Origin of the sequence: Corynebacterium massiliense DSM 45435 (assembly GCF_028609805.1) — a bacterium.
Lineage (GTDB): Bacteria > Actinomycetota > Actinomycetes > Mycobacteriales > Mycobacteriaceae > Corynebacterium > Corynebacterium massiliense.
In genome coordinates this window covers 1-115,343 of sequence record NZ_CP063189.1, presented here as the reverse complement: position 1 = coordinate 115,343, position 115,343 = coordinate 1, and the positions used below count along the sequence as shown (strand labels likewise).

103 protein-coding genes, 4 tRNA genes and 4 pseudogenes (1 of these 111 running past the window's edge) are annotated in these 115,343 nt (G+C 64.5%); 45 read left to right on the top strand and 66 right to left on the bottom strand.

What is annotated here, in order from left to right; translation table 11 throughout:
• Positions 1–283, bottom strand: the 5' portion of a protein-coding gene (locus CMASS_RS00550; RefSeq protein ID WP_027018704.1) for a GtrA family protein. Its footprint begins 107 nt before the window's first position; 283 of the gene's 390 nt are visible here — the first part of the coding sequence; it begins with the start codon at positions 281–283; its stop codon lies off the left edge, out of view.
• 52 nt (positions 284–335) lie between these two features.
• Entirely contained in the window at positions 336–1,256 is a 921-nt protein-coding gene (locus CMASS_RS00545) for an IS1096 element passenger TnpR family protein (RefSeq protein ID WP_022863191.1), read from the bottom strand.
• 54 nt (positions 1,257–1,310) lie between these two features.
• Here CMASS_RS00545 and CMASS_RS00540 point away from each other — a divergent pair, with 54 nt between their 5' ends.
• From CMASS_RS00540 to CMASS_RS00525, 4 genes are all read left to right on the top strand, one after another.
• A complete protein-coding gene (locus tag CMASS_RS00540) occupies positions 1,311–1,598 on the top strand; it encodes a hypothetical protein (protein ID WP_022863190.1) in 288 nt (95 codons plus the stop codon).
• A gap of 117 nt (positions 1,599–1,715) precedes the next feature.
• Positions 1,716–3,131, top strand: a complete 1,416-nt coding sequence (locus CMASS_RS00535) for a decaprenylphosphoryl-beta-D-ribose oxidase (RefSeq protein ID WP_022863189.1) — start codon at positions 1,716–1,718, stop codon at positions 3,129–3,131.
• A 22-nt stretch (positions 3,132–3,153) separates the two neighbouring features.
• The gene (locus CMASS_RS00530) at positions 3,154–3,912 is read left to right on the top strand and encodes a decaprenylphospho-beta-D-erythro-pentofuranosid-2-ulose 2-reductase (protein ID WP_022863188.1); all 759 of its coding nucleotides are present in this window, start codon (positions 3,154–3,156) and stop codon (positions 3,910–3,912) included.
• 20 nt (positions 3,913–3,932) lie between these two features.
• Positions 3,933–5,837, top strand: coding sequence for a galactan 5-O-arabinofuranosyltransferase (locus tag CMASS_RS00525; protein ID WP_022863187.1), 1,905 nt, complete (start codon positions 3,933–3,935; stop codon positions 5,835–5,837).
• On the opposite strand, the gene CMASS_RS00520 is transcribed toward CMASS_RS00525, so the two are convergent.
• Positions 5,834–6,913 carry an HNH endonuclease signature motif containing protein gene (locus CMASS_RS00520; protein ID WP_051126853.1) on the bottom strand — a complete coding sequence of 360 codons (1,080 nt, stop codon included), beginning with the start codon at positions 6,911–6,913 and terminating at the stop codon, positions 5,834–5,836. The two genes, CMASS_RS00525 and CMASS_RS00520, sit on opposite strands and share 4 nt — an antisense overlap.
• Before the next feature lie 15 nt (positions 6,914–6,928).
• A complete protein-coding gene (locus CMASS_RS00515; protein ID WP_156831802.1) occupies positions 6,929–7,141 on the bottom strand; it encodes a hypothetical protein in 213 nt (70 codons plus the stop codon).
• A gap of 210 nt (positions 7,142–7,351) precedes the next feature.
• On the opposite strand from CMASS_RS00515, the gene CMASS_RS00510 reads away from it, so the two are divergent.
• Entirely contained in the window at positions 7,352–10,798 is a 3,447-nt protein-coding gene (locus tag CMASS_RS00510) for an arabinosyltransferase domain-containing protein (RefSeq protein ID WP_022863186.1), read from the top strand.
• Here the strand turns inward: CMASS_RS00510 and CMASS_RS00505 are convergent.
• Genes CMASS_RS00505 through CMASS_RS00495 form a run of 3 tightly spaced genes read right to left on the bottom strand, consistent with a single transcriptional unit; the run spans position 10,776 to position 14,764 of the window.
• Positions 10,776–12,029: a PepSY-associated TM helix domain-containing protein gene (locus CMASS_RS00505; RefSeq protein WP_022863185.1), complete on the bottom strand. Its 1,254-nt coding sequence runs from the start codon at positions 12,027–12,029 to the stop codon at positions 10,776–10,778. The two genes, CMASS_RS00510 and CMASS_RS00505, sit on opposite strands and share 23 nt — an antisense overlap.
• 6 nt (positions 12,030–12,035) lie before the next feature.
• Positions 12,036–12,815, bottom strand: a complete 780-nt coding sequence (locus CMASS_RS00500) for an alpha/beta hydrolase family protein (RefSeq protein ID WP_022863184.1) — start codon at positions 12,813–12,815, stop codon at positions 12,036–12,038.
• A gap of 11 nt (positions 12,816–12,826) precedes the next feature.
• Positions 12,827–14,764: a M13 family metallopeptidase gene (locus tag CMASS_RS00495; protein WP_027018701.1), complete on the bottom strand. Its 1,938-nt coding sequence runs from the start codon at positions 14,762–14,764 to the stop codon at positions 12,827–12,829.
• A 59-nt stretch (positions 14,765–14,823) separates the two neighbouring features.
• Between CMASS_RS00495 and CMASS_RS00490 the strand changes: the two genes are divergently transcribed.
• A complete protein-coding gene (locus CMASS_RS00490) occupies positions 14,824–15,591 on the top strand; it encodes an amidohydrolase family protein (RefSeq protein WP_033399598.1) in 768 nt (255 codons plus the stop codon).
• Here the strand turns inward: CMASS_RS00490 and CMASS_RS00485 are convergent.
• The 5 genes from CMASS_RS00485 to betA all read right to left on the bottom strand — a co-directional run bounded on the left by CMASS_RS00485 (position 15,588) and on the right by betA (position 19,689).
• Positions 15,588–16,358: a VOC family protein gene (locus tag CMASS_RS00485; RefSeq protein ID WP_027018699.1), complete on the bottom strand. Its 771-nt coding sequence runs from the start codon at positions 16,356–16,358 to the stop codon at positions 15,588–15,590. The two genes, CMASS_RS00490 and CMASS_RS00485, sit on opposite strands and share 4 nt — an antisense overlap.
• A complete protein-coding gene (locus CMASS_RS00480; protein WP_022863182.1) occupies positions 16,358–16,651 on the bottom strand; it encodes an RNA-binding S4 domain-containing protein in 294 nt (97 codons plus the stop codon). The genes CMASS_RS00485 and CMASS_RS00480 overlap by 1 nt, the downstream gene beginning before the upstream one ends.
• Positions 16,652–16,683: 32 nt before the next feature.
• On the bottom strand, positions 16,684–17,013 hold the full coding sequence (locus tag CMASS_RS00475) for a YbjQ family protein (protein WP_022863181.1): 330 nt from the start codon (positions 17,011–17,013) through the stop codon (positions 16,684–16,686).
• 55 nt (positions 17,014–17,068) lie between these two features.
• A complete protein-coding gene (locus CMASS_RS00470; RefSeq protein WP_022863180.1) occupies positions 17,069–17,737 on the bottom strand; it encodes a LysE family translocator in 669 nt (222 codons plus the stop codon).
• A 179-nt stretch (positions 17,738–17,916) separates the two neighbouring features.
• Positions 17,917–19,689, bottom strand: coding sequence for a choline dehydrogenase (gene betA / locus CMASS_RS00465; protein WP_033399612.1), 1,773 nt, complete (start codon positions 19,687–19,689; stop codon positions 17,917–17,919).
• Between the two features lie 217 nt (positions 19,690–19,906).
• Here betA and betT point away from each other — a divergent pair, with 217 nt between their 5' ends.
• Together betT and CMASS_RS00455 are read left to right on the top strand one after the other, a co-directional pair.
• Positions 19,907–22,024, top strand: coding sequence for a choline BCCT transporter BetT (gene betT / locus CMASS_RS00460; RefSeq protein WP_022863178.1), 2,118 nt, complete (start codon positions 19,907–19,909; stop codon positions 22,022–22,024).
• Between the two features lie 37 nt (positions 22,025–22,061).
• The gene (locus tag CMASS_RS00455) at positions 22,062–23,645 is read left to right on the top strand and encodes an aldehyde dehydrogenase family protein (RefSeq protein ID WP_027018697.1); all 1,584 of its coding nucleotides are present in this window, start codon (positions 22,062–22,064) and stop codon (positions 23,643–23,645) included.
• 9 nt (positions 23,646–23,654) lie between these two features.
• On the opposite strand, the gene CMASS_RS00450 is transcribed toward CMASS_RS00455, so the two are convergent.
• Together CMASS_RS00450 and CMASS_RS00445 are read right to left on the bottom strand one after the other, a co-directional pair.
• Positions 23,655–24,401, bottom strand: coding sequence for an SDR family NAD(P)-dependent oxidoreductase (locus CMASS_RS00450; RefSeq protein ID WP_022863176.1), 747 nt, complete (start codon positions 24,399–24,401; stop codon positions 23,655–23,657).
• Positions 24,402–24,416: 15 nt separating this feature from the next.
• Positions 24,417–25,091, bottom strand: coding sequence for an alpha-ketoglutarate-dependent dioxygenase AlkB family protein (locus tag CMASS_RS00445; protein ID WP_022863175.1), 675 nt, complete (start codon positions 25,089–25,091; stop codon positions 24,417–24,419).
• Positions 25,092–25,139: 48 nt separating this feature from the next.
• Between CMASS_RS00445 and CMASS_RS00440 the strand changes: the two genes are divergently transcribed.
• Entirely contained in the window at positions 25,140–27,473 is a 2,334-nt protein-coding gene (locus CMASS_RS00440; protein WP_022863174.1) for an ATP-dependent RNA helicase, read from the top strand.
• A gap of 1 nt (position 27,474) precedes the next feature.
• Here the strand turns inward: CMASS_RS00440 and CMASS_RS00435 are convergent, their stop codons facing one another.
• Positions 27,475–28,245, bottom strand: a complete 771-nt coding sequence (locus tag CMASS_RS00435) for a TSUP family transporter (protein WP_022863173.1) — start codon at positions 28,243–28,245, stop codon at positions 27,475–27,477.
• 74 nt (positions 28,246–28,319) lie between these two features.
• On the opposite strand from CMASS_RS00435, the gene CMASS_RS00430 reads away from it, so the two are divergent.
• A complete protein-coding gene (locus CMASS_RS00430; protein WP_022863172.1) occupies positions 28,320–29,375 on the top strand; it encodes an AbrB family transcriptional regulator in 1,056 nt (351 codons plus the stop codon).
• A gap of 3 nt (positions 29,376–29,378) precedes the next feature.
• On the opposite strand, the gene CMASS_RS00425 is transcribed toward CMASS_RS00430, so the two are convergent.
• Both CMASS_RS00425 and CMASS_RS00420 read right to left on the bottom strand, forming a co-directional pair.
• On the bottom strand, positions 29,379–31,040 hold the full coding sequence (locus CMASS_RS00425; RefSeq protein ID WP_022863171.1) for a DUF885 domain-containing protein: 1,662 nt from the start codon (positions 31,038–31,040) through the stop codon (positions 29,379–29,381).
• A 24-nt stretch (positions 31,041–31,064) separates the two neighbouring features.
• Positions 31,065–31,646 (bottom strand): LOG family protein, encoded by a 582-nt coding sequence (locus CMASS_RS00420; RefSeq protein ID WP_022863170.1) that lies wholly within the window; start codon positions 31,644–31,646, stop codon positions 31,065–31,067.
• A gap of 110 nt (positions 31,647–31,756) precedes the next feature.
• Here CMASS_RS00420 and CMASS_RS00415 point away from each other — a divergent pair, with 110 nt between their 5' ends.
• Complete coding sequence (locus CMASS_RS00415; RefSeq protein ID WP_027018694.1) at positions 31,757–32,887, top strand: ROK family transcriptional regulator; 1,131 nt, start codon at positions 31,757–31,759, stop codon at positions 32,885–32,887.
• Here CMASS_RS00415 and CMASS_RS00410 read toward each other — a convergent pair.
• The 5 genes from CMASS_RS00410 to bioB form a co-directional block, all read right to left on the bottom strand.
• Entirely contained in the window at positions 32,817–33,218 is a 402-nt protein-coding gene (locus tag CMASS_RS00410) for a hypothetical protein (RefSeq protein ID WP_156831801.1), read from the bottom strand. The genes CMASS_RS00415 and CMASS_RS00410 overlap by 71 nt on opposite strands.
• A gap of 95 nt (positions 33,219–33,313) precedes the next feature.
• On the bottom strand, positions 33,314–33,799 hold the full coding sequence (locus tag CMASS_RS00405; RefSeq protein ID WP_022863167.1) for a ferritin: 486 nt from the start codon (positions 33,797–33,799) through the stop codon (positions 33,314–33,316).
• Between the two features lie 106 nt (positions 33,800–33,905).
• A complete protein-coding gene (gene amn / locus CMASS_RS00400) occupies positions 33,906–35,330 on the bottom strand; it encodes an AMP nucleosidase (protein ID WP_022863166.1) in 1,425 nt (474 codons plus the stop codon).
• 210 nt (positions 35,331–35,540) lie between these two features.
• The gene (bsaP, locus tag CMASS_RS00395) at positions 35,541–35,726 is read right to left on the bottom strand and encodes a biotin synthase auxiliary protein BsaP (protein ID WP_022863165.1); all 186 of its coding nucleotides are present in this window, start codon (positions 35,724–35,726) and stop codon (positions 35,541–35,543) included.
• A gap of 16 nt (positions 35,727–35,742) precedes the next feature.
• Positions 35,743–36,771: a biotin synthase BioB gene (bioB, locus tag CMASS_RS00390; protein WP_022863164.1), complete on the bottom strand. Its 1,029-nt coding sequence runs from the start codon at positions 36,769–36,771 to the stop codon at positions 35,743–35,745.
• A 92-nt stretch (positions 36,772–36,863) separates the two neighbouring features.
• On the opposite strand from bioB, the gene CMASS_RS00385 reads away from it, so the two are divergent.
• Positions 36,864–38,213, top strand: coding sequence for a M20/M25/M40 family metallo-hydrolase (locus CMASS_RS00385; RefSeq protein WP_022863163.1), 1,350 nt, complete (start codon positions 36,864–36,866; stop codon positions 38,211–38,213).
• Here the strand turns inward: CMASS_RS00385 and CMASS_RS00380 are convergent.
• Together CMASS_RS00380 and CMASS_RS00375 are read right to left on the bottom strand one after the other, a co-directional pair.
• Positions 38,210–39,082: a polysaccharide lyase family protein gene (locus CMASS_RS00380; RefSeq protein WP_022863162.1), complete on the bottom strand. Its 873-nt coding sequence runs from the start codon at positions 39,080–39,082 to the stop codon at positions 38,210–38,212. The genes CMASS_RS00385 and CMASS_RS00380 overlap by 4 nt on opposite strands.
• Before the next feature lie 21 nt (positions 39,083–39,103).
• A complete protein-coding gene (locus CMASS_RS00375; RefSeq protein ID WP_022863161.1) occupies positions 39,104–40,636 on the bottom strand; it encodes an alkaline phosphatase D family protein in 1,533 nt (510 codons plus the stop codon).
• Positions 40,637–40,817: 181 nt separating this feature from the next.
• Between CMASS_RS00375 and CMASS_RS00370 the strand changes: the two genes are divergently transcribed.
• On the top strand, positions 40,818–42,656 hold the full coding sequence (locus CMASS_RS00370; RefSeq protein ID WP_022863160.1) for an alkaline phosphatase family protein: 1,839 nt from the start codon (positions 40,818–40,820) through the stop codon (positions 42,654–42,656).
• On the opposite strand, the gene CMASS_RS00365 is transcribed toward CMASS_RS00370, so the two are convergent.
• The 5 genes from CMASS_RS00365 to CMASS_RS00345 form a co-directional block, all read right to left on the bottom strand.
• Positions 42,653–43,723, bottom strand: a complete 1,071-nt coding sequence (locus CMASS_RS00365; protein WP_022863159.1) for an alpha/beta hydrolase — start codon at positions 43,721–43,723, stop codon at positions 42,653–42,655. The genes CMASS_RS00370 and CMASS_RS00365 overlap by 4 nt on opposite strands.
• The gene (locus CMASS_RS00360; protein ID WP_022863158.1) at positions 43,720–44,835 is read right to left on the bottom strand and encodes a DUF418 domain-containing protein; all 1,116 of its coding nucleotides are present in this window, start codon (positions 44,833–44,835) and stop codon (positions 43,720–43,722) included. The genes CMASS_RS00365 and CMASS_RS00360 overlap by 4 nt, the downstream gene beginning before the upstream one ends.
• A gap of 79 nt (positions 44,836–44,914) precedes the next feature.
• Positions 44,915–46,891, bottom strand: a complete 1,977-nt coding sequence (locus CMASS_RS00355; protein ID WP_022863157.1) for a hypothetical protein — start codon at positions 46,889–46,891, stop codon at positions 44,915–44,917.
• 5 nt (positions 46,892–46,896) lie between these two features.
• The gene (locus CMASS_RS00350) at positions 46,897–47,754 is read right to left on the bottom strand and encodes a hypothetical protein (RefSeq protein WP_022863156.1); all 858 of its coding nucleotides are present in this window, start codon (positions 47,752–47,754) and stop codon (positions 46,897–46,899) included.
• A 3-nt stretch (positions 47,755–47,757) separates the two neighbouring features.
• Positions 47,758–48,141, bottom strand: coding sequence for a hypothetical protein (locus tag CMASS_RS00345; protein WP_022863155.1), 384 nt, complete (start codon positions 48,139–48,141; stop codon positions 47,758–47,760).
• Between the two features lie 96 nt (positions 48,142–48,237).
• Between CMASS_RS00345 and CMASS_RS00340 the strand changes: the two genes are divergently transcribed.
• The 4 genes from CMASS_RS00340 (at position 48,238) to CMASS_RS00325 (ending at position 51,822) form a co-directional block, all read left to right on the top strand.
• Positions 48,238–49,353 (top strand): sensor histidine kinase, encoded by a 1,116-nt coding sequence (locus tag CMASS_RS00340; protein ID WP_156831800.1) that lies wholly within the window; start codon positions 48,238–48,240, stop codon positions 49,351–49,353.
• 2 nt (positions 49,354–49,355) lie between these two features.
• Entirely contained in the window at positions 49,356–50,021 is a 666-nt protein-coding gene (locus CMASS_RS00335; RefSeq protein ID WP_022863153.1) for a response regulator, read from the top strand.
• Positions 50,022–50,092: 71 nt separating this feature from the next.
• Positions 50,093–50,788 carry an ATP-binding cassette domain-containing protein gene (locus CMASS_RS00330; protein ID WP_027018689.1) on the top strand — a complete coding sequence of 232 codons (696 nt, stop codon included), beginning with the start codon at positions 50,093–50,095 and terminating at the stop codon, positions 50,786–50,788.
• A complete protein-coding gene (locus tag CMASS_RS00325) occupies positions 50,785–51,822 on the top strand; it encodes an ABC-2 family transporter permease (protein WP_022863151.1) in 1,038 nt (345 codons plus the stop codon). Before CMASS_RS00330 ends, CMASS_RS00325 begins: the two co-directional genes overlap by 4 nt.
• A 113-nt stretch (positions 51,823–51,935) precedes the next feature.
• Here CMASS_RS00325 and CMASS_RS00320 read toward each other — a convergent pair whose 3' ends face one another.
• Positions 51,936–53,165, bottom strand: coding sequence for an HNH endonuclease signature motif containing protein (locus CMASS_RS00320; protein ID WP_022863150.1), 1,230 nt, complete (start codon positions 53,163–53,165; stop codon positions 51,936–51,938).
• 235 nt (positions 53,166–53,400) lie between these two features.
• Between CMASS_RS00320 and CMASS_RS00315 the strand changes: the two genes are divergently transcribed.
• Positions 53,401–53,892: a hypothetical protein gene (locus CMASS_RS00315; protein WP_156831799.1), complete on the top strand. Its 492-nt coding sequence runs from the start codon at positions 53,401–53,403 to the stop codon at positions 53,890–53,892.
• Entirely contained in the window at positions 53,879–54,802 is a 924-nt protein-coding gene (locus CMASS_RS00310) for a PrsW family intramembrane metalloprotease (RefSeq protein ID WP_022863148.1), read from the top strand. Before CMASS_RS00315 ends, CMASS_RS00310 begins: the two co-directional genes overlap by 14 nt.
• On the opposite strand, the gene CMASS_RS00305 is transcribed toward CMASS_RS00310, so the two are convergent.
• From CMASS_RS00305 to CMASS_RS00285, 5 genes are all read right to left on the bottom strand, one after another.
• The gene (locus CMASS_RS00305; protein WP_022863147.1) at positions 54,734–57,493 is read right to left on the bottom strand and encodes an FAD/NAD(P)-binding protein; all 2,760 of its coding nucleotides are present in this window, start codon (positions 57,491–57,493) and stop codon (positions 54,734–54,736) included. The two genes, CMASS_RS00310 and CMASS_RS00305, sit on opposite strands and share 69 nt — an antisense overlap.
• Complete coding sequence (locus tag CMASS_RS00300; protein WP_022863146.1) at positions 57,480–58,472, bottom strand: pyridoxal-phosphate dependent enzyme; 993 nt, start codon at positions 58,470–58,472, stop codon at positions 57,480–57,482. Before CMASS_RS00300 ends, CMASS_RS00305 begins: the two co-directional genes overlap by 14 nt.
• Before the next feature lie 255 nt (positions 58,473–58,727).
• On the bottom strand, positions 58,728–58,916 hold the full coding sequence (locus CMASS_RS00295; protein WP_022863145.1) for a helix-turn-helix transcriptional regulator: 189 nt from the start codon (positions 58,914–58,916) through the stop codon (positions 58,728–58,730).
• 3 nt (positions 58,917–58,919) lie between these two features.
• Entirely contained in the window at positions 58,920–59,378 is a 459-nt protein-coding gene (locus CMASS_RS00290) for a hypothetical protein (protein ID WP_022863144.1), read from the bottom strand.
• A 194-nt stretch (positions 59,379–59,572) separates the two neighbouring features.
• Positions 59,573–59,660: transfer RNA gene (locus CMASS_RS00285), tRNA-Leu, on the bottom strand.
• A gap of 244 nt (positions 59,661–59,904) precedes the next feature.
• Between CMASS_RS00285 and CMASS_RS00280 the strand changes: the two genes are divergently transcribed.
• From CMASS_RS00280 to CMASS_RS00240, 9 genes are all read left to right on the top strand, one after another.
• Positions 59,905–60,789 (top strand): DUF3662 and FHA domain-containing protein, encoded by an 885-nt coding sequence (locus tag CMASS_RS00280; protein ID WP_022863143.1) that lies wholly within the window; start codon positions 59,905–59,907, stop codon positions 60,787–60,789.
• 10 nt (positions 60,790–60,799) lie between these two features.
• Positions 60,800–61,276 (top strand): FHA domain-containing protein FhaB/FipA, encoded by a 477-nt coding sequence (locus CMASS_RS00275; RefSeq protein WP_022863142.1) that lies wholly within the window; start codon positions 60,800–60,802, stop codon positions 61,274–61,276.
• Complete coding sequence (locus CMASS_RS00270; RefSeq protein ID WP_022863141.1) at positions 61,273–62,901, top strand: PP2C family protein-serine/threonine phosphatase; 1,629 nt, start codon at positions 61,273–61,275, stop codon at positions 62,899–62,901. Before CMASS_RS00275 ends, CMASS_RS00270 begins: the two co-directional genes overlap by 4 nt.
• 3 nt (positions 62,902–62,904) lie before the next feature.
• Positions 62,905–64,212, top strand: coding sequence for an FtsW/RodA/SpoVE family cell cycle protein (locus tag CMASS_RS00265; protein WP_022863140.1), 1,308 nt, complete (start codon positions 62,905–62,907; stop codon positions 64,210–64,212).
• Positions 64,213–64,215: 3 nt separating this feature from the next.
• Complete coding sequence (locus CMASS_RS00260; RefSeq protein WP_022863139.1) at positions 64,216–65,649, top strand: penicillin-binding transpeptidase domain-containing protein; 1,434 nt, start codon at positions 64,216–64,218, stop codon at positions 65,647–65,649.
• Complete coding sequence (locus CMASS_RS00255; protein ID WP_022863138.1) at positions 65,650–67,326, top strand: serine/threonine-protein kinase; 1,677 nt, start codon at positions 65,650–65,652, stop codon at positions 67,324–67,326.
• On the top strand, positions 67,326–69,416 hold the full coding sequence (gene pknB, locus CMASS_RS00250) for a Stk1 family PASTA domain-containing Ser/Thr kinase (RefSeq protein WP_022863137.1): 2,091 nt from the start codon (positions 67,326–67,328) through the stop codon (positions 69,414–69,416). The genes CMASS_RS00255 and pknB overlap by 1 nt, the downstream gene beginning before the upstream one ends.
• A 23-nt stretch (positions 69,417–69,439) precedes the next feature.
• Positions 69,440–69,712 carry a cell division protein CrgA gene (crgA, locus tag CMASS_RS00245; RefSeq protein ID WP_022863136.1) on the top strand — a complete coding sequence of 91 codons (273 nt, stop codon included), beginning with the start codon at positions 69,440–69,442 and terminating at the stop codon, positions 69,710–69,712.
• Positions 69,713–69,823: 111 nt separating this feature from the next.
• A complete protein-coding gene (locus tag CMASS_RS00240) occupies positions 69,824–70,534 on the top strand; it encodes a DUF1868 domain-containing protein (RefSeq protein ID WP_169460805.1) in 711 nt (236 codons plus the stop codon).
• Positions 70,535–70,817: 283 nt separating this feature from the next.
• Here CMASS_RS00240 and CMASS_RS00235 read toward each other — a convergent pair whose 3' ends face one another.
• The 7 genes from CMASS_RS00235 to CMASS_RS00205 all read right to left on the bottom strand — a co-directional run bounded on the left by CMASS_RS00235 (position 70,818) and on the right by CMASS_RS00205 (position 77,703).
• Positions 70,818–71,498 carry a rhomboid family intramembrane serine protease gene (locus CMASS_RS00235; RefSeq protein WP_240482795.1) on the bottom strand — a complete coding sequence of 227 codons (681 nt, stop codon included), beginning with the start codon at positions 71,496–71,498 and terminating at the stop codon, positions 70,818–70,820.
• A 92-nt stretch (positions 71,499–71,590) separates the two neighbouring features.
• A complete protein-coding gene (locus CMASS_RS00230; RefSeq protein ID WP_022863133.1) occupies positions 71,591–72,124 on the bottom strand; it encodes a peptidylprolyl isomerase in 534 nt (177 codons plus the stop codon).
• A 43-nt stretch (positions 72,125–72,167) separates the two neighbouring features.
• Positions 72,168–72,851, bottom strand: coding sequence for a DUF1868 domain-containing protein (locus CMASS_RS00225; protein ID WP_022863132.1), 684 nt, complete (start codon positions 72,849–72,851; stop codon positions 72,168–72,170).
• Positions 72,851–74,155, bottom strand: a complete 1,305-nt coding sequence (locus CMASS_RS00220; protein ID WP_169460804.1) for an extracellular solute-binding protein — start codon at positions 74,153–74,155, stop codon at positions 72,851–72,853. The genes CMASS_RS00225 and CMASS_RS00220 overlap by 1 nt, the downstream gene beginning before the upstream one ends.
• A 32-nt stretch (positions 74,156–74,187) precedes the next feature.
• Positions 74,188–75,018 (bottom strand): carbohydrate ABC transporter permease, encoded by an 831-nt coding sequence (locus CMASS_RS00215; protein ID WP_022863130.1) that lies wholly within the window; start codon positions 75,016–75,018, stop codon positions 74,188–74,190.
• 12 nt (positions 75,019–75,030) lie between these two features.
• Positions 75,031–75,951 (bottom strand): carbohydrate ABC transporter permease, encoded by a 921-nt coding sequence (locus CMASS_RS00210; protein ID WP_022863129.1) that lies wholly within the window; start codon positions 75,949–75,951, stop codon positions 75,031–75,033.
• 45 nt (positions 75,952–75,996) lie between these two features.
• Complete coding sequence (locus tag CMASS_RS00205) at positions 75,997–77,703, bottom strand: glycerophosphodiester phosphodiesterase family protein (RefSeq protein ID WP_169460803.1); 1,707 nt, start codon at positions 77,701–77,703, stop codon at positions 75,997–75,999.
• A 250-nt stretch (positions 77,704–77,953) separates the two neighbouring features.
• Between CMASS_RS00205 and CMASS_RS00200 the strand changes: the two genes are divergently transcribed.
• Entirely contained in the window at positions 77,954–78,247 is a 294-nt protein-coding gene (locus CMASS_RS00200; RefSeq protein ID WP_084684420.1) for an ArsR/SmtB family transcription factor, read from the top strand.
• A gap of 6 nt (positions 78,248–78,253) precedes the next feature.
• On the opposite strand, the gene metE is transcribed toward CMASS_RS00200, so the two are convergent.
• Genes metE through CMASS_RS00185 form a run of 3 tightly spaced genes read right to left on the bottom strand, consistent with a single transcriptional unit; the run spans position 78,254 to position 81,764 of the window.
• The gene (gene metE, locus CMASS_RS00195; RefSeq protein ID WP_022863127.1) at positions 78,254–80,539 is read right to left on the bottom strand and encodes a 5-methyltetrahydropteroyltriglutamate--homocysteine S-methyltransferase; all 2,286 of its coding nucleotides are present in this window, start codon (positions 80,537–80,539) and stop codon (positions 78,254–78,256) included.
• Between the two features lie 54 nt (positions 80,540–80,593).
• A complete protein-coding gene (locus CMASS_RS00190) occupies positions 80,594–81,592 on the bottom strand; it encodes a methylenetetrahydrofolate reductase (RefSeq protein WP_022863126.1) in 999 nt (332 codons plus the stop codon).
• On the bottom strand, positions 81,555–81,764 hold the full coding sequence (locus tag CMASS_RS00185; protein ID WP_156831797.1) for a hypothetical protein: 210 nt from the start codon (positions 81,762–81,764) through the stop codon (positions 81,555–81,557). Before CMASS_RS00185 ends, CMASS_RS00190 begins: the two co-directional genes overlap by 38 nt.
• 127 nt (positions 81,765–81,891) lie before the next feature.
• Between CMASS_RS00185 and CMASS_RS00180 the strand changes: the two genes are divergently transcribed.
• The 5 genes from CMASS_RS00180 (at position 81,892) to CMASS_RS00160 (ending at position 85,185) form a co-directional block, all read left to right on the top strand.
• The gene (locus tag CMASS_RS00180; protein ID WP_022863125.1) at positions 81,892–82,941 is read left to right on the top strand and encodes a hypothetical protein; all 1,050 of its coding nucleotides are present in this window, start codon (positions 81,892–81,894) and stop codon (positions 82,939–82,941) included.
• 178 nt (positions 82,942–83,119) lie between these two features.
• Positions 83,120–83,323 (top strand): hypothetical protein, encoded by a 204-nt coding sequence (locus tag CMASS_RS00175; protein ID WP_022863124.1) that lies wholly within the window; start codon positions 83,120–83,122, stop codon positions 83,321–83,323.
• A gap of 112 nt (positions 83,324–83,435) precedes the next feature.
• Positions 83,436–84,326, top strand: coding sequence for a polysaccharide deacetylase family protein (locus CMASS_RS00170; protein WP_022863123.1), 891 nt, complete (start codon positions 83,436–83,438; stop codon positions 84,324–84,326).
• Between the two features lie 8 nt (positions 84,327–84,334).
• A complete protein-coding gene (locus tag CMASS_RS00165) occupies positions 84,335–84,892 on the top strand; it encodes a DNA-3-methyladenine glycosylase (protein WP_027018686.1) in 558 nt (185 codons plus the stop codon).
• On the top strand, positions 84,892–85,185 hold the full coding sequence (locus CMASS_RS00160) for a DUF2316 family protein (RefSeq protein ID WP_022863121.1): 294 nt from the start codon (positions 84,892–84,894) through the stop codon (positions 85,183–85,185). Before CMASS_RS00165 ends, CMASS_RS00160 begins: the two co-directional genes overlap by 1 nt.
• Here the strand turns inward: CMASS_RS00160 and CMASS_RS00155 are convergent.
• Positions 85,182–86,633, bottom strand: coding sequence for a lamin tail domain-containing protein (locus CMASS_RS00155; RefSeq protein WP_022863120.1), 1,452 nt, complete (start codon positions 86,631–86,633; stop codon positions 85,182–85,184). The two genes, CMASS_RS00160 and CMASS_RS00155, sit on opposite strands and share 4 nt — an antisense overlap.
• Positions 86,634–87,098: 465 nt before the next feature.
• Complete coding sequence (locus CMASS_RS00150; protein WP_273665896.1) at positions 87,099–88,448, bottom strand: IS256 family transposase; 1,350 nt, start codon at positions 88,446–88,448, stop codon at positions 87,099–87,101.
• 45 nt (positions 88,449–88,493) lie between these two features.
• Here CMASS_RS00150 and CMASS_RS00145 point away from each other — a divergent pair, with 45 nt between their 5' ends.
• A complete protein-coding gene (locus CMASS_RS00145) occupies positions 88,494–89,663 on the top strand; it encodes an IS481 family transposase (RefSeq protein WP_273665921.1) in 1,170 nt (389 codons plus the stop codon).
• A 107-nt stretch (positions 89,664–89,770) separates the two neighbouring features.
• On the opposite strand, the gene CMASS_RS00140 is transcribed toward CMASS_RS00145, so the two are convergent.
• From CMASS_RS00140 to CMASS_RS00130, 3 genes are all read right to left on the bottom strand, one after another.
• A tRNA-Ala gene (locus tag CMASS_RS00140) sits at positions 89,771–89,843 on the bottom strand.
• Positions 89,844–89,898: 55 nt separating this feature from the next.
• On the bottom strand, positions 89,899–90,162 hold the full coding sequence (locus CMASS_RS00135; protein ID WP_022863869.1) for a hypothetical protein: 264 nt from the start codon (positions 90,160–90,162) through the stop codon (positions 89,899–89,901).
• 97 nt (positions 90,163–90,259) lie between these two features.
• Positions 90,260–90,511: a DUF3253 domain-containing protein gene (locus CMASS_RS00130; protein ID WP_027018854.1), complete on the bottom strand. Its 252-nt coding sequence runs from the start codon at positions 90,509–90,511 to the stop codon at positions 90,260–90,262.
• On the opposite strand from CMASS_RS00130, the pseudogene CMASS_RS00125 reads away from it, so the two are divergent.
• A pseudogene (locus CMASS_RS00125) lies at positions 90,396–91,316 on the top strand (cutinase family protein); the annotation flags it as partial. The gene CMASS_RS00130 and the pseudogene CMASS_RS00125 overlap by 116 nt on opposite strands.
• On the opposite strand, the gene CMASS_RS10310 reads toward CMASS_RS00125, so the two are convergent.
• A complete protein-coding gene (locus tag CMASS_RS10310; protein ID WP_420536144.1) occupies positions 91,272–92,009 on the bottom strand; it encodes an SDR family NAD(P)-dependent oxidoreductase in 738 nt (245 codons plus the stop codon). The pseudogene CMASS_RS00125 and the gene CMASS_RS10310 overlap by 45 nt on opposite strands.
• Positions 92,010–92,221: 212 nt before the next feature.
• Here CMASS_RS10310 and CMASS_RS00115 point away from each other — a divergent pair, with 212 nt between their 5' ends.
• The 5 genes and pseudogenes from CMASS_RS00115 to CMASS_RS00100 form a co-directional block, all read left to right on the top strand.
• Positions 92,222–93,400, top strand: a complete 1,179-nt coding sequence (locus CMASS_RS00115; protein WP_005323424.1) for an IS256-like element IS1249 family transposase — start codon at positions 92,222–92,224, stop codon at positions 93,398–93,400.
• A gap of 50 nt (positions 93,401–93,450) precedes the next feature.
• Positions 93,451–93,516, top strand: a complete 66-nt coding sequence (locus CMASS_RS10305) for an erythromycin resistance leader peptide (RefSeq protein WP_071569110.1) — start codon at positions 93,451–93,453, stop codon at positions 93,514–93,516.
• Between the two features lie 99 nt (positions 93,517–93,615).
• Positions 93,616–94,470, top strand: a complete 855-nt coding sequence (locus tag CMASS_RS00110) for a 23S rRNA (adenine(2058)-N(6))-methyltransferase Erm(X) (RefSeq protein ID WP_011117480.1) — start codon at positions 93,616–93,618, stop codon at positions 94,468–94,470.
• 164 nt (positions 94,471–94,634) lie between these two features.
• A pseudogene (locus CMASS_RS00105) lies at positions 94,635–95,052 on the top strand (transposase family protein); the annotation flags it as partial.
• A 309-nt stretch (positions 95,053–95,361) separates the two neighbouring features.
• Positions 95,362–96,126, top strand: a pseudogene (locus tag CMASS_RS00100) (IS256-like element IS1249 family transposase); the annotation flags it as partial.
• A gap of 21 nt (positions 96,127–96,147) precedes the next feature.
• Here the strand turns inward: CMASS_RS00100 and CMASS_RS00095 are convergent.
• A protein-coding gene (locus tag CMASS_RS00095) for an IS3 family transposase (RefSeq protein ID WP_273665894.1) occupies positions 96,148–97,382 on the bottom strand; the annotation gives its coding sequence in 2 pieces (ribosomal slippage) (positions 96,148–97,094 and positions 97,094–97,382; 1,236 coding nt in all).
• A 42-nt stretch (positions 97,383–97,424) separates the two neighbouring features.
• On the opposite strand from CMASS_RS00095, the pseudogene CMASS_RS00090 reads away from it, so the two are divergent.
• Positions 97,425–97,850: pseudogene (locus CMASS_RS00090) on the top strand (IS1249 family transposase); the annotation flags it as partial.
• 124 nt (positions 97,851–97,974) lie between these two features.
• Here the strand turns inward: CMASS_RS00090 and CMASS_RS00085 are convergent.
• The 4 genes from CMASS_RS00085 to gyrA form a co-directional block, all read right to left on the bottom strand.
• Positions 97,975–98,047: transfer RNA gene (locus tag CMASS_RS00085), tRNA-Ala, on the bottom strand.
• A gap of 12 nt (positions 98,048–98,059) precedes the next feature.
• Positions 98,060–98,136: transfer RNA gene (locus CMASS_RS00080), tRNA-Ile, on the bottom strand.
• A 71-nt stretch (positions 98,137–98,207) separates the two neighbouring features.
• Positions 98,208–98,546 (bottom strand): DUF3566 domain-containing protein, encoded by a 339-nt coding sequence (locus tag CMASS_RS00075; RefSeq protein WP_022863380.1) that lies wholly within the window; start codon positions 98,544–98,546, stop codon positions 98,208–98,210.
• A gap of 3 nt (positions 98,547–98,549) precedes the next feature.
• Positions 98,550–101,096 (bottom strand): DNA gyrase subunit A, encoded by a 2,547-nt coding sequence (gyrA, locus tag CMASS_RS00070; protein WP_022863379.1) that lies wholly within the window; start codon positions 101,094–101,096, stop codon positions 98,550–98,552.
• 97 nt (positions 101,097–101,193) lie between these two features.
• On the opposite strand from gyrA, the gene CMASS_RS00065 reads away from it, so the two are divergent.
• The 3 genes from CMASS_RS00065 to CMASS_RS00055 all read left to right on the top strand — a co-directional run bounded on the left by CMASS_RS00065 (position 101,194) and on the right by CMASS_RS00055 (position 102,930).
• Positions 101,194–101,406, top strand: a complete 213-nt coding sequence (locus CMASS_RS00065; protein WP_022863378.1) for a hypothetical protein — start codon at positions 101,194–101,196, stop codon at positions 101,404–101,406.
• The gene (locus CMASS_RS00060; RefSeq protein ID WP_022863377.1) at positions 101,403–101,663 is read left to right on the top strand and encodes a hypothetical protein; all 261 of its coding nucleotides are present in this window, start codon (positions 101,403–101,405) and stop codon (positions 101,661–101,663) included. Before CMASS_RS00065 ends, CMASS_RS00060 begins: the two co-directional genes overlap by 4 nt.
• 160 nt (positions 101,664–101,823) lie before the next feature.
• Entirely contained in the window at positions 101,824–102,930 is a 1,107-nt protein-coding gene (locus CMASS_RS00055) for an HNH endonuclease signature motif containing protein (protein ID WP_022863376.1), read from the top strand.
• On the opposite strand, the gene CMASS_RS00050 is transcribed toward CMASS_RS00055, so the two are convergent.
• From CMASS_RS00050 to dnaA, 10 genes are all read right to left on the bottom strand, one after another.
• Positions 102,904–103,410, bottom strand: a complete 507-nt coding sequence (locus tag CMASS_RS00050; RefSeq protein ID WP_022863375.1) for a GNAT family N-acetyltransferase — start codon at positions 103,408–103,410, stop codon at positions 102,904–102,906. The genes CMASS_RS00055 and CMASS_RS00050 overlap by 27 nt on opposite strands.
• A gap of 21 nt (positions 103,411–103,431) precedes the next feature.
• Positions 103,432–104,061 carry a metallophosphoesterase family protein gene (locus CMASS_RS00045; protein ID WP_022863374.1) on the bottom strand — a complete coding sequence of 210 codons (630 nt, stop codon included), beginning with the start codon at positions 104,059–104,061 and terminating at the stop codon, positions 103,432–103,434.
• 12 nt (positions 104,062–104,073) lie between these two features.
• A complete protein-coding gene (locus tag CMASS_RS00040) occupies positions 104,074–105,804 on the bottom strand; it encodes an ABC transporter permease (protein WP_022863373.1) in 1,731 nt (576 codons plus the stop codon).
• Between the two features lie 7 nt (positions 105,805–105,811).
• The gene (locus CMASS_RS00035; RefSeq protein ID WP_022863372.1) at positions 105,812–106,858 is read right to left on the bottom strand and encodes an ABC transporter substrate-binding protein; all 1,047 of its coding nucleotides are present in this window, start codon (positions 106,856–106,858) and stop codon (positions 105,812–105,814) included.
• Positions 106,855–107,862 carry an ABC transporter ATP-binding protein gene (locus CMASS_RS00030; protein WP_273665903.1) on the bottom strand — a complete coding sequence of 336 codons (1,008 nt, stop codon included), beginning with the start codon at positions 107,860–107,862 and terminating at the stop codon, positions 106,855–106,857. Before CMASS_RS00030 ends, CMASS_RS00035 begins: the two co-directional genes overlap by 4 nt.
• A 117-nt stretch (positions 107,863–107,979) precedes the next feature.
• Positions 107,980–109,992 (bottom strand): DNA topoisomerase (ATP-hydrolyzing) subunit B, encoded by a 2,013-nt coding sequence (gene gyrB, locus CMASS_RS00025; protein WP_027018744.1) that lies wholly within the window; start codon positions 109,990–109,992, stop codon positions 107,980–107,982.
• An 87-nt stretch (positions 109,993–110,079) separates the two neighbouring features.
• Complete coding sequence (locus CMASS_RS00020; protein ID WP_022863369.1) at positions 110,080–110,700, bottom strand: DciA family protein; 621 nt, start codon at positions 110,698–110,700, stop codon at positions 110,080–110,082.
• Positions 110,701–110,702: 2 nt separating this feature from the next.
• Positions 110,703–111,869, bottom strand: a complete 1,167-nt coding sequence (gene recF, locus CMASS_RS00015; protein WP_022863368.1) for a DNA replication/repair protein RecF — start codon at positions 111,867–111,869, stop codon at positions 110,703–110,705.
• A gap of 16 nt (positions 111,870–111,885) precedes the next feature.
• Positions 111,886–113,076 carry a DNA polymerase III subunit beta gene (dnaN, locus tag CMASS_RS00010; RefSeq protein WP_022863367.1) on the bottom strand — a complete coding sequence of 397 codons (1,191 nt, stop codon included), beginning with the start codon at positions 113,074–113,076 and terminating at the stop codon, positions 111,886–111,888.
• 581 nt (positions 113,077–113,657) lie between these two features.
• Positions 113,658–115,343: a chromosomal replication initiator protein DnaA gene (gene dnaA / locus CMASS_RS00005; RefSeq protein ID WP_022863366.1), complete on the bottom strand. Its 1,686-nt coding sequence runs from the start codon at positions 115,341–115,343 to the stop codon at positions 113,658–113,660.

Below are 115,343 nucleotides of genomic sequence, written 5' to 3'. Positions count from 1 at the left end.
CGAGGTTGATGAGCGGCTGGTTGGTGGCCCAGTACAGGAAGTTCTGCACCGCGAACGTGGAGGCGTACAGCGCACCGACGGCGGCGGCGGTTTTGCCGCTGACCTTGGAGTCGAACGTCCACCGCGCGTTGAGCAGGTAGGCAGCGAGCGTGCCGAAGACCCACCCGATCGCCTTCGCCGCCGAGCGGTGCAGGCCGAGGTAGGTGAGGAAGAAGGTTAGGCCGGCATCGATAAGCGCAGTGAACACCCCGACGGCGACGAACCGGCCGAGCTGCTTTTTCAGAGTTGCTTCGCTTTTTGCCACGTCGCGTTAGCCTACCTCACGGATTTAGCAGTCACGGTTCGTGGCGTCCCAGTATTTCGCGGAAGATCTCCAGCCGGTACAGCGGCGGACGCGCGTTTTTGCCCACCCCGCCGATCTTGCTGAGCTCCTCCAGCGAGGCGGCGCACAGCGCGCGAATCTGCTCGGCGGAATACGGCTCACCACTTTCCTGCCGCCACCCCAGCGCGTTCATGGTCGTTTCCATGATCTCCTCGGTGAGCTCTTTGCCGCTCAGACAGGTCAGCGCGAGGACGGTGCTCCAGAAGGCGTCGCGTTCCTTGTCATTTCCCTCGAGCGGGAGCGTGGCGATGACCCGTTTCTCCTTCGCGTCCAACTCCACCTCGCGGGCCAGATCGAGCGCCTGGACGAGCGGGACGAAATCGAAAAGCATGGAGCGCTCGATGACGGAGTAGACCGGATCCTTGGCCAGTTTGAGCGCCTCGTCGATGGCGTCCTGGCCGGTTAGCTCGGAGTTGATGGTGGTCAGATCGAACTCGGAGCCGGGGAACGCGCTCGACCCGCCAATGCACAGTGCCTGTGGCGATCCGCCATCGCGCGGATAGATTTCGGTGACGGTGACCGAGAACTCCCACAGGCCCCAGAGGAACTCGACGGCGGAGCCTTCGTCCCACAGAATTTCAGAGACCTGGCGCTGCGGATCAATGCGCTCGCTGCGAGCCCCGTCTTCGACCTCGAAGAAGTGCCACGGCACATCCTTTTCGCGTAGGTCGAAGCACACCTGGATGACCCGGTGCAACTCCTCAAAGGTCATCGCGTCGTTGACGCCGACGTGGCGGTGCACTTCGCCATCGGCACGCACGTTGGACACCTGCACCAGGACGGTCAGCGGCATGCGGGACAGCGTCATCGTCTCGTCAACGCGATCGCCCGACCGCGCGGCATCGAGGTCCGTCACATTGGCGAGGTCAGACATGGCGCCCAGGGTAGCGATTAACGCGATTTTTCTCCGCCACATAGGCTTTCCACCATGTATTCCGGCGAGCACGAGCACATGACCCCGGCCCAGCAGGCGGCCCAGGACGAACGCACCGACAACGACAAGCGGCACGGGACGTTCATCGCCGCGCAACAAACCGAACTCCCGCTCAACGATTTCATGACGCGGCTGATGGCAGAGGAGATTCCCATGCTGGACTCCGCCTCCCGCGGCGAGGTTTACCGCATACTGCGCGAATACGCCGCGGCGGGCAAGCCCACCATCACGACGCAGGAGGAGCTGCCGGAAGAAATTCGGGACATCATGGACCTCTATTAAACGGGTAAGCAAACACACAGCGATTCCGCTGCCGCCACGCCTGCTTCCAACTTATGGTTGATGTGTTTCCTGAGTAGGCTTAAGTGCCGAAGAATCTCGTCGACCGGAGAGTTAGTGATGGAACTACACACCTCTGCACAGTCCCTGCACGGCTGGGGCCGCACGGCCCCCTCGACCGCCCATGTGCTGGCGACCCAAGACGTTGAAGAAATCAAGGCCGCCGTCGCACAGGTGGCTGATGACAACTCCGACAAGCCGGAGCACCTGCGCCGCGGCGTCATCGCCCGCGGCATGGGCCGCTCCTACGGTGACCCGGCTCAGAACGGCGGCGGCCTGGTCATCGACATGCAGCCGTTCAACAAGATCCACTCCATCGACCCGGACTCCGCCCTCGTCGTGGTGGATGGCGGCGTGACCCTGGATCAGCTCATGAAGGCGGCCCTGCCGTTCGGCCTGTGGGTTCCGGTCCTCCCGGGCACCCGCCAGGTCACCATCGGCGGCGCCATCGGCCCGGACATCCACGGCAAGAACCACCACTCCGCCGGCTCCTTCGGCGACCACGTCACCGAAATGCAGCTGCTGGTTGCCGATGGCCGCGTGCTCACCCTCCGCCCCGAAGGCTCCGCCGACGATCCGCACGGCGACCTCTTCTGGGCCACCGTCGGTGGCATGGGTCTGACCGGCATCATCCTGCAGGCGACCATCCGCATGACCAAGACGGAGACCGCCTACTTCATCGCGGACACCGACCGCACCAACAACCTGGACGAGACCATCGCCGCCCACTCGGACGGCTCGGAGAAGAACTACACGTACTCTTCCGCGTGGTTCGACGTCATCTCCCCGGAGCCGAAGCTCGGCCGCTCCACCATCTCGCGCGGCTCGCTGGCCACGCTGGATCAGCTCAAGGAGCACGCGCCGAAGCTGGCTAAGGACCCGCTGAAGTTCAACGCCCCGCAGCTGATGACGGTGCCGGACATCTTCCCGTCCTGGACCATGAACAAACTGACCCTGTCCGCGGTGGGCCAGGCCTACTACATGAAGGGCGCGCCGGCGCGGAACCAGATCCTGAACCTCACGCAGTTCTACCAGCCGCTCGATCTCATCGGCGAGTGGAACCGCGGCTACGGCTCCAAGGGCTTTTTGCAGTACCAGTTCGTCGTGCCCACCGAGGCGGTCGAGCCGTTCAAGGACATCATCAAGGACATGCAGCGCTCCGGCCACTACTCCGCGCTCAACGTGTTCAAGCTCTTCGGCGAGGGCAACCGTGCTCCGCTGTCCTACCCGATGAAGGGCTGGAACGTCTGCGTCGACTTCCCGATCCGCCCGGGCCTGGGCGAGTTCCTCGACGAGATCGACGACCGCGTCATGGAGTTCGGCGGCCGCCTGTACCTGGCCAAGGAATCGCGCACCTCCGCCGAGAAGTTCCACCAGATGTACCCGGGTCTCGGCGACTGGCTGAAGCTGCGCAACGAGATCGACCCGACCGGCGTCTTCGCCTCCGACATGTCCCGCCGTCTCGAACTGCACTAGATAAGAAAGGTCACCCCACCACATGCTGAACGCAGTAGGCCAAGCACAGCACATCCTGCTCCTCGGCGGCACCAGCGAAATCGGACTGGGCATCGTTGAGAAGTTCTTAGACCGCGGCCCCGCCAAGGTCACCCTCGCCGCCCGCGCGGACTCCCCGCGTATCGATGGCGCCCGCGCCCAGCTCGCATCCCGCGGCGCCGAGGTCGAGGTCGTCGACTTCGACGCGACGGACTTCGACTCGCACCCGGCGGTCATCGACAAGGCTTTTGCGCGTGGCGATGTCGACGTCGCCATCGTCGCCTTCGGCACCCTGGGCGACCAGGAGGAGCTGTGGCAAAACCACGACAAGGCCGTCGCGTCCGCGCAGGTGAACTACACCGCCCCGGTCTCCCTCGGTGTCCTGCTGGGCCAGCGCTTTAAGAACCAGGGCCACGGCACCATCGTCGCGCTGAGCTCGGTGGCGGGCATGCGCGTGCGCCGCTCCAACTTCGTGTACGGCGCGTCCAAGGCCGGCGTCGACGGCTTCTACACCAACCTGAATGAGGCCCTGCGCGGCTCCGGTGCGAAGGTGCTCGTCGTGCGCCCGGGCCAGGTGCGCACCAAGATGAGCGCGGAGGCCGGCGAGGCCCCACTCACCGTCGGCGTGGACGACGTCGCCACCGCGACTGTCGATGCCATCCTCGACGGCAAGGAGTCAATCTTCGTCCACCCGCTGTTCAAGTACGTCTCGCTGGGATTCAAGTTCATCCCGCAGACTATCTTCCGCCGACTGCCGTTCTAACGTATGCGAAACTAGTGGGCATGACTTCGTCCACTGCATCCGCCTCACCAGCACATCGCAACGCAACGCTCTGGGCAATCCCCGGCGTTGCGCTGGCAGCCGCGGTGATCACCCTCGCCGGGTGGAAGGCCTTCAAGATGGTCTCCCTCCCGGCGTTTAACACGTCTATGGTCACCCGTGCGTTGGCCACCGTGGGCATCATCCTCACCCTCGCGGTAACGGGGGCGCTCCTTGTGCGGCGAAACTCGTGGCTGACTCACATGGTGAGCTACCTCTCCCCCGCGCTACTCACCTTGGCCTCCCTCGGTCTCCCGCTCTCCGCGACCCGCCTGTGGCTCGACGGGGTCCAGGTCGACCAGGTCTTTCGCACCCAGTTCCTCACCCGCATGACGGAGACCGCCTCCCACGCGGACATGAACTACGCGGATCTCCCCACCTTCTATCCCATGGGGTGGTTCTGGCTCGGCGGCCGCCTGGCCAACGTGCTGGGCATCCCCGGCTGGGAGGTCTATCAGCCGTGGGCGCTGATGTCACTGGCGATGGCCGGCTGCGTCCTCGTCCCCGTCTGGCAGCGCTTGACCGGGTCGCTGCCGCTCGCCACGGGAATCGCGCTCACGACCACCGCCGTTACCCTGGCCACCGGCGCCGCCGAAGAGCCGTACTCCGCCGTCATCGCCATGGGCGCGCCGGCCGCATGCGTGATGGCCGCGCACGCCTTCGACTCGCGCACTCCCCACTCGTGGGTATCGGTCGCGGGGCTGGCTATCTACCTCGGCGCGTCCGCTAGCTTCTACACCCTGTTCACCGCCGTCATCGCCCTCGCAGTGGTCAGCCTCCTCGCGCTCGTGTGGGCGGTGAAGGAACGGAGCGTGCGGCCCATCGTCAAGCTGGCGGTGACCGGCATCGGCGCGATCGCCATCGCCCTGGTCAGCTGGGCACCATACCTGTGGGCGGTGCTGCATCACACGGAGCCGCTGCAGTCGACCGCGCAGCACTACCTGCCCAAGGAAGGCACGCAGCTGCCGGTGCCGTTTATCGCGCCGTCCATCATCGGGCTGCTCTGCCTCGTCGGGTTCGTCTACCTCATTACCCGGCGCCGCGACCGGGAGACCAACGCGCTGCTGTGGGGCCTGGCGGGTATCTACCTGTGGATTATCGGCTCGATGCTGGCCACCCTCGCCGGTTCCACCCTGCTCGGTTTCCGCCTCGAAATCCTCGTCGTGGTCATGCTCGCCACCGCCGGCATCTTCGCCGTCGACTGGGTGCGCCGCCATGGCGTGCGCCACTTGTACCCGGACTCATGGAGCCCCGCGCTGGGCCGGAAGGTGTCCGTCGCCGTGGTGTCCATCGCGCTTTTGGCAGGCGTGTTCTACGCGCAACAGATCCCGGCGGAAAACGAGACCGCCATCGATCACGCGTACTCCGATACCGACGGTTACGGCGAGCGCGCTGACCAGTTCGCGGGCGACTCGTCGCACTACTACGCCGACATCGAAAAGCTGGTGCGCGACGAGGGCCGCGATCCGGCCGATACCGTCGTCATGACCGACGAAAAGGCGCTCATGGCGTTTACTCCTTACTACGGTTTCAACGCGTTTACCTCGCACTACGCGAATCCGCTCGGCGAGTTCAACACCCGCAACGACACGATGGAAGAGTGGTCGAAGGCGTCCTGGGATGACTCGGCGTCCGACTTCGCTGCGCGTGTCGATGACTGTCCATGGCGCTCCCCCGACGTCATGGTCTTCCGTGGCGATAAGGATAAGCCGGCCAAGGACGGCTTCAAGCTGCACCTCGCGGAGGACATTTACCCCAACCAGCCGAATGTCCGGTATCGGGCCATTTTCTTCAATCCGATGGTGTTCGATGGTTCCGAGTGGTCTGTTGAGCAGGTCGGTCCGTTTGTGGTGGCGGTGCGTAACTAGTACGGCGGTTCCTCTTCGTAGTCGTGGTCGGGTTCGGTGTCGTGGTCGGTGTGGGTGTTGGAGTTAGTTGGTTCGGTGTCGGGGGTGTCGGGTTTTGGGTTGGTGTTGAGGGCGCGTTCGCGGGCGTTGGCCCGGCGGGCGGCAATGGCTTGGTCGACGGTTTGTAGCCAGTTGCAGGTCTCTGGTGCTAGCGGGCCAGTGGCGGTGGTGGTCCGCCAGGTGCCGTCGGTAAATAGCCACACCACATCCCCTGTGGCTGGGTCGAGGATGTAGCGGGCGCGTTTGTCGGTTTTGATGTTGTGATGATGCTGGCACAGATTCACCAGATTCCACGCCGCCGTCGGCCCACCGTCCGCAAAATCCACACAATGATCCTTCTGACACCGATACGCCGGCAGGCAACACCCCGGATACCGGCAGGTACCATCCCTGCCGTTGAGATACGCCTTCAACCTGTCCGGCGTGACGTAGTTTGTGCTTTCCATCCAGGCGGCCGCGTTCATGTCTTTACGCCGGGATGCTTTCCCGGCAAGCTCGGCACCTGTTTCGGCGTCGGTCCAGCCAGTACCTTCGATAAACACCGGCGCATGTAAAAGATCAGCCGCCTGAAAGACATTCAGTGTCACATCCACATCCCGGTTGATATCAGTCAGCACTAACATCGCGAACGCTTCCGAAGCGCTGACCCCGTACTCGTCGGCAACCCGGCGGATCACCCCATTGATCTGGGCGGCAGTCTCCGTGTCGTATTCAACACTGATGCACCCCACCCCGCCGGGAAGGCTGGACCAGTCATACCGGCCTTTGCGCTTCCGGCGTTTCTCAGCGGCCTGTTCTGCCTCTGTGCTTACTGCGTCGGCAAGTTCTGGATCTTCGGCAGCGACTAAGGCGTTGAGTTTGCGGCGTAAGTTGCGCACCGACGGCAATACTTGGCCCGCCCGGGTTGGGGTGAGGTACTTGACTAGGGCGGCATCGATACGCGCTAGTGCTTCCTCATCTGGAGTACCGAGCTTGCACAATACCTGGTCGATGACGATCAGTCGGGAGAAATCCAGGTGGAACAACCGCTCGTGCACCTCCCGTAGGCCAGGTTACTCATCCAAGCGGAACAGTGCCATGAAGAAATTGGCCACCCGGGTTGGTGATTTTCCTGTCAACCCGGCCAGGCGGGTGCAGGCCAGATCGAAATCATCGTCTGGTTCCGGCAAGCACTCACGGTGCATGAAGTATTCGAACTGGCGTAGTTGTGTCGCGGTTGTGGCTATGTCGTTTCCTGGTGTGGACACCGTGTAATACGGACCCATTGGGCCCCTCCCCCGAAAAGTATTCGCTAACGTGTTCTACACACCACCCACCATACCCACACCACCCGATACGTCAACCCCCACCTCGAACACGTATTCGTTTCGTTACAAACCAGCACAGACAGACGCAACGCCACAGATAACTCCGCCCACCCAACCCGGGCATGTGGCCGTTCAAGTTCACCCGCTGGGTGTCGTACACTAATCGCCGTGTCGGACAGTCTCGCAACCAAGAAAAAGAAGCCCCTTTCGCGTCCACTGACCCGCGCGACCGCGCCCTCGTGGCTGCGATGGGCGGCGATCCTTTCGGGGATCGTCGGCTTTGTGCTCTTCATCGCCACGCCGTTCTTGCCCGTCAAGCAGGTGCAATCCTCCTTCGACTGGCCCCAGAACGAATCAGTGAACTCGGTCAACGCCCCACTGATTTCGGTGGCGCCCGAGGAGATCGACGCGACCATCCCGGTCAGCGCCATCGATGATCTTCGCGATGGACAAACGCTCCTCTACGGGACTGTCCCGCCCACGTCCAAAAATGCCGAGACCCGCGGCCTCTTTGTCAACGCCGACAAGGACGGCGGCCTGTCCATCACGTCCCTGGATGAGGTGCTGCTGTCCCTCACCAAGGACGAGGTGAAAAAGCTCTCGCCCGATGACACCATCACGCTGTCGGTCACCGAGGACGAAACCGAGGTCACCGCCGGCTCGCACTCCAAGACCGTGGACGACGAGGATCTGCGCCCGCAGGTCACCGGCGTCTACACAGAGCTTGACGATGACCCTGCCACCGTCCAGGCCCTCACCGACGACGGCCTCAACGTCAGCGTGGACATCAACTCCCGGTTCACGTCCTCGCCCACCGTGGCCAAGTACGCAGCCATGTGGCTGGGCTTGGCGATGACGCTGGTGAGCCTGTTCTGCCTGTATCGCATCGACAAGCTGGATGGCCGGCAGAACCGCTTCATGCCGGCAACGTGGAAGCAGATCCGCCCGCTCGACGGCGTCGTCGCCCTCGTCCTGCTGTTCTGGCACGTCCTCGGCGCGAATACGTCCGACGACGGCTTCATCATGACCATGGCGCGGGTCTCCGACCACGCCGACTACATGGCCAACTACTTCCGCTGGTACGGCGTGCCCGAATCGCCCTTCGGTTCCCCGTACTACGACCTGCTGGCGCTGATGACCAAGGTGTCCACGGCATCGCTGTGGATGCGCCTGCCCGCGCTCATCGCCGGCTTCATGGTCTGGTTCATCCTGTCGCGCGAGATCCTGCCGCGGCTGGGCGCCGCCATCGACGGGCGCCGCGTCGCCCACTGGACCGCCGCTCTCATGTTCCTCGCCTTCTGGCTGCCGTACAACAACGGCGTGCGCCCGGAGCCGCTGGTCGCCCTCGGCGTGATGCTGACGTGGGCGAGCTTTGAGCGGGCCATCGCCAATTCGCGCCTGCTCCCCGCCGCGGTGGGCACCCTCCTGGCCACGATCACCCTGGGCGTGGGGCCGACGGGCCTGTTCGCAGTCGGCGTCTTCCTAGTCAGCCTGCCGCACCTGTTCCGCATCATGGCCCGGCGCGTGAATTCGGTCGGCGGCGGCTGGCTGGGCTGGCTGGCGCTCATCGCGCCGTTCCTCGTCATCGGCACCGCCATCCTCATCGCGGTCTTCGGCGATCAAACGCTCGCCGCGGTGCTGGAGTCCACCCGGGTGCGCTCGGAGGTCGGCCCGGCGCTGCCGTGGTTCTCCGAATACGCGCGCTACGCCACCCTTTTCGAGCAGTCCGTCGACGGCTCCATGACGCGGCGCTTTGCGATGTTCATGATGCTGTTCTGCCTCGCGCTCATCACCTTGGCGTTCGTGCGCAACAACCGCGTCGCGGGCGCCGCCGTGGGCCCGACGCGCCGCATGCTCATCATCGTCGCGCTGTCGATGTTCTTCCTGCTGTTCACCCCGACGAAGTGGACCCACCACTTCGGCATCTACGCGGGTGTCGCCGGCGCCGTCGCCGCGCTGGGCGCGGTGGTGCTCTTCCGCCTCGCCCTCCGATCCGCGCGCGCTCGCACGTTCTCACTCGCCGCGGTGGTCCTGCTGCTCGCGTTCACCTTCGCCGGCTGGAATGCCTGGTGGTACGTCTCCTCCTTCGGCGTGCCCTGGTGGGACCGCACGGTGCAGTTCAAGGCCATCGAGGCCAACACGGTCATCCTGGCCATCGGGCTGGTCATCTTGCTCGTCGCCGCCATCCAGTCGCTGGTGCACCGCTACCGCGCCGAGCGGGCGCACAACTCCGGCAACTACGAGGAGTTCCGCCGCGCGACCACCGAGAAGTCGTCGCGCTGGGCCGGCATTATGTCCGCGCCCATCGCCATCGCCTGCGCGCTGATGGTCGTGTTCTCCATGGCCACCTTTGCCAAGGCGTACGTCACCCAGGGCGACGCCTACTCCGTGGGCAAGGGCAACACCCGCGCGCTTTCCGGAAACACCTGCAACATGGCCAACGACGTGCTGGTGGAGACCAACACCAACGACGCCTTCCTCGAGCCGGTCAAGGGCGATCTCGCCGATTCGCTGGTGGATAAGGACGAGGACTTCATCGGCTTCGATCCGAACAACATCCCGGAGTCCATCGAGCCGGAAAACCAGGATTCGCCGTCGGTGGGCGCCATCGGCAATTCCGGAAACGCGGGCGACGCCGCCAACGAAACCAACTCCACGTCGGATGACCAGCAGGACGCCGACGCCAAGGAGGGGGCCGACCGCACCGAGTCGAAGGATGCGGAGAAGGAAGCCGCCGCCACGGACGGCGTGCGTGACGATGCCGACGCGGGCATCAACGGCTCCACCCGCCACCTGCCGTTCAACCTGGACTACCGCAAGGTCCCGGTTCTCGGGTCCTACGACGAGGATCAGCAGGGCACGTCCAAGGTGACCACCCAGTGGTACCGCCTGCCGGAGCGCTCCGAGGACTCACCGGTCCTGTCCGTCGCCGCAGCGGGCCGCATTCACCACCACGACGTCAACGGCGTCGAGCAGGAGGGCCTCGACCTGAAGCTGCAGTACGCCACCGTCGACGACTCGGGCCGCGCCACCGACAAGGGCAGCGTCGAGCTTTCCGATGTCGGCGCCACCCCGGAGTGGCGCAACCTGCGCGTGGCGCTGGACGAAATCCCGGAGGAGGCTACCGCGGTGCGCCTGGTGGCCGAGGACGATTCGCTGGACGAGCGCGACTGGATGGCGTTTACCCCGCCCCGCGTGCCCAATCTCGAGCCGCTCAACGATCGCTTCGACGGCGAGACCCCGGGCCTGCTCGACTGGTCGACCGCCTTCCAGTTCCCGTGCCAGCGGCCGTTCGACCACTACGCGGGCGTAACGGAGATTCCGGAGTTCCGCGTACTTCCCGATGCCGCCGCCAAGTCCGCGCTCACCGACTTCCAGTCCTATTCGGGCGGCGGTGCGATGTCGACGGCCGAGGCGGTGAACTACTCCTACGAAATCCCGGCGTACCTCAACCACGACTGGGCGCGCGACTGGGGCGCGGTGCAGAAGTACGAGCTGCGCACCAACTCGGAAGGCGAGGCCCCGGCGCTGGCGGACATCGACCACGAGACCATCACCCGGTCCGGGCTGTGGAAGGACTCCGAGATGAAGATCAAGCCCGAGGGCGAGAAGTAAGCGCCCGGGCCGCCGCCTCGACGCCGAGGAAGAGTAACAAGGACGCCCCAAACAGCGGGGCGATGACGGAGTAGGCGGCAAGCGGCGCCCACAGCCGCCAGTCGGCGGGCAGTGGGCGGCGCGGCCGTGTGGCTCTTCGCTGGAACCACATCCACACCCCGGCGAGGGTGATGGCGCCCAGCCCGGCGGCCACCGCCGCCAGCGCGAGTTGGTTCCAGATCCCGAACAAGAACCCCATGTGGGCGTTGATGAGCCACTCACTGACCTTGGCGGGGAAAGGCCAGTCGGCGAAGTCGACACGGTCGATGACGTGGCCGATCGCGCCATCGACAGTCACCGCGTTCATGTGCGGCTTATAGGATTCCCGCGCCTCCGCGGCGGTCCATGCGCCGCCGTCCGTTGTGGGCGGGGTGAGGTTGATGAGACCGGTAAGCCCCTGTTCCCGGGCGACGCGCGCGACGGTGTCGACCTGACGGACCGGGTCTGCGCTCATGGCCTGCGTCTGGCTCATCGGCTGCGGCGGCATCCAGTCAAGGTGTTCGCGCAGCGTGCCGATGTTCCCGCCCGCGACCCCGGACCACGTCAGGCCCGTGACGGTGAGGAAGAGCAGGCCGGGTAGGAGGATAAGCCCGGCGCGCGAGTGCCACGTGAGCACCTTTTGGCGGCGGGAGGTGCCGCGCTTTTTCCGCACGCACCACAGGTACGTACCCACGATGGCGAGCGCGCCCATCCAGGAGGCCGCGAGCTCGGAGTACCAGCGGCCGGCGCTTCCGAGCCACAGGCTGCGGTGTCCCTCGGATAGCCAGGTGCGCAGCGGCAGCGCGCGGGCGGAGCCGTACTGGACGAGGTCGCCGCGCACGCTGGCGTCACCGGGGTCAACGAAGACGGCGCGGGAATAGCTGGAGTTGGGCAGCGCGTCATCGGCAACCAGCACGCGGGTGGTCGCGGCCGGATCGTCGGACACCTCGACCTCCGACAGTTCCAGGTCGGGGTGTACCTCCTGCGCGGCGCGCACCTGTTCGGCGAGCGGGCGCGCGGGTGCGTGGGACGTGGCCGTCAGCTGGTCGTGGTACACCGCCTGCTCGAGCGTCGGGGCGAGGGCGTAGAAGAAGCCCGTGATGGCCGCGACGAGCAGGAACGGCGTGACGATGACCCCGGCCACCGCGTGGAAGCGGCGCCAGAAGGCGAAGACCGGGGGCTTTTCGCGATTTTTATTCGTTGCACTTTTCACGCGGTACTAGTCGCGCGGGTGCTCCTGCCAGTTCCCTATTGAAACCAATTTTCTAGAAACGTCGACGATGCGCTGGCGCGCCACCTCCGGGGTGGAGACGAAGCGCCGGGAGACGTACTCGCGGACGTCATTAGCTGTGATGGTGCACGAATCCTCTTCGCTCGCGACCTGGATAAACACCGGCAGATCGTCGGGCAGGGTTTCGCCGGGGAGGTCAGGGAAGGTGAGCACGAGGGCATCGCTATCCGCGGCGCACTGGACGGCAAGGGCGGCCCCGGCGGCGTATCCCCACAGCACGACGGTCTGCGCGCCCGCGTCCCGCGCATAGGCGATGGCGCGGCGGACCGCCTCCCGCCGATCGGGTGCGAGCGAGTAGTCCACGTCGAGCGCGACCACGCCCGCCAGGTTCGCCACCGCCGCGACCTCGGGGCGCCACTGCATCTCCACGGGTGCGCCGTCACCCCGCCACGCGTCGCCGGGGTGCAGGGAGATGACCCAGGTGGTGCTCTCGCCGGCCGCGCTACCCGTGAACCGGGTTGCATTCAGCTCGGGCACGCTGGCGGACTCGACGCCCTCGGTGTAGGCCACCCCGGGCATCGAGTGATCGACCGCGCTGCCGAGCAGCAGCATGGACGCGTGCGTGATGCGATCCGGCAGCTTGGCGTAGTAGTTATCCGCCGGCTCTTTCTCGTAGTGCGCGTCGAGGTAGGAGCAGAGCTCGGCAAGCTGCTGCTGTTGCGTCAGCCCCTGTTCGTTTCCGCCAATGGTCCACTGCGTGTCGGTCATCTACCCCTCGCCTACCAGATGGTCACGCGCTTATCCGGCGCGAGGTACATCAGGGAGTCTTCCGGCACGTCGAACGCGTGGTAGAACTCCGCGACGTTCGCCGCGATCTGGTTGCAGCGGAACTCGGCCGGCGAGTGCGGGTCGATGGCCAGGTACTGCTGCGCCATCTCTGGGCGGATGGCGGTGCGCCACACGCGGGCCCAGGACAAGAAGAGGCGCTGGATGCCGGAGTACTCGGTGCCGTAGAGATCCGGATCGGCGTCCGCGACCTCGAACTCCGCCTTCGCTTCGTCGATGTCGATGCCCTTGTCGCGGCAGTAGTTCTCGTAGGCCACCACGGCGATGCCCAGACCGCCCAGGTCGCCGATGTTTTCGCCCAGGGTGAACTCGCCGTTGACGCCGGAGGTCTCCACGCCGTTTTCCTTCAGCACGGTCGGGATGAGTCCGTCGAACTGGCCGACCAGCTCGCCGGTCAGCTTGTCAAAGGCTGCGCGGTCCTCGTCCGTCCACCAGGACTGCAGGTTGCCGTGGCCGTCGTACTGCGAGCCCTGGTCGTCGAAGCCGTGGCCGATCTCGTGGCCGATGACCGAGCCAATAGCGCCGAAGTTCTCCGCCGCGTCGGCCTCCGGGTTGTAAAACGGCGGACGCAGGATGGCCGCCGGGAAGGTGATGTCGTTGACCACCGGGTTGTAGAAGGCGTTGACGGTCTGCGGGGTGGTGACCCATTCATCGCGATCCGCAGGCTTGCCGATCTTGGCCACCTCGTAGTCGTGGGCGAACGCCGCGCCCTTGCGTGCGTTGTCCACCAGATCCGCGCCCTTTTCAGAAAACTCCAGGCCGGAGTAGTCGCGCCAGGTGTCCGGGTAACCGATCTTCGCCTTAAACTGCGAGAGCTTCTCCAGCGCGCGTTCGCGGGTCTTCTCGGTCATCCAGCCGAGCGTGCTGATGCGCTCGCGGTAGGCGGCGATGAGGTAGTCGACCAGCTCGAGCATCTCCTCCTTGGACGACGCCGGGAAGTGGCGGTCGACGAAGATCTTGCCGATCTCCTGGCCCACCATCGCCTCGGTGAGCCCCACGCCGCGCTTCCAGCGGTCGCGCTGCTCGGTCGCGCCGGACAGGCGGGTGCCGTAGAACTCGAAGTTCTTCTTGCCCACCTGCTCCGCCAGCAGCCCGGCGCGGGTGCGCAGGACGCGCCAGGTGGCCCAGAGTTTCCAGTCGTCCAGGCGGTCATCGTCAAGCAACTGCGCCAGGTGGTCCTGGAAGGACGGCATCATGTTGACCACGCGGTGCTCCGGCAGACCGGCGGCGCGCAGGATGGTCTGGGTGACGGCGGGCAGCTCGGCAAACTCGGTCGGGTTGTAGGTCTTGACCGCGTCGCGGGTGGACACGACGTCCCAGTGACCTGCGGCGATCTCCTTTTCCAGTGCGACGATGCGCGCGGCCGCGTCCTCGCCGCTCAGGCCATTCAGGCGGGCCGGGTCGAGGAAGCCAAGCATCTCCACCACGTGCTCCTCGTACGCGGCGAGGGTGTCGGCGTGCTCGTCGGCGCGGTAATACGCCTCGTCCGGCAGCCCCAGTCCCGACTGGATGAGGTAGGCCACCGCCTCCTCGGAGCCGGAGTCCTTTTCCACCCAGAAGGCCACGGGCGCGCCGACGCCGTCGCGCTCGAACTGGCCCAGGACATGGGCGAACTCATCGAGGTTGGTGGCGGATGCAATTCGGTCGAGCTCGCCGTCGATCGGCTCGAGGCCGCGCTCGTTGACGCCCTCGGTGTCCATGAAGGAGGCGAAAAGGGTACCCGCGCGGCCGGTGTCCTCCTCGACGATGGAGTGGACGAACTCCTCGGCCTCATCGCGCAGGGCGTGGAACGTTCCGTCCACGCCGCGGTCATCGGGAATAGTGTGGCTTTTCAGCCAGGGTCCGTTAACGAAGTGGTACAGGTCGTTCAAGTGAGTCATACTGCACCAGCATAAGGGTTTGGGCCCCGGCAACTGGCAGAATTGAGCCCATGCTTTTCGATGCCCACCTCCACATCATCGATCCCGCCTTCCCGCTGCAGGAAAATAACGGCTTTCTGCCCGATCCTTTTACGGTGGCGGACTACCAGGAGCGCGTGCGCGATCTGGGCGTGCGCGGCGGCGCTGTCGTGTCCGGCTCCTTCCAGGGCTTCGACCAGACCTATCTGGCCGACGCGTTGCAGCGCCTAGGCCGCGGGTTCGTGGGCGTGACCCAGCTGCCCGCCGACACCCCGGACGAGGACATTCGCGAGCTTGCCGATGCCGGCGTGCGCGCCGTCCGCTTCAACCTCAAGCGCGGCGGTTCCGCGGGGTTGGAGGACCTGGATCACTTCGCCCGCCGCGTGTTCGAGGTGGCCGGGTGGCATACGGAGCTCTACATCGACACCCGCACGGTGGCGGCGGACGCGGCGTTGCAGCGGACCATCGCGAAGCTCCCGGCGGTGAGCATCGACCACCTCGGCATGCACGCCGACGGCCTGCCGGCGTTGTGCGAGCTTGTCGCGGCCGGCGTGCGCGTCAAGGCGACCGGCTTTGGGCGCGTCGACCTCGATCCGGCACGCGCGATAAAGGAGATCCTGCGCGTGAACCCGGCGGCGCTGATGGTGGGGACGGATGTGCCATCGACACGCGCCGCGCGGCCGTTTAGGGACGCCGACCTGGACCTTATCCGGCAGACCGTCGGTGAGGCGGCGGGTGATTCCGCGGTAGAGGACGTCTTCTGGAACAACGCGGCGCGTTGGTACCGGGTGGCCGACTAAAGCTGATCGCCCTCGCGCGGCTCCTCCTCCGGCGGCTTGGGCACCTCCGCCAGCGTCACCACCGCGCCGTTCGGATCGGCGACGGCGCACAGGCGGCCGAAGGGCGATTCCTCCGGGCCGCGCACAACGGTTCCACCCAGCTCGGGCACGCGGGCGGCCACGGCATCGATGTCTTCGACCCCGAGGTAGGTCTGCCACAGGCTGGCGGTGTCCTCATGGGCGAGCGCCACCGCGTTCCACAAGCCGGCGAACGCCGCCCCCTCTTCTTCCGCCACGGCGTATTCGTCGCTGACCTGCATGTCCCAGCTGAATAGGTGGGCGTAGAAGTCCACGACCTTCCGGAAGTCACGGGTGACGGCGAGCTCGTGCCAGACCGCGCACCCGGGCTCGCCGCCGGCGACGAAGTGCTCGCCCGCGGGAGGCTGGATGAGGCCGAACATGCCGCCCGCCGGGTCGCAGGCCACCGCCATCTCCCCGTGCTCCACCGAGCGCGGCGGGGCCATAACCTTCCCGCCGAGTGACTCGACCCGCTGGAGATCTTGGTCTAGATCGCGGGAGAGGAAGTAGGTCACCCACGTGTCGCTGTCTTGCGGGATGAACCCGCCGACGGGCAGGCCGTGGAGCCGGCCCATGCGGTAGGCGTCAGTTTCGGTGGCGGAGACCTCCCAGCCGAGCACCTCGGCGTAAAAGGCGGCGGACTTCTCCGCGTCGGACGTCATGAGGTCGACCCAGTAGGGCATCCCGGCTTCTGCGAGAAAGGCGGGCATTAGAGGTTCCTCCACTTCTCCGGATCGAAGTCGTCGTCCGCGGTGGCCTCGTCGAAGTAGTCGTCGTCCGCGTCGTCTTCCGCCACGCGCAGGGCCACCTCGTCGCCGAGGGTGACCACGTCACCCGGGCGGAGGGTCGCGCCGCGGCGCGTTTCTACCTCGCCGTTGACGCGCAAGTCGCCGGAGGCAATGCTCTCTTTCGCTTCCCCGCCGGTGGCGACGACGTTCGCCACCTTGAGAAACTGCCCCAGCTTGATGGACTCACCGGAAATAGGTACGTCTGCCTCGTTCATGCCCGCAAGTGTACTGCCGGCATGCGCCACCTCTAGTTCTTGGGCCGCAGCTTCACCGCGGTGCCGGTGCAGGAGACGAGCAGCATGTCATTGCTGGTGCCCATCGGACTGTAGTCGACCGCGATGCCGACCACGGCGTCGGCGCCGATCTCCTGGGCACGGTTCCACAGCTCGTTGAGCGCGGCCTCGCGGGCGCGCACCGCTTCTTCCTCGTAGCCGGCGGAGCGGCCGCCCACGATGTTGCGCAGGCCCGCGCCGAAGTCCTTCATGAAGTTGATGCCGGTGACCGTCTCACCCGCGACAACGCGCAGGTACTGCTCGATCTCGTAACCATCGACGGTATTTGTGGTGGTGAAAATCATGCGGCTGAGTCTAGCCCGCGCGCAAGACGGCGGGCGTCCTCCCGCGGGATGATTTCTAGCCCAGCACCGCGCCGATGCCGCGGATCATGATGACGATGCCGAGCACGCCGAAGACCGCGGCAGTCACGGCGTCCACCGCCGTGCTGTGGCGCATCAGCCACTTGGAAATGACGCGGATGAGCAGCGCGTAAGTGACGAAGATGGCGGTGCTGACCGCGAGCATCGCCGCCGCGACGAGCATGGTCCACCACACGCCCATGTCGGGCGTGATGAACTGGGAGAAGATCGCGCCGAAGAAGATGACCACCTTCGGGTTGGACAGGTTCGTGGTCAACCCGGTGCGGAAGGATTCCTTCTTCGTGATGATCTGGAACGGCTCACCGGGGTGGCGCGAAACGCCGTCGCTTGTCTCCGTGGTGGTCGCGCGCTTGCGGCGGCTCTTCCAGATGCTGTGGGCCTGGCTGTAGCCCATGAAAATCAGGTAGGCGCCGCCGAACAGCTGCAGGAACCCGAGCACCGACGGGTGGTGAGTGATGAGGGCGGACAAGCCGGCCAACGACGCCGTCAACCAGAACACCAGGCCCGACACCGAACCCAGGGCGCACCAGAGGCCCGCGCGAGTAGAACGCATACCGAGCCGCACCACCTGCGCGAGATCCGGCCCCGGTACAGCGACGGCAGCGGCCCAGATTCCCACCAGGGTTAAAAGACTGGCTATCGACACGTCTCATCCTCCTCTCACAACACACTTTCGCCTTCAATGGCACTAACGAACGCGAATACTAACGGCCCCCTTGCGTAGGGGCAACTGCCTTCCCAAAAGGGACTGTGCGAGCCCCACACGCAAAGAACCCGCCTCCTGCCGTCGCAGCTGAAGGCGGGCTGTTTTCGGGGCGGTTTTACCTAGTGATCCGCGCCTTCGATGGCGTGCACGTGGTCACGAACCTTCTCGCCTTCCGCGTACTTCGGCATGCCCTCGCCTGCCTTGTACCACGGTGCGTAGTTGGGCTCGAGCGGCGTGCGGCCGGCAATGAGATCCGCGGCCTTCTCGCCGACCATCATCGTCGGTGCGTAGATATTGCCGTTCGGAACCGACGGGAAGACGCCGGCATCCGCGATGTAGAGGTTTTCCAGCCCCCACACGCGCATGGACTCGGGGTCGACCACAGCCATCTCGTCGTCCTCGGTGCCCATCTTGGTCGTGCACGACGGGTGCAGAGCGGTCTCGCCGTCGTTGCGTACCCACTCGAGGATTTCCTCGTCGCTCTGCACGTCGGTGCCGGGGCTGAACTCGCGGGCGCCGATCTCGCGCATTGCCTCGGTGTCGAGCAGTTGACGCGCGGTGCGCACGGCCTCGACCCACTCGCGGCGATCCTGATCCGTGCGCAGGTAGTTGAAGAGGATCTCCGGCTTTTCGTGGATGTCCGCGCTCTTGATGCGCACGTGGCCGCGCGTATCGGAGAACATCGGGCCCACGTGCCACTGGAAGCCGTGCTTGACGTCGGCCTTCTGACCGTCGTAGCGCACCGCCATCGGCAGGAAGTGGAACATGAGGTTCGGGTACGGCTCGTTTTCGTTGGAGCGCACGAATCCGCCGCCCTCGAAGTGGGAGGTGGCCACCGGGCCGCGCTTGGTGGCCAGCCACTTCAGGCCCATGAACGGCCAGCGCCACTTGTCCAGGTACGGCTGGGACGAATCAGTGTTGTTCGTCAGCTCGTACTGGATGTAGACCTCGAGGTGGTCCTGCAGGTTCTCGCCCACGCCCGGCAGGTGGTGCACGACGTCGATGCCGTGCTTTTCCAGCAGCTCGCGGTCGCCCACGCCGGAGACCTGCAGCAGCTGCGGCGTATTGATTGCGCCGGCGGACAGCACGATCTTGTCCGCGTATACGCGGCGGGTCTCGCCGTCCTTTTCGTATTCCACGCCGACGGCCTTCTTGCCGTCGAAGATCACCTTGGTGGTGAACGCGTGCAGGCGGACATCGAGGTTCTTGCGTTGCAAGTTCGGGTGCAGGTACGCACGCGCGGCGGACCAGCGCTTGCCGTGGCGGATGTTGCGGTCGAACGGCGCGAAGCCTTCCTGGCGGTAGCCGTTGACATCGTTAGTCAGGTCAAAACCGGCCTGCTGGACGGACTTGAACAGGGCTTGGAACAGCGAGCTCGTCGCCGGGCCGCGGGAGAGGTACAGCGGTCCGTCGTGGCCACGCCGCGGATCGTCCGGCTCGGCGGCAGCGGCGGTTTCCATCTTGTTGAAGTACGGCAGGCAGTGGGCGTAGTCCCAGTGCTCCATGCCCGGGTTGTCGGCCCACTTCTCGTAGTCCATGGGGTTGCCGCGCTGGAAAATCATGCCGTTGATGGAGGAGGAACCACCGAGCAGCTTGCCGCGCGCGTGGTAGATGCGGCGGCCGTTCATCTCCGGCTCCGGCTCAGACTCGTACATCCAGTCGTAGTTCTTCGCCCCAATGGGGAAAGAGAACGCTGACGGCATGTGCACGAAAAGATCCCACAGCGAATCCTCGCGGCCAGCCTCGAGGACAACAACTCGGGTATCAGGGTTCTCGGTCAGACGGGAGGCGATGACCGCGCCTGCGGAACCGCCACCCACTACAACGACGTCGGATACTTCATCGGTCGCCGCGGACTTCGAGCCGCGGCCAAAGAACTTCTTCGCTTCGATCAAGTTGTCATCCCTCCTGTTTGAGCACCGCTTGCCTCGGAGAAGCGTTTTACAGTCTAGGCACCGTATCTAGTGGGTGCCACCATGCTCAACCCCAGGATGCAGTAACGTCGGGGCGGAACACTCACTTCCCTATTGCTCTGTGTGAGCAGCTTGTCAGGCCGCTTCACAAACAACCTTTGAAGGAGTCTGTGTGAAAGAAGATAGAGAGCCCACAATGCGGGCGCTTGTCGGAAGCTACCGGGCTGAAACCGGTAAAGACGTCGGGGCCGACCAGGTGCCGACCCCGAAAACGAACTGGCCGGTATTCATCATCTCCGGTGTCCTCATCCTGGCGATGGCCGCCTACGCCGGCCTCGCCCCCAACAACGCCGCCGAGGTGCTCGGAAACACTACCGCGTGGATCGGTTCCAACCTCGGCTGGTTCTACGTGCTCACGGCCACCATCACGGTGGTTTTCGTGCTTGCGGTTGCGTTTTCCAAGGCTGGGCGAATCCGCCTGGGCCCCGACCACTCGCGGCCGAAGTTCAACACGTTTTCCTGGGCCTCGATGCTGTTTGCCGCCGGCATCGGCGTTGATCTTATGTTCTTCGCCGTCGCCGAGCCGGTGACGATGTACTTCAACCCGCCCACGGGCGATGGTGAAGATATGCAGGCGGCCAAGGACGCCGTCGTGTTCGCCATGTTCCACTACGGCTTGACCGGCTGGTCCATCTACGCGCTGATGGGCATGGCCTTCGGCTATTTCGCCTACCGCCTCAACATGCCGCTGGCGATCCGCTCGGCGCTGTACCCGCTGATCGGCAAGCGCATCCACGGCCCCATCGGCGACGGCGTGGACGTCGCCGCGATGTTGGGCACAGTCTTCGGCGTTACCGCCTCGCTGGGCATCGGCGTGGTGCAGCTGTCCTACGGCATCCACCTCATCTTCGACGTCGAGCAGGGCTTCGGCCTGCAGGCGGCGCTCATCGTCATCGCCATCACCGTGGCCACGCTGTCCGCCGTGTCGGGCGTGGACAAGGGCATTCGCTTCCTCTCCGAGCTCAACGTCTACCTAGCCATCGCCCTGATGGTGTACATCGTCGCGGTGGGAAAGACCTCCTTCCTCTTCGACGCCATCGTGATGAATATCGGTGACTACATCTCCAGCTTCCCGTCCTGGACGATGGACACCTACGCATTCAGCCCGGATCCCGCCGCCACCGCCGAGTGGATGCAGGGTTGGACCCTCTTCTTCTGGGCGTGGTGGATCGCGTGGGGCACCTTCGTGGGCCTCTTCCTCGCCCGCATTTCCCGCGGGCGCACGTTGCGCCAGTTCATCTTCGGCACGCTGACCTTCCCGTTCCTCTTCATCCTGATGTGGATGTCGTTCTTCGGAAACACGGCACTCGATCTCGTCCGGGACGGCCAGCACGAAGAGTTCGCGAAAAACACCATCGAGACCCCGGAGCAGGGCTTTTACGATCTGCTCTCCGAGTTCCCGCTGTCCGGCATCATCATCTTCGTCACCACGCTCGTCGGCCTGCTGCTTTACATCACGTCCGCCGATTCGGGCGCGCTGGTGATGTCCAACTTCACCTCGCGCATCACCGACAGCCGCCAGGACGGCAGCCGCTGGCTCCGCATCTTCTGGTCGGTCACCGTCGGGCTGCTCACCTTGGCGCTGCTGCAGCTGGACGGCATCGAGACCGTGCAGTCCGCAACCGTGGTCATGGGCCTGCCGTTCGCTTTCGTGATTTACCTGGTCATGTTCTCGCTGACGAAGTCCCTGCGGCTGGAGTCGGTGCAAAGTGAGGCGCGCACCACCACCCTGCACAGCGTCATTTCCGGGCGTACCGATGCCCACGATTCCTCGGATCAGTGGAAGGAGCGGTTGAACCGCGCCAACGCGTTCCCGACGGGCGCGGAGGTCAATAACTACACCGACACGGTCGCCTCCCCCGCGCTGGAAAAGGTCGCGCACGAGCTGCGGGATCGCGGCTACCAGGCCACCCTGCTCACCTCCCCGCTGCCGGATCGGGATCTGCACGAGCTGGACCTGGAAATCGAGCTGGCCAACGACCGAAACTTCCGCTACCAGCTGTTCCCGGTCGAGACCGACCGGCCGGGCTGGATCCAGAACTCCTCCGATACGAAGCAGGGCCACTACCGGCTCGAGGTCTTCGACCACACCGGTTCGATGGGCTTTGACGTCTACGGCTACTCGGAAAACCAGCTCATCAACAATGTGCTCGACCTGTACGAGCGCCACCTGACCTTCATTCACTTGCAGGACGGCAAGACGGATCTGTCCGACAACGCCGAGCCCGAGAGGCTGTGGCGCGAAGACAATTAGAGTGTCCGGCAGACGCTATGTGAGAAAGGAGCGGTAAATGACTACCAGCTCAGCATTGTTCGACCCCGCACAGGTGGATCTCCTCGCCGGCGTGCACGGCGAAGGCGGTCCGAAGTCCCTTTTCATTGACGGCGAATGGAAGGCTGCCCGCAACGGTGAGACGCGCACCATCGTGTGCCCGGCCGACGGCAGCGTCGTGGCCGAGGTCTCCGAGGCATCCGAGGACGACACCGTCGACGCCATCAAGGCAGCGCGCCGCACCTTCGATGAGGGCGTGTGGTCCTCGGTCCCGGCCATCGAGCGCGGCAAGCTGCTCGTACGGGTGGCCGACGCGATCCGGGACAACAAGGATCTCTTCGCCGCCGCGGAGTCTGCGGACACCGGCAAGCGCTACGAGGAGTCCCAGGCGGACATGGACGACATCGCCGGCGCCTTCGACTACTTTGGCACCCTCGCCTCGCACCACGCGGGCCGCGTGGTGGACCCGGCGGACGAGAACATCCGGTCCCGCGTCGATGCCGAGCCGGTTGGTGTGTGCGGCCTGATTACGCCGTGGAACTACCCGCTGCTCCAGGTGTCCTGGAAGGTCGCCCCAGCCATCGCCGCGGGCAATAGCTTCGTACTCAAGCAGGCGGAGCTGACCCCGCACACCGCCATGATGTTGATGGCCGTGCTTCGCGATGCCGGGCTGCCCGCCGGCGTGGCCAACCTGATCACCGGAGCGGGCGCGAACTGCGGCAACCCGCTCTCGCAGCACCCCGACGTTGACATGGTCTCGTTCACCGGCGGCCTGGAGACGGGCAAGATCATCGCCAAGAATGCGGCGGAAACCGTCAAGCGCACCGCGCTGGAGCTGGGCGGCAAGAACCCGAACGTGATCTTCGCCGACTGCGATTTCGACACCGCCGTGGACAACGCCCTCAACGGCGCGTTCTTCCACTCCGGCCAGGTGTGCTCCGCCGGCTCACGCATCATCGTCGAGGAATCGCTCCACGACAAGTTCGTCGATGCCTTGGTCGAGCGCACCAACCGCATCAAGATCGGCGGGCCGAAGGACTCGAAGGCCGAGACCGGCCCGCTGATTTCGGAAGGCCAGCGCGACAAGGTGGCCAAGTACGTGGACCGCGCGCGCGAGCAGGGCGCGAAGATCCTCACCGGCGGCCGCGCCGCCACCGCGGAGGACACCCACGGGCAGCACGGCACCGGGGAGACCGATCTGGGTGCGGGCATCTACTACTTGCCGACCATCATCGACGGCGCCACCCAGGACATGGAGTGCGTCCACGACGAGGCTTTCGGCCCGGTGGTCACCGTCGAGACCTTCACCACCGAAGAAGACGCCATCCGCATCGGTAACGACACCATCTATGGTCTCGCCGGGGCCGTGTGGACCAACGATGCGGGCAAGGCCGAGCGCGTGGTGCGCGGCCTGCGCCACGGCACCATCTGGATCAACGATTTCCACCCGTACCTGCCGCAGGCCGAGTGGGGCGGTTACAAGCAATCCGGCAACGGCCGCGAGCTCGGCCCGACTGGCCTCGAGGAGTACCAGGAGCACAAGCACGTGTTCCGCAACCTGACCCCGACCAAGTGGGATCAGTTCGGGCTGCAGGAGGACTAGGCCTGCGGCTTAGACCTGGGTGCGCGGTTTGACGGTGAGCGTGTCGATGTTCACCCGGCTCGGCAGCCCCGCCACCCATCGGATGGTCTCGGCGACATCCTCGCCGGTGAGGTTGAGATTCCCGGCATACACCTCGGCGGCGCGGTCGGCGTCGCCGCGGAAGCGGTTCAAGGAGAACTCCTCCGTAGCCACGCGCCCGGGGTCGATCTCCGTCACGCGGATCTCCGGGTTCTCCTGGCGAAGCACCTTGGTCATCGCGCGCACGCCAAACTTCGCGGCGTTGTAGCCGGCGCCGCCCGGGTACGGGTCCCACGCGGCCACCGAGCCGACGTTGATAATGAGCCCGGAGTTATCCGGGGCCGCCTTGAGCGCCGGCAGCAATGCCTGGGTCATGTGGAGCGTACCCAGCACGTTCGTCTCGTACATCCACTGCCAATCGGCCGGGTCGGTCTCCGCGATGGGCTCCAGCCCGCGCGCTCCCCCGGCGTTGTTGAGCAGGAGATCGACGCGCGGGAGGGCGCGCGCCAGCTCCTCTACCGCCGCCCTGTCGGTCACATCCAGCTGCCACGCGACGATGCGGTCGGTGCCCGCGGCCAGCTCGTCCAGCCGGTCCGCCCGGCGCGCCGCTGCGACGACGGACCAGCCATCGGCAGCCAACGCGCGGGCCGCCGCCGCGCCGATGCCTGACGATGCCCCGGTGACCACAGCCACCTTGCCTTCAGCCAACTGCTCTAGGTGCTTTACGTCATTCGTCATACGCGCCATCGTAAGCTAGTGGTACACCTGCCGGAACGTAATGTTGATGCGGCCGGACTCCAGCCCACAGCCCGCGGGAAGCGTCTCCGGCCTAGTCGCGGGCACGCCGTGGAACGCCAGGCGCTTCGGCCCGCCGAAGACGATGAGGTCGCCAGAGCACAGCGTCACCTCGTCCCAGGGGCGGTTGCGGTTCTCGGTGTTCCCGATGCGGAAAAGGGCGTCGTCACCAATGGACAGCGAGACGACCGGCGCATTCGTCCGCTCGTAGGTGTCCTGGTGCATGCCCATCGTCGCCCCCGGCGGGTAGTAGTTCACCAGCGCCATGTCGGGATGGAAGGTATCCGCCCAGGGCGTGAGATCCGCTGACACGTCGGCGGCGGCGCGCAAAGCGTTGTGGGCAAGCTGCACCATGTCGTGCGGCAGCGGCGGGACCTCCACACCGTGTTTCACGTCCACGTAGCGGTAAGTCTCGTAGTCCCAGAAGTGCCCTAAGTGCAGCATGAACACGGACATCTGCCCGCTTTTTAAGCGCGGCCGCACCATCGCCATCGGCGTGCCGGCATACTGCCGCGCCGTCTCCCGGGCCCGCGTCACCAGGTCGCGCTGGGCCTCCACCGCGAGCCAGCCGGGCACGTGCGCGACGCCGGGGCACAGTTCGGCGGCGGGGCGCGGGAGGGCATCGAAAAGCACGGCTAGCCAGCATAGGTGTGCATACCCGCGGCTGGCACAATTGCCACCATGACTGAAGCGTTCGATCTCGCGCGCATTGGTGCCGGGCTGCCGGTGGCAGGGACCATCGGCACGCTGCCGAGGCTGCTGGACGGCCGGCAGACACTCGTGGTCCAGGCGCCGCCCGGTACGGGCAAGACGACGCTGGTGCCGCCGGCACTGGCCAATCACGTGGACGGCAAGGTGCTCGTCACCGCGCCACGGCGCGTGGCGGTGCGGGCGGCCGCGCGCCGGCTGGCACACCTGGACGGCACGGCGGTCGGCGACCGGGTCGGCTACTCCATCCGCGGCGAGCACCACCCGGGTAGCCGGGTCGAGTTCGTCACCCCCGGCGTGCTCGTGCGGCGGCTGCTCCGCGACCCGGCGCTCGAGGGGGTGAGCGCGGTGGCCATCGACGAGGTCCACGAGCGACAGCTGGACACCGATCTCGTACTGGGCATGCTGCTCGATCTGGTGCAGCTGCGCGACGATCTCGTGGTCGCCGCCATGTCCGCGACGCTGGACGCCGCCGCGTTCGCGGAGCTGATGGACGCCCGCGTGCTGGACACGCCCGCGGTGACCTACCCGCTTGACGTTCGCTACCGGCCGCACCCCGGCCGGGCGGAGCGTACGCGGGGCTTCTACCAGGCGCTGGGTGAAACCGCGGCCGACGCGGTGCGCGAAACCGGTCACTCGGCGCTCGTCTTCGTCCCGGGCGTCCGCGAGGTCGACGCGGTGCTCGGCGCCATCGATGCCGCGGTGCCGGCACTCCCCCTCCACGGGCGGCTGACCTCTCGGGAGCAGGACGCGGCCCTCACCCCGGGCGTAGAGCCCCGGGTGGTCGTCGCGACGTCCATCGCCGAATCCTCGTTGACCGTGCCCGGGGTCCGCATCGTGGTGGACTCCGGCCTGTCCCGCGTGCCCCGGCGCGATGCCCGGCGCGGCATGACCGGGCTGGTCACGCTCACCGCAGCGCAGTCCACGATGGATCAGCGGGCGGGCCGCGCCGGCCGCGAAGGCCCCGGCACCGTGATCCGCATGTGCGCCGCGAGCGACGTCGAGCACGCGCCCGCCCACATCACCCCGGAGATTGCCACCACGGACCTCACTCAGGCGGCGCTGTGGTGCGCCGCGTGGGGCACCCCGCGGGCGGAAAACCTCACCCTTCCCGACCGTCCGCCGCAGTCCGCGCTTGCCGATGCCGAGTCCGTCCTCCGCCGCCTCCACGCCGTGGGCGCGGACGGGTCCATCACCGAGCGCGGGCAGCAACTCGTCGCGCTTCCGCTGGATCCGCGGCTGGGCCGCGCGCTGCTGGAGTGCGGGCCCGCTGCCGCCGACGTGGTGGCGGAACTGGCCGGCAACCCCGCGGATGCGAAGCGGTTACGACGACTGGTGTCATCTGGCGTTGGCCCCTACGCCGGGACGAGTGACCGCGGGATCATCACGGGGCTGGCGTTCCCGGATCGCATCGCGCGGCGCGAGAAGGGCGGCGACGAGTACCTGCTCGCCTCCGGTACGCGCGCCGTGCTGCCGCCGGACGTGCCCGGCGTGCAGGGCGCGGAGTGGATCGCCATCGCGGAGGTCACGCGGTCACGCTCACGCGCGGGGGCGGTGATTCGGGGTGCCGGGCGCATCGACAAGCGCGATGCCCTGGAGATTATCGGGGTCACGGAAGAGAAGACCGCTAGTTTCGACGGCGGCGCGCTGCGCGGCCGGTCGGTGCGGCGGGCCGGGGCCATCGAACTGGCCGTGACCCCCATCCCCGTCCCGCCGGAGGAGGCGGCCACCGCGCTCGCCGCCGGGATCCGCGAGCACGGGCTGGATATGTTCACGTTTTCGGACAAGGCGGCAAGCCTGCGCGAGCGCCTCGACTTCCTGCACGCCCAGGTGGGCGAGCCGTGGCCGGAGGTCGCGGCGGCGGATCCGGAGTACTGGCTCGGCCCCGAGCTGGACGCGATGGCGCACGGCACCCCGCCGGCGAAGGTGGATATGTACCCGGCGCTGCAGCGGCTGCTTCCGTGGCCCGCGGCCAACCAACTAGACGAGCTCGTACCCGCGCGCCTTGCGGTACCGTCCGGATCGCGCCCGCGGGTGGACTACTCCACGGGCCGGCCCGTGGTCCGGGTGAAGTTGCAGGAATGCTTCGGCATGGGGGCATCGCCACGCTGTGCCGGGGTGCCGGTGCAGTTCCACCTGCTCTCACCGGCGGGAAGGCCGCTAGCGGTCACCGATGACCTGGCCAGCTTCTGGGCGGGCCCGTATGCACAGGTGCGCGCAGAGATGCGCGGGCGCTACCCCAAACACCCGTGGCCGCAAGACCCGTGGAACGCGCCGGCGACGGCGCGGACAAAGAAGCGGATGTAGCCTATCCCCACTGCTGCCAGGACAGGTAGACACACAGCACGACCACGAGGGTAAGCAACGCGTAGCGGACGAGCTTGGTGCCGCCGCCCAAGACGGTGCGGGCGCCGAGCATGGAGCCCACGGCGTTGCCCAGCGCGAGCACAACGCCCACCTTCCACGCCATGTAGCCGCCGGCGATGAACACCAACAGGCCGCCGAGGTTGGTCGCACAGTTAACCACCTTGGCCATCGCGGCGGACCGGATGAAGTTCTGGGAGAAGATCGCGGTGAACGCGATGATGAGGAACATGCCGGTGCCGGGGCCGAAGATGCCGTCGTAGAACGCGATGGCGGCCGTGGCCGCCAGAGCGGCGATCTCCCGCCAGCCGGAATGCACGCCCGGCGAATCGCCGGCCCCGAAGTCTTTCTTGAAAGCCACGTAGACGCCCACGACTAGCAGCAAGGCGATAATGAGCGGGCGCATGATGGCCTCGCTCATGGCGGCGGCTGCCGCGGCGCCGAACCCGGCGGCGATGAGCGCGATAAGGCTTAAGACGCCGAGCTCTTTCCAGCTCGGCTTCACCTTGATCGACAGGGTGGTGGCGGCAGACAGCGTGCCCCAGAAGGATGCGAACTTACTCGTCGACAACGCCGTCGCCGGAACCATTGCCGGGAAGGCGGCCATGACGAGCGGGAGCATAACCAGACCTCCGCCCCCGATGACACCGTCGATCCACCCGGCGAAAACGGAACCGCCAGCGAGCACTGCCCACGTTGCGGTCGAAATGTGCATGGAATTTATTAAAGTCGTTTCACATAGCTACAACCAAAGTGAGATAAATAAAACTCCAGGAATGAGATAAAAGAGTGACTCAACAAACACTGGGTTGGATCATCGTCGTTCCGGCCTCGATTGCCGCCGGCTACCTGCTGGACCACTGGGATATCCCGGCCGCTTGGCTCCTCGGCTCTATCCTCGCTGCCGGCGCTTTTGCGCTCATTGCACGGACGGAGCTGCACGTGAACGCTCACGTGTACCGCGCCGGCCGAGGGTTCATTGGCATTATCGCCGGAATCCCGCTGACAATGCTGCCGGCGACGAAATTGTTAGGTTATTTACCGATCGGCATTGTTGTTTCTTTTGTCACAATTGCTGTCGGCTTAATCGGCGGCGTTCTCCTCCACCGCGCACAGCCGAAATACGTGTCCAACGAGACGGGTATTTTGTCCCTGCTGCCCGGCGGCGCGTCCATGATGCCGCCGCTTGCCGATGAACTGGGCGCCGACTACCGCTTCGTCGCCCTCACGCAGTACCTGCGCTTCCTGGTCGTGTCCGTGAGCCTTCCGCTCGTGGCCGGGTTCTTAGAGCACCCGAAGGACGCGGCGGGCGCCCAAGCGCAGCCCGAGCCCGCCTCCCAGTGGTGGGTGTGGCTCATCATCGTCGCCATCGCGCTGGCCGGCCAGCCGCTGGCCAAGCTGCTGCGGATCCCCGTCGCCCCCATCCTGGGCCCGCTACTGTTGTGCGTGGCGGTCACGCCCCTCCTGCCGGAGGGTGTCATGCTGCAGCCGCCGGAGCTGTTCCGCATCTTCGCGTTCCTGGTCATCGGCTGGTACTGCGGCGGCGGGCTGTCGGTCAGTTCGCTCAAGCACTTTGCCAAACAGCTGCCGGCAACCATCGCGGTCATCGCCACCGTCATCGCGGTGTGTGCGCTTACGGCCTTCCCGCTCGCGTGGGTGATGGGCGAGACCTACTTCGAGGCCTATCTGGCCACCAGCCCGGGCGCACTGGAGACGGTGCTCGCGCTCTCCTCCGAGGGCGGCGCCGGCCCGTCCGTCGTGGCGCTGCAGCTCATCCGCCTCATCGCGGTACTCCTCATCGCGGGCTACCTGCCGCAGCTCATCCGGCTGTTTTCGCGCAGGTAGCTCCTAGTCCAGGATGGCGTCGCGCAGCACGGACATCGGGATGGAACCGTAGGACAGCGCCTGCGCGTGGAACTCGCGGTCGGACATGCCCTGCTCGTTGGCCTCGGCGCGGGTGTCCTGCCACAGCCGCTGGCCCAGCGCGTAGCTCGCCGCCTGCCCCGGCCAGCCCAGGTAGCGGTTGACCTCGAAGGTGAGGTTCGCGTCGTCCATGGCGGTGTTATCGCGCATGTAGGACTTCACGTGCGCCTTGTCCCAGATGCCCGTGTTGTCCGGCATCTTCTTGCCCAAGTGGAGTCCGATGTCCACCACGACGCGGGCGGCACGCAGGCGCTGCGAGTCGAGCAGCCCCATGCGGTAGCCCGGATCGTCCATGTAGCCGAGCTCGGCCATGAGCTGCTCCGAGTAGAGGGCCCAGCCCTCGCCGTGGCCGGAGTTCCAGCACACGGCGCGGCGCCACAGGTTCAGGTCCGGCTCGACCAGCGCCTGGCCTACCTGCAGGTGATGGCCCGGCACGCCCTCGTGGTGGACCGTGGTGAGCTCCTGCCACGTGTGGAAGGTTTCCTGCCCGGCGGGAACGGACCACCACATGCGTCCGGGGCGGGAGAAGTCGTCGGCCGGCTGAGTATAGAAGATGCCGCCGGTGCCCGCCGGGTCGATGCGGCACTCGATGGTCTTCACCGGGTCCGGGATGTCGAAGTAGGTGCCGTCCACGTCGGCGATGACACGGTCGGCGGTGTCTTGCATCCACTCCACCAGCGCGTCGGTGCCCTGGAGCACGTAGCGCTCGTCGTGGTTGAGCTTGCGCATCGCGGCGCGCGCCGTGCATTCCGGCCCGTAGAGTTCGTGGGCGATCTCTCCCTGCTGCTTGGCGATGTCCGCCACCTGCTGCAGGCCCCACTCATAGGCCTCGTCCAGGTCGACGGCGTCGCCGACGAACAGGCGCGAAAAGCGCGCGTAGCGCTCGCGGCCCACCGCGTCCTTCGGTCCCGAGTGCGGCTGTAGCTCCGCCGACAGCCAGTGGGCGAAGTCGTCGAAGGCCTTCTTGGCGCTTTCCACCTCGCGCGAATCCGGGTCGAGTCCGAGGTCCTCGAGCATGGAGCCGGCATCGGCAAGCGCGCTGCACTGCGCGATGACCTCGTTGATCTGACGGGTAGGCGCCACCATGCCCTGGCTGGCCGCCGCCACGAGCGACTCGCGGTGGCCTTCCAACGCCGCGGTGATACGCGCGAGGCGCGAGCGGATGGCGTCGACGTCCTCGGCGGTCTTCCGCGGCATCAGAAGCAGGGTGTCGCGGATGTCCTGGACCGGCGAGGCAATGTTGTTGAGCTCCCGAATGCCCTCGCCGTGGTGGTGCAGGTCCAGCTGCAGGCACAGGCGGTCGCGCAGCACCGCAGCGGTGACCTCGTCGATGTCGTCGAAGTCGTCCTCATCGTCCGACTCGTCCGTGCTGTCATCCAGCGCATCGAGGTCCGCGAGCATCTCCCGGGTGCGGTCGGCGATGGCCTCGTAATACTCCGGGGAATAATCCTGGAGCTCCCCCTCGTAGCCGGGGATGCCCCACGCGGTGGCCATAGTAGGAGACAACGCCGCCAGGTCGTGCGCGAAGTTATCGCACGAGGCATCGAGCAAAGAAGGCTCGCGCGCTGCTTGCTGCTCGGAAGTCATGCAGGGAAGTGTAGCCACCCCCGGCTACAACGTGCCACCCGAGCCTCCCCACTTATCGCCCGGCGCTTCCCACTGGGCAAAGCTGGCGATCATCTCCTCCGGATCTCCATTGACGATGAGCGCGTCCACATACTTCTGATCCACGAACCCGGCCGCCACGGCATTCTGCAGCAGCTGGACGAAGGGCTGCCAGTAGCCATCGACATCGAGAAGCGCGATGGGCCCGCGGATCCGCCCCAGCTGCTGGAGGGTAAGCACCTCGGTGAGCTCCTCGAACGTGCCGATGCCGCCGGGGAGAGCAATGAAGGCCTCGGCCAGCTGCTCCATCCGGGCCTTGCGCTCGCGCATGGTGTCGACGACCTCCAGGCGGGTCAGCCCCGCGTGCGCGATCTCGCGGGCGACCAGTTCGGTGGGCATCACGCCGACGACCTCCCCGCCGCTGGTAAGCGCCGCGTCCGCCACCTCCCCCATGAGCCCGACGTTGCCGCCGCCGTAGACGAGCCGGTAGCCGTGGGCCGCCAGCGCCGCCCCGAGCGCGCGGGCAGTGGACGCGTAGCGCGGGTTATCGCCCACGCGGGAACCGCAGTAGACCGCAATGGAATCCATGTCTCCCCACACTATAGAAGCGCGGGGTATGTACCGCGATGCGAACTAAGCGGTCTATGAAAATTGGTTCCGATTAGACTGCTTGGTCTGTAAATATTATGATGCAGATCATGATCAAGCCTGGACCCGCCTTCACGCGTCCGCGTATCCCCGCCGCCCGCTGCCTCCACCTCATCCGCCTCAACCCGGTGATGACCCGTGGGGAGCTCGTGGAGGCCACCGGGCTGTCCCAACCGACCATCACCCGCGCGACCAGCGCGCTGCTCGAGGCGGGGCTCATCCAAGAGCGCACCGACCAGACGCGCAGCCGCGGCCGCGGGCGCCCGACCGTCCCGCTCGACATCGCGGAGACCCCCTGGATGCTGGCCGGCATCGCGGTGGGTACCTCCTCCAGCTACATCGGCCTCTACGACACCCACGGCCGCCTCATCCGCGACGACGACGTGCCCACCCCCGTCGCGCGACTCAGTGAGGACGACTTCTTAGAGCACATCGTCGCCGGCGTGCATCGGTTAAGCGCTGGCCTCGGCCACACGCTCGTCTCCGTCGGGGTGACCACCTCCGGGCGCACCGACGACGCGGGGCGCGTCCACGCGCCGAACCTGGGCTGGGAGGGCGTCGACATCGCCGAGCGCTTCCGCTTCCACTTCGACGTGCCCGTCGTGGTCTCCTCCGCCATCCCGGCGATACTCGGTTCGGAAACACAGTCCGCCCAGCTGGACGAGACCGACTCGGTCCTCGTGCTCTTCGCCGACGACTCCTTGGGCGCCGCGCTCACCACCGCCGAGGGCGTCGAGCAGGTCGCGCTGCCCAGCCTGGAGCCCGGGCCGTTTAGCGGCGCGTCCACGGAGCGCCGGCTGTCCACCGCGTCAGTCTTGTCTGCCCTCGCCGACCGCGGCATCGAGGCGCGGTCGATTTCTGCGGCCGCCGAGCTGGCCGAAACCAACGACAAGGCGCGGGCGCTTCTCGATGAACGCGCACGCCAACTCGGCTACGTCACCGCCCACCTCAGCCGGGTGCACAACCCACAGCGCATCGTGGTCGCGGGCTCCGCGTTTATCGATGACCCCCGCGCGCCCCAGCTCTTCGCCGCGACCGTGCGGGAGAATGTGGGCGCGCACAGCTCGGTGGAGCTGCGGCTCATCCCCACTCACCGCGAGGTGGTCAAAGCTATCGCGCGCGCGGTCGCACTCGATCCGCTGCTGCGCGTCCCGCTGTCGCTGCACAAGGCCGAGGCATAAGGACCGCGAGGATCCCCAGCGCCGCGCCGGCGAAAAACATCGACTCCCCCACGCGGACGAGGCTGCCCAGCGGCGGGAGCGCCAGCTCCAGCATGGCCCCGGTCAGAAGCAGGCCGCTGAGCGAAAAAAGGGCCTTGTTCGCCGGGGATCCGTCGAGCCGGATCGCGCCGGAGAGCAAGGCCAGGCCAGCGATGCAGCCCAGAAAGAGCGCGCTGACCGAAAGAAAAGTCGCCACCGCCAGGTGCGCCGAACCCAGCGCCACGCCCCCGCCGAAGCTGACGGCGAGGACGAAGAGGACGGTGGCGAACGAAAACTTCTGCAGGCGGGACATGTGCACCATGGTCACATGCTGCACGCGGCGGGACCGGGCGGATGCCCGATTCTTAACCCACCTGTTATTCCGCGCCCGCAGGCGTCCTAGCCGTACTAGTCGCGGGAACCCAGGCGAGCGTCGAGGTACAGCAGACCCTCGCCCTCGTTGCCGACCAGCTTGAGGCGGTCGATGATCTCGCTGACGGAGGCCTCTTCCTCGATCTGCTCGTTGAGGAACCAGTCGATGAGCTGGCGGGAATCCAGGTCGCCGACCTCGTTGGCCACGCGGGCGATCTCACGGATCTCGTTGGACACCTTCTGCTCGTGCTCGAAGGCGAGCTGGAATGCGTCCATCGGGGTGGCTACCTTCGGGGCGCCGACGTGCAGATCGCCGAGCTCGACGCGGTAGCCGCGGTTAATGAGGTGATCCGCAAACTTCTGGGCGTGCTCGCGCTCCTCCGCCGCCTGGTTCTTGAACCAGTCGCGCATACCCAGCAGGGAGAGGTTGTCCATCTCGTAGGCGAGCTGGGTGTAGACGAGGGCAGCCTCGTGCTCGGAATTGACCTGCTTGTTGATGATGTCTTGTAGCTTCTCGTGCATAGCAGAGATTCTCCTTTCGGTGTCTGGTATTGCCCACAATAGCGAATGAAAAATCTCACGCCAGCTAAGTAAGGTTTACCGAAACCCCAGGTAAGGGCAGCTTTTCTTACCTAAAGGGCACCTCACCAATGGCCTTGCGGAGCTTGCGGGTGCGCAGTTTTTCCGGCGTTTCCGCGAGCAATTCCACCGCCCTCACCGCGCACCGCACGTGCGCCTGCTTCGAGTTGGAATAAAACGCCTGCGCCTGCGCGGGCAGCTTTGGCACCGCGTGCAAGGGCAGGTCGGACACGCTCAGCAGGGTGCCGTAAGGCACGCGGTAGCGGTAGCCGTTGGCGGCAAGCGTGCACGACTCCATGTCCACCGCCACGCCCGTCGACGCCCGCAGCCACTCCCACAGCTCCCGGGAGGTGCGCCACTCCCAGTTGCGGTCGCCGGTGGATAGCACTGTGCCGGTGCGCATGAGCGAGTTGTCCGCGCCGTAGATTTCGTCGACGGCGAATTCCAGGGTGCGCTGCACCTCTGGGACGGCGGGGATGGGGTTATTCGATCCCACCCGCCGGTCCAGCAGGTTGTCGTCGCGCTGGTAGGCGTTGCCCAAGATGAGGTCGCCGATGCGCATGCGCCCGTCCAGGCCGGCGCAGTGACCGATCATGATCCACGCCTCCGGGCGCAGGACCGCGAGGCAGTCCGTGATGGTCTTCGCGTTCGACGGGCCGACGCCGATGTTGATCATCGTGATGCCGTCGCCACCCGCGGTAATCAGGTCGAAGCGCGGCATCTGGTACCGCGAGGTGAGCGTGAGCTTGTCGATGTCCAACTCCACCGCATCATTCGAATGCACCGTCTCCCCGGTGGGCAGCACCAGGGCGGTGTAGCGCGAATCGTCGCGGGCGAGCTCCTCCAGCCCGAACTTCACAAACTCCGTGGTGTGCATCGCGTAGTTTGTGAACAGAATGAACTTCTGCAGCGTGTCCACCTCCACGCCGGTGTAGTGCTCGATGCGCGCACACGCGATGTCGAAGCGCTCGGCGGTGAAGTGGAACAGCGGCTTTTCGGGGCCGTGGAAGGCGTCCCAGTCGGCATCGATAATCGCGTCGTTGACGTTGTCCAGGGTCGGGCGCGGCACGCCCTCCGAGTAGGTGATCGCACCGACGCCGCGGATGTAGGCCGGCGGGATGCGCTTGTCGGAGGGGCCGACGTACATGTCGCACGGGTAGTTGTTGGTCAGCCGGGTTAGCTGTTCGTGCAGGTAGCCGCGCATGATGCGCGGGCGAGACACGGTGGCGGCATAGCGGCCCGACTCGTTGACGTAGCCGAACGGCTCGGAGCGGTCGATGGGCCGCCACTCGCGCACATCGACCACGATCTTCGGGTAGGTCACCGCGCTGTAGTCGCCGCCACCCGCCTCCATCACCTCGCGGGCTCGCGCGCACGCCGCGTCGTAAATGTCTACAACGCGCTCGATCGCCTCGTCGACGGAGCGCACCTGTGTCAGCGGGGACTGCGGTTGGGCTGGCTGCGGCTGAGTCATGGCCGCGAGTGTAGCGGCGCCACTCGCTGCCGGGTTCTAGATACGCCAAAGAGGCCCGACGACGAGCACCCCGTCGAGCCTCCTTGCTAGCTAACCACGGCGATCGACCGCGCCTGCGCGAAGTGGAGCTCTTCTTCGACTCGCGGGATTCGTGATTAGGTAAGGCTTACATTACAGCATTGTGGCGAGGCGTCAAGACCCGCCACGCAATTATTTTTCCAACCACTCCGAGCGCAGCAGCCCGTGGCGCGAGCAGGCCGCCTCCCAGTGGAAAGGATTGATCTTGACCACCATGCGCCGCCCGCACAAAAGGCAGGTGCGTGGCGGAATGCTGTCCAGCTGCGCCGCGCCGCTCAAGACCGCCTCGGCGAGGTCGTTGTTATCGGGGATTTTCACTTTCCGCGTCCCCGTATTACAACGCCTTGAGGGTGTCGTACGCCGGGTCCTGGCCGTTGACCGGCCGCCCGTCGTTTCCCACCGGCGTGATGTCCAAGACCAAGTCCTTGTCCTTCTCAAACGCCCGGCCGGTCGTAGTGAGGTAGTTGCCGCCAATCACCGCGTTCGCGCCGCCGAGGAGGCCTTGCTCGGTGCCGTCATCGCCAAGCACCAGCTCCGTACCGCCGGCAAACCGCATCTGGGTCCGCGGCATAGCCAGACGGAACGCCGCCACCGCGCGCAACGCCTCGCCGCGCGGGACCAGGGGGCGGTCCGCGAACGGGGTACCGGGCCGCGGGTCGAGGAAGTTCATGGGCACCTCCTCGGGCTCCACGGACGCGAGCTGCACCGCGAACTCCGCGCGCTGCTCGATGGTCTCGCCCAGGCCGATGATGCCGCCGCAGCAGGTCTCCATGCCCTCCGCGCGCACGTTTTCCTGGGTGTCCATCCGCTCCTCCCACGTGTGGGTGGTCACGACGTTGGGGAAGAACGAGCGGGCGGTTTCCAGATTGTGGTTGTAGCGCTTGACCCCCATCTGCGCCAGGCGGTGCGCCTGCTCGCGGGTGAGAATGCCCAGCGAGGCGGAGATGTTGATGTCCACCTCGCGGTGGATGGCGGCAATCGCGTCTTCCACCTGGTTGAGCAACCGGTCATCCGGGCCTTTGACCGCGGCGACGATGCAGAACTCGCTGGCGCCCATCTTCTCCGTCTGCTTGGCAGCCTCGACCAACTCCGGGATGTTGAGCGTGACCGCGCGCACCGGGGACTCAAAAAGCCCCGACTGCGAGCAGAAGTGGCAATCCTCCGGGCAGCCGCCCGTCTTCAGCGAGATAATCCCCTCGAGGCTCACGTCCACGCCGCAGTACTTCACGCGCACGTCGTGCGCCAGCTGCAGAAGCTCCGGCAGCTCGTCGTCGCTGACCTGAAGCGCCGCCAGTACCTCGTCCTGGTTGAGCCCCTCGCCGTTGCCCAACACCTTGTCCCGTGCAACATCCAGAATATTCATGGGCAAAAGGGTAACCCACCGACTTGAACGGTGTTCAGTAACTCCCGAAGAAAAACCGTTCTGCTGCTCGCTTCGTCCCTTACGCTGGCGGCATGACGCTTTACGATGACACCCTGGCCCTCCTCCGCGAACTCATCCGCAACGCCTGCGTGAACGACCTGACCGCCGACTCCGGCGCGGAATACCGCAACGCGGACACGCTCGAGCGTTTCTTTGCCGACGTGAAAGACGCGGTGAAGATCCAACGCTTCGAGCCGCACCCGGGCCGGGTGTCCATCGCGTTTTCCGTCCCGGCTGGCGACCCCGGCGCGGAGCCGCTCACCCTGCTGGGCCACACCGACGTCGTCCCGGTCGACGAGGACAAGTGGACCAAGCCGCCTTTTGAGGCGGTCATCGAGGACGGCAAGCTCTACGGCCGCGGCGCGGTGGACATGCTGTTTATTACCGCCACCCAGGCCGCGGTCACCCGCGAGGTGGCCCGGCGCGGCAACCCGGGCGGCGAGCTCACCTTCGTGGGCATGGCCGATGAGGAGGCCCGCGGCGGATTGGGGTCGGGGTGGCTCTTTGAGAACCGGCCCGAGGCGTTTTCGTGGAAGAACTGCCTGTCCGAGACCGGCGGGAGCCACCTGCCGGTGCCCGGCGGCGACGCGCTCGCGTTCAACGTGGGCGAAAAGGGCGCCGGGCAGCGCCGGCTCCACGTCCATGGCGATGCCGGGCACGGTTCCACCCCGTTTGGCAAGGTCTCTGCGGTTGCGAAGATCGGTGAGGTCGCCCGCCGCATCGCCGCCGCCGAGCCGCCGGCGACGAGCAACGACGTGTGGCAGGGGTTCGTAAAGGCGTTCCAGTTCGATCCGGAGACGGAAAAGGCCCTCACCCGCGGCGACGGGAGCGCCGCGGACTACGAAAAGTTTGGGAACCTCGCCGCGCACGCCCACGCGTCCTCGCACACCACCGTGGCCCAGACGGTCCTGCGCGCCGGCGGGGCCATCAATGTGTTGCCCTCGCACGCGTACCTAGAGATGGATATCCGCCCCTTCCCGGGGCAGAAGCAAGAGGACATCGACGCCTTCCTCCGCGCCGCGCTGGGAGACATGGCCGACGAGGTGGATATTGAGCACCTCATCACCGAAGACGCCACCGAATCGTCCACCGACACCGCGCTGTGGCGGGCCATCGAGGACACTGCCCACGAATTCTTCCCCAACGCGCAGGTCGTGCCCGTCCACGCCACGGGCGGGTCGGATCTCCGCATGGCGCGCCGCCTGGGCGGGGTCGGCTACGGCTTCGCGCTCCACGCGCCCGCCCGCGACATGGCGTCCGCCAACGACGAGCTCCACAGCCACGACGAGTGCCTCTACCTGGAAGACCTCGAGCTGACCGTGAAGGCCTACGCGTCGCTGGTGAACCGGTTCTTGGGCGGGGCTGGGGCTGGAGCCGCCTAGCCCTTTCGGAACAGCCCCAGCGCGTCCCAGGCGAGCCAGCCGCCCTCGCTCACCGTGAAAACCAGCGTGTTCGTGCCTTCTTTCAGCGTTCCCGCCGGCAGGTCGAACTCGATGGCAACCGGCTTCAGGGCGGTCTTCTCCCCGCTCGCATCGCCCGACCGCGAGCCCTTGGTCGCGCCCTGCGGCAGATCGACGGCCTTAGAGAAATCGTTGACCTGCACGTCCAGGGTGCCGCCCAGCTTCGTGGTGTCCACCAGCCACAGCGCGAGCGCGCAGTCGTCGGCGGGCTCGGCGATGTCCACCGTCCACTCCAAGGTGTAGGCCTTGTTGCCGGCCCACTTATCGCCCGGGCCGGGCAGCAGGTAGGCCACGTCGCCCGCCGCGGCATCCGGCCCCGCCACGATCTTCTGGTCGGGGTAGGCCGTAACGATCTTCTTGTAGTCCTTCGGCGCGTACTTGAACTCCAGGTCCTTGCGGTCGAAGTCGCCCAGGCGGGCAAGCTCCGCACCCACGGTGACGGACGCGATGGAGGAGGTCTGCGGGGCATCGGCACGCGGCGATACTCCCCCGGCGGCATCCACGATCTCCACGGCGTAGCGCCACGTCTCCCCGGCGGGATCCAGCCGGTCGTGGCGGAAGAAGGGGAAGATGGTCTTGCCCAGCAGTTGTTCCTTGCCGTCCTGGCCGACGCCGAGCACGCGGTAGTGGTCGAGTGCCGTGTCCCACCCCACCGGTTCCCAGGTCAGCAGATTCTCCATCAGCTTCGGCTCGGCGCGCAGGTTGCGCACCGCCCCACCCGCCTTGCCGTTGCCGTCGCCGGGGCCAAACAGGCTGGACAGACCGTTCGCGATCGACTTGTACAAGCTCATAGTGTGTGTCCTTCCTCGGGGTTACTTCAGCTCGCGGAGCGTGTGCTCGCCGGCCTGGGTGCGGAACGCGAACGCGGTCTCGCGCGGGGCGGTGTCGTCGCGCTCGATCCACGGCACGACCACGAACTCGAAGTCCAGATGATCGCGGGTGACGTCCACCTTGATGTAGCCGCGGCGCTTGTCCATCGCCTTCACGTACGGCTTTTCCAGCCACTCCTTGCTCTTGCTGCCGGCAAAGCCGTCGCCGTCGGACGCAATGGAGGTGGCCACCAGCTCCACGCCGACCGGGTCGCCGTCGGCGGTCTGGATGTCCGCCGCGCAGTGCTGGTGGATGTCGCCGGTCAGCACAACCGGGTCACTGACGCGGGAGAGGTGATCGATAAGCCGCTCGCGGGCGGCCGGGAACCCGTCCCACTGGTCGATGCTGTCCGCGATGGGGACAACCACGACGCTGTTGACCACGATGTTCCACTGCGCCGGGCTGGTCTCCAGCTGGTTGTACAGCCATTCCTCCTGCTCGGCGCCCAGGATGCTGGCGGTCTCGGAGGCCTCCTCGCGGTACTGGCGGGTATCCACCAGGTTGAAGCGGATGAGCGAGCCGACGTCGAAGCTGTCGTAGATGCGGTTGTGCGGGCCATCGGGAAGCGCGGGAGGCGCGACCGGCAGGTTCTCGTAGAACGCGCGGTAGGCCGCGGCGCGCTGGTAGAGGAAGTGCTCGGCGCGGGTGCCCACCTCGGAGATGACGCCGGCGTAGTTGTTTTCCACCTCGTGGTCGTCCCACACCACGGCCATCGCGGCGCGGGCGTGCGCGGCCTGCAGGTGCTTGTCGGACTTGAACAGCGAGTAGCGCAGGCGGTACTGCTCGAGCGTTTCCACCTTCGCCTTAAACGCGTCGGTCACGGTCGCGCCCTGGCGCAGGAGGTTGTCGCCCTCCTCAATGGCGTACTCGTAGATGTAGTCGCCGACGAAGACGGTGAGGTCCAGGTCCGGCTCGTCCACGATGTGCTTCCACGCCGTGAAGTGGCCGTGATACCAGGCCTGACAGGAGGCGACCGTGAAGGTGAACTTGTCCACGTCCGCGCCCGGGGCGGGCAGCGTCTTGAAACGCCCGACGGGGCTGACGTTGCCCTCCACCTCGAAGCGGTAGAAGTACTCGGTCGCCGGTTCGAGCCCGTCTACCTGCGGGTGTACCGAGTGGGCGAGCTCGCGCTGGGCCAAGGCCTCGCCGCGCTTGACGATGTCCCGAAAGTCCCCGTCCGTAGCCACCTCCCAGCGGACGGTGACGTCGCCGCCGGTCATGCCGCCGTGGCCGTCATCGGCAAGCGGGTTAGGGGCGAGGCGGGTCCACAGGATCATGGAATCGTGGCGCGGGGATCCGGCGGCCACGCCGAGGCCGAACAGGTCCTCGCCGCCCGCGGAACCTGGGTGGGAACTGAGCGATGAGCTCAGCGAACTGGATTGCGCGTTCGCGGGCGCTGAAATGCCCGCGGCGACCGCGGCGGCGGAAACGCCCGCGATCTGCAGGAAACTACGTCGGTTAAAACACTGGGACATGAAAGGTTGAGCTCCATTGTTCGACAAGATAGGAACCTGTTGGAGCTTAGGAAGGCGGGGTGAATAGATGATGACGGTGAGGGAAAATGTCGGGGAACGCGCCCGCGGGAGGGCGATTAAATTCATCTCGGCGTGAAGCGGAGTTCAACCCGGGTTAAAGGCCGCGGTCTACCGTGACTGCGTGATTTTTAACGAGCCTCACCATTCCACCCCTTCCCGCCGCACCGTGCTCAAGGCGGGCGCGGCGGCCGCCGGCGCCTCCCTCCTGCCGCCGTCACTGTTGCAGCAGATCGCGCACTCGGCACCCGCCGGGTCCCTAGACGATCTCAAGCACGTCATCTTCCTCATGCAGGAAAACCGCGCCTTCGACCACTACTTCGGCTCCCTGCGCGGCGTGCAGGGCTTTGGCGATGACAACGCGCTGCGCCAGCGCGAGGGCGACCGCAACGTCTTCGCGCAGAAAGCCGACGGCGACGAGACCGTGCTGCCGTTTTCCATCCGCCAGGCGGCCGGCCGGCAGTCCATGAACGGCGAGAACGTCGACGCGCTCAACCACGACTGGGACGGCGGCACCGCCGCCCTAAACGACGGGTGGTGCGACAACTGGATCCCCGCGAAGACCGCCGCGACGATGGCGTACTACGACCGCAAGGATCTCCCCTTCCAGTACGAGCTCGCCGACACCTTCACCGTCTGCGACCAGTACTTCTGCTCCGCGCCGACCTCCACGTCGCCGAACCGCAACTTCTTCTTTTCGGGCACCACCGGCCACGAGCCGCTCTCGCCCGCCGAGCGCGCGCTGGATAACCGCGCCTACGACGCCATCCACCCGGGCTACGACTGGCCGTGCCTGGCGGAGGTGCTGGATGAAGCCGGCATCGACTGGCGCGTGTACCAGGAGTACGACAACTACACCGACAACAACCTGGAGTATTTCCGCTACACCAAGGACGTGGCGCGGAAGGTCTTCCCTGCCAAGTACAAGCACTCCGCGGAGGAGTACTACTCGGCGCTGGCCGACGGCGAAGACGTCCCAGAGCTGGATTTAAGCAGGCTCACCGACCACGAGCGGCACATCTTCGACCGGGCCCTGTACCGCTCGGAGCTGGGGACGCTGACGGACCGGGTGGCGCGGGACATCGAAAAGGATGCCCTGCCCACCGTGTCCTGGCTGGTCGCGTCCGCCGACGAGTGCGAGCACCCCTCGGCGTCCTCGCCGCGCGCGTCCGCGAACTTCATCTACCGGCTTCTCGATGCCCTGGGCAACAACCCCGACGTGTGGAAGAAGACCGCGCTCATCATCACCTTTGACGAAAACGACGGGTACTTCGACCACGTCGTGCCGCCGCGCCCGCCGCGCGCCGAAAAGGATGAGTGGTACCGCGGCACCCCGGTGGGCCTGGGCAACCGCGTGCCCACCACGATCATCTCGCCGTGGACCGTGGGCGGCTACCGCTGCTCCGAGGTCTTCGACCACACCTCCGCCGCGCAGTTCCTGGAGGCGTGGAAGGGCATTTCGGTACCCACAATCTCCGCCTGGCGCCGCCGCATCTGCGGCGATCTCACCAGCGCCTTCGACTTCCAGCAGCCGAAGTCGTACTCCCCGGTCGGCCGGCCGCAGCCGGCCGATCCGCTCGAGCCGCGCTGGAAGCCGGAGCCGCCTGCCGCAGACGTAGCCGGCATGCCGGAGCAAGAACCCGGCGAGCGCCCGCAGCGGCCGCTGCCCTACGACCTGTCCGCCGCGGTCATCCCACGTGCCGGCGGCGTAGACATCATCCTGCGCAACGACGGCCCGGCCGCCGCGAACATGCTCATCTACCCGTTCCACGCCCCGAAGGACGACGTCATGGCCTACGACGTGCAGGGCGAAGAGCGCATCGCGGTCGACATCGACGGCGACTACGACTTCACCATCCTCGGGCCCGCGGGCTTCCGTATCGATGCCGCCGGCTCCGCGCCCGCCGGGGGCTCCGGCTCCTCGTCCGCGTCGTCTTCCCTGTTCGGCTCTTCCCACCTCTAGTCGGCCGCTTCATGCCCGGCGAAGAAGCGGGCGGTTGCCTTCTCCACCAGCTGCTGGCCCAGGCTCCCCCGCGCGGCGACGTCGAAGGCGTGGTTGGCGGCGGGCACGGAGACGTAGTCGATGTCCACGCCAGTTTCCCGGGCCTGGTCTACAAAGCGCCGCACCGAGTCCGGCGGCACGAACGTGTCGCGGCCGCCCTGGATGATGAGCGTCGGCGGCGCCTCGGGGCTTAGCCACGTGGCGGTGTCCTGCTCCCGGTACCGCTCTGGGTGTTCGGCCGACGAGCCGCCCAGGTAGTCGCGCACCGCCTGAAAGGCACCCAGAGACTTCACGCCTTCGACCGCCTCCAAGTCCACCGTGGGGTACAGTGCCACCACCGCCCGCGGGGTGGATCCGGCGTCCAGCCCCTGCGCCACGCGGTAAGCCAAGTTCAGCCCCAGCCCGCCGCCGGCGGAGTCACCGAAGACGTATATCTGGCCGGCGTCGCCGCCCACCTCGTGGGGGTGCTCGCTGACCCAGCGGTAGGCATCGGCAAGCGCAGCGGGCGCCGCATCGAAGGTGGGATGCTCCGCGTCCGCCAGCGGGTAGGTGGGGCGGACGACGACGAAGCCGGCGCGAGCGAGCTCCTCCAGGGTGGCGGGCATCTCCGCATCGTCCTTCCACCCGCCGCCGTGGACGTTGAAGATGATGGGCTTGGCCTTGCCGGCTTCGGCGCCGTAGACCTGCATCCCGTGGACAGTCTGGGGCGGGGTGGACGCCTCCATCGACCCGGGCGCCATTGCCCGGGCGAGGTTGAGGCTGACACCCGCGCGCGACGCGCCGACGTACTGCCCGGCAATGGCCCAGACAGGCAGCACCGCACCGGCCGCGGCGAGGAGAGCCAGCGCCTTCTTGTTCCGCCACAGCGCCAGGCCCGCAATCCCCAGCGCCGCCGCGGCCAACCAGGGCGCCAGGGTGGGCAGGACGACGGAGAGGAAAAACGACGCCGCGTTCGAGCCGGCGGGCAGGGCCACCAACCCCACGAGCGTGATGGCGGCGGCCACCGCCCACCCTGCGATCTTTGTCATCGCGCTTTCCCCTTTGTGGACACGAAGTGCAGCGCCTCTTCCAGCGGGCCGCGGCGGAAGTACAGCTTCCACAGCGAGCAGAAGACGACGGCGGTGCCGGCGTAGGCGGCGAAGGGGACGAGGTTCTCCGCGCCCACATCGGTCACGTCCGGCAGCCACCGGTTGATGCCCGCCGAGGCCAGCACCTGACCCACGTAGACGGTGAGCGCGCACGAGCCGGTGGCGATGAGCGGGTACAGCGCCGTGCCGAACCTGTCGCCGAGCCACAGGCAGGCGGCGAGCAGCATGAGGCTGATGCCCACGCAGAGGGCAACATCGCCCATGGTGCCGGTGTGCGCGTCGTTGAACAGCAGGTCCGCCGGCGCCATCGGGGTGCCCAGGCCGGACAAGATGAGCCGGAAATTGTCCGGGCCGATGTGGTCGATGCCGATGTCCTGCGGGTCCATCATCGCGAGCATCGCGGGTTTGATGCCGCAGGCTAGGGCGCCGAGGGCGACAGCCGCCGACGCGGCCGCGCTACCGAGGCCGGCCAGGGCCATACGGCCGCGATTCATGTCGGCGATGCCCAGCTTGCCGATGCCCACTCCCAGCCCAATCACCGGCAGCCAGGTGGCGACGGGATAGATGCCGTCAAGCAGCACCCCCTGCACCGCCATGTGGATGCCCTCCAGCGAGGTGAAGTGATCCAGGCGCGGGAAGACTCCCGCCTCGTCGCCTGCCGGCAGGAAGACGAACATACGAAGCGCGAAGGAGACGATCGGCATGACGATGATGGCGGCCACCGAGCCGCCGATGAGCCATTTCGGGCGGGCGCCGATGAACAGTGCGGCCAACATGAATGAGACGCCCAACGTGGACAGGATGATCATCATGTCCGCGCCCAGTGATCCGAGGAGGACGCCGAGGACGGTGAGCACCAGCCCGCGGATCACGATGCTCGAGCGCGGGTAGCGCTTCCACATCAGGCTCAGCGAGATGCCGGACAGAAAGGCGAACATGAGCGACGGCCAGCCCTGCACCCAGTTCATTAGCCACGGCGGGCCGAAGTGATCGGCCAGCATCCCGAGGATGGCGACCGCCCGGGCAATATCGAGCCCTAAAATTCTCTTCATTTCCCACAACTCCCATTAGCGGACGAATACGTAAGTCGCGTACGGGAATCAATGGTGCGGCGCCTGCCGGTCAGTGTCGTCAGCCCGCGGGTTGATCCTCGTTTAGGTGCCGGGATGATTTACGGGCCACGAGCCGCCGCCGGAGCCACGGCAACCACCACCGCGCAGTAAAACTCAACACGACAATGGTGATGAAGGAGATGACAACCGGCCACCAGCTGCCGCCTTCCAGCGGAAGTTGGTCGACGATAGCGGGAACGGCCAGCGCTAGCGCGGCGAAGGCCAGAACGAGGTTGAGGGAATCGCGTTCGGCTGCTTCCTTCTCTCGCCTTTCGGCGTCTCGCTCACGGGCCTCCGCTCTGCGCCGTTGGAATCCCAGCTCCAACTGACGGTACGTCGTGGAATACGTATCTTTGCGCAGCCGCAGCTCATCCAGCACGTCCTTGTAGTGGTGCATCGTGCCGGTCGCTTCTTGCAGGCCAGCGAGGATTCGAGTTCCGTCGCTGCGGCCGGGAACTGACTCGAACCACAAAACATCGCGCAATGTCAGAAAGTCGCGCTGGAGCTTCTGAAACCTCTCCAAGCTCTGATCCAAGTTTCTACTAGCGCGTTCTATGGCCTCGACATTCGCCGTTCTGATCTCCGCCCCGTACGGAACACTCAATGCGCCTTGGGCCTGACCGTCCTCGAACTCCATTTCGCGCAGCGCCCGGCTTAAATACAAAAGGTACTTCTCGCTACGGCGCACGAGCAGGGCCAAATCCACGTAGCGTGTTGGCGCCAACATCCAGATGTATTTGTTAGCAAACTCCGGCGTGTCCTTGCCGGTGGCAAACGGTTCGGTGCACACCAGGCCGATGCCTTCCTGGTTCAGGTGGGTCGCCCAGTGCCTCACGTGCGCCGTCGTGCACCCCTCCAGGCCCGATTCGTCTTGACGGGGCAGCCCGCGGAAATACTCATCCGCCCCGGTTGCAAGCATCCACGCCCACTGGTCACCCCTAGACCAGCCATCACCCTGTCCGAGAAGGGCTGGCCGCGCAATGTCTTCTAGGTTTCGCGCGGGAACCGCTACCGCCACACGGATGGGCTTAAGCAGGGAGCTGTCCTCGCCATTCGCCGAGAAACTGCCGCCCGGGGTGAGGTAGGCGTTACGCATTCCCCGTGGCAACACACTCTTTGCTACCTCCACGAAGTACTTCAGGGGATTGATGCGGCCCTTTTTTGCGGCTTTCCGATCGTTGGACCGGGGACCACCGAGCGTCTCTACAAACCAGCCGATCGTATCCAGCGTCGCCTGGTTAACCTGCATCTTCGTGCGCGTTCGGCGCAGCGAGGACGAGAGGTTCTCGAGCTGGTCAGACGACAGGTTCTCAGCGGTGATCTGCAGGACGAGGAACCTACTGCACGTTTTCTCAGCAGAAAAGACCTGTTCTGGATCCTCGAACTCGAGATATTCCACCGCAGACAGGCTCACCCGCTCTCGGGCGCTTCCCTTCTCACCGCTTCTCCGATCATCGGAAGCTAAGTAGAGGCGCTGTTCACACTCGCTCGGTTGATTCGCTGGGTGATCTATCCCCGGACGCAGTGGGATGTCCTTGTCCCAATCGCCCTGATTGAATGAGATGTCGGGATGAAATAAGTATTTCTTGGCGGTCCGCAGGTAACCCCCGTTCGGTTCTTTCTGCGCAAGATCACTGACCGGCCCATCGATTTTCTTCGCCCCGACCGATGCTCTCATTGCCTGGGCGAACCAGTTTGTCGCGGTAACGTGAAAAATTCGCGGCGAGCAGTCCCAGTTCTTCTCACCGGGACGAGAAAAACCGCCAGCCGCGCTTTGTGCGGGGAACTGGATTTGCTTCAGCCCCTTGAAACGTCCGGTGATCCACCCGTCCCAGTCGCTTCCCTCCTCGCCTGGAGCATCCAGCCCGAAAAGGGGCAGCGCAATGGAGAAATGGGCAAACCGCCAGTCCGGCAGTTTCCGAGCTTGGTAATCATCATCGAGATTTAAAGACGCGCCGAAAGCCGTGTAATGCAGGCAATTATCGTTGCTGGCCATGTGCCTTACCGTAAGGCGTCAGGCCGATCCTCGCTCGGTGAACGATCTTCTGCTTCGGGCCCCCGCTCCTCGGTCCACCGCTCCTTCTCGGCCTCCGACTTTCGGTGGCGGCGCAGCGCCATGACGCCGAAGACAATGCCCATGACGATGGGCACCCAGATTTTGGTGTACTCCAGGATGAACAGCAGCCACTCGGGCGGGTTTGGCAGGTCGAAGGACGGCAAGTGCCAGCCGGGCACCGGCAGGTAAACGTCCGGCGGGGCAGGAAGATGCCAGGCGGGGACCGGCAGGTGCACCTGCGGCATGGCGGGCAGCTCCCAGTCGGGAAGAAAGCTCAGCAGCCAGTCGATCAGCCGCGACACCAGCGGCCCCAACACGAGCACGGCCAGGGCCCAGCCGCCTTTGCCCAGCCCAGTCAGAATCGGGATGAACGTCCGCTTAAACTCGCTGGACTCCATCGCCTGTTTGCGCTTTTCCGCCCGCGAGCCCGGCGGCGGGGTGAACTCCACGACGCGAGAACCTTCGCGGTAGTCCACGTCGATGACCTCGTCGAAGCCGTTCTTCTCCACCTTGAGGTGCGGCTTGTCCCTGTCCAGCTTCGTTCCCCGCAGAGGGATCCGCCGGTTCCCTACGGGGAGAGGCTTGGCTACCCGCTGGCCATCGACAAGCGCCTGCATGAACAGCGTCGGGTTCTTGAACTGGGCAAGGAAACGCTCCTTTATCCCGGCATCGGCAGGCGGGATGCGGCCCTCCCCGTCCACGCTGTACGGCCAGTCCCCGAACAGCTCCTTGAACTCGTAGCTAAACCCGATAAGCAGCTCGATGCGGCCCATCTCCGGGTGGTCGAGGCGCCACTTTTCCATCGGCTACCCCTTCTTCCGCGTCAGGCGGTGCGCGGTCGCGGACGTCGCCGCGAACAAAGCCGCCAGCAGCAGGCCGTAGAACCACACGCCGTCGTTGAAGTACAGCGCGGAGGCAAAGGCGAACGCGGCGAGGATGATGAGCGGGACGAACGACGTCGTCTTAAACGCCGCGCCGTCCACCGCCCCGCCGACGAGGGCGGCGCCGAACAACGCGATGAGCGTCGCCGCCGTCGCCGCACCCGCCGAAAGCAGCGAGCCGGCCACGCCCGGCGCGACGATGATCACCGCCGCCGCCGCGATGGGCGTCAGCCAACACCAGCCGCGGCGGGTGAAGATGGTGTCGTCATCATCGGTGTCGATGGTTTTTAATTCATCCTCTTCAATCACGCGGCCAGCATAGGGGATATGCGGCGACGCCGCGGTCTACGCTGAATACGATCGACTCGCCGCCCAAAGGAGAACAGCACTGTGAAGGAGCCAGACATGGAGTCGCCGTTACAACGCTCCGGACCTTTCACGCTCGGCAATGTCCTGCTGGCCATTCTGTTCGTCCTCCTCGGGGTGGCTCTCACGCTCGGCTCGACCGACGCGATCACGCTGGCGCAAGCACTTCTCACCGTCTGCTTCGCTCTGCCCGCGCTGTACTTGAGCAAGCGACCGACCGCCAGCGCGGTGGCGTCGTGCGCTCTACTGGCCTGCTGGTCGGTGACCTTCTTCGCCGCGTTGCCCGCCAACTACGGCCTCTCCCCGGTGCTCATCATGGCGCCGCTGTCGGTCTACACCACCGCCCGACACTGCACGAACCGCGCGATCCCCCGCGCCGCGCTCGCTCTGACCGTCGTCGCCAGCGTGGTGTCGCCGGCGATGTGGCTCATTGACGCCGAGACCTTCCAGCTGCACTACCGCACGGGCTCGCAGTTCGTCGACGGGCTTTTGACCCACTGGCTCGTGCTCGGCTTCGCCTACCTGCTCGGCGTGTACCTGCGCAACAGGGATCACCAGCGACACATGGCCATGCAGCGCGCGCAGGAGGCGGAGCGCGAGCTCATCGCTCGGGAGCTCCACGACGTGCTTGCTCACTCGCTGACCCTCATTAAAGTGCAGGCCAACGCTGGTATCGTGTCCAATTCCACCGAGTCCCTGGCCGAGATCCGCGACACAGCAGACGCCGCGCTTGCCGATGTCCGCTCCCTCGTCTCCTCCCTCCGCGAGGGAAGCGTGCACGTGCCCACCGATGTGGCGACCGTGATCGATAAGTTCCGGGCGGCGGGTCTTGGCATCGATACGCACGGGCTCGCTGCGGACAGGCCCCCGCTGCCGGCCGTTACCCGGCTGGCGCACACCCGCATCATCACCGAGGCGCTCACCAACGCGCTGCGCCACCAGGGCCCCGGCACCTATGTGACCATCACGTGGGCGGGCGGCGAGCTGTCGATCCGCTCCCGGAACCGCCACCCGCAGCCGGCAGGTCACCACGTGGGCGCGCGGAAGGGGCTGGTGGGGCTTGCGGAACGCGCTCATTCCCTCGGCGGTACGTTCCATGCCGACGGCACCGCCGAGGATTTCCACATCACCGCGACCCTGCCCGTAAAGGATTAACCATGGCCGCCATCCGTGTCCTGCTTGCCGATGACCAACCGCTCCTCGTCAAAGCCCTCGCCACCATCCTGAACGCGCAGGGCGATATCCGGGTGATTGCAACCGCCGGCACCGGCGAAGACGCCGTGGACGCAGCCGCGGCACACACCATCGACGTCGCTGTGTTGGACATCCGCATGCCGTCGACCGACGGGATAACCGCGGCGCGAAAAATCCTCGCGGCTCACCCGGAGACGAAGGTCATTATGCTGACCACCTTCAACGATGAATCGCTAGTGCGCTCCGCGCTGGCCGCCGGGGTCCACGGGTTCCTGCTCAAAGACGCGGACCCGGAGGTGCTTACCGGGGCGGTGCGCGCGGTGCACAACGGCGAGGCAGTCCTGGCCAGCGGGGTCACCGGCCCCGTTCTTGCCGCATATCGTGCGGCACTGCACAATGACGCGCTTTCCGCCGCCGAGCGCCAGGGGCTGAGCCTGTTGACCACCCGCGAGAGAGAAATCCTCGCCGCCATCGCCCGCGGCAGGACCAACCAGGAGATCGCCGCGGAGATGGTTATCGCAGAAACAACGGTGAAATCCCACGTCTCCAGCCTGTTGCGCAAGCTCCACGCACGCGACCGCGTTGCGCTGGTGCTCATCGCGCAACGCGCGGGTCTCCTACCGCGGTAGGAGACCGCCCCGAAAGGATTCGTTCTCCGGGCGGGTGTACTGCAGGCGGCAACCCATTACTTTTCCCAGGTATGGAAACGATGATTGAGTGCCGGGGCGTGGCCAAGCGCTACTCGCGCTCGGACGTATTGCGGGATGTAACTTTCGATGTCGCGCGCGGTCGCGTACACGCGCTTTTGGGCCGCAACGGCGCGGGCAAGTCCACGCTCTTCTCCATCCTCCTCGGGCTCATCGAGCCCACCGCCGGAGAGGCGATTGTGCGGACCGACAAGGTGGGCGCCTCGTTGAACGGGCCGGCTTTTTACGGCCACCTTTCTGCGCGGGACAACCTGCGAGTTCACACGGCGCTGCAAGGCCTGCCGCAGTCGGAGGCCGACCGCGTCCTCGAACTCGTCGGGTTAAAAGGCACGGGACGGAAGAAGGCGAAGCACTTCTCCACCGGCATGAAGGCCCGGCTGGCCCTCGCGCAGACGCTGCTCGGCGACCCGGAGCTGTTGATCCTCGACGAGCCGCAAAACGGTCTCGACCCGCAGGGCATCGCAGATCTGCGCGCCATCCTGCGCCGCTACGCGGCCGCCGGGCACACGGTGCTGGTCAGCTCCCACCAACTTGGTGAAGTAGTGCACCTCGCCGACGACGCCACCGTCATCGCCCACGGCACCGTGCGCTACACCGGCGCGCTCACCGACCTTGCCCCGTCCGGGCAGCTGGAGGACGAGTTCTTCCGCCTCACCGCCGCGTCGGCACCGGATGGGGACGCCGCATGATCACCGCCGAATTCCGCAAAGCCCGCGGCTCCGCGCTGCAGTACTTGCCGCTTTTAGCCCTCCCTTTCGTGGCGCTAACCACCTTCCTCGCGTTGTACACCAATCCGGCCGCCGGCGGCATGACCGTATTGTGGTGGCAGGCGCTCTTCATCACCGGCTTATTCGCCCCGCTCGCCGCCCTGTTCGCGGCCGTGCCGGAACGCCGAGAGGCCGAACTGTGGTGGCGGGCACGGGATACCCCTCGGCAGCACTTAGGACGCCTGCTTACGGTGTGGCTAAGTCTCGCGGCCTTCCACGCCATCAACTTCGGCGGTGCGGCCTTTGCTCTCGTGGTCACCGGGCAGCCGCAGGTGCCACGTCTGTTGTGTGCCGGGGTGCTCTCGCTTTTTGGTTCGTGCGCGCTGGCGGGGCTTTTCACCTCCGTGGCGCGTCGCACCAACCTGGTGGTCTCCCTGCTAGCCGGCATAGCCTGGCAGGTTGTCGCCATCGCGGGCGCGGAAAAGACGTGGCTGCTGCTGCCGCCGGCGTGGCCGATGCGCCTTCTTCTCCCCGTCATCGGCGTGCACCCCAACAGCGTTCCTTTGGAACCGGGAGACGAGCTTTACGATGCCCCGCTAACCGCCCCATTTGTCTTCTGCCTCGCGCTACTTGTGGTGGGCGCACTCGCGGCGGTATTCGCCCGCCCGCCGCGCATCACATCGCGCGTCCAATGCGTATGGCTTCCGGCGCTTCCCGCCCGCTCGCCACTCGGGGCAATGAACCTCGTCTGCCTCAGCCCAGGCGTGGCATTCTGCGTCTTCACCTCCATCGCGCTGCTTGGTGCGACCGCGCTCATCTACCCGGCGTCCTACGTGCACGGGCTGTACACGTTCGGTCTCTTGCCCATGGGCGCGATGATTCTGCCCGCACTGGCCTGGCCACCTCTGCGATCGGCCTGGGCGGAGATGACCGTTGCACAGTGCCCGTACCGCGGGGTGTTTCGCGGTCGGGTCGAGCGCCGCCCACGGTGGGGCGCGGACGGCCGAAGTGGCTGACCGGGCCATAGGCAGCCGAGCGCGGGCGTGCCGCGAGCGTGCCGCGGGCGGCGGGCGTACGGCGAGCGATGAGCAGCCGGCGGCGGGCGTGCCGCGAGCGGCGGTGCCCCTTTCTAGACCGTGGCTCCAGCTGGCTGGTACGTGGTGGCCCAGGGCGGAATGCGGCGAATCTTCCCATTCACCCGCTCCAACCGCCCGCGACGCGGCTTCGACGGGTCATCGTCGTTGACACCGTTGTGGTAGGGGCAGGCGATAGTTAAGTTCTCCGGGTTGGTGCTGCCGCCGAACTTCCACGCCTTGAGATGGTGCACCTGCGCCCTATCTGCCGGGTGGCTGCATCCGGGCCAGGCGCAGGTCGGCATCTCCGCCATGGCCATCAAGCGCTGTTTCTCGTTGGCCAGGCGGCTGAGGCGGTAGAGGTTTGCTGGGCCGTGGTAGGGATGGACCAGGGTGACTAAACCGGCATCGGCAAGCAGGGCGGTCACGAGGTCCTTGCCTTTCATGGTCGCCCCGTTGGTCATCTTCAAAATGATGTCGTCACCGTCGTCGCGGAGGACTTCGGTGAGCTCATCGAGCGTGACGATGACATTGGTGCGCAACCCGGACACCACCTGCTTTGCCTCCGTGGCGCACCCGCAATTCGTACAGGTGACGTGCTGCATCGCCACCTTGTCGGTGGCCGGGCGCGCCGCATCTTCGGAATCTCGTGTGGTCTCGCCCGTTTCCGTCGTTTCGGTTCCCACGGTGTGGGCCGCAGTGGAAGCGGCTGCCGCGGCGGCACCGACGGCGTTGTCGCGGGCGCGGATGAGATCGATGAGGTCGCTCGGTTTCTTAATGTGCTGCTCTATTTCGGCGACTTCCTTGCTCGAAGCGTTGATCTTGAAGGACCAGACGTCGCCTTTCTGACTGCGGGTGAGCTTGCACCCCTCCTCCGGTGGCGCCGGCGGGCCCTTGAGCTCGTTGGTGTAAATGCGCGCGGCGGTGCCGATGTCCCGGGCCGAGCCGGATAGCCCGGCTGCGTGCTGACGGATTTTCCACTTATCCAGCAGGCCCTTCACCCGGCTGGCTTGGCGTTCTATTTCTAAAAGGGCGGGCAGGCCGTGCCGGTTGGCGCGGATGGACTGGATGGTGTCCGCCCGCATGCGGGTATAGGCGGTATCGCCGTAGTAGATGTTGGCTAATTCGTGGAGCTCTTTCGCCGTGGTATCGGGCAAGCCGTGGGCGATAAGTTCGGCGCGGGAAAGGCCGTGGCAGGCGGAGATGAGGGCGAGGGCATCGGCAAGCACGCCGGCGTAAATGCGTAGTGGCGAGGGCTGGGCTGAATGGTCCGGGTAGTGATTCACAGATGTGAAGCTAAAGCGTTCCGCAACCGGCGTCTAGGGACGCCGGCCGTGTCTGTGGATAACTCGGTGGTTTTGAGCCCGCCGGGGCCAGCGACGAGGAAAACAGCCGAGTTATCCACAGGTTGGGCTAGCACGCGCTGCGGAATCCTCGCGCGTGGTGTATAGGAAAGGCGCGCGAGAAATCCTCCGCGCGGAGGATGGGCGCGGACCGTGTGCCGCCTTAACGTTGGCAGACATGAAGCCACCGAATAATCCACAATCCCCTAGGCGCGTCGTAGGGCTCGTAGCCACCGGCCTTGCCCTCGTCTGCGTGCCTTTTGCCCTCAACGCAGCGCTTCCTCCCGCTCCGCGCCAGCCCGCCAGCGAAGTAGCGGTGGGCGATATTTCCCTCCACCAAGACTGCGAACAGGCAGTCGGTTTCAAACCGGACAAGCCTTTCTGGCACTGCGGTGACACCTCGGTCAAAGGCCAGAGTGCGGAAGTCGACGACATCGAGGCCTCGCTGCCGCGCTTTATTCGCCGGTGCCAGACTTCGAACAAGCTCGGCGACGAAGAGGTGAAAAGCCCTGCCGAAGGGGTGTTTACCGCCAACAACACCGCCACCAAGGCAGTCGCGGTAGAGCGTGACGATGCAGACGGCACGTACGACTTCATCGCATTCCACGGCCCGGACGCGGAGAAGTTCCAAGAACAGATTGCGGAGGACCACGCGCATGCCGAAAACTAACCTCGCCCTGCTCGTCATCCTAGGTGGGATCGGTGATGCCCTCACCGTCGGCAAACTCGTGCCCCAGATGGCGTCGCCGGCCATCGCTCTTATCAGCGCGGCGTTCAGCGCACTTCTTTTCCTTGTCGGTTATCTGCTGGTGCGCCGGCACCCCGGTCGGCCAGGTCAGTTGGACGACCCGCGGCGTCCGGTCGCGACCTGGTTTCTCCCCGCCGTCGCCGCCGGCTTCGCCGCGGAAGGGCTCGCAGTTCGCCACAACAACGCATGGGTGGACGTCAAAGACTCTCTTGGCATCGACGCGGACAACGTGCTGGATTTACTGCTGTACAGCCCACCGGGCGAGGAAGTGCTCAAAGGCTGTGCCGTCGCTCTCGTCCTCGGCGCTTGCGTCCGCCTCCACCGTCCCATCGAAGCAGTACCGATCGGCATCGCGGTGGGCTGCGGTTTTGAAATGGTCGAGAATTCTCTTTTCATCGGCAGCGGCGCCGTGGACAACCTAGATGCGGATGTCACCGGCGCGTTAACCACGATCATTCAACGAGCATCTGCGCTCCCGTTGAGCCATTCCCTCTACACCGGCATCGCGGCCTGGGGCGTCGGCCAATTCCTCTGCCGAGCGGACCGGCCGCTAGGCCGTCGCCTCGCCGCGCTCGTTGGCTGGTTCCTGCTGGCTATCGGCCTGCACGTGCTGCACAACAGCGGGAGTTTCCTGGCGCAATTCGGCCCGGCAGGAGGAATCGCCATGCTGTTCCTCGTCATCCTATTCCCCTGGGTGGTTGCAGTCTGGCTCTACCTGCGCTCCCGTAAGATTGGGCGCCGACAGCTCCCGGCGAACGCCGCGTCAGAAATCGATGGCGTCGAGGCTGAAACTGCCCCAGATAACGTTCTTCGCCAGCGGGATCTGGTGTGACGCACTTTCCAGGATGTGCATGAAGTAACCAGCCGTGTTCGGGATGGCCACGATGTCACCCGGCGCGACCCCATCCGGAAACACCAAGCGGCGGTGGATAAACACCTCGTTTTCAATGCAATACGCGCCCACCAGGAAAGCCTCCATCCCGGCACGCTGCCGCCGCTCACGGGACACGGACTCGTCCGGACAGCGCAGCAGCAGCGGATCGAGCAACAAGTCATCAGCAGCCGTCTTGCACTGCGTGCGGTTCATCTCCACTCCAACCAGCGGCAGGCCGTCGCTGCGCTGCTTCACAAACGCCACGCGGGCAAGGATCACCCCGCCGCCGTCGAGCAGGCTACGCCCCGGCTCCACGTGCAACCGCAGTCCGCGGGAGGCGAACTCCTCCTTGACGAGTTGGGGCACGCCCGTCCCGCTCGAGGCGGGGACGACGCCGTTGAGCAACTGGTTCAGCCACTCGCCGCGCACGGGCGTCTGCCAGAACGGGTAGGTATTCGCCAGCGGGTTCGCCTTCCACGTAAACGGCTCGCGCTCCCCGGCGTTCTGCAGCTCGAGCTGGTGCTGAAAGCGGAACCACTCATTCGCGTCGTCGAGGTAGCTCATGGGAATGCCGCCGCCGATATCGATGAACTCGGGGGAATGGCCGGCGTTGCGGGCAGCATCGACAAGCGCGAGCGCTTCTGCGAGCCCGGCGCGGCGGTCGGCCTCGGAGTAGCCGCCCAGGTGCAGGTGGACGCCGACAACGTCGACGTCGGGCACGCGCTTGCCGATGCCCCCTTCCCACACCGCCAACCTCTCACCGAAGCGGGTGGGCGGCAGTACATCCGGGTCGGGCGCAAGCCGCGGCGCGACGCGGGCGGTAGTCCCCTGCGCGCCCGCGATGCGGGAGACGCGCTCCAGCTCCGCGACCGTATCCACGGAAATGACCACCCCGGCGCCCACGGCGCGGGTGAGCAACTCGTCCGGCTTGATGGCCGCCGACAGGATGATGCGCTGCGGGTCCACGCCGCGATCCAGCACCTGGGTGAGCTCCCGCAGGCTGGCGACGTCGATGCCGTGGCCGTTGTCACGGGCGGCATCGACAAACGCCAGCGCTTTGTTCGCCTTACGGGCGAAGTGGACGCGGACCTCGACCCCGTTGCGCGAGCCCGCCTCGGTGAGCTCGCGCGCGTTGCGGGGCAGGACCTCCGGGTTGAGCACGTTGACCGGCGAGCCGTGTTCGCGGATCAGCTGGTCCGCGTCTGCGTGCGTGAGCTGCTGCATCCACGGCTCCAGGCGCGCGGTCAGCGGCACCGCGCCGCGGATGCCGCGCGCGTGGGCTGCGCCCTGCTTTGTGCGCGCCCGGTCGCTTACCGCGTCGGCCCACCGCGGGATGACGTCATGAATGTCGCGGCTCAGCGTGTCGTGGCCGAGCAGGCTGCCCTCGATCATGCGGCCAACTTTGGTGCACGTCTCTTCCTCGGGAAGCGGCTCGTCGCCGGGCGGCGGGATGACCGCGTCGAGGACGAGGTCGACTTGGACGCCGTCGGTCTCCTGGCCGGCAAGCCACTTATCGATGACCCCCGCGCGCCCCATAAAGCGCGGGTCAACCAGCCCGGAATCGAGCGCCGCCACAAGGTTCCGCGCGGTCTTGGGCGGCGGGCCGAAGGCGACGCGCTCCATCCGATGGGCGAGCGTGTCGAAGCCCTCCAACGTCTTTTTCCCGCCGAGCGAGACCCGCTCGATGATCGCCGGGTAGAGCCCGCGCCACGCGAGGCCTACCGCCCACGCGGCGGCCTTGGGAGACTCGGAAACGGGCACCGTTCCTTCGGCGACGCGCAGTGACTCGCGCAGCGCCGCAACCGGATCACAGTCGAAGTCGGCGCCGTCAAGCACCGCCTCGATCTTCTCCAAGGCAGCGGCTGCCTCCCGCGGGGAGGGGCCGAGGAGGTGCACGGCGGCATCGGCAAGCACGGCCCGGAACGCCGGCATGTCTGCCGCTTCCCGGATCTGGTCCAGGAACTCCGTGGGGACCTCGGGAACCTGCGGGGGTTTGACCTCCATGAACCGCCCGCCGCGGTTGGTGGGATAGATGGTGCAGCCCTTCGCGTGCCAGTCCTGGATGAGGTCGATGAAGGTAAGCGCCGCGCCCCGCACGCCCACCTTGGAACCGTCCGGCACGTCGGTGACCTCGGGGTTGAGCAGCGCCGTGCGCACGGGAACGGACGCTTCACGATGCTCCAGCGCCTCCTCCCAGTCCGTCGCGTGCCCGGTGGCGATGAGCAGCTCGTCGTACGTATGAACGTCGCCCTCGCTACTAAAAACCCGCCACCCGTCGCCGGCCCGGGAGATGTCCTCAGCGCGGCGTTGGATGTGGTTGAGCTCCGTACCCTCCGGCACGCGGCCCAGCAGTTCCCGCCAGGAGCGGCGAAGGAACTCGCCGAGCAACACCCGGGGCGGGAAAGCTTCGTCGCTCAAATCGTAGCGGCCGGCGGCAGTGTAGACCTTGTCCGAGGGCACGTTGAGCAGCCACGACTCCGGCATGCCCGCCTGGTAGACCTGCCCGGAGCCCACCTCGAAGGGCTCCCACACGTCGATAAGGAACTGCGCGCCGTCGCGGTGCGCGCGGTTAATCAGTTCCTCGGCCGCCCACTCCCCGCGCGGGCCGCCGCCGATGATGCCGACGCGATACGGATTATACCCAGCCACTGCGTGCTACCTCCTCGTTGATGTCGACGCCGAGGGTCTCGCGGACCCAGTCGTCGTTGTAGATGGTGTCGAGGTAGTTCTGGCCGGCATCGTGAAGCACGGCGGCCACCCGGGTGCCGGACGGCAGATCCGGCACCTGCCGCAGGATGGCGGCGATGACCGCGCCTGCCGATGCCCCCGGCAAAATCCCCTCCTTCTTCGCCAGCACGCGGGCGCCGACGATGGACTGCACGTCCGGGATGCGGTCCACGCGATCGGGGTGCAGGTTCTCCGACAGCGGCGGCACGACCCCGGCGCCGAAGCCCGGGAGGTAGCGCTCGCCGCGCTCGCCGCCGAAGAGCACCGAGCCTTCCGCGTCGACGCCGACGACGCGGGTATCCGCACCGATGTCGTGGAGGTGCTGCATACACCCGCCGATCGTGCCAGTGGTGCTCACCGCCACGTACAGCTCATCCGGGACACCCATATCCCGCACGATCTCGGTCATGGTGCCGTTCGCATGCGCGTCGAAGGCCGCGGTATTCGAGTACTGGTCGAGGTTCACCGCGTTGGGGATTTCCTCGAGGAGCTGCGCGACCTTCTTCTTACGCGCCGCGAGCCAGTCGCCGGTGGACGGATCCGGCTCCTCGACCATGTGCACAGTGGCGCCAAGCGCCTTAATGGTCGCCAGCGTCGCGGTATTGACCCGCGGATCCACCACGCAGTGGAACTGCCATCCGCGCAGGAGCGCCTGCCGGGCCAGCGCCATGCCCAAGTTTCCGGAGCTGGACTCCACCAGGGCCGGCGTCTCCCCCTGCCCAGTAGAGACCTGACCGGTTGCAATGGCGCGTTCCACCAGGCCCTCCGCCGTCCGGTCTTTGGCGCTACCGCCCGGGTTGAACTGTTCCAGTTTGACCCAGATCTCCACGTCTCGCCGCGGGCACAGCCGCTCCAGACGAAGCAGGGGCGTATTACCGGTCAGCGACAGAAAACCACTCATGGCCCCCGATGCTAACCAACCTTGGACCAGGGCACCTGTATGAAATGCCGGAGCTAATCGATGCCGCGCTCCCCCAGATCAAGCCTGCCATAGGTATTGCGGCTACGCCGTTGGAGGGATCCGGAGCATGCTGTTGCTGAGTTAGAAATCAAACATCCGGCGGGCCGCTTCCCCGAGGCTGGCGGTTACGCTATGCCCGTGGCCGTCTACCCCCCAATCCGCACGGCTAAACCCGTTCGACGCACCGGCATCTGCTCACGGAATAAAGATGTCTTCGATACGACATCCAAACTGGGCAGCGAGCTGAAAGGCAAGCGGCAGGGACGGGTCGTAGCGGCCTTTCTCGATGCTGATGACGGTCTGGCGGGAGACGCCCAGGGCATCGGCAAGCTTTTGCTGCGACAGCCCATGTTCCTGCCGCAATTGACGAAGATGGTTGTCCACGGCCTAGGCCTCGCTCCGCTTGCGAAGAAAGTACGCGACACCGAACACTACGGTAAGAAAGACGCCCAACACGATCGTCGCGGTGCCGAGCGAAACGCTGGCATCCACAAACACGGACGCCACCCCCATGACGCCCACGGACCACAGCAACGCATGGACCGTATCCTGCGCCACTAGTGCGTACCAGCGCGACTCAATGGACTGCTCGGGCTTGTCGATGGCCCCCTCTACCGTGTCGCGGTCCACCAACAACACCCACACGATTGCAATGAGCCACGGCGCGGTGAAGGCGGTAAACAATGCCACAGCCAGTGGCGTGTTCTCCGTGAAAGCTGTCAGAGCCACAATCACGGACAGCGCGATGGAGAGAACAAGTCCGACTGCCGCCGACACTGCGATGAGGGTCTTCGGCCCGCCGCCGAACTTGGCGCGCCCGAAGCGAGAGCGATTCTGAGAAGTCATGATATCTCCCTAGAAGTAAAGCATGCTTGACACGTATGAGCGTATGTAAAGCGGGCTTTACTGTCAAGGGAGCTTTACCGGAAGCGGAGACGTCGCAGGTCGCGGTAAGTAAATGACGCCTGCCCCACCCGTGCTGGCGCAACGAAAAAGTCCCGAGCACACCGTGGTTTCAACGATGCACTCGGGACTCGAGCTGGTGCCCGGGGCGGGACTTGAACCCGCACGCCCAATAAGGGCACTGGCACCTGAAGCCAGCGCGTCTGCCAATTCCGCCACCCGGGCTGGGTAACCTGTGAAGGCGACTAGCTAAAGATAGCACGTCTCACGCTAAAGGGAAAAATCGCAGCTCACGGCCACTCCGCAGACCTTCATGTGGCGTGAAGAACGTGTTACGACTTCCCTATTTTCCACCGTTGCCCTCTATAATGCGGCCTATACTAAATCAGTTTGCGCACTTACCCGTGGGCAGACCGATAGACGTGTGTCCGAGGAACCGTGGTGATGACCCGAGGAAGGAGGCTTGCCCATGGGCATTATGAAACGCCTGGCCAAGCTGGACTCGTCGATGCAGCGCGGCCTCGACAACGGAATGGCGTTCGTGTTCGGCGGGCGGATCGTCCCGGCGGAGATTGAGGAGCTGCTCAAGCAGGAGATCCAAGACAATCTCAACCGCGGGGGCGACGACCGCCTGTACAGCCCGAACGTGTTCGCCGTCGGCGTGAGTGAGAAGGATCTGGAAAACCTCTCCCAGGATCCCTCCATTCCCACCAACCTGGCCGACCAGCTCACCCGCTTTACTCGCAACAGCGGGTGGACGCTGGCCGGCCCGGTGGTGGTCCGAATCGCCGAAGAGTCCGGTCTGCGGACCGGGCAGATGCGGGTGTCGTCCTTCATTACGGACCAGCCCGCAGAGTCCACGGGTTTCGATGCCATTTTCCTCGACGACCAGGTTCAGGAGGATCCGATGACCAGTCCCGACAATTCCCACGGCTCGAGCTCGAACTACGGCTACAACGACTACCCCGCGGAGGAGGCCGCCACCACCGCCTTCGTCCGCGCGGAAGACGCGCCCGGCGAAAGCGCGGGCGAGGAGGACCGTGGCCCGGCGGTCAGCCTGCTGCTGCAGGACGGCTCCTCCCGGACCTACCACGTCCACGAGGGATCCAACGTCATCGGCCGGAGCAACGACGCCGATCTGCGCCTGCCGGATACCGGGGTGTCCCGCCAGCACGCGGAGATCACCTGGGACGGCCGCGACGCGGTGCTGGTGGACCTGGAGTCCACCAACGGCACGACCGTCAACGACACCCAGATTGATAACTGGCTGCTGGCCGATGGCGACGTGATCACCCTGGGCCACTCCCACATCGCGGTCCGCATCACCGGGACCGGCGACTCGACCCGCAACTAGGAAGGCCACCGTGGATTCCGCACTACTGCTCGCCCTGCGCATCGGCCTGCTGGTGCTGTTGTGGCTGTTCATCTTCTTCGCCTTGAACGCCATGCGCAAAGACACCCGCCGCATCGCCGGCCGCCCAGCCACCGCCGCTCGCCCCGGCGCGGGAAGCGGCGCCGGCGCTGGTGCCGCGTCGATGAAGAAGGAAACTGCGCACCACATCACCGTCGTGGAAGGCCCGCTGCAGGGCTCCCACATGGAGCTAGCCGGCCTGGAAGAGTTCGTGGTCGGCCGCGCGAACACGTGCGATTTCGTCCTCGGCGATGACTTCGCGTCGTCCCAGCACGCGCGCTTGTTCCGCCGCGGCAGCCAGTGGTTTATTGAGGACCTCGAGTCCCGCAACGGCACGTACGTGGCGGGCACCCGCATCGATCAGCCGGAGCTGGTCGGCGTGGGCACGGACATCAAGATGGGGCGTTCCGTAGTGAGGCTGGTGCCATGACTTTAACCCTGAACTACACCGCCGCCTCCGATCGCGGCTTGGTGCGCACCAACAACGAGGACTCCGCGTACGCGGGAGCGCACCTGCTGGTGCTTGCCGATGGCATGGGCGGCCACGCCGCCGGCGAGGTCGCCTCCCAGCTCATGGTGGAGCACTTGGAGCACCTCAACCAGCCGCTGGGCGATAACGACATGCTCGCGCTGTTGGGTGCGGCGGCAGAGGACGGTAACCGGGCCATCGCCAAGCACGTGCAGGCCCACCCCGACACCGAGGGCATGGGCACCACCCTGACCACGCTGGCGTTTAACGGCCGCGAGTTCGGCATGTGCCACGTGGGTGACTCCCGCTGCTATCGCCTGCGCGGCGGGGAACTGACCCAGCTGACCAAGGACGACACCTACGTGCAGTCCCTAGTGGACGAGGGCAAGCTCGAGGCGGACGAGGTCTCCTCGCATCCGCAGAAGTCCCTCATCTTGAAGGCGTACACCGGCCGGCCGGTGGAACCGACGCTCACGCTTGTCGATGCCCAGCCCGGCGACCGCCTGCTGCTGTGCTCCGACGGCCTGTCCGACCCGGTGACCGCCTCGACCATCGAGCAGGCGCTCGGCGAAGGTTCTGTTGACGCGGCGGCCGCGAAGCTGGTGGAGCTCGCGCTACGCTCCGGCGGCCCCGACAATGTCACCGTCGTCGTCGCCGAGGTCACCGAGGACGGCTCCGCACCGGCCGACGCCCCGCCGGTGGTGGCCGGCGCGCTGCGCGAAGACGATGGCGAGCCCACCCACCCGGACTCCGCCGCGAGCCGCGCCGCCGCCCTCAACCGGCAGCCGCCGGCCCAGCTGGCCGATACAGATCCGGACCCGGATCCAGACACGACCGCGTTTGCCGCGCCTGCCGGCCCTGTTGGCGGCCCGGGAGCAGAACCAGACGCAGACGCCGACGCTGACCGCGGCGGCGCCAAGAGCGCCGATCCGCGCGCGGACTACACCACGGAGGACCGGAATCGGCAGGGCAGCGGCAAGCGCTCGCGCATCGGCTGGCCGGTCATCGCCAGCATCGTCGCGGCCATCGCACTGGTGGCCGGCGCCGGCGTGTGGGCCCAGCACTACCTGGGCAACACCTACTACGTGGCCACGCAGGACAAGGACATCACCATCCGCAAGGGCGCGGACATGTCCATCTTCGGCCGCGACCTAAACTCGCTGTACCAGCGCGCCTGCCTGAACAAGAAGGGCGATCTCACCCTGTCCAACGGCGAGTGCGGCGACGATGCCCAGCCGTTCAAGGTCACGGATCTGCCCGCCAGCGAGCGCGGCGCGGTGTCCAACATCGGTTCCGGCTCCTACAACGAGGTGCAGTCCGAGCTGTCGGCGCTGTCCGACCGCGCGCTCCCGCCGTGCAGGAAGTCGGGCTCTGGCGAGCCCGACTCGGAAAAGAACGACTCGGAGAAGAGCGGCTCGGACAAGAGCGATTCGAAAAAGAACGGCTCGGACAAGAGTGACTCGAAGAAGTCGGACTCCGATTCCGACCACGAAAAGGACGGCAAAGACGCATCGAAGGGCAAGGATTCTGCCAGCAAAGACTCGTATCTTTCTTCCCCGGGTGTCGATTGCCGGGAGGTGAACTAAACCGTGCGGAAGCTCTTTAGCCGCTGGACCGAGTTCGGCCTCCTCATCCTGGCCGCTGCGGTCTTTGCCATCACCCTGGTGAGCCTCGAGCTCTCCCAGGACAACGCGCTGACCACCGAGCTGCTCTACCTCATCGGCGGGTTCATCGGCGTGTTCGCCATCGCGCACATCGCGCTGTGCTACCTCGCGCCGTATGCGGATCAAATCATCCTGCCGGTGGCGGCGGTGCTCAACGGCATCGGGCTTATCATGCTCGCCCGCCTGGACTTAGAATCCGACGGCGGCCTGGCCACCCGGCAGATCCTCTGGACCCTGGTGGGCATCGTGCTGTTCATCGTGGTCATGGTCGTCCTGCGCGACCACCGCGCGCTGACGCGCTACTCCTACGTGCTGGGCGCAGTTGGCCTCATCCTGCTGGCGCTGCCGCTGGTGTGGCCGCAGCCCGAGGGCGTGGAGGCGCGCATCTGGCTGCGCCTGGGCCCGGTGTCCATCCAGCCCGGTGAGTTCTCCAAGATCCTGCTCATCATGTTCTTCGCCATGCTGCTGATGCAGAAGCGGTCCCTGTTCACCGTGGCGGGCTACCGCTTTTTGGGCCTGTCCCTGCCGCGCCTGCGCGATCTGGCGCCGATCCTGGTGGTCTGGGGCATCGCGATCATCATCATGGGCATCTCCAACGACTTCGGCCCCGCCCTGCTGCTGTTTTCCACGGTGCTGGGCATGCTGTACATGGCCACCGGCCGCAGCTCCTGGCTGGTCATCGGCCTCATCCTGGTCGCCGTCGGCGGTTTCGGGGTCTACCAGATCTCCAGCAAGATCCAGAACCGTTTCTCCAACTTCCTGGACCCGCTGGGCAACTACGATAACGGCGGCTACCAGCTGGCCCAGTCGCTGTTCGGCCTGTCTTCCGGCGGCATCACCGGTTCCGGCCTGGGCCAGGGCCACCCGGATCTCGTGCCGGTGGCGCACTCTGACTTCATCCTCGCCGGCATCGGCGAGGAGTTCGGCCTCATCGGCCTGGCCGCCGTGCTGGTCCTGTTCGCCATCCTGGTCACCCGCGGTTTCGCCACCGCGCTCCAGGTACGCGATTCCTACGGCAAGCTCATGGCGGCGGGCCTGGCGCTGACCATCGCCGTCCAGGTCTTCGTGGTCACCGGCGGCATCACCGCACTCTTGCCGATGACCGGCCTGACCACCCCGTTCATGTCCGCCGGCGGTTCCTCGCTCATGGCGAACTACATCCTTTTGGCCATCCTGCTGCGCATCTCCAACGCGGCACGGCGACCGGCTCTCGAGACCGAGGAGGCCGCATAGCTTATGAATAAGTCCATCCGCTTCACCAGCAGGATCGCGCTGATCCTCACCGCGATCCTGCTGGTGAATCTCACGGTCGTGCAGGCGTTTAGCACCGATAAGTACGCGCACGATTCCCGCAACATGCGCGGGTTCATCGAGCAGCAAAAGACCCCGCGCGGGCAGATCTTCGCCGGCAACAGCGTGCTGGCGGAGTCGGTGGAAAACGACGACGAGACCTACACCCGCACCTACCCGGAAGATTCCGCGGCCTTCGGCCCGGTGACCGGGTACCTGTCCAGCACCTACGGCGCCTCCCAGCTGGAGCAGTCCCAGAACGACATCCTCAACGGCACCGATGACGCGCTGTTGCGCTCCAACTTCTGGGACACGGTGACCGGCAAGAAGAAGCACGGCGCGAACGTCGGGGTGACCATCAACCCGGCGCTGCAGCAGGCCGCCTTCGACCAGTTCTCCAACAACGACTACCAGGGCTCCGCGGTAGCCATTCAGCCTTCCACGGGCAAGATCCTGGCCATGGCGTCCGCCCCCAGCTACCGCGCGAGCGCCATCGCCGACGGCGACAGTGCCGAGGACGCGTGGAACTACCTGCAGGAGCAGGACGGCAACCCGCTGCTCAACCACGCGACGCAGGAAACCCTCCCGCCGGGCTCGATCTTCAAGATCATCACCACAGCGGCGGGCCTGAACAACGGCTTCGATCCATCGTCAAGCCTGACCGGCGAGAGCGCCATCACCCTGCCAGGCACGGAGACCCAGCTGACCAACTACGCCGGCCAGGCCTGCAACGGCTCTGACCAGGTGTCGCTGGAGACCGCCTTCGCGTACTCCTGCAACACCGCCTTCGTGCAGATGGCCGACGAGGTCGGCGGCGAAGAGCTGGAGAAGTACGCCCAGGCCTTCGGCGTGGGCGAAAAGTACGACGATTTGGGCGTGGGTACCTCCCCGGGCCAGCTCGGCGATCTCCCGGATCCGGCGGCGGTGGCCCAGTCGGCCATCGGCCAGCGCGACGTGACCATGTCCGCCCTGCAGGCCGCCATCATGGCCGGCACCGTGGCGAACAACGGCAAGCGCATGAAGCCGTACCTGGTGGACCGGATCACCGACGCCCGGATGAACGACATCCGCACCACCGAACCGAAGGAAGAAGACAGCATCGACGAAGGCACCGCCGCCACCATCAAGGATCTGATGTTCGCGTCCGAGCACCAGACCTTCGGCTACGACGGCAACGGTTTTGCCTCCAAGACCGGCACCGCCGAGCACGGCGAAGGCCTGGCGCCGCACACGTGGTACGTCGCCTTCGACCCGGACCGCGACATCGCAGTCGGCGTCGTGGTTAAGGACGGCGGACACGAGGGCGAAGGCGCCACCGGCGGTAAGGTGGCCGCCCCGATCGGCCGCGCGATTCTCAACGCCTACCAGGGAGGCGAGTAGATGACTGGCAAGACCGATAACCGCGAACGCCTGCAGGAACTCATCGGCTCCGACTACACCCTGCAGTGGATCATCGGCCACGGCGGCATGTCCACCGTCTGGCTTGCCGATGACAACCGCTACGACCGCGAGGTCGCCATCAAGGTGCTGCGCCCGGAGTTCTCGGACAACGACGAGTTTCTGGGCCGGTTCCGCAACGAGGCGACCGCCGCGGAGTCCATCGACTCCGACAACGTCGTGCGCACCTACGACTACCGCGAGATCGACGATCCCGCCGGCCAGCGCTTCTGTTTTATCGCCATGGAGTACATCCGCGGCGAGTCGCTCGCAGACATGCTCGCCCGCGAAAACTCCCTGCCGGAATCGCTGGCGCTCGACGTCATGGAGCAGGCCGCTCACGGCCTGTCCATCATTCACCGCATGGGCCTGGTGCACCGCGACATCAAGCCGGGCAACCTGCTGATCACCCAAAACGGGCAGGTGAAGATCACCGACTTTGGCATCGCCAAGGCGGCCGCGGCAGTCCCGCTGACCCGCACCGGCATGGTCGTGGGCACGGCGCAGTACGTCTCCCCGGAGCAGGCCCAGGGCCAGCGCGTCACCCCGGCATCGGATGTGTACTCGCTTGGCGTGGTCGCCTACGAGATGCTCGCCGGCGAGCGGCCGTTTACCGGGGACTCCTCGGTGTCCGTGGCGCTGGCGCACATCAACCAGAACCCGGATCCGCTGAGCACCCTGATTTCCGCCCCGGCGCGCGACCTGATCGGCATCACGCTGCGCAAGGATCCCGCGACCCGGTACCGCGACGGCAACGAGCTCGCGCTCGCGGTGTCCAAGGTGCGCTTCGGGCAGCGCCCGCCGCAGCCCGCCTCCGCGGACCTCAACGCGGTGGCCGAAGAGCCGTCACCGACGGCATCGACAGTCATGCTGGGCAACACCACGCACCCGACCACCACGCACCCGGCGCCGCCGCGCTCACAGGCCGAAACGCAATTCGGGTCCGGGCCAGCACCCCGCCCGGGCACGAATCCGGATGCGCAGCCGCTGCGTCAGCCGGTGGGCGGTAACGCGGGCGCGCAGCGCCCCGCTCCGCGGCAGGACACCGCACCGCGGCGCCGCAGTAACTCCGGCTCGGGCCGCAGCTTCGGGCTCGGCATGTTCATCGCCCTGCTCGCCGTGGCCCTGGTGGGCGGCGGCTTCCTGCTGGCCAACTACCTCAACGGGGATAAGGGCGCCTCGCAGCCGCAGCCGACGACGACAAAGGAAAAAGAAGTCGTCACCGAGTGGGTCGATCCCTCCACGGAAGAATCCCCGGAGCCGACCACCGAGACGGTCACTCCGGAAACGCAGGAGGCGACCCCGACCGAGACGTATGAGGAAGAGACCGGGCAGGGCGAGGCTGGTTCTGGTTCCGGTTCCGGCAACGCGGGCGCGAACGACGGCAGCACCGGCAGCCAGGATCAGTCGGGCCACTCCCACCGCAGCGGGGAGACCCGGTCGCGGTGGCCGCGCGAAAGCCTGGAGACCGGCCCGAACGGTGAGCCGCGGCGCCCGGTGCGCAGCGAGTCCAATGACTCGGACGGCACTACGAATTCCCACCAGGGCGGCGGCGCGGCCGAGCCCACGGCGACGGACCCGCTGGAGCGCTTCGCTGAACGGGTTGGAGGGAACAGCTAGTGACCGACACCGTTGATCGCTACCGACTCGGGCCGCGCATCGGTTCGGGCGGCATGTCGGAGGTCTTCGCGGCGGAAGACACGCTGCTCGGCCGCGAGGTCGCCGTGAAGATGCTGCGCCCGGAGATGGCGCGCGACGAGGGTTTCCGCGAACGTTTCCGCCGCGAGGCGCAGAACGCCGGGCGGCTCAACCACCCGAACATCGTGGCGGTGTTCGACACGGGCGAGCAGGTCATGGACGGCATCGCCCTGCCGTACATCGTGATGGAGCTGGTCCACGGGCGTACTTTGCGCGACCTCATCCGGGAGGAGGGCCCGCTCGCCCCGGCGCGCGCCGCCGCGCTGCTCAAGCCGGCCGCGGACGCCCTGCAGGCCTCTCACGAGGCCGGGATCATTCACCGCGATATTAAGCCGGCGAACATCATGCTGACCAACACCGGCCAGGTGAAGGTCATGGACTTCGGCATTGCCCGCGCGCTGGATGATTCCACCTCGGCGATGACGCAGACGTCGGCGGTCATCGGCACGGCGCAGTACCTCTCGCCGGAGCAGGCCCGCGGCAAGCACGCCGATGCCCGCTCGGATGTCTACGCGCTGGGCTGCGTGCTCTACGAGGCAATCACCGGCCGCACCCCGTTTACCGGGGAGAGCCCCTTCGCCGTGGCCTACCAGCACGTGCAGGAGGAGCCGACCCCGCCGTCGGAGGTGCTGGCCAGTGCTGCCGCGGACCCGGAATTTTCCGGCCACCACATCCCCGATCTCACCCCGACGGCGCGGACGAACATGGACGCGGTGGTGCTCACCGCGATGGCGAAGCACCCGGGCGACCGCTACCAGTCGGCCTACGAGATGGGCCAGGACCTGCAGCGGCTTGCCGATGGCCACATCACCCAAGCCGCCCGCCTGCACATCCCGGACGGCGCCGACGAGGACGCCTACCCGCGCACGACCGTCATGGAACCGCAGCGCACCCAGGTGGACCAGGCGTACGCGCAGCCCGAGCCGGTGCCCGCTCCCCAGCCGGCGCCGCAGGCACAGCCTGAACCCGCGTACGCCGCTCCGGCTCCCGCGCCGGCGGACAACCGCAGCCCGGCCTGGATGAAGTGGCTGGCCACCCTGCTCAGCCTCGTCCTCATCGGACTTATCGGCTACTTCGCCTGGGATTTCTGGCACGACTCGGAGAATTCGCAGCCGAACGACGATTCCCAGGCCGCGCAGGACAAGACCGAGATGGTCACCGTCCCGGAGGTGGAAAACCGCCCGCGCGACGAGGTCATTGACGAGCTGGAGAAGCTGGGCTTGAGCGTGCGCACCGAGGAGGAACCGCACCCGGAGATCCCGCGCGATCACGTCATCCGCGTCAACCCGGCGGCGGGGTCCGAGCTGCAGAAGGACTCCACGGTGACGCTGACCGTCTCCACCGGCAAGGAAAACGTGGAGGTGCCCAACGTTGCGGGCCAAAGCCCTGACCGGGCCGCCTCTGCGCTTGGCGATGTCGGCTTAAAGCTCGATCCCAACGTCGCCGAGGGGGAATCCGAGGACGTCCCCGCCGGCCGCATCATCCGGCAGGACCCGGCCGCGGGCACGGAGCTGTCCAAGGGATCGGCGGTCCACGTCGTGGTGTCCACGGGCCGCCCCCAGGTAACCGTGCCGACGGGCCTGGCCGGCGGCCGGTGGGACCAGGTCCGGCAGACCCTCGAGTCCCACGGCTTGCGCCCGGAGGTCGAGTTCGTCGACTCCGAAGAGCCGGAGGACCGCGTTTTGTCCGTGTCCGATGAAGGCGCGGACGTGGATCGGGATTCGTCAGTGCGCGTGAAGGTGTCCAACGGCATGCTCATGCGCGCGCCGGATATCAACCGCCTCGACGAGCAGCAGGCGCTCGATGCCCTGCGCCACGCGGGGTGGACCGGTTCTGCCGCCGACCTCAAGGTCAGCCAGCCCGTGCCCACCGGCGTCGTATCCGACGAGGGACGGATCGCCTGGACGGACATTTCCAACGGGCAGGTGATCCGGAAGAACCAGCAGGTGGAGGTCCGCTACTGGAAGTTCGACCTGGCCGCGCTGGTGCCCGGCGCGAACCCGGGGCGCTAGACGAGGCTGCTAGGATAACCACCATGCCTAAGGCGAAAATTACCCCGAGCTCGAGCGCCCCGCAGTCGTCCAACTCGGCGACCAACCGCACCCCGGTGAAGATCAACAGCGAGGGCACCCCGCGCTGGTACATCGCGATCATGCTCGGGCTCATGCTGCTCGGCCTGCTGTGGATGGTGGTCAACTACCTCGCCGGCGAGCAGATCCCCTTCATGCAGGAGCTCGGCGCCTGGAACTACGGCATCGGCTTCGGCCTGGCCATCATCGGTCTGCTCATGACGATGGGGTGGCGCTAAGCCGCTATAGCTTTTACTCTCCGACTTGGTGCGGGGGCGTGCTCAGTTTGCACTAGCTGAGCACGCCCCCTTTTTTATCGCTGAAGACATCCTCTTAAGAAAGGAAGCATGGTGCCTGCTGGCAAACCACTCGTAGAGACGACCAAAACGTGGCAGAAGTGGGATCCAGCTGGACGTGCGCGTCGTTTCCGTGGCACCACGTTCGTATCCCAGGTCGTTCGGGGCTCCCAGTTCTACGAACTGGAAAAGGCCATCTCCGACGATTTAGTTAAAGAGGGATTAGCCCGCACCGACAACCCGGATTTCGCGCTCATGCACCCGGATACCTACCATATGACCCTCTACGAGGCGGGCCTGCTTGACCGTGAGATTCCCGGGGAAAGCGAGCGGTGGCCGGATTGGCTCGACGAGGTGCAGACTGTCGCGGAAAGCGCACGTTGCATCGTGGACCGCCTCCGCGAATCTGACATTCAGCCCCCACGGCCGCTGCGGATGAAGGTCGACCACCTTGCAGACATTCGCTACGAAATGCGCTTCGATCTCAAGCCGGCCGACGACGAGGTTCTCGCTGAGCTCCAACGCTTCCGCGATGAGATAGATGAGCTCCTCGGCATCCAAGCCAGGCCGCTCGATTCGTATGCATTCCACTCCGGTATCGGCTATCGCCTCCGCCAGGTAGACAGCGATGATCCACAAGTCGCTGCCCTGCAGCGGAAGTACGACGTGTGGGCTAGCCAGGTCGACGACGTCGAGCTGGAAACACCGGCCTTTTGCCTGTTTGAGAATATGCAAGGTTTCGCACCACTCTCGTACTTCGAGTAAGAATCACAACCTCGTCCATTTCCACATCCCCAGCCCGAAGTTATCCACAGGCTGGGGAATTTTTTGTGAAAAGACGGTCTCCACAGGATTTCCCACACCCTGTGGATAACTTTGATCACGGTGTGCACAGCGCCGCGCTGTAGATCCAACAGCTGTCCTAGCTGGGAAATCGTCCTTTCCCTCGGTCAGCCGTTCGGAAATTACAAGAATGTGTTTATCCACAATGTGGATAACTGGTGTGGAGAACTTTCGCACACCTGTGTACGTGTATAACTGGGGGCGGTTATCCCCAGGAGGGGTGGATAGACAGCGCAATCGTCGTGGCGGCAAGGAGCACCACCAGCCCAGCACCCCATCCGGCGCGATCCCGGCGCCAAGCAAAGGGCAGCATGACCAGCCCGCCCACAAGACCGCCAATGTGGCCCCACAGTGAGACTTCGTGCGCCATGAACGAATCGGCCACCGTGTACGCGAGGTTGACCGCCACGAAGAAGATGGGGGCGCGCAGGCTCAGCCCGCGTGCGCGGTACACCGCGACCAAGATGACAAGCAGCGCGTAGATTGCGCCCGACGCACCGATAGTCGCCGAATCGAAGCTGAGGGCAAGAACGGAGGCCGAGGACGCCAGCCCGCCCGCGAGATACACCGCGACGTACCGCCCGGTGCCGAGGAAGCGCTCGATCTCTCTTCCCACAAACACCAGAAGCAGCATGTTGACCACGAGATGGGTCGCCGTCATGTGCATAAACAACGACGTCATCACGGCGCTCAGACGCCAGGTCTCGGTGTCGATGTACGGGCCCCACAAGGTCCACGCATCAGCCAGGGACGAGTTGAAAAAGCTCGCCTGTATCGACTTCGATTGGATCGCCGTGATGACCCACGCGATCACACAGATGGCGACGATGACCGCCGTCGCGGGGGCGGTGCGCACGTAATTTTTCAGCCAGGTAGAAACGTTCACGTACACAACCTACCTGGGCTAAAACGCGAAAAACCAGCCGAAACAAACCGTTCCGGCTGGTTCGTTCGGCCAGTGTCACTGGCCGGTATGAATTAGTTGGAGATCTCGACCGACTCGATGACGACGTCCTCGCGCGGACGATCCATGCGGTCGGTGACAACCTGCGAGATTTCCTCGACGACCTTCTTGGAGTTCTCGTCGGTCACCTCACCGAAAATGGTGTGGTGGTTGTTGAGGTGCGGGGTGCGGTCCACAGTGATGAAGAACTGGGAGCCGTTGGTGCCCGGGCCCGCGTTAGCCATTGCCAGCAGGTACGGGCGGTCGAACTGCAGCTCTGGGTGGAACTCGTCATCGAACTGGTAACCCGGGCCACCACGGCCGGTGCCGGTCGGGTCGCCGCCCTGGATCATGAAGCCAGGGATGATGCGGTGGAAGATGGAGCCATCGTAGAACGGTCCGGACTGCTCACCCTGGGCGTTCTGGGTGCTGTAGTCCTTGTCGCCGGTAGCCAGACCAATGAAGTTCTCCACAGTCACCGGCGCGTGGTTGCCGAAGAGATCGACAACGATGTCACCGTGATTGGTGTGCAGAGTCGCAGTAGCTGTCTTCTGAGTCATGGCAGTCATTGTATCGAATCCCTCTTCGTCCCTTCGTCTCCGCGGGATCTTTCTACAGGTAGTGAATCGGCGGGAACGCAAGCATGTCGTCGAAGATCGTGAGCGCTGGCCGCTCCAGCTCCGGAACTCCCGTCGCCCACGAAGCGTATTTCTCGGTGAGTTCTTCGTTAAGTTCCTGTGTGTCGCGAGGATCGCTCAAACGGTAACCGAGGGTGATGTGGAAGAAGTACTCGTTCAACGAACGCACGGGTAGACCCCAAACTTCCGCGATGTTAGCGCGGAACTGAATGAGATCGTCTCTCATTTGCTCATCCTGCGGCTCCACTACCAAAGTCAGTGCCTCCGCGACGGGCCGAACGCCAACCACGCGCATGCGCAATTCAGGTGCCGGCGGGATGTCCGCTTCGACGAGACGCTGTCGTAGCTCGTGGACAATGTCGGGAAAATCGCTACTGACCAACCAACCCGGGTAAATTTCCTCTTGCCCGATGTAAGCGCGATTCTTCAACCCTTCATACACCGTCATGTGGAAGCTATTCGGTGGCGTGAGCGCGAACTGATCCGCGAGCTCCGTGCGTGCCAGGTCGTCTTGAATGCGCTGGCCCAGATGAAAGACCTCGCAGCCTGGGCGGAGGCGAGAGACGATGGTCGAGCCGCGATGCAGTTTCGCACGTCCACGTTCATCGAACTTTTCCCAGGTACGCGGATTGTTGATGGGAGTGTAGTCAGTAGACATTAAAGCCCCTTCGTATTCTCAGCGCGTCGGTTGTAGTTCTCGATAGACGCGTCGACCTTCTTCTTAGCCCGCGTCATTTCGTCCTTAGCATCCGCCCCGTTCGCGATGGCAGACATGGCGGATTCGTAGGACGTACGTGCATCGTTGAGGGCACCCGATTTACACCCCGCAGTTATCTGACTGCTCGGGGTATCTTCCAGCTGGTTGATCAAACCCTGTTGCTGTGGAGTGAGGTCGTTGAGCTCTTCGGCCGCCTTTGAGGTGGTCGGGAGGTACCCGGTTTCGTTGAAGATCTTTTGTTGAACTTCGTCAGAACCGACGTACTTCATGAACTCCCACGCCGCTTCCTGCGTCCGCTCGGAATGTCCCTCCTTGATCGCCCAGAGGGAGTTACCGCCCGGCACGGCGCCGCCGTTCTTTGTCCCGGACGGAAGGGAGTGAATCGACCAGTTGAAGGAGGGATTACCGTCAATGACGTTGCCGTAGTTACCGGAGGAATTGATCATGATTCCGGCCTTTTTCGCGATAAACGCGCCATTGGAGGCATCACCGCCGGAACCGGGGTTGTGGATAGCACCCGATTTGTACAGCTCTCCGATCCGAGACCACAGGTCAATGGTGGTCTGCGAATCTAGGTTGAATTCCTTCGGTCGATTCGCCCCAGTGCCGTTTTCGGGCGAGCACATGAACTCGCCCGCTGCTGCCTGGAACTCCTCCACCCACCATCCAGTGTTGTGGAAAGTCAGCCCCGCCATTCCCGTGCGGTCGTGAATTTTTTCCGCGGCATCGAGAAGACCGTCCATACTATCCAGCGAATCGGGGTCGACGCCCGCGTCCTCCAGGACGTCGTCGTTTACGTACATGCCCGGCTGGGAAACCATGAACGGCATGGATTGAATCTTGTCGTCGATTGTGTAGTAATTCTGGACCGCGTCGACGAGCCCACCGAAATCGTAGCCGTCGCCCAAGTCCTCAGCGGGTGTCGAAAGCTTAGAGTCGTAGAGCCACGCCGTTTGCACGTCATTGGCCTGCATCAATGCAGGAAGCTCACCCGTCTGAACGGATGAAATGAACTTAGCGATGCTATCTCCGTAGCCACCTTGGTAAGAGGCGTTAATCTCGATCTCGCCTTCGTGGCTCTCGTTGAAGTCAGACACAATCTCTTGGAGTGTCTGGTTCGCAGCACCGGACGCCGAGTGCCACATGTCAACGACGATCTCTCCATCGGCGTTGGTCTTCTCATCTGGGGTGCTGGGCGCACAGGCGGTCAGTGCGCAGCTGGCCATTGTAGCTGCAGTAATCATGCTAATTACGCGGGTACCTTTGGAAAATACCATTACTTCACAGCTCCTTCGGTCAGACCGCGGGTCAGGTACTTCTGACCGAATACGACGAGTAGGACGGTCGGAATGACCGCGATGACAAGACCCGCCAAGACGAGACCAACATCGGTAGCCGCCTCGTCGGCTAGGGACTTGAGTCCCGGCTGGATAGTGCGGGAATCGGCAGATTCAGTAATAAGCAACGGCCACATGTAGCCGTTCCACGCCGCGATAGCACTGGTAACCAGTGCCGTCATGATAACCGGGCGATTGAGCGGGAGAAGGAACTCGCGGAGGAACTGGAAGGTGCCCACGCCCTCGAGACGTGCTGCCTCGCGCGGTTCCTTGGGGAAGTCCTTAAAGGCCTGGTAGAAGAGGAAAATGGTGAAGCTTGAGGTCAGGTACGGAATGAAGACACCGATAACCGAGTCGTAAAGGCCCATTTCCCGAACCGTTAGGTAGTTACCGATGACCGCGACCTCGCTGGGGATCATCATCGGCAAGAGGAAAAAGACGAGCACCTTCTGTGCTTTCGGGATGCGCCCAAACACGAGTGCATATGCTGCCAAGACACTCGTGATGAACTGGCCGAGCGTCTGGCAGATGGTCACGATGAAGGAGTTAATGAGTTGCTTCCCGATCGACGACTGTTCCCACGCCGCTGGGTAGTTATCGGACGTCGTGTCGCCGAAGAAAAGACTTTGCACACCTGCGTTGATGTCACCCGAGGTGCGGAATGAACCGACGATTGCGTAAATGACTGGGAATGCCACCACGATGCAGGTGATGACGAGCCACAGAATCATCAGGGCATTAGCGCCCGGTGATCGCAAATTGTTTTTCATGGAGAGTGCTCCTTAACTCTTCCGCTTCAGCCAGAACTGGAGGAGCGTGAGGAGAAGGATCATGATGAACAGGACCATTCCTCGTGCGGACGCGGCTGCGAAATCCGCCGTTCCCCCGCCGAAAGCATTCTGATAGATGTCCAGAACCAACGTCCTCGTCGAGGTACCCGGCCCGCCGGCGGTAAGGACCTGAAAAACAGTAAATTCCTTCATCGCCTGCATTGCCTGGGTAACCGAGAGCACCAACAACATGTTGGAAATACTGGGTAAAACGATGTGGCGGATATACCGCCAGCCAGTGCACCCATCAAGATTGGCAGCCTCAACGACCTCTGGTGATATGCCATCAATAGCCACCATCATCAGCAAGGTGACAAACGAGATACCGATCCATGTTTCGGTAATCAGGGCCGAAATCATTGCCACGCGCGGAGAGGTGAGCCACCCAACTTCTCCCAGCCCGAATGACATCGCTACCTGATCGAAGAAGCCGATTGTGGGAGCGAACATCTGCTTAAACACCAAGGTGCCCACTGCAGTAGAAACAGCCATCGGGATGAGGACAACAGAGCGCATCCACACAGTGCCGCGCAGCCGGAAGGAGAGCGGAACCGCGATAGCGAGACCGATTCCGAGCTTCAGCACCACCGAAGCGATCGTGAAGATGAGGGTGCGGATGACCGTCCCGATAAAGCCCGGGTCCGTGAACATGTTCGCGTAGTTGGCGAACCCTGCGAACCCTGCTGGGCGGCCGAACAGGTCGACATTAGAAAACGACAGGAAGATAGCCCGGAAGAACGGGAAGAAATCAAATAGAAGGAAGAGAATGATCGCCGGCGCGAGAAACAACCACGCCCACGGTTCCGCTGGGCGCCGGCGGGTCCGCTTACTAGGTGTTTCATCAACGGACGGGGCCACGATCTGGTGTGTCACTAGTTGACCCTTTCTTGCGTCTCGCCATCGAAGATGTGCAGGCGGTTAATGTCGAAACGAAGATTCACCGGGTCGTTTTGGCGGATGGTGGAAGTGTTGGGGGTTCGCAGAACGAAATTGCCGGCATCTTCCAGCCCCTCGATCGCGGCATGCACGTACTTGTCCGAGCCGTAGTCTTAACTGATCCGTCTCGGGAGGCGAGTATACGCATTGCCCGCTGTAAGGATCCCGGATCGTCATGTAGCCATTGCCCACGGTAGTGATCTCTAGGTCATTGTTGTACGCGGGATTCTCGTAATGACACGCCACCGTCCACAGATAAAAGCCCGGGTCGGTCCACAAACAGACCTGGCCACCCCACGCGGAGGAAGCTCCCCCATTCCAACCACGGATTCGGACCATATCGGAATCCGGTACAGCAAACCCCTGCATGCGCGTGTATAGAGACGAGTTCATGTTCTTCGGCGGCGCAGTAGGGTGCGGGCGGGCAATGGCGTTGAGATACCCGCGGGTTTGGGCATAAAGCTCTACTGAATCCGTGTCGTCTGCGGTTATGAAATTGGCGCCCACAGAGCGAAGCCAATCTAGATTGTCACGCCAATCGTGCTGCTCGGCAGCGTAAGAAGTGGCGGTGAGGCGATCGGATAGCTGATAGCAGCACGTCGAGTTGTTGTTAAAGAACGCGTCCGTGACTGCGATCGGCACCTTGTCCTTCCACGTGTTCGGAACCGTATATCCAGCCCGCGGCCCCTTGCTGAAGAGGATGTAGTCAGGTACAGGAACGAAAGCGCCTAGCTTCTTGTGAAAGTGTGTAACGATCGCACTGAACTGCGCCATCGTTGTCGGCTGGGCATTGTCCAACGCAAGTGAGGTCGGTTTCACAAAATTCCCGAACGGGCTGCCTGTCTGCTCTACAATGCCTTTGAACTCCGAAGAGTCCTTGAGATTGACCTCGACAATGGGCGCAAGCGTATCCGGGGCCTGAGCCCAGTGAGCGACAGCCCGCGACGAATTTGCAGGGAGGCTTAGCTCTTCAACATCGGGAATCGCCGGTCCTGCATCGATCGCTTTGGCTATGCCGGAGTTAATCTTCGGCATCACCAGATAACGCCCCTCAATCCCCTCTCGCGTGAGCATTTCCTGCCACGCCTGGGGCGTAGGGTAATCGTTCATGCCGAACTTCAATACGACTCGGTTAAATATGTGAGCCGACGGGTTATCCTCGTTGAAGTCGTGCAGCAACCGAGCGGTCGGGACAATTGCAGCGGGTTCTTTGATCTCCAAGTGGACAAGCGATCCTGCGTTCTGCTCGACCACCAAATCAAGCAACTCACTCACAGTTGGCACCGTGTAATGGGTAGTCGTGCGATCCGGGCGCAACAGGTACTTCTTTCGCAGCTGCGCAAAAGACAGCGTGTTGAGCTTAGGGTTTGGACCGGTATTGGTCTCTGGGTCGTAGTCAGGTTCCAACATCTTGCCTGTACTGGTGTCGTGGAAGAGCACAAGCTGACCATCACTGGTCATACGCACGTCGGTTTCTACCGCATGCATGCAGGAGGAAAAGGCCTTAGCGAACGCGCCTAGACTGTTTTCGGGCAGTAGCTCGTCGAAGTACCCGCGATGCCGAGCGGTGAGCACCTTGTCGCTATTTCCTGCATCAATAAGCTGCTCGTACTGCGTCTTCCACGCGGGACATTGAGGGGTCTCCTCCGCGTACGCCGTCTGGTGTACTGGCGCCACCATAAGAATCATTAGGACGGCCAATACCAGGTTCACCGTCTTTCTTCGAAGTATCATCTCCACTCCTAAGGGTCAGAAGTGACCAAGATTTTCGGTCAATCGAAAATGTAGAAGTGGAACTTTGCCCGCGGTTATGGCCGACGTCTCAGTTAGAGATGTCTTTAATTGAGGCCGCCTCCCGGATCCTGTGTTTTAGGGTGGTGGGAACCACCCAATATTTCACCGCTCACACCAGGACAACCCTGAAACCTCGAACACACCCATGGACTGCTATTTCGTGCCGCCACGGCAATTTCGGATTCTGGCCACGGTAGCAGATCCGGTGCGGTGGAACATCCTCGTCTTACTGCACAATCAACCCGGCCGCACGTCCTATAGAGAGATTATTTCCCGGTTCGCGGTCTCCCCATCCGTCTTGTCGCGTCACATGCGGATCTTGGAGGAATCCGGCTTGGTCATCCGCGAAAAAGAGGGCAAGCACCGCGTCGTGGTGCTTGCCCCGGGGGCGTGCGCAGCTATCCGCGCAGCCCTACCCGCCTGTGATGGCCGCTGTTAACTGTCGTTACAACTCCCCCACCACTTCGTCGCGGGCCTGGACGAGGTTGCGCAGGGCGGGCTCGACCTCCTTGTAACCGCGGGTCTTGAGACCGCAGTCGGGGTTGACCCACAGGCGCTCGGCGGGCACGTGCTGGAGCGCGGCGCGGATGAGGTCGGCGACCTCCTCGACGCCCGGCACGCGCGGCGAGTGGATGTCGTACACGCCCGGGCCGATGTCCGAGGTGAACGAGTCGTCCAAGTCGACGAGCAGCTCCATGCGGGAGCGGGCGGCCTCAATCGAGGTAACGTCCGCATCCAGCGCGGCAACGGCATCGATGACCTGGCCGAACTCGGAGTAGCACAGGTGCGTGTGGATCTGCGTCTCCGGCTGGGCCTTCAGCGCGACGAGGCGGAAGGCGCGGATCGCCCAGTCGAGGTAGGACGCGCGCTCGGCCTCGCGCAGCGGGAGCAACTCGCGCAGGGCCGGCTCGTCGATCTGGATGATCTTGATGCCGGCCTCTTCGAGGTCGCGGACTTCATCGGCAAGCGCCAGCGCGATCTGATCGGCAGAAACGGACCGGGAGACATCGTCACGCGGGAAGGACCACGCCAGGATGGTCACCGGGCCGGTGAGCATGCCCTTGACGTACTTGTCCGACAGCGACTGCGCATACGTCGACCACTCGGTGGTCATCGCCGCCGGGCGGGAGACGTCACCGACCACGATCGGCGGGCGGGTGCAGCGCGAACCGTAGGACTGAACCCAGCCGTTTTCGGTGGTGACAAAGCCCTCGAGGAGCTCCGCGAAGTACTGCACCATGTCGTTGCGCTCCGCCTCACCGTGGACCAAAACATCCAGGCCCAACCGCTCCTGCAGCCCGATGACGTCCGCGATCTCCTTCTTCAGCGCGTCGGTGTAGGCGGCATCGTCAAGCTGGCCCTTGCGATGCTTCGCGCGGGCGGTGCGGATCTCCGTGGTCTGCGGGAAGGAACCGATGGTCGTGGTGGGCAGCTGCGGCAGCCCCAGCGCCTCCTGCGCGCGGTGGCGCTCGGCGAAGGCCGGCTCACGCTTGACCTGGCCATCCGGCAGTGCGGCGACGCGGTCCTGCACCTGCTGGTTATGGGTGCGCTCGGAGGCGCCGCGGGTGCGCACCGCGCGGTCAGCGCGGCCGAAGACGTCCTCCGCCTTGTCCGGCCCCACGGTCAGGGCGACGACCTCGCGGATCTTCTCGTCCGCGAACGAGAACCAGTTGGCCACGTCGTGCGGTAGCTTGCTCTCCGCCTCGACGGTGTGCGGCACGTGCTGCAAAGACACCGACGTGGACACCGCGGTGCCGGCCGGCAGCTTCTCCAGCGTCTCGGCCAGGCGACGCAGGTCGGCGGCCCAGACGTTGCGGCCATCGATAAGGCCGGCCACCAGCTGCGTCTTCTCCCCCACCGCCGCGGCGACGCGGTCGACGTAACCCGCATCGTGCTTCTGGGTGCGGGTGGAAAGGTCCACCTGGAGGGCCTCCGGCGCGAGATCAGCCAGGGTGTCTAGCCCCTTCTGCAGGGAGCCGTACGGGGTGGTGAGGTAGACCTGCGGGCGGTTCTCCGCGCCGAGAATCTCCGAGTAGGCGCGCTGCGCGTGCTCGGCCAGTTCGGCGTCGCTTGCCACCGTAAGGTCCGCGACGAGGGCCGGTTCGGCGAGCTGGATCCAGTCCACTCCGGCATCGGCAAGCGCGGCAAGGACCTCGACGTAGGCGGCGGTGACCTCGGGGAGGCGCTCCAGCGGCTGGCGGTTCGCCCCCTCCGCCGGCTTGGACAGCGCCAGCAGCGTCACCGGCCCCACCAGGTACGGCCGCACCGTGTGGCCGGCTTCCTGGGCTTCCTCCACCAGCTTGACGATGCGCCCCGGCCGCGCCGTAAACGACTGCCCATCGGCGATCTCCGGGACGATGTAGTGGTAGTTCGTGTCGAACCACTTGGTCATCTCCAGCGGGGCGCGGTCGGCGTTGCCGCGGGCGAGCGCGAACTCCTCGTCGAGGGAGACCTCCGCGGCGTCACCGCCCAGCGCACCGACGGTCAGCGCCGTTTCCAGCACCTGGTCGTAGTAGGCCACGTCCGCCGGGATGGCGTAGTCCGCGCCCAGGCCGAGCTCTTTTAGGCGCGCGTAGGTGTCCACGCGCAGCGAGTGTGCCGCGGACTCGAAGGTCTGCGCGTCGATGCGCCCGGCCCAGTAGGATTCCAGCGCCTTCTTCAGCTCACGCTGCGGGCCCACGCGCGGGTAGCCCTCGATGGTCGCCTGGGGGAAGGTGGTGTGTTCGGTCATCTGTGGATGTCTCCTGTAGTTCTTTGTTGATGTGTGTGGGTTGGGTCGGCCGCCTCAGGCGGCGCTGGCGCGTGGCCGGATGCCGATGCGCGCGAGCAGATCCCGGGTGACCGCCGCGTTGTTGTGGGTGTAGATGTGCAAGCACCCGGCGCCGGCGGCGAGCACCACCCGCGCGAGCTCCGCGGTCAGCTGCATGCCCACCTCGTGCTCGCGCTCGGGGGAAATCTCGGCAGCCTGCTGGAGCGTGGCGATGACATCCGCCGGCGCCTCCGTCCCCGACAACTGGGCCATGCGCTCAACGCGGCGGACGCTGGTCATGGGCATGATCCCGGGGATGAGCGGGATCTTCACCCCGGCGAGGCGGGCGTGGTCGATGAAGCTGACGTAATCGGCTGGGTCGAAGAAAAGCTGGGTGATGGCAAAGTTCGCGCCCGCTCGCTGCTTGGCCAGCAGCACGTCGATGTCCTCGTCGAAGTTGGCCGATTCCGCATGCCCCGTGGGATAGCAGGCCACGCCCACCGCCAGGTTGCCCGCGGCGAACCGCGGCGCCTGCTCGGCCTCCAGCTCGCGGACGAGCTGGACCAAGTCGTCGGCGTGCTGGAGGTAGCCCTCGGGCAGGCGCGTGGTGCCGGGGTCGAGATCGCCGCGCAGAGCAAGCAGGCCGCGCACGCCGGCGTCCACCAGCGTGTTGATCCACTCGCTGAGTTCAGCGCGGGTGCCGGCCGTGCACGCCAGGTGCGCGAGCGGGCGCATGCGCGTTTCGCGGTCGATGCGGGCGATGAAGTCCGCGGTGCCCTGCAGCCACCCGGAGCGCCGCGAGCTGGTCACGGCGATGTAGTCGGGGTTGTACTCCTCCAGAGTGGACAGGAGGTTCGCGATCTTCGCCGCGTCCTTGTCGTGGCCGTGGCGCGGCGGGATGACCTCGAAGGACAGCGCGGTGCGGGTGCCGGCAGTCTCCCGGTTCTCGCGATCGCTCCCGGGGCGGGCGGCCCCAGCGGCGCGGGGGCGTTCCAGCTCATCGAGCGGCGCCGATGCGGACATGCGCGGTGCCATCTTGGCGGCCTCCTTGCGGGTTGTTGCTGGTAGGAATCATTTCGTTGAGGAAAAACGTACCAAGCTGTTCACTTTGCACCACGTCCCGCGCAATGGTCATACCTTTAAAAAGTCGTGGCCAGCCGCGTTTGCCGTTTTCACGGTGAATAAATAACCCGTCGATGCGTACCAAGCTGTCTAGTTTGCTCCGGCTGGTGAATCGGGAAAATTCATTGTCGCGCCCCGCATGCGTCACTACTGTGGTCACCAGACAGCTGCCCGCAGTTATTCAGACGTCTGGAACAAAAGGAGATTTAACGATGAACCCCTCGGCACTGGCTCCCGCCCTCAAGGCGGCCAACACCGCGTGGTCCAAGTTCAGCGACTACCGCGACGAACAGGCACGCAAGGCCTACGACACCCTCGAAAACGCCGTTAACAAGGTCGACGACAGTGCCGCAGACCAGTTCCCGGAGGCCCGCAAGAAGGCCGGCGCCGTCACCCGCGCCGCGCACTCCCGCCTGGAAAAGGCCCTCTCCGAGCTGGACGACCGCCGCAAGGATCTCCAGGACGACGCCGCGGACGCCACCGATAAGGCCTCCAGCAAGCTGAGCAGCTTCTTCGGCGACGCCGAGGACGCCGCCGATGACGCCAAGAACAAGGCGTCCAAGAAGGGCAAGAAGGCGAAGAAGAAGGCCAAGGGCCTGAGCAAGAAGGCCGAGAAGAAGGCACAGGAAGCGCGCAAGAAGGCCCGGAAGAAGGCCAACAAGAAGCTCAAGCGCAACAAGTCCGGCCGCGGCTTCTGGACCACCGCCTCCATCATCGCTCTGCTGGCTGCCGCTGCGGGCGCCGTCTACTACTTCTTCCGCTCCCAGAAGGACACCCCGTCCGAGAAGCCGCCGCGCGTGGAGGAAGAGTCCGGCAACGACAAGACCCAGGGCTCCACCCTCGTCTACACCTCCTCCTCCGAGGACGAGACCACCCGCGACCCGGAGCTGGGCAAGGACGACGAGGACAACGACGCAGCCGAGGAGAAGAAGGACACCGAGCCGCAGCCGGAGCGCGAGCCGGAGAAGGCGTCCGTGAACGCCTCCAAGGTCTCCCGCCCGGAGTCCAAGAAGTCCGAGTCCGGCAACGCGTCCAAGGTCTCCCGCCCGGCCGGCGAGCTCGCGGAGGACGGCGCCGGCGCCACCGAGCGCGACGAGGAACTGCTCAGCTCCATCGACGAGCAGCTGGCCCGCCTGCGCAACGAGAAGCCGCGCGTGACCGAGACCAACAACGATGAGGCCAAGCACCGCCTCATCGAGGAAGACAGCGAGGCGAAGCACCGCCTCAACACCGACGAGACCGACGGCGACGTCGAGCGCTAAGCGCGCCTAGCCTCGCGCTTACCAGCGGCCACCTCCCTGTTACTCACATTTGGGGGTGGCCGCTTCGTTGTCTAGATCTCATTTTTTTGCATCTCCTGTGAGCACTCGGTTGTTATTAGTACCTGTTACCTAACCGTGACTGCCCTTACTCACAGCGGGCGAAAAGGAGATGCGCACGATGGGATCAGGAAAGCTCACCGTCAAGCTCAAGGACGGTCAGACCTACTACTTCGACGCTGGCTCAGTGGTAGGTGAACCCCTCAACCGCATCGACATGCTCCGCTACGCCATTGAAAACGGCACGGACTTCCGCTCCGTCGATCAGTCCGGCGTCGAGCGCGAATTCCACGGCTACGACATCGCCAACTACCACCTGGCATAAGTCCCACTAGTCACATTAGTTAACAACTTTCACGTGTCGCGGGCCGTTTCGCGCGCTTTGTGAGCCATACTCAGCTACGCACTGACGTCTGAACTGGCTTAGAGGAAGTTTCATGGCCCGCAAGCTCACCACGGTTTTCGCGGCGGCCGCGGCCGTCGTCGGGGTGGCCGTCACCGCCCCCAACGCCTCAGCTACGCCCAACGCGTTCGCTGGAAAGACCCCGCCCCTCCCCGCCCCGCTGAATGCGGCGGCCGACACCAGCGCGGACATCGCCAGTGACGTGCGCGGCCAGATCGACGATTCCGTCGCCCACGCCTATGACCAGCTGCCCCCGGAGGTCAAGGGATCTATCCCCGCGCCCCGCGGTACGCAGCCGGACAAGAAGCAGGCCACCCCCGCCCCCGCGGACTGCTCTAACTGCGTCGCGCTGACTTACGATGACGGCCCCGGCGCGGACACCAACCGCCTCCTGGACACGCTCCGCGCGCGCCACGCCCACGCCAGCTTCATGGTGGTCGGCGGCAACGCCGGCAAGGACGAGGGCACCCTCAAGCGGATGCGCGCCGAGGGCCACACGGTGGGCAACCACACCACCACGCACCCACAGCTGCCGAACCTCGACGGCGCCGCGCTCGGCCGCGAGCTGGATCAAACCAGCAGCACGGTGGAACACGCCACGGGCCAACGCCCGAAGTGGCTCCGCCCGCCGTACGGCGCGACTAACGATGCCGTCAACCGCGCCGCCGGCGACCGCGGCATGGCCGTCGCCCTGTGGGACGTGGATACCCGCGACTGGGCCACGCGCGACACGCAGGCGACCTGCCGGACCGCCGTGGATGAAGCGCAGGCAGGCTCCATCGTGCTCATGCATGACATCCACGCCTCCTCCGTGGACGCCGCCAACTGCATCTTGGACGGCCTCGCGGACAAGGGCCTGCGGGCGGCCAGCCTGGACGAGATGATCCCCAACCCGCAGCCGGGGGTCACCTACACCCAGAAGTAGTGCGCGCCGTGATCGACTTTTCCGCCCCCGCCGACATCGTCGCCCCGCAGCTACTCGGCTGCGTGCTCACCCACCGCGGTGTCTCCATCCGCATCACCGAAGTCGAGGCCTACCTGGGCGAGGAGGATCCCGCCGCCCACACCTACCGCGGCAAGACCGCGCGCAACGCCACGATGTTCGGCCCGCCGGGGCGCCTGTACGTGTACCTGTCCTACGGCATCCACCACAACGGCAACATCGTCTGCGCCCCCGAAGGCACCGGCCAGGGCTGCCTCTTACGCGGCGGGGAGGTCGTCGACGGCGTCGACACGGCCTTCCAACGCCGCGGCACCCAGGACTTCCACAACCTCGCCCGCGGGCCCGGCAACTTTGGCAAGGCCATGGGCTTCGAGCTGGAGGACAACCACACCCCGGTCGCCCTCACCCCGCGCGAGACAGAGCCGGAATGGGTCCGCGGACCCCGCGTGGGTATTTCCAAAAACACCGCGGCCGAGCTGCGTTTCTGGATCCCGGGCGACAAGACCGTCTCCGCCCGCCGCGGCCGGCCCCCAAGGAAGGAAAACTAATGTCCCTTAACGACCGCGAACATAACGACACCATCAACGAGCTGCAGGAAAACTTCCGGCTGTCGGGCTTAAGCGTCGCCGCGCTTGCCGATGCCGCCGGCCTCACCGAATCAGACACCCGCGCGGCCCTATCTATCGAGCCGGGCACCGACCCAGTCACGGTGTGGCTTCTGCGCGACAAGCTGGAGACGGCCGTGCGCAACAACGGCCGCGAGCCGGTCCCCTACTCCAAGCTGACGGAAGAAAACCGGAAGAAGGCCTACCACTGGTTCGGGGTCACCGACCAGCGTTAGAACAAAGCGGAGCTCAGATTCGACGAGAGGTGGGAGCTTGCCGGTCCGCCCGCACCCGCGGCGGAATCCGAGCCCTTTTCTGAGGTAGCCCCGCGCAGGGACACCCCGTCGCTCACGCCGTCGTCGGCCCAGAGGAAGTAGGTGGTCCCGCCCGCCTCGGTGAAGCTGGCGTAGCCCTCGTTGGCAAAGTTACCCATGTTCTGCGGGCGCGCCTGCACGTCGCTGACCGGCTCAAACTGACCGCCCTTTTCCGCCAGCACGATGGACGCACCCTCGCACGCCTCATCGCACAGAACGCGTAGCTGGCCGTCTTCGGCGCGGTAGTCCAGCGCCATCACGCCGTCGAACGGGGAGTCGTAGCGCTGGCGGACGTCGATGTTCCCGGCATCGCCAAGCTTGGCGATGATGACCTCCCCGCTCGCCTCCACGCCGACCGCGAAGGTGCCGTCGCCCACGTAGGAGATCGCCTCCAACCCGGCGTTCGCCCCGATATCGCCCACGACGTCGCCGAAGTTCCACTCACCGTCGGCGGCCAGGTCCTCGCCCTTATCGCTAAGCTCCGGGGCGGCAAAGCGCAGCACCGCCGGGTGCGAGGTGTTTTTGTCCTCGTTGTTGCGCTCGGTGGCCACGTAGATGTCACCGTCCGGGCCGACGGTCACGCCCTCTGCGTCGGGCTGGCCGGTCCCGTCCGCGTAGCGCAGCTGCCAGGCGCCCGCGATAGACCAGTCCGCGCCGTCGCGGGTCAGTGCGTACAGCTGGCCGCGGTCGTTGTTGACCACCCAGGCGGTGCCGTGGGCGTCGAAATCCACGCCCGACATGTCCTCGCCTTGGAAAGCGCCCGCCGCATCGTTGCCCACCGTGATGTCGTGGATGTCTTGCGGGTCGAAGGGCCACGCCTCGTCGGCCACGGGTTCCTTCTCCCCCGCTTCCACGTTGCGCGCGCCACGGGTCGGCTCACCGGTAACGGCGAAGTCCCCGGTCATATCCGGCACGCGGCCCCAGGTGGTCTCCGCGTGGCCTTCCCAGGTGGTCTCGTCCACGCGCGCGCCGTCCTTGTCGTAGACCCGCACCGAGTCGTTGCCGCCCAGACCAAAGCCCTTAGACGGGCCCTTCGGGCGCTGCTTTCCCGTGGTGTAGAAGGCCGCGTAGCCGCCCGATTCAATCTCGGTGCCGTCCGGGATGACGATGGGATCGTGGTCGTCATCAGCGTCCAAGATGCGCCAGCCGGAGATATCCACCGCGTTGTTTTCATCGGTGTTGGCCAGCTCGACCCAGTCCTCTACCGGATCGCCGTTGGACTCCACCTCGTTGATCACCACCGGGGAGTCAGCCTGGGCAGTGGTGTTCGGGTCGAAGGCATCCGCGGCCCCGGCGAGCGGGACCCACATGGCGGAGGTGACGAGGGCGAGCGGCGCGGCGACGGCAGCGCGGCGGGAGAAGACAGACATGGCGAAAACGAGCTCCTTTTAGGCTTGACGTGCGGCGGTTGACTGTAGACGCCTCACCTAAACCCCGGGTTACGGGTCCGTAAACGCGCTGTTGTCGCCGGCTATGTGTGTGACGCACTCACCAACATCGACAACAAGGCCGCCCGTACGCGAAAATCGACTGCAGCACGAAAGCGCAGATCGGGTAGACGAAAAGCCCCGGAACGCTGGGGTTTCGGGGCTTATAAGGAATTTTGTGGAGCATAGGGTGTCTGAAGTCATGACATAGTTTACAAATCTGTTCTGGGGAAACGTCACTGACAGTTGACAGGTGTGTCGGGACATCCTTTACATCCCCAGCCGGGGCGAAGACACGATGACAGTTGACAGGTGTGTCGCGTCATCGTTGACAGCATGAATAGTCCGAACCGCAATCTCGCGATCATCAAAGGAGAGTGTCCGATTCTTTGTGTGCGGGGGTTTGGTTTACAAGTAGTCCGCGAATCGGTCGGGGTAAGCCACGGCTAGTTGGTTGATGGCTTGTTTCCACCCGGTGGCTTTCGCTCCTTCAATATAGCCGTTGCATTCGATATCGCGCTTCGCTTTCTTGGCTCGCTGGGCGGCGCGCTTGTCTTCGATGTTGCAGATCATCAGCCACAGCGTTTTCAACGCCGCGGTATCGTTCGGGAACTGGCCGCGGTTACGGGTAGCTTTACGCAGTTCAGCATTCAGCGACTCGATCGAATTGGTGGTGTAGAGCACCCGGCGTGCCGCCGGCGGGAACTGTAGAAACGGCACGAACCGCTCCCAAGCGTCGCGCCAGACTTTGACCGATTGCGGGTATTTCCGGCCCAGTTCACTGGCTTCGAACGCATCCAAGGCGGCACGGGCGGTGTCCTCGTTTGCGGCCGTGTAGACCTCACGCAGCGCCCGGGAGACCCCTTTGCGGTCTTGGTAGGACACCCACCGGTTCGCAGCCCGAATCAGGTGCACGATACAGGTCTGCACCATGGAATTCGGCCAGGTGGCTTCCACGGCTTCCGGCAGGCCTTTGAGCCCGTCGCAGCAGACAATGAACACGTCCTGGACACCGCGGTTGGCCAGATCCGCGCAGACCGATGCCCAGAATGCGGCACCTTCATTTTCAGCGATCCACAATCCCAGGATGTGCTTGATGCCGTCCATGTCGACGCCAACCGCCATATAGCAGGACTTGTTGACCACGCGGTGGCCGTCACGGATTTTCACGCGTAGCGCGTCGAGGAAGATCACCGGGTAGAACTCGTCGAGCTGGCGGTTTTGCCAGATCATGACCTCGTCTAACACCGCATCGGTAATGGTGCTGATCGTATCCGGGCTCATATCCACCCCGAGCGTGGTCGCGAGGTGATGCTGGATATCGCGCACTGTCATCCCGCCGGCGTATAGCGAGACGATCATGTCGTCGAGTTCTGTGAGTCGGCGTGCGCCCTTGGGCACCATCCGGGGAGTAAAGGTGCCGGCACGGTCCCTGGGCACGGTCACTTCCACCGCGCCGTAGCCAGAATTGACGGTCTTGGTGTACGACCCATTGCGGTGATTGTTGCCCTGTGCGGATTCGACTTGGGCTTTGGTCTTGCGGTCAGAATGGCTATAGCCCAAATGCGCATCCATCTCCGCCTGCAGACCAGCGTTGATTGATGCCTGTAGCAGGCCTTTGACCAGCTCGCTTGCATCATCAGCGGAAGCCGACAGCTCGCTGATCAAGCTGGCGAGCTCAGGATTTTCCATCAGCTTCTCGCTGATCTCATTGACCTTTGCCGGGTCATGGTTTTTCTTCGGTGACACCGTAGTCATTATCGGTGAAACTCCTTCTAGATCAGAGCCTCACACACAAACTTCCTGACACCCTCCATCAAAGCTGTCCGCGAGCAACACCAACCAGTCGCCCGAGTCGCTACGCGTTTCAACGTGTCCCGCCAGTGGGTCTACGCCTTACTCCGCCGCTACGACACTGGCGGCCCACAAGCGGTAAAGCCGAAGTCGAAAGCACCGCACTCCAACCCACGCGCAGTATCCAAAAAGCTCAAGAAAACCATCATCAACATGCGCAAACAACTCGACCACTCCGGGCTGGATTCCGGGGCAGAAACCATCCAGTTCCACCTGGAACAACAAGGTATGTATGCCCCATCTACCTCGACGATCGTGCGCATCCTCCGCGACCACGGCCTCGTGCAGCCAGAACCAAAAAAGCGGCCGAGAACCTCATTTATCCGCTTCGAAGCATCCCGCCCCAATGAATGCTGGCAAGCAGACATCACACACGCATATCTCACCGGCGGAAGACGCGTCGAAATCCTCGACTTCATCGACGACCACTCCCGACTGCTGCTGTCCATTACAGCCAGCCGGTCCTTTTCTGGGCCTGCCGTCGCCGACGAACTATCACACCTCATCAGCGACTTCGGCCCACCACAATCCACCCTCACCGACAACGGGCTGGTGTTTACCGCCCGCAACGCCGGGGCAAAAGGCGGCCGTAACGCCTTCGAAAAACTCATCCGCAACCACCGGATCCAACAGAAAAACGGCAGGCCAGGACACCCACAAACCCAAGGAAAAATCGAACGATTCCACCAAACACTCAAACGGTGGCTATCGCGCCAACCCACCGTCAACACCATCGACGAACTACAACAACAACTCGACCGATTCGCCGCCTACTACAACACCAACCGCCCACACCGAGCCCTCGGCAGACGCACCCCATACGAGGTCTACAACGCATCCACGAAAGCCAGCCCCGACGACAACCCCACCGACGAATGGCGTACACGCAACGACAAAGTCGACAAAGCCGGCCGCTGCACCATCCGCTACGCAGGCAGGCTTTACCACCTAGGAATGGGCCGAAAATACACCGGCCACCACGTCCTGATGATCATCAAAGACCGCCACATCACCACATCACTCAAAGACACCGGCGCCATCATCACCGAGCACTACATCGACACCAGCCGCAACTACCAAGCCCCAATCTGGAAACACGGCGAACCCCCACTCAACTAACCCCCAGAAAACAAAAGGCGCCCACCGAGAACAAAAACTCGGCGGACGCCCATCTGTCAACGATGTCGCGACAGTTTTGTCAACTATGACGCGACACAGGACAATTGTGGAGCATAGGGGAATCGAACCCCTGACCTTCGCATTGCGAACGCGACGCTCTACCAACTGAGCTAATGCCCCCTGAAGGCGAGTAAAACCTTACGCCTCCAGTCCGGAATACCCAAAACGCGATAGCTTAGCGGCGCTTCGGAAGCTTCACGCGCAGGTTGGCGTGGGTGACAAAGATGGGCTCGTAATCCACGGCGGTGCGGAACTCTTCCGTCATGGTGCGGTAAACGGTCTCACGGGCTTCCTCATGCGTGTCGTAGTAGCCAACGAGCTCGCCGTCGACCTTCTCCTTGCCGCGCTTTTTCACCACGATGTAGTTCGCCGTCTCCGGCACGTCTACCTCGTACTCGTTACCGGTAAAGGGATCCATGTAAACGCGAGAAACGCTCATCCCGGGCTATCCTTCCGTGACTGTCATCGATTGCGTTTATAAAGTGTCCCCACTCACTGTACTGAAATTGGTACTTCCAACGCTGGTGACAAACGAGTCACCCATCCCACTTCGGCCCGCGGCGCAGACGAATCGGCCCAGCGTAGTTATGCGGGTCCACGGCCTCGCCTTTTTGGGTGATGTCGATGACGCCGACATCGGCAAGCGCGGCGGCTTCGGCGCGGACGGGGTCCATGAGGTCGCGCCAGTCATCGTCACGCAGGGCCCGCGCAACTTCGGAGGGGCAGATGGTCTTGTCTGGGTCGCGCTGGGACAGCAGGTCTCGAATTGTGTCTGCGATAATTGACATGTCCTCCAGCTTGCCGTGGGAAGGGGGACGGGTCACAATACTCGTTGTGAACAAAACCTGTGTGCCGGCTGGCCGCATCCTAACTTCCCTGGTCGGCGCTGTAATAGCGATGACGTGCCTCGTCCCTGCGAGTGCCCACGGCACACCCCTTGAATGCACGCCCATTCACGTGGTTGAGGCGGCGGGCACCGACGAGTCCCACTCGTGGCACCCCAGCGCGCAGCCCAAGCTGTTCCATGACGGTTCTTCCATTGCGCTGGATCTACAAAACGAATACGGCTCGGAGACGGTCTCCGTCTATAACGTGCGCTACCCGTCCACCCTCGGCCGGTTTAACCCCTTCACCGCCAAGACCATCAGCGGTTCCGAAGACGCCACGTACGGTGAGTCCCACGCTGCGGGCATGCGCGACGCGCTCCGCGACATCGAAACCACCGCTGCGCACTGTCCGGGCACCCGATTTGCCCTCATCGGCTACTCCCAGGGCGCGCACATCATGGGCGATGTCGCAGCTGACATTGCGGCAGGCGATCTCGCCGGGGTAAGTGCCAGCGACGTCGTAGGGGTCGTCCTGTTCGCCGACCCGGGACGCTCGCTAACGCCGGAGTCGAACGCCCCGGAGGTCACCGCCGCCAACGGTGAAATCGTCAACGGCGGGGGCACTCCCGTCCTTCCCGGCCGAGTCGGCTTGACCGGGCAGCGCGAACGCCCTTTCACGGGGCTCGAAGGGAAAGTGCTGTCCCTGTGCCATGCCGACGACCTAGCGTGTTCGGCGCCGATACATTCCGTGGCTCACTCCGTCGCGGACTACGCCGCACGGATTGAAAAGGATGTCCCCAACGCGGGGACTGGCCTCAAAGTAAGGCAGTTGCGAAACGGCGACCTGCCGGTTTCCTTCTCCGCAACTGACGCTGACGCTCTCGCAGCCGTGGGGCCCGAGATAACTGGGGCCGTCGACGCGATCCAGGGCCATTTCGCCGGGGACTCTGCTTCCGCAGCCATGCAGGAAGCTGCGTGGACCGCCCGCATGGTGGCCACCTTCGACGTAAAACACCGCTCGTATTGGGACTGGCCGTACACTGGGCAGTTCCAGATCAACGGCCAGCGGGGCTACGACTACGCGGAGCAGTGGCTTAGCGATGCCATCGGCGCCTAGTGAGCCGTCGACGACGTTGACGCGCACCCCAGACTTGGCGTAGTCGAAAGCGGCGGCCCTAGTCAGGCCGATGACCGCGTGCTTCGCCGTGACGTACGAGCTCATGTCCGGGTCCGAGATGAGGCCGGTGACATCGACGGCCATGACCTTGTTCCAGGTCTCCCGTGTCTGCTCCAGAAGCGGTGCAGTCGGCGGGAGAACGCCGGCGTTGTTGAACGCGATGTCGAGGCCGCCGAACTTATCGATGGCCGCCTGAACCAGCGCCTGCGCGTCGTCCGGGTTGGACACGTCGGTCTTGACGAAGATGGCCTTGCCGCCGGCCGCGGTAATCTCCTCGACCACTTTTTCGGCCTGCTCCGCCACATCGCCGATGACCACCGACGCGCCGCTCCGGGGTTAAGGGTCAAAAAGTGTGTCCGGAATCGCGGATTTTCACGGATTGACCTGTAGGTTTCCGGAAAGTATATGCTCCGGAAGCATATATCTAGCCCCCGACGGGAAATCCTCGGTGTGGCAGCCGTGATGTGCTATGCGCGGCGTGGTGTGGTGTCGCAATGTCGAAGAACCAACCACGCTGCCACTGCGGCGGTGAAATGAAACGCAACGGCACCACCAGCAAAGGCACCACCAGATGGCGCTGCAAACAATGCGGCGCCTCCAGCGTCAAACGTCGAAACGACATCACCAACGCGGCAGTGTTCACCCAGTTCATCGAGCATTGCACCACCGCAATATCACTCGACGACCTAGCCAAACGAAACGGTGTTAGCCGCGCCACCATGAAGCGGCGCTTCAAGTGGTGCTGGCTCGTTGATGTGCCTGACCCCACCGCCGGCCACCACAAGCGGATCTACGACCAGGTATTTCTCGATGGCACCTACACCGCCGGTGGCTGCCTGATCGTCGCGGCGACCATCGACCACGTGATCGCCTGGCACTGGTGCAAACACGAAACCACCCGCGACTACCAACTGCTGCTTGAACGCATCGAAGCCCCACTCATCGCCGTCATCGACGGCGGCCAAGGCGCATACAGCGCAATCAAAAAGTGCTGGCCGACTACGAAAATTCAACGCTGCCTCGTCCACGCCCAACGCGTGGTCCGCCGCTACACCACCACCAACCCACGCACCGATGCCGGGCGCACCATCTACCGACTTGCGCTGAAACTGACCCGGATCACCACACTGGATGAAGCCGCCGCGTGGGGTGTGCAACTGCACGAGTTTTCAACGATCTACCGGGAATGGATGAACGAGAAAACCATGATCAAAGACCCCAAAACAGGTGCATGGACCCGCGTGTGGACCCACCACAACGTGCGCAAGGCCTACAACAGCCTCAACCATCTTTGGCGGTCCGAGATGCTGTTTGTCTACCTCAACCCGCCAGCAGGAGTCCTTGCGCCCGAGCGGATCAAATCCACCACCAACAGCTTAGAAGGCGGCATCAACGCCCAGCTCAAACTGCTCGCCAGAACCCACCGCGGCAGATCAGGCGAACGACAACGCCGCATGCTGGATTGGTGGCTCTACTTAAAAACGGAACTGCCTGACGATCCAGTACGAATCGCCAGGCAGTCCGACTGGGGCCAGGGCCAACTCGCCAAAGTATCCACCCTGACCCAAACCGAGAACCAAGCCGACCACGAAACAGGACGCCCAGCCCTCTACGACAACGCTATCGACACCGACTACACCCACTCAATCGGCATTCAAAAAGGCCAAATCTAACCCCCGCGACACGCCGAGCCAGACACACATTTTGACCCTTAACCCTTTAAATGGATATAATTAGACCCATGTTGATTTCAGGTACCGCTTTCTTGCGGTTGCGCACCAACCGCTAAGGCGGTTTCCTACCCCGTAGGTTAAAAACCGCTCCGGTCCTTTAGCCGGGCGGCTATTTGTCATGCCCGGCTCCCTTTCAAATCCAAGGAGCACACCTGATGTCTGCATACGGACACGGCCGTCACGAGCATGGCCAAAATTTTCTCACCAACCACAAGATCATCAACTCCATCATCGACCTTGTGAAACAAACCTCCGGCCCCATCATTGAGATCGGACCAGGAAGCGGTGCCCTCACTCACCCGATGGCCCACTTGGGGAGGGCGATAACGGCAGTTGAAGTGGACGCAAAACTAGCTGCCAAAATCACACAAGAAACCTCCTCGGCGGCGGTCGAAGTGGTCCATGATGATTTCCTTAACTTCCGGTTACCCGCCACTCCCTGCGTCATTGTGGGAAACATTCCCTTTCACCTCACCACTGCCATTCTTCGAAAGTTGCTGCATGCGCCAGCATGGACTGACGCTGTACTCCTCATGCAGTGGGAAGTCGCTCGCCGCCGGGCCGGGGTAGGCGCAAGCACGATGATGACGGCTCAGTGGTCCCCATGGTTCACATTTCACCTGGGTTCTCGGGTACCAAGGTCTGCTTTCCGGCCACAGCCAAACGTTGACGGGGGGATCTTAGTGATCCGCCGGGTGGGTGACCCGAAGATTCCGATAGAGCAGCGCAAAGCCTTTCAGGCGATGGTGCACACCGTTTTCACTGCCCGGGGACGCGGGATAGGGGAAATTCTCCGAAGGGCAGGGTTGTTTTCATCACGTTCAGAAACACAATCATGGTTGCGCTCGCGAGGAATCGACCCCGCGACCCTACCTCCCAGATTGCACACCAACGACTGGATCGATCTCTTCCAGGTGACTGGTTCCTCTCTACCTCACCATCGACCCATTTCACCATCGGGAAGTAGTCAACGACCTCCTCAACGGAAAAACCGAAGCCGGCGGCGTTAATCCCCACCAAAACCGAAATCCACCAGTAGTACTAAAAGGGCTCTTCCGGTTTTAGAGTGCATTGATTAGTTCGCCGGGGGTTCGGGCGTGGCACAAGATATTGGGGTCCTTGGCTTTGTAGGAAAAAGGTATCTAATCCATCCGTACAAAACTAAGGACCTACTGTGCAGCCTAACGGAAATGTCATCGTCGATACCATCTGCCGCACCGCAAAACTAGGAACTACTATCACCGGTGCCACAGAAAACGGTGACGTCACTGTTATTGAAGCCGAACCCGTCGAGCCGATCAATGAATGCCCTACCTGCGGGCAGCCTGGAGTATTCCGCGACCACGTCATCCGCAGCCTGGTCGATCTGCCCATCGTCGGCCACCCAACAACTTCATGTGCGCCTTCCACGCTACCGGTGCACCAACAAGCGTTGCTTGCAGAAGATCTTCCGTGCTGGCCTTGCCTGCGCGCCCGACAATTCAAAGACCACGGACCAGGTGACCCACTGGATCCTGCAACGACTCTGCCTAAATCGGATGAGCGTTGCCGCTGCACCCAAGTCATTAGGCCTGGGGTGGGATATGAAGTGTCCCAGGTTTTGTTCCGTTTGATGAAACCCGTTTTTGAAACAACGTACGGAGCACAACGCACGCCGATGCCAAAGCTTCCGCAACATCGACTACCTCATCAAACCCACGACAGTGGGATTCACACCCTCAATCCCCACGCGTGCAATCTGGGTTAAGGGTCAAAAAGTGTGTCCGGAATCGCGGATTTTCACGGATTGACCTGTAGGTTTCCGGAAAGTATATGCTCCGGAAGCATATATCTAGCCCCCGACGGGAAATCCTCGGTGTGGCAGCCGTGATGTGCTATGCGCGGCGTGGTGTGGTGTCGCAATGTCGAAGAACCAACCACGCTGCCACTGCGGCGGTGAAATGAAACGCAACGGCACCACCAGCAAAGGCACCACCAGATGGCGCTGCAAACAATGCGGCGCCTCCAGCGTCAAACGTCGAAACGACATCACCAACGCGGCAGTGTTCACCCAGTTCATCGAGCATTGCACCACCGCAATATCACTCGACGACCTAGCCAAACGAAACGGTGTTAGCCGCGCCACCATGAAGCGGCGCTTCAAGTGGTGCTGGCTCGTTGATGTGCCTGACCCCACCGCCGGCCACCACAAGCGGATCTACGACCAGGTATTTCTCGATGGCACCTACACCGCCGGTGGCTGCCTGATCGTCGCGGCGACCATCGACCACGTGATCGCCTGGCACTGGTGCAAACACGAAACCACCCGCGACTACCAACTGCTGCTTGAACGCATCGAAGCCCCACTCATCGCCGTCATCGACGGCGGCCAAGGCGCATACAGCGCAATCAAAAAGTGCTGGCCGACTACGAAAATTCAACGCTGCCTCGTCCACGCCCAACGCGTGGTCCGCCGCTACACCACCACCAACCCACGCACCGATGCCGGGCGCACCATCTACCGACTTGCGCTGAAACTGACCCGGATCACCACACTGGATGAAGCCGCCGCGTGGGGTGTGCAACTGCACGAGTTTTCAACGATCTACCGGGAATGGATGAACGAGAAAACCATGATCAAAGACCCCAAAACAGGTGCATGGACCCGCGTGTGGACCCACCACAATGAAGTGCCCCGAGTTTTGTTCCTAGGCATTTGCCTTGATTTCTATTATTTCTTGCGGCGGGTTCTGCTTCCAAAAATCGGTTTCCACTTCGACTGGGGTTCGGTATCCCAAGCTTTGGTGAAGCCTCATCTCGTTCCACCATGACACCCACTCGAACGTCGCGATTTCTACCTCGACAACATCATCCCACCTGCGAGTATGGATCAGCTCGTTCTTGTAGGAGCCGTTAACGTTTTCAGCCAGAGCATTGTCATAAGAATCCCCGACAGTTCCGGTGGAAGCGGCAATCCCGTGCTGGGCAAGGCGCTCGTTGTAGACCACGCTGACGTACTGCGAGCCGTGATCCGAATGGTGAATGAGACCTGTTGTTTCCTCAGCACACACGATCGCCTGATTAAGAGCTTGCAGCGGCAACGCTTCGGTGCGCATGGAGTCTGATAACGCCCACCCAACGATCCGTCGGGAGTAAACGTCGGTGACAAACGCGGCATACACAAAGCCTTTCTTCGTGCGCACATACGTAATGTCAGCCACCCACAGTTTGTTCGGGCCGGGGGCTTTGAACTCACGCTCGACCAAGTCTGGGCGCAGATCAGGCACGTTAGGCTTACGGGTTGTGAGAGGTGATCTGCCTTTGCCTTTGCCAGAAACACCGGCCAAGCGCATTAAACGGGCAGTTTGTTCACGACCGATATCAATTCCGTCACGGCGGAGAGCATGCCACATTTTCCGTACACCGTAGACACCGTAATTATCCCGATGAACAGTTCTAATGCGTTCGACCAGCACAGCATCACGAAGGCGACGAGCACTTAACCCACGGGCCTTGGACTGGCGATAGCCACGCGAGGTGATAAACCCACCAGCCCGGTTATTCTTCAACGTCTTACAGATGAACTCGACAGAGAAACGACCCCGGAATTCATCGATGAACCGGATCATTTCCGACGTTTTGGGTCGAGTTCCGACGCGAAAAAAGCTGAAGCGGCCTTCAGCAGCTCATTAGTGTCGCGTAGCTCTTGATTTTCACGACGCAGCCTCGCGTTTTCCGCGGCCAAATCTTCAGGCACAGGTTCTGGGATGTTTCCCGCACGACGGGCCTGTTGAGTCCATTGACGGGCCGTATGCCATGAAACCCCCAGCTTTGGAGCTACTGCCTGGCACGCGGCTTGCATCGACATATTTTCTGCCAAGATGCGATCTTCCACGAGACGGACCACACGGTCCTTTGCATCCTGGTCAAATTTTCTTGGCATATTCCAGATTTTCCCATCTACTTAAACGGAACAAAACCTGGGACACTTCACAACGTGCGCAAGGCCTACAACAGCCTCAACCATCTTTGGCGGTCCGAGATGCTGTTTGTCTACCTCAACCCGCCAGCAGGAGTCCTTGCGCCCGAGCGGATCAAATCCACCACCAACAGCTTAGAAGGCGGCATCAACGCCCAGCTCAAACTGCTCGCCAGAACCCACCGCGGCAGATCAGGCGAACGACAACGCCGCATGCTGGATTGGTGGCTCTACTTAAAAACGGAACTGCCTGACGATCCAGTACGAATCGCCAGGCAGTCCGACTGGGGCCAGGGCCAACTCGCCAAAGTATCCACCCTGACCCAAACCGAGAACCAAGCCGACCACGAAACAGGACGCCCAGCCCTCTACGACAACGCTATCGACACCGACTACACCCACTCAATCGGCATTCAAAAAGGCCAAATCTAACCCCCGCGACACGCCGAGCCAGACACACATTTTGACCCTTAACCCGCGCCGGTGGCGACGAGGACCTTGGTGACACACGAAAAAGAACCGCCCCGCCTGTGAGTGGCGGGACGGTCCCTGACTGTGGAGCATAGGAGAATCGAACTCCTGACCTTCTGCTTGCAAAGCAGATGCTCTACCAATTGAGCTAATGCCCCATTTTCGTTCCGTGGTGGGCCTAGCTGGAATCGAACCAGCGACCTCATCGTTATCAGCGATGCGCTCTAACCGACTGAGCTATAGGCCCGTGTGCGGAACGAATATGAACTTTACATACCGTGCGCCGCATCTACCAAATCAGCAGCGCACGGTGTGTTTTCACGCGTCTTCCATCTGGACGGAAAGGCCGCCAAAGAGGTTCACGCACGCGTTGTACACCACCGCAATGAGCGGCGCGAGGATGGTGCACAGGATCGCCGTCACGGCGCCCAAGAGGGCCGCGATGGAGATGACCACGCCGTAGCTGACCAGCTGGGTGCCGCCCACGTCACCGATGAGGTTGTTGAGCGACTCCCATACGCCGGCGACCTGCATGCCGAGGTACAGCAGGGTGACGGCGAGGAGCCAGGCGACGAGGCCGACGACGGACATCGCCAAGCCCATGCGGAAGGCCGAGGTGGGCCGGATATGTTTGATTTCCACTTCGCGTCGTGCCATGCGCTACTCCTTGTCCTCGAGCTGCTCCTGCTGCACATCTTCCACGGTCTTTTCGCCCTTGGCCACCGCCTGGGCCTCTTCCTCACCGTCGTTTTCCACGTTGCGGTCGATGGCGAGCAGTTCCACGTTGTCCGCAAGGTTGACCAGGCGCACGCCCATCGTGGCGCGTGACGATGGCCGAATCTGGTTGACCTCGGTGCGAATAACGCCGCCGGCAGACGTGATGGCGAAGATCTCGTCGTCCTCGTCCACGGCGATGGCGCCGATGAGCTTGCCGCGCTTCGGGGTGTACTTGAACGTCATCACACCCAGACCGCCGCGGCCCTGCGGCGAGTACTCCTCGATGGCGGTGCGCTTGCCGTAGCCGCCAGAGGTGGCCACCAGCAGGAACTGGCCGTCGCGGACCACGTCCATGGACAACAGCTGATCGTCGCCGCGGAAGCGCATGCCCTTCACACCGGCGGTGGCGCGGCCCATCGGGCGCAGCTGCTCGTCATCGGCAGTAAAGCGGATGGCCTGGCCCTGCTCGGAGGTGAGCAGGATGTCGTCGCCCTCCCCGACCAGGCTGGCGCCGATGAGCGCGTCGCCCTCGTTGAGGTTGATGGCGATAAGACCGGCGGACCGGGCCGACTCGTAGTCGGTCAGGCGCGACTTCTTCACGCGGCCGTTCTTGGTGGCCAGCACCAGGTACGGCGCGTCTTCGTAGGTCTGGATCTGGATGATCTGGGCGATCTTCTCCTCCGGCTGGAACTCCAGGAGGTTGGCCACGTGCTGGCCACGGGCGGCGCGGCCCGCCTCCGGCAGCTCGTAGGCCTTGAGGCGGTAGACGCGGCCGAAGTTGGTGAAGAACAAAATCCAGTCGTGCGTCGAGCAGATGAAGAAGTTCTTGACCACGTCGTCCTGCTTGAGCTCCGCGCCGCGCACGCCCTTGCCGCCGCGCTTTTGCGCCTTATAGGAGTCGACCTTGGTGCGCTTGGCGTAGCCGGTGGAGGTGATGGTGACCACGACGTTTTCGCGTGCGATGAGGTCTTCGTCCGTCACATCGCCGGTGGCCGGGACGATCTCGGTGCGGCGCTCGTCGCCGTGTTTGTCCACGATCTCCTTGAGCTCGTCGTGGACGATCTGGCGCTGGCGCTCCTCGCGGTCCAGGATGTCCTTCAAGTCGGCGATTTCGCGTTCGATTTCGGCCAGCTCGTCGACGATCTTCTGGCGCTCCAGGGCGGCGAGGCGGCGCAGCTGCATGGCCAGGATGGCGTCGGCCTGCTCTTGGTCGATGTCGAGCAGCTCGATGAGTCCCTCGCGGGCGTCCTCCACGGTCGGGCTGCGGCGGATGAGCGCGATGACCTCGTCGAGCATGTCCAGCGCCTTGACCAAGCCGCGCAGGATGTGGGCGCGCTTTTCCGCCTCGTTGAGGCGGTACTGGGTGCGCCGAACGATGACCTCGATCTGGTGATCGACGTACAGGCGCAGCATCTGGTCGAGGCGCAGCGTGCGCGGCACCCCGTCGACGATGGAGAGCATGTTCGCACCGAACGAGGTCTCCAGCTGCGAGTGCTTGAACAGGTTATTGAGCACCACGCGGCCGACGGCGTCGCGCTTCAGGGTGACGACGATGCGCATGCCGATGCGGTTGGAGGTCTCGTCCTCGATCTTGGAGATGCCCGGAATCTTGCCGCTGGCAACCTGCTCCGCAATCGAGGTGATGAGGTTATCCGGGTTGACCTGGTACGGCAGCTCGGTGATGACGATGGTCTGGCGGGAGCCGGACTCTTCGATGGAGGTCACGCCGCGCATGCGAATGGAGCCGCGGCCGGTGGTGTAGGCATCGTGAATGCCCTTGTCGCCGACGATCTGCCCGGCCGTCGGGAAATCGGGGCCCTTCACCCGCTCCATAACGGCCTTGAGCGCGTCTTCCTCGCCCGCGTCCGGGTTGTCCAAAAGCCAGTAGATGGCCTCGGCGAGCTCACCCAGGTTGTGCGGCGGGATGTTGGTAGCCATGCCCACCGCGATGCCGCCGGAGCCGTTCATCAGCAGGTTCGGCACGCGCGAGGGCAGCACGGACGGCTCGGTGGTCTTGCCGTCGTAGTTGGGCACGAAGTCCACGGTGTCCTCGCGGATGTCGCGGACCATCTCCATGGCCAGCGGGGTCATCTTCGACTCCGTGTAACGCATGGCGGCCGGGCCGTCGTTGCCGGGTGAGCCGAAGTTACCCTGGCCATCGACAAGCGGGTAGCGCATCGACCAAGACTGGGCCATGCGCACCAAGGTGTCGTAGATGGCCAAGTCACCGTGCGGGTGGTAGTGGCCCATGGTGTCCGCCACCGGCTTGGCCGACTTCACGTACGAACGCTCCGGCCGGTAGCCGTTGTCGAACATTGCGTACAGAATGCGGCGGTGCACCGGCTTCAGACCGTCGCGCACGTCCGGCAGCGCACGCCCCACGATGACCGACATCGCGTAGTCGATGTAGCTCGACTCCATCTCCTCGTTGATGTCGATCGGGAGAATGCGATCGAACAGATCGCCGTTACCGTTATCGTTTTCGCTCATAGCGTCGGATTTTACCGCCTACGCGGCGCTCACGGGCCGTCTGGGCGGTGTGTGGGCGTAAATTGGTATCACCGTAATACCGAGTAGGGTCTTGTCCATGGCCATGACCCTGCGACTGACCCCTGAGCAAGACCACGCGCTGACTGTGTTGGCCTCGGCCTGGGGCACTTCCAAGCACGAAGCCGTTGTGCGTTCCATAACGTCTGCCGCCGCGCGCACGCTTGCCGATGCCCGCGTCCAAGAACTCGCCCGTGACATCATTCCGGAACGCGCCCGTCTGGAGGCCGATATCCGGCGGGCGCGGCCATGACTGCGGAACAGCTTCTGGACGTCGCGCGGACGTTTTGCCGTTACTTTCCCGGCGTTCGGGTGACGCGATACTGGGCGTTGAATGCTGCTGCGGCGGCCTGTGGTGCGCGGATAGACGGGATTGCGGTCCATGGCTCGTCCGGCGCGGCGACGGAGGCGCTTAGTCAGGTGATACGGGCGGTGAAGCCGTTGAGTGCGCGGAATGACGAGTTCGCCGATGTCTGCGCGGAAATCTATCGCAGTCTGGTGGAGGGATAGCGGGCGCACTACCGTACTTTGTGGTCTGGCGCCACTTGTGGGGCGCTGTGGCGCGGTTAAAGGTTGATTTCTGTGGAATTCTCCTTTCGCGGCGGGGTTATCCACAGGCCGAGTGTTTGAGTTCTTGCGCCAGGTTGCGCGGTGGTTTTAGCTCAAGGGCGTGAACAAAGCAGCAGACTTACTCGCCCGCCTAGCCACGTGCGGCTTCGCCATAGCCGAGCTGGCCTACCGACACGGCCTTGACGCCGCCGCGGGCCTTGATGCTGCCACCGTCCGGTCCTATACCGCGATCGGCCAAAGCCTGTTCGGGCCCTGTTCGGAGCCAAAGGTGCGGGCAGAGGTGTTGGAGCACGCCGCCGAGTTCCCCATCACCCGCCTGCAGGTCATCCACAAAGCCGCCCGCCAACTTCACCGCGACGCAGACATCACCCGCTGGCAACTACGCCTCGAACTCGCCGAACGCCACGAGCTGACCATCGACCAGCTGCGCGAATACGCCCGCAACCGTGTGCGCGAACTCAACCAGAAGACCGGAACAAAGCCCGTACGCAGCCTGGTTATCGGCCGCGACATCGACGCCACCGGCAGACGCACGGCCGTGTTTAAACTGCCGGCAGTCGAGATGGCCAAGCTGGAAAAGAAGATCCGGCGCATGACCGCCAAGCGCGGCACCGTTGCCGAAGACATCGCCATGGGCAACGCCATGTGGGCACTGCTGCAAGGAAAAGCCTCCCCGAAGACCGACCAAGAGAAGACACCCGAGCCGACGTTTCTGATCAAAGCCGAAGACCTCGTCGGCAACGGCAACGGGGAATTAGTGGCCACGGATGGCACGATCATCGACGCCCAGTCCTACCTGAATAGCCAGCTCGGCCGGTTCGGGTGGGCGATGATCTACGACAAGAACGCCCAGCCGGTCAACCTGCACCGGCTGAAACGCTTCGCCAACGACAAGCAACGAACGATGTTGGCCATCGACCAAGGCGAATGCGCCTGGCCGGGGTGTAGGCGGAAAGCCATCTACGCCAAAGCCCACCACATCAACGCCTGGCAACACGGCGGTGCCACCAACCTCAACAACTTGGTGGCACTGTGCGGGCCGCATAACGCCAGGAACGATGACGACCCGAACAACCCGCCTAGAAACGGGCGGATAGGAAAAGACCCCGACGGCCACCCATGCTGGTACCCACCTGACGGCGGACCACCGCAGTACAACGACGGGATACACACTCAACAATCAGGCAGACACTGGGCCAAGAGTTAATCCCTGATCCGTGGGTTCTTCCACCCCACCGCATTTGGCGATGACCCGTGCCGATCCCTCGTTCCACCGACGGACGGTCAGGAGGAGTTGGTCCATGCCTCGATCCGCGGCCAGCGGAAGCACTGAGCGCAACATCCACGACGCCAGTCCCTTACCGCGCTCTGATGCCCGGACCGTATAACCCACGTTCCCACCCCTAGTCCGAAGAAATTCGGTACCTAGGGAATGCCGGAGTTGGATGGCGCCTAGATAGGCATCGTCAAGCACGGCCCAACGATTGGTCGCGGTGACAAACCCAGGCTTCGGCGTGTGTTCCTCCGCGTTGAGGCGGTCGACCCACGTGGCGAAGTCAGTGCGGTCAGTCAGGTCCAGGTCTTCAGCGAGGTGCAAACTCATGCCGTGGCCGAAGTAATCGTCTTCAGCCCAGGCTGCGTGCCAGCTGTCGAAGAGGTCGGCGCGGGGTGGGGCGAGGTCGGGCATATGTGCCTCCCAAAGGTCGAATTACAAACGCCAGCGCACAAGCTCGCCGACACCGGGCCAAGCGATCAACTGCGACGCGGAACCACCAAGCTCCGCTGGCGGGGCATGCACATGACCCAAAGCCCACGCGTCATAACCGACAGCCACCAACTCACCAAGAGAGACCGGCAAACACGGCTTCCGCGACCACTGGCCAGAAAGACTCGTGTGCACAACACCGACGTTGACAATATCCGCATCCCGATCCGGATGCGGAAACATTTCGATAACAGATCTCTCGTCTAGACGAGCGGCCGTGTTGATGGCATGAAACGCGACAGGGATCCCAGGCACACGAAGAGTCTCCACACGATCCAACGATCCAGGCCGATACACCCCCGGGATCTGCGGAAACCTCGAATGCAACCCCAACGCCGCATCATGGTTTCCCCAGACCATCACCAAAGGCAGACCTAGGTCTCGGGTGATAGCGCGACAGAGGGCAGCACCAGTACCGATGTCCTCCGGCGTGCCCGCATGCATGTCCACCAAATCGCCGGTGAAAACCACGACATCCGGGCACGCGTCCTGCAATTCACCGAGCAACCAGTCAGCCCCCGGACAAAAGTCCGCGCCTAAATGGAAGTCCCCGAAGATAGCCAGTTCTGTCATTGCGTTGGCTCCTTAAGCCGCAGTTGCGGTGGACGCGGCGTCAGGGGCAGTTTCTTCGGCACCTCTGACACCTCGATCTGTCCGGCCCCGGCCGTGGTCGCGACGACGCTGGAGCACCGTGACCACAGTCAGGATGACCGTCGAACTGACCACGCCGATAAGCGTCATGGCCATGGCCTCGGCGCGGTGGCCCTGCTCGAACTGGTTCATGATCCAGGGCGACAGCAGCTGTAGCTTCGGCGGACGGATGAGCGAGACGAGAACTAGCTCGCGGATGCCCACCAAGAATGCGAGCAACCAGCCTGCGGCGATGCCCGGCAAAAGCTGCGGGAGGATAACCCGTGCGAAGGTGGCAAGACTGGATGCTCCCGCGACCCGGGCCGCCTCGATGTAGGTCGGGGACAACGACGCGAGGGATGTCTTGACGTTTTGCACGGCCATCGGCAGGAAAATCGCGGCGTAACCGACAACGAGGATCCACCGCGACCCGTACGGGGTCACCGGAAGCCACGGCGCGTTCCACAACAGGATGAGCCCGACCGCCATGACGATGCCGGGCACCGTGTCCGGACCAACGGCCAGGAAGTCGTTGGTCTTGCTCACTGGGTCCCGCCGCCGGTACGCGGCGAGTGCCACCGCCACCGCGACGATGACGGCCAGCGTCGCGCCAATAAAGCCCAGCATCGCCGAGTTCAGCAGGGCCTCCCGGGCGCTGCGTTTGGCCAGCACGATGCCGAAGTAGTCGAACGTGAGGTTGTTCGGTGTCGGCAGCTTGGAGCGCAGGATGGTCATCGCGCCCAGGATGATGGAGATGTACGGGATGACCACCGAGGCGGCGAAAACCACCGCCGCATAGACCCACGCGACGCCCGCCCAGACAGAGGTCAGGGCGAGGCGCACGCGGCGGGTGGCGCGGCCACCGGAGGTGACATCGTTACGCGCGGCCCACTGCTGCACCGCCCAGACGGTGACGCCTAGCCCGAAGAGCACGCTTGACGATGCCGCCGCCTGCGAAAAGCTCACCGGGTCCACTGTGACGTTCTGGTGGATGGCAGAGACCAAGACTGGGAAGCCGATGGCGTTACCCAAGGTCACTGGCGTTCCAAACTCCCCAGCCGCCTTGATGAAGACGATGAGCGCGCCCAACGAGTATGGCCCCGCCACGACCGGGGCGATGATGCGCCCAGCGATAGCACCCCAGGAAGCACCCATGACCCGCGCGGACTCAATAAGCGACGCCGAGACCCCGTCGAAGGCATTGCGCAGGATGAGGTAGAGGAACGGGAAGAGTTCGCAGGCCATGATGAAGGCCATGCCGAACACCGAGTAGATAAACGCGTGGGCACCGCCGCCCGCGGCTTGTCCCAAAATCTGCTCTGCCACACCGCCACCCCGGGTGAAGTCCATCCACGCCATCGATGCGGCAAACGGCGGGGTCATAAACGGGATCATGACCACGACGTCCACCCACGTGTGCCGACCCATGCGGGTCCAGCTCATAAGCACAGCCAAGGGTGCGGCCATGAGCGTGGCAAATAGGACCACTAGCGCCGACAGGACAATCGTGTTGCCCAAGACGGTGAGCATCTCCGGGTCGGCGAGGCTCCCTAAGGCCGACGGTTCCTCGCGGTAGCCGGTCACCGCGGTGACCAAGACGATAAGCAGCGGCGCGGCGACGAGGATAAGGAGCAGGATAAGCAGCGGATACGAGATCGGCCGCGGTTTCAGTGCGGTGCGTGCCATGCGGGACTTACTTCAGGTAGCGGTCAACGAACTTGTCGCGGATGTCCTTGGACTTGTCGTCGATGGAGTCCCAGTCATCCTCGAGCTGCTTGATCTCGTCGTAGGCCGGGCCGTTCTGCGGCTTGGTATCCTCGCGGCCCGGAATCATCTTGTTCTTGGCCGAAATCTGCTGGCCTTCCGGGGAGAACATGAAGTCCGCGAACGCCTCGGCGGCCTCTTTGTTGTCGGAGGACTTCATGATCATCAGCGGGCGCGGGGTGACGGTGGTGCCTGACGATGGGATGATGACGTCGATGGGCTCCCCCTTCTCCTTCGCGGAGTAGGCGGAGTAGTCCACGCCGCCGAAGACGATGCCCTTGGAGCCGGAGGTCACGGCATCGAGCGCCGGGCCGTTGGCGCCCTGGACGGTCATGCCGTTGTCAAAGAGCTTGTCGAACAGCTCCCAGGTCTTGTCCTCGCCGAACTTGGAGACCATCGCCGTGATGAGGTCCGCTGCGGTCCCAGACTCGCGCGGGTCCGGCATGATGATCTGGTCCTTGTACTCCTCGGAGGTGAGGTCCTCCCAGTCCTTCGGCGCCTTGTCGATCTTGTCCGTGTTGGTCACCAACGCCAGGGCGGAGCCGTCGCGGCCGGTGAAATCCCCCTTGTCAGAGACCCAGCCCTCGTGGACCTTGTCGGCGCCTTCGGGCGTGTACTCCTCCAGCGCCCCAGACTCGGCCTGCTTGGACGCAGCGCTCCACGATGCCAGGTACACCAGGTCCGCCTGCGGGTTGGCCTCCTCGGCCTTGATGCGGGCGGTGATCTTGCCGGTGGTGTCAGCGTAGGTGTTCACGGTGACGTCGGTCTTGTCCTCGAAGGCCTCGACCAGCTCATCGGTCAGCCCCTGCGGGTTGGCGGAGTAGTACGAGATCTCGCCGGTCAGGCCTTCGGGCGCCTGCCACTCCTCGACCTTCTGGTCTGAGGCGCCGGTCTCCGCGTCGTCGACGGAGCCACACGCGGTAAGCAGCATGCCGGAGCACGCCAGGGCGGTGAGTTTCTTAACGGATACGGTCATTGTTGTCCCTTTCTGGTTACTTGGAGGCGGATGGTCTCGCCTACTTCTAGCGGGCGCGGGCTATGAACCAGCCACTGGTTCGCGCCGTCTGGGGCGTCGACGAGATCGGCGCGGATTTCGTAGTGGCCGCCGACGTAGCTGCTGGTAGCGACCCGGCCGAGATAGCCGAGGTCACCATCGCCACTAGCGACCGTGACCTCCTCCGGCCGCCACGCACCGCCGCGACCGTCGAGGTTCATGTGCCCGACAAACCCCGCCACGAACTCGTCGGCCGGGTGCAGGTAGGTCTCCACTGGCGAGTCGAACTGGCGGATTTCCCCGGCGTTTAAGACCATGACGCGGTCGGCCATGGCGAGCGCCTCCGACTGGTCATGGGTGACATAGATAGCGGTGACGCCGATGTCCCGAACCAGCGCGGAAATCTCGTCGCGGACCTGGATGCGCAGCGCCGCATCGAGAGCCGACAGCGGCTCGTCCATGAGCACCACGCGCGGGCGGGAGACGATGGCGCGGGCGATGGCCACGCGCTGCTGCTGGCCGCCGGACAATTCCGCTGGGCGGCGCTTCGCTTTACTGGCGATGCCGACCTTCTCCATCGCCGACTCCACCAGCTCGGCACGTTCACCAGACGGGATCTTCTGCGCACCCGTAGTCAGGGGGAACGCGATGTTCTGCTCGACCGTCATGTGCGGCCAGAGGGCGAGGTCTTGGAAGACCATCGACAAGCCACGCTTGTTCGGCGAGAGGTTCACGCGGGCGGCGCGGTCGAAGACGGGCTCGTCATCGAAAAGAATGCGTCCGCGGTCGGGGGTTTCTAGGCCGGCGATGCAGCGCAGCAAGGTGGACTTGCCGCAGCCAGAGGGGCCGAGCACCGCGACGAACTCACCGGGGCGGATGTGCGCGGTGGTCTCGTGCAGGCCGGTGCCGTCGTCGAATTCGCGGGCGATGCCCTCCAAGTCGACGGACGACCCAATCTTCACGGCGTCAAATTGTTGTTCTGTCACAGAAGAAACGTAAGAGTTCCGGATGAACAGAACTTGAATCGAAAGGAAAGGTTAAGAAAAACCGGGAGAAGATCGGCAGTGATCTTTTCCCGGTTGTAGCGGAAGCTGTGGCTTCTCTTACACGTCGAGGAAGCGCACATCCTTCGCGCGGCGGGTGATAAACGACCGGCGAGCGGTGACGTCGTCGCCCATGAGGATGGAAAACAGCTCATCGGCACGCTGGGCGTCCTCTAAGTCGACGCGGCGCAGAATGCGGGTCTCCGGGTCGAGGGTGGTCTCCCACAGCTCGGTGGCGTTCATCTCGCCCAGACCCTTGTAGCGCTGGATACCGTCGTCGGTGTTGATCTTGCGGCCCTCGTTGAGGCCTTCCTCCAGCTGCTTGTCACGGTCCGCGTCGGAGAAGGCGTAGCCGGGCTCGCCCTTCTTCCACTTCAGCTTGTACAGCGGCGGGTTGGCCAGGTAGACGTGGCCTTCCTCCACCAGCTGCGGCATGAAGCGGAACAGGAGGGTCAACAGCAGCGTGGCGATGTGCTGGCCATCCACGTCGGCATCGGCCATAAGCACGATCTTGTGGTAGCGCAGCTTGGAGATGTCGAACTCGTCGTGGATGCCCGTGCCCAGCGCGGTGATGATCGCCTGGACCTCGTTGTTCTTCAACACCTTGTCCATGCGGGCCTTCTCCACGTTCAGGATCTTGCCGCGCAACGGCAGGATGGCCTGGTACATGGACTCGCGGCCGCCCTTGGCGGAACCGCCCGCGGAGTCACCCTCCACGATGTAGAGCTCGGACTTGGCCGGGTCCTTGGAGCGGCAATCGGCGAGCTTGCCGGGCAGGCCGCCCAAATCGGTCGCGGACTTGCGGCGCACCATGTCGCGGGCGCGGCGCGCAGCCACGCGGGCCTGGGAGGAGGCAACGGCCTTGTTCACAATCGCCTTGGCCTCCGCCGGGTTGGCGTCGAACCAGTCGGAGATGTGCTCGTTGACCGCACGCTGGACAAAACCCTTGATCTCGGAGTTGCCCAGCTTCGTCTTGGTCTGGCCCTCGAACTGCGGGTCAGCGACCTTGACGGAAATGACGGCGGCGAGGCCTTCGCGGCAGTCATCGCCAGTCAGGTTGCCGTCCTTCTCCTTGACCAGCTTGTGTTCCTTGGCGTAGCGGTTCATCAAGCTGGTCAGCGCGGAACGGAAACCTTCCTCGTGGGTGCCGCCCTCGTGCGTGTTGATCGTGTTGACGAAGGTATGGACCGACTGCTTGTAGTCCTGGTTCCACTGCAGGGCAACCTCGACCTCGTGCTCGTCGCCCTTGGCGTCGAAGGACACGATGGTCGGGTGGATGGCCGACTTGGAGCGGTTCAGGTACTTGACGTAGTCGACCAGGCCTTCCGGGTAGTGGAAGCTGACCTCGCGCTTGAGGTCCTTTTCGTCGATGTCTTCGGCATCGTCGTCGAAGGAGTCGGCCTTGTCCCCGGATTCCGCAATCGCCTCGAGGCGGGCTTCCTCGACGGTGACGCGTTCATCGACAAGCTCGATGGTCAGACCCTTGTTCAGGAAGGCCATCTCCTGCAGGCGGCGCGAGATGGTGTCGAAGTCGAACTCGACCGTCTCGAAGATCTCCGCGTCCGGCCAAAAACGGATGGTGGTGCCGGTGCCGCGGGTGTTGCCGCCCTCGACTAGGTCGTCCGGGATGGCGTGGTCGAAGTTCTGGTACCACTTCTTGCCGTCGCGCTTGATCTCGGCTTCCACGCGGGTGGACAGCGCGTTGACCACGGAAATGCCCACGCCGTGCAGACCGCCGGAGACGGCATACGAGTCGGAGTCGAACTTGCCGCCGGCGTGCAGCTGGGTCATAACCACCTGGACGGTCGGCGCGCCCGTGGCGTGCATGGATACCGGAATGCCGCGGCCGTTGTCCACGACCTCGACGCCGCCGTCTTTGAGCAGCCGCACGCTGACCTTGTCGGCGTACCCCGCCATGGCCTCGTCGACGGAGTTGTCCACGACCTCCCAGATCAGGTGGTGCAGGCCCCTCGGTCCCGTCGAGCCGATGTACATACCGGGGCGCTTACGAACCGCCTCCAGGCCCTCGAGGATCGTGATTGACCCTGCATCATAATCCGGTTGGGTAGCCACGGAATCATGCACTCCTTTGGCAATTTAAAAACGGTGCGTGCTTTATAGACCTACATAACCTTACACCGTGACCCCCTCCACCTAGCGCTAGCCATAGGTGTCCTGCGAGCCGCGTGGCTTGATGAACTGCTTGCCCTCGAAGTTCCGCCGCTGCTTCGGCCCCTGGATGCGCAACTCCACCACCACGTCCGGGCCGACGCGGTCGGCGATGCGCTGGAGAATCTGGCGCTGCATTAGCCGCAACTGCGTGGCCCAGTTGGAGTTATCGCAGGCCACATAGACTATCTGGTCGTCGATCTTCACCGGCTGGCAGTGCTGCGCGTTGAGCTCGCCGATAAGCATGTCCCAGTGCCCCATGATCCAGCCGTGCGCCAGGTCTTCCTGCCAGCCGCGCTCGCGGACCGCGCGCCCCAACGCCTGGCCGATGCTGGGGATCTCATAGCTACGCCGCACCGCCCGCCCGTCTGGGCCCGAGGGTTTCGCGGTCCGCGACTTTCCGCCGGCCGCGCGCAGGCGCAGCATCTGCGCGTCCTTCGCCGCCTGGCGCCGCGACTGTGGCTCCTTCTGCGGCGTGCTGTCTTCCACCGCCTGCCGCAGACCTTTGCGCCGGCGCCGTTTCCGGGGCAGCTTCGGCGGGTTGTGCGACAGCGCCCGGGCCGTATCGAACGCGTTCTTGACGATGTCCTCGTGCTCACCGTCTCCAGACATACTCAGGCCCCGACTTTCTCAATCTCCGATACCCTCCCGTGTCCGTCCTCGGATTCGGCAACGGACACGTTGTAGCGCACCGTGGGCACCAGGTTGTCGGGCAAGTCCTCGTCCACCGCGGCGGTGATAAGTACCTGTTCCGCGTCGGCGGCCAGATGCACCATCTTCTCGCGGCGCTTGCGGTCGAGTTCGGCGAAAACGTCGTCGAGGATGAGGATGGGATCCGAGGACTCGTCGCGCAGGAGCTGGAACTCCGCTAGTCGCAGCGCGATCGCGTACGACCACGTCTCGCCGTGGGAGGCGAACCCCTTGGCGGGCTGGTCTCCCAGGTTGAGCCGCAGATCATCGCGGTGCGGGCCGACCAGGGTGATGCCGCGGTCGATCTCGCGGCTGCGCTGGTTGGCTAATTCAGTGAGCATCACCGCCTCCAAGACCCCGCGGTCTGAGGTGTCCACGGTGGAGACGTACTCGACGCTCGCCTCGCGGGATTCCGGCGCCAGCCCGTGGTAGGCGGCGGGGATGTGTTCCCGCAGGGCATCGACAAGCGCCAGCCGGGCGTGGATGACCTGGGCGCCGAGCTGGGCCAGCTGGCCGTCCCACACGTCCAAGGTGTTGAGCGCCGCCGCACCGTCGGCGTCGTCGTAGCCGCGGCGCAGGGACGCGTTGGCGGACTTAAGCAGGGCGTTGCGCTGGCGCAGGACCTTGTCGTAGTCCGCCTTCACGCCGGCCAGGCGCGGGGTGCGCGAGGCGATGATGTCGTCGAGATAGCGGCGCCGCTCGGCCGGCTCGCCGCGGATGAGCGCAATGTCCTCGGGGGAAAAGAGCACGGTTTTGACCACGCCGAGGATCTCGCGCGGGGAGGCCAACTTCGTGCGGTTGATCTGCGCCTGGTTGCCGCCGTGCGGCTTGATGAGCAGGTGCGTGGTCAGCTCCCGGCCCTGGTTGACCGCGGTGCAGCTGACCCGGGCGTTGGCGGCGCCGGCGCGCACCAGCGGGGCATCGCTAGACACGCGGTGCGACGACAGGTGCGCGGTGTAGCCGACGGCCTCGACGATGTTGGTCTTGCCAAAGCCGTTGCGGCCCACGAAGAGGGTGATCCCCGGTTCAAGCTCCAAGCGCAGGGTCTGCCACGACCGGAAGTCACGGATATCGACAGCGCTGAGGTACATGAATGAAGGCGCCGGCCTAGCCCGGCAGGCGGACCGGCATGAGCAGGTAGGTGAAGTCCGTCTCCGGCGTCGGGTAGTTGCCGTCCTCGTCGGCCTCCGGGATCTCGTCCGGCTCCGGCACCATGATGGCCGGACGCGACGGCTCGGTGAAGCCGAACATGACGCGATCGGTGTGGACGACGTTCAGCCCGTCCTTGAGGTACATCGGGTTGAAAGCGATGATCAGCTCGTCGCGGCCGGTAAAGGCGCACGGCAGGGTCTCTTCGGCGGTGCCGGAATCGGATCCGCCGGCAGACAGGATGACCTCGCCCTCGGAGAACTGCATGCGGATCTGCGCGTTGCGGTCGGTGACCAGCGCGACGCGGCGGATCGCTTCCTGCAGCGGCGCGATCTCGACAGTGGCGATGGCGGTGTGCGACTTCGGCAGAAGCGGGTGCACGTTGGGGAAGTCAGCGTCCAGCATGCGGGTGGTGGTCTCGCGGCTTTCGGCGTGGAGGCCGAAGAGGCCGTCGGCACCGATGTTGTCGCCAGCGCCCACCGCGATCTCGATCGGGTTGTTCAGGTTGCTGTCCAGCGTGCGGGCGTTTTCCTGCAGCGTCTTCGCCGGGACGAGCAGCTTCGCCGAGACGTCTTCGGCGACCGGGTCCCACTCAACTGTGCGCATAGCCAGACGGAAACGGTCGGTGGCGGCGAGCTGGATTTCGGAGCCATCGATTTCCATGTGCACGCCGGTGAGCATCGGCAAAGTGTCGTCCTTGCCAGCGGCGGCCACGACCTGGGTGATGGCCTCGACGAACAGCTGCGGATCAATGGTGCCGGTCAGCTCCGGCAGGGTGGGCAGCTGCGGGTAATCGTCGAGCGGGATGAGCGGCAGCTCGAAGCGGGACGCGCCGCAGACCACGAGCACCTTGCTGCCGTCGACCACGCGGACATCGACGTCCTTGTTGGGCAGCACCGCAACGATGCCCGCGATGAGCTTGCCGGCCACGGCGATGGTGCCCGGGTTTTCGATCTCGGCCGGGATCCGCACGCGCGTGGAGACCTCGTAGTCGAAGCCGGCGAGTTCCAAGCCGTCCTCGTCGACCTTGATGAGCATGGCGCGCAGGATCGGCTGCGTCACCTTGGACGGCAGACTGCGGGCCACCCAGCTGACGGCGCCTTCGAAGTCGTCCTTCGCGACGCGGAATGACACATCTTCAGTGGCCATAGCGAGATCCGCTCCTCGGGTCGGGGTTTCCAAATCAAAAGCAGCTACCAACTTACCGCATGCCTCCTACCGTCACGCCGCCAGCGGTAGGGCGCGGAGTCTTGTCACTCGCCGCCCGGGCCGCACGAATTACACACATCCCCATTTCTCCTAGAGATCGGGATTTAAAGAGATAGCAGTAGTAATAGGAGCTGTGGATCCTGTGGATGGCGGCGAAACCGCGAGGTAAATGACAAAACTCGGCTGTGCGGATCCGTGTGATCAGCCTGTGATCAACTCGCCGCGTCTGTGGATAAATTCTTGTAATTCCAATTTGATCACAGCCAGCCCCGTTTGATAACCGGAATGACACATCTGTGATCACAGATCTCTGACCAGCGGCGACTGGGTGTGAAAACCCAGATTGTGATCGATCAGACGAAAACACAACGGTGTAATTACACAGGTGTGAAAATTTCTGTGGACAACCCTTCCCTGCCTGCCACCTGCCGGTTTTACTGTGCGCGGCGCCCGAAAACGACGACACCGCCCACACCCAGTGGATGAGTGCGGGCGGAGAGCGTCAGACCCGGCGGCGAGGACTAGGCCCGGCCGCTTGCCTTGATGCGCTGTGTCAGCGTCTGGATCTCGTCATAGGTGTTGCGGTTTTCTGTCATCTCTTTGCGGATCTTGCGATCCGCGTAGATGACCGTCGTGTGATCTTTTCCGCCGAACTCATCGCCGATCTTCGGCAGGGACAGCTCGGTGAGCTCGCGGCACAGATACATCGCCAACTGCCGGGCGTGCGCCACCGCGCGCTTCTTCCCGGCGCCGGTCAGCGTGGCCACGTCGATGTCGAAGTAATCGGCGGTGACCTCCATGATCGTGGTCGGTGTGATGATGACATTGGACGAATCTGGTGCCAGGTCCCGCAGCGCGATCTCGGCCATCTCCATGTTGATCGGCTCATTGACCAGCGAGGAGTAGGCGGACACGCGGATGAGCGCGCCCTCGAGCTCACGGATCGACGAATCAAAGCGCGAGGCGATGAGCTCTAGCACGGAGCGGTCAATCGTGGTCCCGTCGGACTCCGCCTTCTTCATCAAGATGGCGATGCGCGTTTCTAGGTCCGGCGGCTGGATGTCGGTGATAAGTCCGCCCTCGAAGCGGGTGCGCAGGCGATCCTCCAGTGTGGTCAGCTGCTTCGGCGGCCGGTCGGAGGACAAGATGATCTGCTTGTTCGCCTGGTGCAACGCGTTGAAGGTGTGGAAGAACTCCTCCTGCGTCGACTCCTTGCCCTCCAGGAACTGGATGTCGTCGACCATGAGGATGTCCAGGTTGCGGTAGCGCCGCTTGAACGATTCCTGGCGGTCATCGCGCAGCGAGTTGATGTAGTCGTTGGTGAATTCCTCCGACGACACGTACTTCACCCGCAGGCCTTTGTGCAGGTACTGCGCGTAGTTGCCCGCCGCGTGCAGAAGGTGGGTCTTGCCCAGACCGGAGCCGCCCCAGATGAATAGCGGGTTGTAGGCGCGCGCGGGATTTTCCGCCACGGCCACCGCCGCGCCGTTGGCAAAACGGTTCGACGAGCCGATGACGAAGCTGTCGAACGTGTGATTCGGGTTCAACGATTGGTTGCGCTGCGGGTCCTCCGCCGCGCGCTGCTGGTTCATGCGGTTGGCCGCGCCGCCATCGGCAGGCCCCGCGCCGGCGCTGGAGCCGTAGCCCTGGGATTCGCTTGCCCGCTCGGCTTGCTGCTGGTTGAACTGGTCCGCCAACTCGTCGAGGCTCGCCGGCGCCTGCGCTTGGGTGGGCTGCCATCCGGCCTGCGGTTGTGCCGGGGTGCTGTAGGAATACGCAGGTCCAGCCCCGTAGCCGCCACTGGACGGGGTTTGCTCCGGCGCGGGGTTCGGTGCCGGGCTGGGCGGAGCCGGGTTCGGCGACGCCGCGCTTGCCGATGCCTGCGGGCTCGCCGCCTGCTCCCCTCCTACTTCCTGCTCGGGCGGCGCGACGGTGACGGCGAGGGAAAACGGCCGGCCGAGGGTGCGCGTGAGTGCCTGAGCGATGTGGGTGCCCAGCTCGTCTTCCAAGATGGTCTTCGACTTCATGTCGGGCGCGGCGATGAGCGCGTAGCCGTCCATCATCATGATGGGCCGCGCAAGCTGCAGGTAGAGCCGCTGCGCATGGGTGAAGGCAGGTACGTCGGAGTCGGCGCGCTCCGAGCGCGCGAGAAGATCATCGACGACGGCACGCCAATTGGCATGCACCGCTGACTGGAATTCAGACAT

Coding starts and splice junctions, on each gene's coding strand:
- CMASS_RS00545 (WP_022863191.1), bottom strand. CDS start 1,256: ATGTCTGACCTCGCCAATGTGACGGACCTCGATGCCGCGCGGTCGGGC.
- CMASS_RS00540 (WP_022863190.1), top strand. CDS start 1,311: ATGTATTCCGGCGAGCACGAGCACATGACCCCGGCCCAGCAGGCGGCC.
- CMASS_RS00535 (WP_022863189.1), top strand. CDS start 1,716: ATGGAACTACACACCTCTGCACAGTCCCTGCACGGCTGGGGCCGCACG.
- CMASS_RS00530 (WP_022863188.1), top strand. CDS start 3,154: ATGCTGAACGCAGTAGGCCAAGCACAGCACATCCTGCTCCTCGGCGGC.
- CMASS_RS00525 (WP_022863187.1), top strand. CDS start 3,933: ATGACTTCGTCCACTGCATCCGCCTCACCAGCACATCGCAACGCAACG.
- CMASS_RS00515 (WP_156831802.1), bottom strand. CDS start 7,141: ATGGGTCCGTATTACACGGTGTCCACACCAGGAAACGACATAGCCACA.
- CMASS_RS00500 (WP_022863184.1), bottom strand. CDS start 12,815: ATGACCGACACGCAGTGGACCATTGGCGGAAACGAACAGGGGCTGACG.
- CMASS_RS00490 (WP_033399598.1), top strand. CDS start 14,824: ATGCTTTTCGATGCCCACCTCCACATCATCGATCCCGCCTTCCCGCTG.
- CMASS_RS00485 (WP_027018699.1), bottom strand. CDS start 16,358: ATGCCCGCCTTTCTCGCAGAAGCCGGGATGCCCTACTGGGTCGACCTC.
- CMASS_RS00480 (WP_022863182.1), bottom strand. CDS start 16,651: ATGAACGAGGCAGACGTACCTATTTCCGGTGAGTCCATCAAGCTGGGG.
- CMASS_RS00475 (WP_022863181.1), bottom strand. CDS start 17,013: ATGATTTTCACCACCACAAATACCGTCGATGGTTACGAGATCGAGCAG.
- betT (WP_022863178.1), top strand. CDS start 19,907: ATGCGGGCGCTTGTCGGAAGCTACCGGGCTGAAACCGGTAAAGACGTC.
- CMASS_RS00455 (WP_027018697.1), top strand. CDS start 22,062: ATGACTACCAGCTCAGCATTGTTCGACCCCGCACAGGTGGATCTCCTC.
- CMASS_RS00450 (WP_022863176.1), bottom strand. CDS start 24,401: ATGACGAATGACGTAAAGCACCTAGAGCAGTTGGCTGAAGGCAAGGTG.
- CMASS_RS00440 (WP_022863174.1), top strand. CDS start 25,140: ATGACTGAAGCGTTCGATCTCGCGCGCATTGGTGCCGGGCTGCCGGTG.
- CMASS_RS00435 (WP_022863173.1), bottom strand. CDS start 28,245: ATGCACATTTCGACCGCAACGTGGGCAGTGCTCGCTGGCGGTTCCGTT.
- CMASS_RS00425 (WP_022863171.1), bottom strand. CDS start 31,040: ATGACTTCCGAGCAGCAAGCAGCGCGCGAGCCTTCTTTGCTCGATGCC.
- CMASS_RS00420 (WP_022863170.1), bottom strand. CDS start 31,646: ATGGATTCCATTGCGGTCTACTGCGGTTCCCGCGTGGGCGATAACCCG.
- CMASS_RS00415 (WP_027018694.1), top strand. CDS start 31,757: ATGATCAAGCCTGGACCCGCCTTCACGCGTCCGCGTATCCCCGCCGCC.
- CMASS_RS00410 (WP_156831801.1), bottom strand. CDS start 33,218: ATGTCCCGCCTGCAGAAGTTTTCGTTCGCCACCGTCCTCTTCGTCCTC.
- CMASS_RS00405 (WP_022863167.1), bottom strand. CDS start 33,799: ATGCACGAGAAGCTACAAGACATCATCAACAAGCAGGTCAATTCCGAG.
- amn (WP_022863166.1), bottom strand. CDS start 35,330: ATGACTCAGCCGCAGCCAGCCCAACCGCAGTCCCCGCTGACACAGGTG.
- bioB (WP_022863164.1), bottom strand. CDS start 36,771: ATGAATATTCTGGATGTTGCACGGGACAAGGTGTTGGGCAACGGCGAG.
- CMASS_RS00385 (WP_022863163.1), top strand. CDS start 36,864: ATGACGCTTTACGATGACACCCTGGCCCTCCTCCGCGAACTCATCCGC.
- CMASS_RS00380 (WP_022863162.1), bottom strand. CDS start 39,082: ATGAGCTTGTACAAGTCGATCGCGAACGGTCTGTCCAGCCTGTTTGGC.
- CMASS_RS00375 (WP_022863161.1), bottom strand. CDS start 40,636: ATGTCCCAGTGTTTTAACCGACGTAGTTTCCTGCAGATCGCGGGCGTT.
- CMASS_RS00365 (WP_022863159.1), bottom strand. CDS start 43,723: ATGACAAAGATCGCAGGGTGGGCGGTGGCCGCCGCCATCACGCTCGTG.
- CMASS_RS00360 (WP_022863158.1), bottom strand. CDS start 44,835: ATGAAGAGAATTTTAGGGCTCGATATTGCCCGGGCGGTCGCCATCCTC.
- CMASS_RS00355 (WP_022863157.1), bottom strand. CDS start 46,891: ATGGCCAGCAACGATAATTGCCTGCATTACACGGCTTTCGGCGCGTCT.
- CMASS_RS00350 (WP_022863156.1), bottom strand. CDS start 47,754: ATGGAAAAGTGGCGCCTCGACCACCCGGAGATGGGCCGCATCGAGCTG.
- CMASS_RS00340 (WP_156831800.1), top strand. CDS start 48,238: ATGGAGTCGCCGTTACAACGCTCCGGACCTTTCACGCTCGGCAATGTC.
- CMASS_RS00335 (WP_022863153.1), top strand. CDS start 49,356: ATGGCCGCCATCCGTGTCCTGCTTGCCGATGACCAACCGCTCCTCGTC.
- CMASS_RS00330 (WP_027018689.1), top strand. CDS start 50,093: ATGGAAACGATGATTGAGTGCCGGGGCGTGGCCAAGCGCTACTCGCGC.
- CMASS_RS00325 (WP_022863151.1), top strand. CDS start 50,785: ATGATCACCGCCGAATTCCGCAAAGCCCGCGGCTCCGCGCTGCAGTAC.
- CMASS_RS00315 (WP_156831799.1), top strand. CDS start 53,401: ATGAAGCCACCGAATAATCCACAATCCCCTAGGCGCGTCGTAGGGCTC.
- CMASS_RS00310 (WP_022863148.1), top strand. CDS start 53,879: ATGCCGAAAACTAACCTCGCCCTGCTCGTCATCCTAGGTGGGATCGGT.
- CMASS_RS00300 (WP_022863146.1), bottom strand. CDS start 58,472: ATGAGTGGTTTTCTGTCGCTGACCGGTAATACGCCCCTGCTTCGTCTG.
- CMASS_RS00290 (WP_022863144.1), bottom strand. CDS start 59,378: ATGACTTCTCAGAATCGCTCTCGCTTCGGGCGCGCCAAGTTCGGCGGC.
- CMASS_RS00280 (WP_022863143.1), top strand. CDS start 59,905: ATGGGCATTATGAAACGCCTGGCCAAGCTGGACTCGTCGATGCAGCGC.
- CMASS_RS00270 (WP_022863141.1), top strand. CDS start 61,273: ATGACTTTAACCCTGAACTACACCGCCGCCTCCGATCGCGGCTTGGTG.
- CMASS_RS00260 (WP_022863139.1), top strand. CDS start 64,216: ATGAATAAGTCCATCCGCTTCACCAGCAGGATCGCGCTGATCCTCACC.
- CMASS_RS00255 (WP_022863138.1), top strand. CDS start 65,650: ATGACTGGCAAGACCGATAACCGCGAACGCCTGCAGGAACTCATCGGC.
- crgA (WP_022863136.1), top strand. CDS start 69,440: ATGCCTAAGGCGAAAATTACCCCGAGCTCGAGCGCCCCGCAGTCGTCC.
- CMASS_RS00230 (WP_022863133.1), bottom strand. CDS start 72,124: ATGACTGCCATGACTCAGAAGACAGCTACTGCGACTCTGCACACCAAT.
- CMASS_RS00225 (WP_022863132.1), bottom strand. CDS start 72,851: ATGTCTACTGACTACACTCCCATCAACAATCCGCGTACCTGGGAAAAG.
- CMASS_RS00220 (WP_169460804.1), bottom strand. CDS start 74,155: ATGATTACTGCAGCTACAATGGCCAGCTGCGCACTGACCGCCTGTGCG.
- CMASS_RS00215 (WP_022863130.1), bottom strand. CDS start 75,018: ATGAAAAACAATTTGCGATCACCGGGCGCTAATGCCCTGATGATTCTG.
- CMASS_RS00205 (WP_169460803.1), bottom strand. CDS start 77,703: ATGATTCTTATGGTGGCGCCAGTACACCAGACGGCGTACGCGGAGGAG.
- CMASS_RS00200 (WP_084684420.1), top strand. CDS start 77,954: ATGGACTGCTATTTCGTGCCGCCACGGCAATTTCGGATTCTGGCCACG.
- metE (WP_022863127.1), bottom strand. CDS start 80,539: ATGACCGAACACACCACCTTCCCCCAGGCGACCATCGAGGGCTACCCG.
- CMASS_RS00190 (WP_022863126.1), bottom strand. CDS start 81,592: ATGGCACCGCGCATGTCCGCATCGGCGCCGCTCGATGAGCTGGAACGC.
- CMASS_RS00180 (WP_022863125.1), top strand. CDS start 81,892: ATGAACCCCTCGGCACTGGCTCCCGCCCTCAAGGCGGCCAACACCGCG.
- CMASS_RS00175 (WP_022863124.1), top strand. CDS start 83,120: ATGGGATCAGGAAAGCTCACCGTCAAGCTCAAGGACGGTCAGACCTAC.
- CMASS_RS00170 (WP_022863123.1), top strand. CDS start 83,436: ATGGCCCGCAAGCTCACCACGGTTTTCGCGGCGGCCGCGGCCGTCGTC.
- CMASS_RS00160 (WP_022863121.1), top strand. CDS start 84,892: ATGTCCCTTAACGACCGCGAACATAACGACACCATCAACGAGCTGCAG.
- CMASS_RS00155 (WP_022863120.1), bottom strand. CDS start 86,633: ATGTCTGTCTTCTCCCGCCGCGCTGCCGTCGCCGCGCCGCTCGCCCTC.
- CMASS_RS00150 (WP_273665896.1), bottom strand. CDS start 88,448: ATGACTACGGTGTCACCGAAGAAAAACCATGACCCGGCAAAGGTCAAT.
- CMASS_RS00135 (WP_022863869.1), bottom strand. CDS start 90,162: ATGAGCGTTTCTCGCGTTTACATGGATCCCTTTACCGGTAACGAGTAC.
- CMASS_RS00130 (WP_027018854.1), bottom strand. CDS start 90,511: ATGTCAATTATCGCAGACACAATTCGAGACCTGCTGTCCCAGCGCGAC.
- CMASS_RS00115 (WP_005323424.1), top strand. CDS start 92,222: ATGTCGAAGAACCAACCACGCTGCCACTGCGGCGGTGAAATGAAACGC.
- CMASS_RS00110 (WP_011117480.1), top strand. CDS start 93,616: ATGTCTGCATACGGACACGGCCGTCACGAGCATGGCCAAAATTTTCTC.
- CMASS_RS00075 (WP_022863380.1), bottom strand. CDS start 98,546: ATGGCACGACGCGAAGTGGAAATCAAACATATCCGGCCCACCTCGGCC.
- gyrA (WP_022863379.1), bottom strand. CDS start 101,096: ATGAGCGAAAACGATAACGGTAACGGCGATCTGTTCGATCGCATTCTC.
- CMASS_RS00065 (WP_022863378.1), top strand. CDS start 101,194: ATGGCCATGACCCTGCGACTGACCCCTGAGCAAGACCACGCGCTGACT.
- CMASS_RS00060 (WP_022863377.1), top strand. CDS start 101,403: ATGACTGCGGAACAGCTTCTGGACGTCGCGCGGACGTTTTGCCGTTAC.
- CMASS_RS00050 (WP_022863375.1), bottom strand. CDS start 103,410: ATGCCCGACCTCGCCCCACCCCGCGCCGACCTCTTCGACAGCTGGCAC.
- CMASS_RS00045 (WP_022863374.1), bottom strand. CDS start 104,061: ATGACAGAACTGGCTATCTTCGGGGACTTCCATTTAGGCGCGGACTTT.
- CMASS_RS00040 (WP_022863373.1), bottom strand. CDS start 105,804: ATGGCACGCACCGCACTGAAACCGCGGCCGATCTCGTATCCGCTGCTT.
- CMASS_RS00035 (WP_022863372.1), bottom strand. CDS start 106,858: ATGACCGTATCCGTTAAGAAACTCACCGCCCTGGCGTGCTCCGGCATG.
- CMASS_RS00020 (WP_022863369.1), bottom strand. CDS start 110,700: ATGTCTGGAGACGGTGAGCACGAGGACATCGTCAAGAACGCGTTCGAT.
- recF (WP_022863368.1), bottom strand. CDS start 111,869: ATGTACCTCAGCGCTGTCGATATCCGTGACTTCCGGTCGTGGCAGACC.
- dnaN (WP_022863367.1), bottom strand. CDS start 113,076: ATGGCCACTGAAGATGTGTCATTCCGCGTCGCGAAGGACGACTTCGAA.
- dnaA (WP_022863366.1), bottom strand. CDS start 115,343: ATGTCTGAATTCCAGTCAGCGGTGCATGCCAATTGGCGTGCCGTCGTC.